This is a genomic window from Paraburkholderia caffeinilytica, from assembly GCF_051027425.1.
In the GTDB taxonomy this organism is placed as follows: Bacteria; Pseudomonadota; Gammaproteobacteria; order Burkholderiales; family Burkholderiaceae; genus Paraburkholderia; species Paraburkholderia caffeinilytica_A.
The window spans coordinates 1,723,763-1,836,515 of the sequence record NZ_CP186553.1 but is presented as its reverse complement, the minus strand read 5'-3'; the positions used below and the strand labels follow the sequence as shown (position 1 = coordinate 1,836,515).

Here is a 112,753-nt window from a genome sequence, read left to right as displayed (position 1 = left end):
GTCGCCACAGACGGCACTATATCCGCCGATGGCAGCCTTATCATCAACGTCACGCCAGCCGCAGCGGTCGCGCTCGACCTGACGCCCATTGCTGCGGGCATCCCCGAAATCATTTTCAACCTTCAGCCGGTAGCACCGGCAACGACGCTCACCTTCGCCAATGCCCCCGCTACGGGCACCATGGCGCTGTTCGTCGTCGTGGTTGCCAACGTCGCCGGCGCTTCAATCAACTGGCCCGCAAGCGTCAGATGGCCGGGCGGTGCAGCGCCGGCCCTGACGGGCACGGCGGGCAAAACCGACACGTTCGTGCTCTACACGCAGGACGGCGGCACAACGTATCACGGCTTTGTCGCCGGACAGAATCAATGAGCTATCTTGCGCGCCGGTTGCTCATGGTGACGACGACGCCGTGGACAGGAATACTGGACCGGCTCGCGACTGCTGCGGCCGGTGCATGGAGTCTGCGGCGGCTACGCGGTGGCTACGCCGGGCCGTGCGTTAATGTACGCCGCGATTCGGACAACGCGACCCAGGACATCAGCTTTACCGCTTCGGGCGACCTGAACGTTACCGCGCTGCTCGCGTTTGTCGGAAACGGTAACGGGTACGTAACGGCATGGTACGACCAGACGCCCGGCGCGTCGCATCTCGTGCAGGATGCCGCAGCAAGCCAGCCGCAAATCGTGAGTGCCGGTGCACTGGTGAAGATGCTCACGTTCGCCAGCCGTCCGGGCGCTTCGACCAATGGCGGCACGCCCAACGGCCCGAATCCGACGAACGGCCAGGACATGGCAACGGCACAGCCTGCGGCCTCGCTGACGTTCGCACAGCCATTCACGCGCTCGTCGGTCATCTCGTTTCCTGTTGCGCCCGCAGGCACAACGCCGAATCCGGTCGTGCTCAACAGCAACAGTGACCCGGTGGCGCTTTACGACACGGGGCCGGGCCAGTTGTCGATGTCCGTGAACGGCGGATTCACCGCGATTTCCGGTATTACAGCCGGGTCGGCGGGCGTTCTCCTGGAACTGTTCAACCAGGCGGCCAGCTCATGCGTTTTCAACAGCGTCACACGCACAGGTAGCGTCGGCCCGGGCGGCCCGGGCTCTGACTTTCTGGGTATCGGTGGCCACGGCTGGGTGAGCGGCGAACGCAATTTCGAAGCGATCTACGGCGAAATGATCGTCTTTGCGCAACCGCTTCCCGCCCGTGACCAGCAGGCCCTCACAACAGACCAGTGCGGCTACTGGCAGACACCATCGCCTTACCGGAGCGTTGTCCTCGCCGATGGTCCCTATGCTTACTGGCCGCTGAACGAAGCGGGCGGTACGGTAGCGGCGGATATCTCAGGGAACAGCCGTAACGGCACCTATCAGGCCGGGGCGCAACCTGCATCGGGTTTGATGCTGCCGGGCATGGACGGCGCATATGTGAGACTGAACGGGACGTCGGATTCGTATATTGATGTGAGCGCCGCAAACCGGTTCTGCGCCGGGTCGGCATGGTCGATTGAATGCTGGGCACAGGTAGCGGGCTATAACAGTCTCCCGGTCGGTGGCTTTACCGGTGACAGGGGGTGCCGCTTTATCGGCAATGTTCTTTATACGACCTCGGGCGGCTGGCAACCGGGCATCGAATGGGGCATCCAGTCATATGACGGCGTCAATCCCGGTACTTACAAATACTACGACTCGAAGTATTCCTATACGCCGTCTGTCACGCCCCCTCGGGCGGGCGTATTGCAGCATGTCGTGATAACGCACGCGCCGGACAGTACGTCGGTCTATCTCAACGGGAAACCCGTTGTTCCTGCTGCGAATGCGTCGGCGTTGGCCACCATTCAACCGGTACTACAGATCGGCTCGCACGGCGGCTCAATGGGTGCAATGAACGGCACGATTGGCGAAGTCGCGGTGTATAACTCGGCATTGTCCGCGCAGCAGGTGGCCGCGCACTACGCGGCCGGTATCGCATCACGTGCCGGCCTGCTCGATAGCCTCACTACGCCGGTCGTCGGCGCGTGGAGTCTGCGACGCCTTCGCGGCGCGTACACGGGGCCATGCCTGAATGTGAGACGCGACAGTGATAGCGCAACGCAGGATATCGGCTTTACGGCAACGGGCGACCTCGATCTGGCCGCATTGCTCGCATTCACCGGCACCGCGAACGGCTTTGTTACGGCCTGGTACGACCAGACCACCAACCCGTCTGACATGGTGCAGAGTCTCCCGACCCGGCAACCGCTCATCGTCGCGAATGGGGTGCTCAATCCCGCGTCGGCCGGATCGGCGATGGCGGGCATTCTCGCGAGCGCGGGCGCAACATCGATTCAGGAACTACGCGCGAGCGCAGGCAAGCTCACACTGGACCCGCCATTCAGCCGCGCGTGTGTCACGGGAATTCCCGCAGGCGCAACCAGCACCAGCTTTACCGTGCTTACAGGGAGTACCGACAATCCAGTCATCGCGTTAAACGCAGTGAACCTCAGGTATCAGATGGACGGCCCCACAACGGGGCTCACGGCAGGCAATGCCGTTACCGCAGGCGCGATCAACAGCGTGACGGAAAACTACAGCACGACGGCCAGCAGTCTGAGCGTCAACGGCACCACGACTAACGGCTCGATCGGCTCGTCCGGTGACGGTACGGATCTTGTAGCCGCAGGCGTACTTACCCGGATCGCGGGCGCGTCGGCGACATTCTGTGAAATCATTCAATTCGGCGCGCTGCTCGCGAGTGCCGATCAAGCCGCGCTTTACGCAAGCCAGAAACACTACTGGGGTACGCCGTAGGTGTACCCCTCCCAATCTGAACAGGCCGCCCCCTGTGTGGCGGTTTTTTCCTCTGGAGCCATCATGGACCGCGACACATTCCAGCGCGCCGCCGCGCTTTCCGATACGCTCGCTGCGCGATGGTTCGCGCCGGTATCGGTGGCAATGTCCGAATTCTCGATCAACACGGCCGCACGTCAAACCGCATTCATCGCGCAGATACGGCATGAATCAGGGGGGCTCACGCAGCTTGTCGAATCATTCAACTATGCGCCCGCCGCGCTCACGATCTTCTCTCGCGTGCCTGCCTCGATGCGCGCGACGCTCGGCCGCCATCCTGACGAAAAGACCGTACCGCCAGAGCGTCAGAAGGAAATTGCCAGTCTCGCGTATGGCGGGCGCTACGGCAACGGCGACGCCGCGAGCGGCGATGGCTGGCGTTTCAGGGGGCGCGGCCTGAAGCAGATCACCTTTCGTGACAACTATCTCGCGTGCGGGCGTGCGCTCGGCGTGGACCTGATTGCGAATCCCGATCTGCTGGCCACGGATGACACGCTCGCCGCGCGCTCGGCGGCCTGGTTCTGGAGTGCGCACGGCTGCAACGAAGCGGCCGACAAAGGCGATTTCGCGCAGACCACGCGAATTATCAACGGCCCGGCAATGGATCAGCAGGCGAAGCGCGAAGCCTGTTACGCAGCGGCAAAAACCGCGTTCGGCCTTGCGTGAATCGCACGGCGTATGGCGGTGGCGTGCCATGTGGGAAACCCTCGCCGGACTCTGGCAGGGCGACGATGTACACGCGGCAACCAGGGCGGCATCTTTCGTTATGCGTAATGGTTGCGCCTACGCTTGCTGCCTCGATGGCGGTGGCCGTTTATGTATCCAGCATCATGCACCGCTACGCAACGCCGTTTGAATGCGTATTGAATATCGCGGGTGCATTCGCGGCTTGTGCACAAGGTGTGCGACATCATTGCCGATGCGCGCAGGACGCCCGATACGTGGTAGACGCGGCGCAAAAAAAAAAGCCCGCGATGCGCGGGCCTTCAAACACACACGCCAACACCTGGGAACAGGTATCGCGTCGGCGGAACCATACCAGTTGCGCGAGGCATTGTCATTACACAATCCTGGTCACGCAGAGCAGGCGCAGGCCCGGCCGTCCGCGTTCATCGATCAGCAAGTCGGCTCGTACCTGGATTATTCCCTTCGCGTCTCAAGAAGATTGTCGATAAACATACTCGCGGCAATAGAGAGCAGTGCGCTACGCGAGATGCCCAGACGGTGTGCACAGGCATCGATGCGCGCGAGCAATCCCACCTCCATCGATATCGTTGTCCTGGTCGTCGGCGCGCTGATTCGATTCCTCCGCGCGCCTTCTCCCTGATCCGGTTTTTGTGCCTGACTTCTCTTGCGCCCCTGGGCTGCTGGCATCGCATGTGCTCCACTCATGTTGATTGAAGGGCGCTTGCTGACTGTCGTGCATGTGCCGACGGGTGCATTGATGGCGCTGTTCGTCGCGCCTGCGGTTGACCGGCAATGGTTGCAGCATGGCACGCTGGAAATGCAATGCGCCATCGCGTTCGTGCCTGGCGCGCTCGGCCCGCTGGCTGTCGATATCGTGATCCGCCTCGTGCAGCGTCGTGACGATGACTTCGCAGACCGCATTGCGGACTGGCTTGCGAGGTGGCTGTCAGGCGGCAGGCGTCCAGATCAATGAGAGATCATGTATTCACGCGCTGATCCGGAACATGCGTGTGGGATCGCTCGTCCAGATAGCGCCTGCAGAACGGGCCCGCGCCGTGCGGGCCAGCGTCGAAGTTAGCGGTACATTCTGTGGCGATTGACGCGCGGCGCTCCCGATTCACGCAGCCATTTTTCCCGTTCTGCCGGAATTGTCCCGAGCAGGCGCGTAACCCGTTCCTGCTGTCCCGCTTCCGTCGCCTGTGCCATACCGGCTTCGTACTCACCAGGGGTCGGTGCCATACCGTCGCACAGCCGGTTGACCAGAACCGTCAGCGCGTCCATTGGTGGTCCAGCATATCCTTGCCGTAATGCCGTCAGGCCATCCGGTGTCAGCCGCGTCAGGTCGTCCGATTGCAGCGTATCGGCGCTAACCCGTAGCACGGGCGCCACGCGCGCTAGTATCCATGAGGTGTGCTGCTTGCGTGCCTCAAGCGAGTAAAGACTGTTGCGATACCTTTCCCTCTCGTGATCGCTCGCGCCCGCAGGCACGAAGCGATAGAGGAATTCCGGATGTTCCCATCCCATGTGTTCGCGTACACATACAACATTTGCTCCGAGGTTCATTTCCAGACTCCAATAATAAAAAACCCGCACAGGGTGCGGGTTCTCCAGGTACTTCACAGTCCGGGGGGCTGGACCGTGCCGTTTCCAACACGAGTCTATCCATCCGGTTTTGTGACAAGCACAGGAGTGCGATATGCACCAGTTTCAAGGCTCTCAATTTCAAATCCCGGTAATCTCTTTGAAGACTCAGCGGGCTCTGTCTCGCGCTTTCTTCGGCTTAACTTGAAGGTCAGCATTTCTTTCTCCGTTCACTTGTCACAGGCTTGCTCATTGAAGCCCGAGAACTATCAATAGCTAGACGTAGGCTCTTTGCGCGTTACCTTTGCCAGCATCCCGTCGTCGTGACGCATCCAGCGGCACAGCGCCTGGTGCGACGAGGCTTTGAGTCGCAAGTCCCTCAGGTAGCAGCAACTGCACGGGCTTGCAGGTGAAGATAATGGCGAGGCGCTTGCGGGTTCGGTCACGTAGCACCGGCAGTCCTTCCATCACCTTGATATTGGCGGGTGTCGAGCCATACGCCTTGGCGCATTGCTCGATGGTCATACGCCGGTGCATCCGCCAGGCGGTAAGCGGCGACTTACCGGCCATGAGATGCGCCATGACGGCGTCAGGATATTCAGTGTCATCGGGGGCGAATTCGATCGCGTGCGCTCTGGCGGTGCTGTCTTGCTGGTCATCGGGCATAGTGGGGGAGCCCGGCTGTGCGCTCAGTTGTCCCACCGTGCAATCGTAGATATCGGCGAAGCGCTTCAGTGTGTCGGCACTGGGCACGTTGTAGCCGTTCTCATGCCAGACGATCGTATCGCGCGACAGCCCCGCCAGTTCGGCTGCTTCGACAGGAGAAAGCTCGCGATGGAGCCGCCACGCGCGCAGAAAATAGGTTCCCTTGCCAATCTGCTTCGCAACCTCGTCAGGTATCGGCTCCACGAATGCGCGGGGGAAGAAGATGCGCCGTTTCCGCTTGCTCGACGGCGTAGACTGGCTGGAGTCGATGACCATCCTGGCAGAGCCCTGAGACGCTTCGACGGAACATGCGGGGAAGTCGACGGCCCGTGAAGCCTCGCGCATCAGGCGTTCTTCTGGCGTGAGAAAGAGCCCTTCAGCGCGCTCGCGCCTGGTCGGTGGTGCCAGCGAAAGGGGCGTAACGGGAACGCACAGAAGGGGTTCAGAATCAGGCCGACCCGGCAGGTCCGCGAGAGAACTGCGGAAGGTGCCCCGTGGCGTCGTTCTCTCCATCGCCTCCGTCTGCGCCCGCAGCGCGGCGTTCCTGAATTCCACCAGCAGATCGAACAGCCGGATCGGCATGTCTACCCTTAGCCGCTTGCCCTCATGGTCGGTGGTGAACTGGCATGCCGATAGATCAAGTCCGTGGTTCATGTCGAATCCTCGTCACTGGTTTGGCCCTGCGGTGTGATGCTGCCTGCGCATCCGCTCTTCCCATTCGCGGGCGTCGCTGACGGTCACAATTACCTTGCGGCCCAGCCGGGTTTCGCGCGGTCCTCTGGCGGTGTTACGCAGCCGGTAATAGAAGGAACGGCTCAGGTGATACGCGTCGCAGAACTCATCAATCGAATACACGCGCGGCAAATCTGGTGCATCGACTGTGGACGGTGCAGGTCTTGCAGACTCGCTGGCAGGCCGCGCGCGAGACCCGCCGATAGTTTCCGGCTCCATGAATCGCCTCCGTTCATGCGTCTGAAGTGGCAAACACATTTATAAATGTCAGTACATGCCTGTGGATAAGTGTTTTTTCCTATGATGAAACCGTTGGCGATTGAATCTATAGACGAAAAAACGCACGCTTTCCGGCGTGCGCCTCATGCTGCTCTGGTTACGGTTTGCCTATGCCGCAAGCCGCGCCGATTCGTTTGCTGGCCGCTCCAGCAGGCGCACGGCGCGGGCACGATGCCCAGGTGACAGATGCGCGTAGCGCAGCGTCATTTTGAGGTCCGCATGTCCGAGCAGTTCGCGCACGGTGTTCAGATCGACCCCGGCCATAACCAGGCGAGACGCGAAGTGGTGGCGCATGTCGTGCCAGCGGAACACTGCCAGTTTTGCGGCCGTGCGGATTTCAGGCCACGCCTTGAGGTCCCGTATCGGCGCTTCGCCCGACCTGTTCGGGAAGACCAGCCCGTTGGTGGCGCGCGCCTTCCAGCGCGCAAGAATCGCCAGGGCTTCCGCGTTGAGCGGAACGTGACGCTGCCGCCGAGACTTGGCATTGATCGACAGCACCGTGACAAACGCATGGCGCAGGTCCACGTCGGACCAGCGCAGCGTGAACAGTTCGCCGCGACGCAGACCGGTATGCAGACTCACGACGATGGCGACCTCGGCCGCGTCTTCGTAATCCTCGCCGTACTTCGCACGTAGCAATGCGCGGCGTTCATCCAGCGCGTCATACAGGCGTTGTTCTTCTTCGGGATCAAGAAAGCGCACCTTGCCGCCCGGTTCGTCCTGCTTCTTTACTTTCTTCATCGGGCTGGCCGTTATCACTTCCCACTCGACGGCCCGCGCGAACAGACCGCGCAGCGCGTTCAGCTTGCGGTTCAACGTGGACGGCTTCAATCCCTTCTTCAGTAAATCCGAACGCCATTCTTCGATCATGTATGCCGTGCATTCGTCCAGCGGCTTGTCCAGCAGACCGGCGAACGACTTGCGGATCATCTTCGCCGTTATCACGGCGCGGGCCTGCGTCAGTTTCGTTTGAAGGTGAAGTTCATAGCGCCCATCAAGAAATGCGCGGATCGTCGGCACGCCCGCAATCTTCTGCACGGCAACGCGCTGCGTTTTGCGTTCGACAAGTTGAAGGGGCGAATCATTCTTGCGATCCAGCAGGGCAATCTCACGACGACAGCGCTCGCGCGCTTCGCCCGGTTGCAGGTCTGGCCAGCGTCCGATGTTGCGGCGGCCCTGGGTGCCGTCCGGCTTGACCCAGCGGTACGTGTAGGCGACGGTACCAATCGGCGAAATCTTGATGCCGAACCCGGTCAGGTCGGCGTCCTGATACGCCTGGTATTTGCCGTTCGGCGCGATGGCGCGGATAAAGTGACGGTCGATGCGATGACGTGTGCCCATGCTGGCAAAATCCTTTGGTGCGGTTCATGTAAAGGCACCGTCGCATGACCATCCGTCAGGACAAAAACAGGACAAAGACTGCGGTGTACAACGGTGCACATCCAGACACCAGGATAGACACAAGCCATTGATTTGAAAAGCGTTTGGAACTTCAGTAGACACCAGTAGACAGCAAGAATCCCCCGCACAGGGGCGACGCTAATAAACCAATAACAAAACAAGGAAAGGCCAACGCCGTAGGCAACCAGACAATAAGCGCCGCACAGGCAGACAAATCAGGGAAAGCCCAACGCCGCAGGCGAACAGACAACCCGCAGACCATAAAACCAGGCAAACGCCAACGCCGTAGGCACACAGAAAAGAAAGCGCCCCGCAGGCAAACACCTCAAAACAAAAAGCCCCTGCCTGCAAGGCAACCAAACCACCCCACTCAGCGCCTCGCAGGCAAAACCAAAACCAAAACCCAAAACCTTTACCGCCGGGCAAGCGGAAGAGCCTGCCGCTGCCCCTCCCCGACGAACAACTGCCGCGGCCTCCCAATCTTCTGTTCCGGATCGGCGATCATTTCATTCCACTGCGCAATCCAACCCACTGTCCGCGCCATCGCGAAGATACACGTAAACATGGCCGTCGGAATCCCCAACGCACGCTGCACAATCCCCGAATAAAAATCGACATTCGGATACAGCTTACGCGACACAAAATACTCATCTTCCAGCGCGATCTTTTCCAACGCCATGGCAAGCTTGAACAACGGGTCGTCGTGCAGACCCAGCTCTTCCAGCACTTCGTGGCACGTTTCACGCATCAGCTTCGCACGCGGATCGTAATTCTTATAGACACGATGACCGAAGCCCATCAGCTTCACGCCGGAGTTCTTGTCCTTCACCTTCGCAATGAACTCAGGGATATTGTCGACCGAGCCAATCTCCTCCAGCATGTTCAGCGCAGCTTCGTTCGCACCGCCATGCGCCGGCCCCCACAAACAGGCGATACCCGCCGCAATACACGCAAACGGATTCGCGCCCGACGAACCCGCCAGACGAACCGTCGACGTCGACGCATTCTGTTCGTGGTCCGCATGCAAAATCAGAATGCGATCCAGCGCGCGCACCAGCACGTCGTTGACCTCGTACTCTTCGGCCGGATTGGCGAACATCATCCGCATGAAATTCGCGCTGTACGACAGGTCGTTCTTCGGATAGACGAACGGCTGACCCACGGTGTACTTGTACGCCATCGCGACGAGAGTAGGCAGCTTCGCGATCATGCGGATCGCGGATACGTCGCGGTGCTGCTGGTTATTGATGTCGAGCGAGTCGTGATAGAACGCCGACAATGCGCCAACTGCGGCGACCAGAATCGCCATCGGGTGAGCGTCGCGGCGGAAACCGCGGAAGAAGAAATGCATCTGCTCGTGCACCATCGTATGCTGCGTAACGGTGTTGACGAACTCTTCCTTCTGCTGCGCATCCGGCAATTCGCCCTTCAGCAGCAGGTAGCACGTTTCGAGGAAGTCGGCGTTTTGCGCCAGATTGTCGATCGGATAACCGCGATACAGCAGCTCGCCTTTGTCACCGTCGATATACGTGATTTCCGAATTGCATGCCGCCGTGGACATGAACCCCGGGTCATACGTGAACTTGCCGGTCTGGCCGTACAGCTTGCGGATATCGATGACATCCGGCCCGAGCGTGCCCTGGTAAATGGGCAAATCAATCGTCTGGTCGCTGTCGGAAAAGCTCAGCGTTGCGTGTGTCTTCGAGTTCATCTACACGTTCCTTTTACTTTCACATCGCACACGTGCCGGCATGCTGGATCGTCGGATCGCCGCTTGGCATGCTCAGGCTCCGCTTTGCATTCTACGGTCCGAAGAGGCTTTGATTGCGACGATTGACCGCAACAATCCATCTCGACTGGCGCAACATTCGTTGCCTGAAAGAGGCCCGTAATCGCCTGAAACACGCGGAAATAAGCGTCAGGACGCAGCACGATTCCCACTCAAAGGCGTTGCCAGCCAAATGAAAGTTAGCGCGCTTACTGCAACAATGTTTTGCGCCGCTCAAGCTGCACAAGTAACGCCGCTCTGCGATACTGAATCCGTGTTTTGCTTCCCCTGCGAACACATCGCTGTCTTTGGCCCGCCGTCCTACGGCGGGCCTTTTTAATCAGCCAGAAGAATACGGAAGGACCAGATGAACGCCTCGCTCGAAACACTGTTTCCGGATCACGTCCACAACGAAGACAACATCGTCACCGCGCTGAATCATCAGGACATCGTCGTGGCGTTGTCAGCGGCGCTGAAAACGCAGGACGTGGCGGTATTGCATATGCTTTACCCGCGTACCGACGCGCGCACCCATCGCAGCCTCGATACGCTCGTCGATGTCTTGCACGGCCACGGCCTGCATGAAGTCGCGGATCTGATCGCGCAGGAAGCGCACTATCTGCTCTTCAAAGACCCCGTGAAGGCATGGAAAGCCTTTCACGAAATTCGCAACGACTCGCTCGCGATCGGTGTGCATCTGTACTATCACGGCCTCGTCGGCGAAGCGGCGGAACGTGCACTCGATAAAGACGCGCATCGCAAGGCTTGAATGTCGGACGGCGCGCAGTGACTAACTGCAGGCGCCAGGCCCAGCAGCGCGTGAGCCGGTGCGAGGCAACAAGCATGTGTCCATCGCAGGCTTGTTGAGTGCCGGCTGAGCATCCAGATGCGGACTCTGGTGTGAATGCCTGCAAGCCCGCTTAGCGCGCGCCTATCAAACGTCCACTGAGCGAATAAACTCGTCGACGTAGCGATTGAACGCCGCCGGATGCGCGAGATTCATGCCGTGCGAGGCGCCGCGCACGGTTTCGCGGCGCGAATCCGGCAGCCATGTTTGCAGCGCCGTCGCCGTGCGCCGGAACATGTCGGGACTTTTTTCACCGTCGATCAGCAACACCGGGCAGCGTACTTCGCCCGCCTGCTCGGGTATGTACGCGGGCAGCGGGTCGCGGAATTGCCGCGCGAGCGTGTGTGAGTTGTCGGTCGCCATCCTGCGAAAACCGGGCGTGCTCATCGCCCAGAATCCGGGACGGCTCACCGAATCGACGAACAGTTGCAAACCCGCTTCCACTTCACCCGTTTCGATCAGTTGTGCGGCTTTCGCACGCAATGCGTTGACGGTCTCCGGCAAACTCGCGGGCGGCCGTCCGGCGATCTGCAACGGGCCGCCCGGGTCGGCAAGCGTCAACGTGCGCACATACTGCGGATGGCGCCGCGCGAAATGAAATGCCACGCAACCGCCACGCGAATGACCCACCACGTGCGCCGGCCCGGCGCCAAAACGATCGATGAATTCAGCCACGTCGTCCGCATGTTCGCTCCAGCTGAATGGCTGGTCGGGCTCGGTATCCGTCACCGGCCAGTAATGCGTGAGACTCACTGTGACGCAGCGATATTGCTTCGACAAACCTGCCAGTTGCGGTTGCCAGTAACGGTAATCGCACAGCGAGCCATGCACGAACAGGAGCAGTTCGCCCTCGCCTGCTTCTACATAAGGCATGCGCAAGCCGCTATGCAGCTCGATAAAGGACGGGGATGCGGGAGAGGACGAAGCGGAAACAGATTGATTCACAGGTGGTTCACGGACGGCGCGGCAACGGCTGACTGTCTCAGCGGCGCCGGCTAGAAATGGATTCGAGGAAAAAGCGTGTTCGCATCCCTCAAATTGGGATGCAGGGCGTATTGTCACACAGCCGTCAAATATGCGCCGAGGCCGCCTTGCCACCTGTAAGGCGGTACGTCCCGCAGCACATCATTCGTAGGCGCTGTCGTCGAGCAAACCGGCGGCAGCCGCCGTGCCCGCGCCACGCACCGCACAGGTGAGCGGCTCATCGGCGACGCGGACTTCGAGTCCCAGTTCGTTGGTCAGGCGGCGGCCCAGATTGCCGAGCAGCGCGCCGCCACCGGTCAGCACGATGCCGCTGTGCGCGATATCGGTCACCAGTTCGGCAGGCGCCGTTTCGAGCGCACGTTTCACGGCGCCGATCACCTGGCGCAGCGGGCCCTCGATCGCGTCGGCAATATCGTGGTTGCTCAACTGAACCGTGCGCGGCAAGCCGTCGTCGACGCTGCGTCCGGTTGCGTTCATGTGCTCGACCGGCACGTCGCGCACCGCCGAACCGATGCCCTTCTTGACGTGTTCCGCGGTTTGCTCGCCAAGCAGCACGCCATACAGGTTGCGCACGTAACTGACGATCGCCATGTCGAAACTGTCGCCGCCCACGCGAACCGAGCCGCTATACGCGAGGCCGCCGAGTGAGATCACGCCGACTTCGGTGGTGCCGCCGCCGATGTCGACCACCATCGAGCCGACCGCCTCCGATACCGGCAGGCCCGCGCCGACCGCCGACGCCAGCGATTCGCCGATCAGACTGACCTTCCACGCGCCGGCCGCCACGGCGGCTTCCTTGATCGCGCGCCGCTCGACCTGGGTCGCGCCCGCGGGGATGCACAGGGTGAACGCGGCGCGCCGGCTGAACCACGGCCGCGGGCGCGCCATGTCGACGAATTGCCGGATCATATGCTCGGCAGCGGAAAAATTGGCGATCACACCATGCCGCATCGGCCGCACGGCTTCGACGTTGCCCGGCGCGCGGCCGAGCAGCTGGCGCGCTTCCGTGCCCACTGCCGCCACGCGTTTTTGCCCGGCGGTGGACTCTTTCTGGAAGGCCACGACGGACGGCTCGTTCAGCACGATGCCGCCGTTGTCGGTATAGATGAGGGTATTGGCCGTGCCGAGGTCCACTGCCACGGAATGACGGAACAGTCGATCGAAAAGCGGGTAATACGGCGTCGGTCTGGCCATAGGAAGGCTCTGATGTGTCGTTATCCGCCCTTTCCGGGCAGTCTGGAAAATGCGCCCCCGGTCACCCGAACCGCTTGGCACGCCCGGATGGGCGTTGCGCGATCCGCGCGGCGGAAGTGATTTTCATACCAATGAGCAGTTAACGGCAAGCAAATCAGAATCTTTAGGGCCACTTTTTAATTCTGGCGAGTCAATCGCGCGACAAAGCCCCCAATGCATGCTCCAGAGCCTGCTTGCCGAGCTCGACACCGTCCGCGTTGATCGTGTGGCCAATGCCGGGCAACGCGTAGGCGTCGACCGTGTAGCCGGCGTTGCTGAAGGCGTCGGCAGCGTATTCCAGCTCCTCCACCGGGATCACTTCGTCGTCTTCGCCGTGCACGAGCGTAAGCGGTGTGCCGTTCTGCGCGACGATCGCCGAGGCGAGCCGCCCCGAATACGCGACGACGGCAGCAGCGCCTTCCGTGCTGGCCGCCACGTGATGCATCGCCATGATCGAGCCTTGTGAGAAACCGACCAGTGCAAGGCGATCGAAAGAAAGCTGCCGGTGCGCCAGTTCCACCTCGAGCATCTGCCGCAACGCCGGATAGGCGGCAGCGACGCGCGCGTCGCGATTGCCTTCGTTGACATCGCGCAGGCTGAACCACTGGCGTCCGCCGAAGCCGCCGTCGAAGGCATCGGTGCCGTCGAGCGAGGTGAACGCGACATCCGGCAGGGTCTCGCTCCAGATGTCCGCAAGCGGCATCAGATCGCGCGCATTGCTGCCCACGCCGTGCATCAGCACGACCAAGGCTCTCGCAGGCGTTGTCGCCGGTGCGCGCCGCCAACCGTGTTCGAATTGCTCCCAGGCCATATTCAATTCCCCTATTTGTGCTCGTTGTACTCCCGGTTCGCGTTTCTACAAACGCGGCCGGTTCGTCAGGCGGCAATGTGCTGTCCGCTGTCCTCTGTCGCCTTACGCAGGCTCACATCGCCAGGTGTCGCTTCATGCGGCCTCAGCCGCGAGCATACGCTGCCGGATTTGTTTCCGCTTTCGGATCTATATGTATGGGTCGACGACGCCAAAACGTGAATGCCGGTATGCTTTTGCAAGCATTCGACCGGCTGCCCGGCTCCTTGCCCTGGCAGCGAATCAAGCGCCGTATAAAACATCCGTAGCACCGCAATCCGGAGATTCGTTTGAGCCAGCCCTCTGCCGCGCCTGCTGCCACGCCGCCCGCCCCACCGCCGCCGTTACAGGGCGGCAAACTGGTTCTGGCGACCATCGCCGTCGCGCTCGCCACCTTCATGAACGTGCTCGACACGTCGATTGCGAACGTTGCGATTCCAACCATCTCGGGCAACCTCGGTGTCTCGGTCGACGAAGGCACGTGGGTCATCACCGTATTCGCCGCGGCCAACGCCGTCTCGATTCCGCTGACCGGCTGGCTCACGCAACGCATCGGCCAGGTCAAGCTGTTCGTCGGCGCGATCCTGATGTTCGTGCTGGCTTCGTGGTTGTGCGGCATCGCGCCCACGCTGCCGATCCTGCTGGTCGCGCGGGTGTTCCAGGGCGCCGTGGCCGGCCCGCTGATTCCGCTCTCGCAAGCGATTCTGCTCGGCTCGTATCCCAAGGAAAAATCGTCGACGGCACTCTCGCTATGGGCCATGACGGCCACCGTCGGTCCGATTGCGGGACCCGCGCTCGGCGGCTGGATCACGGATAGCTATAGCTGGTCGTGGATCTTCTACATCAACATCCCGGTCGGCATTTTCGCGGCCGGCGTGACGTGGATGATCTATCGCACCCGCGAAACCGCAACCCGCAAGCCACCCATCGACGTGATCGGACTCGGCCTGCTGATTACGTGGGTCGCGTCGCTGCAAATCATGCTCGACAAGGGCAAGGACCTCGACTGGTTTTCGTCGCCGGTGATCGTGATTCTCGGCATTACCGCGGTGATCAGTTTCGCGTTTTTCCTCGTGTGGGAGCTCACCGAGGAAAATCCGATCGTCGACTTGCGGCTCTTCCGGCAGCGCAATTTTCTCGGTGGCACGATTGCGATTTCGGTGGCGTACGGCGTGTTCTTCGGCAACCTGGTGCTGCTGCCGCAATGGATGCAGGAGTATCTGAACTACCGCTCGGTGGACGCCGGTCTCGTTACCGCGCCGCTCGGCGTCTTCGCGGTGATCCTTGCGCCGGTGATGGGCCGCGTGCTGCCGCGCTCGGACGCACGCATCATCGCAACCCTCGCGTTTATCGGTTTTGCCGTCGTGTTTTATATGCGCTCGAAGTACGTGATCGAAATCGATACGTGGCACCTCGTGCTTCCCACGCTACTGCAAGGCATTCCAATGGCGCTGTTCTTCGTGCCGCTGACCGCGATCATTCTGTCCGGCCAGCCGCCGAACAGAATTCCGGCGGCCGCGGGTCTGTCGAATTTCGTGCGCGTGTTTTGCGGCGCGGTGGGCACGTCGATCGCCGGCAACGAGTGGAATAACCGCACGGTGCTGCATCACGAGCGGCTCACCGAGCGCGCCAGCGTCGATAACCCGCTGTTCAGCCAGCAGATCGATTCGACCCAGTCGCTGCTGCATCTGAATACGCAATCGGCGCACGCGCTGTTCGATTTCACGGTGAACACCCAGGCCGCGATGATGGGTCTGAACGACATCTTCTATGTGTCGTCGATCATTTTCATTCTGATCATTCCGCTGATCTGGATTACGAAGCCGGCCAAGGGCGGCGGAGCGGGTGCGGCGGGCGCGCACTGATTGCGGTGTTTCCGGCGCTGCGTCAGCGGAAGTAACGCGCGGGTGTGTCGCCGAAGGCGTCGCGGAACACGGCAATAAACGACGACACGTCGCCGTAGCCGACTTCGAGCGCCACTTGCGTGACGCTCGCTCCGGTACCCAGGTGCTCCAGCGCAACCAGCAACCGCAATTGCTGCCGCCACTGACCGAAGGTCTGCCCGGTTTCCTTGACGAAGAGGCGCGCCGCCGTCCGGGCGGTCACGCCGGCAGCCGTCGCCAAATCGTCGAGCACCGCCGGTTCCGCCGGGTTGAGGTTCAGCGCCTCGGCGATCCGCCGAATCCGCGGATCGCTCGGCCAATGCAGCGCCAGTGGCGCGGTAGGCAAGCCGGACAAGCGGTCCAGCAAGACTTGCAGAAGGCGTTCGGCAGGTTCGTCGAACGGTTTGCCGTGCGGCAGATCGGCGGCGGCGCTCAGTAAAGCTTCAGCCAGCCGATCGAGCGCCAGTGCACTGTTTTGCGCGGGCAGCGGCGCCGCATCGGCGTCGGCATACAGCGAATGAAGCTGCACCGGCCCGGTGGCAGACAGGCAGTGCTGCACATTCGCCATCAGCCAAAGCGCGTGACCTTGCGGCACGACCCATCGTCCGGTTTCGGTTCGCACGGTCAGCACGCCGACGCTCACATGGATCAAGCGCGCGCGGCGATAGGCGCGCCACGGTTCGTCCAGCGCATCGTAGTGCTCGCCGACCACGAATACCGGACGCGCGATGCCGTCCGGATCGAAAGCTTCCACCATGAATGTCCGTTTTGCCCGGTTGCTGCAAGAAAGGCAGCAAGATTAGCATAGCCCGGGCAAAGCGTCGCTCGAACCCGGCGGGGGCGCGACACGAACAATTCGCGCCAGGTTGCCAGTAGAATCGCGACTTCAACGGTCCGAGCCCCATGAACTACGCATCCATCCTCGAACAGATTCACCGCGATCTTCAGCCTTACCTGGGTACCGGCAAGGTGGCCGACTACATTCCCGAACTGGCAAAAGTCCCGGCCGACAGCTTTGGCATGGCTATCGTCACGCCGTCCGGCGAGATTTTCCGCATCGGCCAGGCCGACACACGCTTCTCGATTCAGAGTATCTCCAAGTTGTTCGCCTGCACCATGGCGTTCCGGCTGCTCGGCGACGAACTGTGGCAGCGCGTCGGCCGCGAGCCGTCGGGCACGCCGTTCAATTCGCTGGTACAGCTCGAAACGGAGCAAGGCAAGCCGCGCAACCCGTTTATCAACGCTGGGGCCCTGGTCGTCACCGACGTGCTGTGCCGCCGCTTCGTGCGCGCCGAGACAGCGCTGGTGGAATTTATGCGGCGGCTGACCGGCGAAGTCACGATCGACTACGATTCGCGCGTCGCGCAGTCAGAGCTTCAACATGCGGACCGCAACCAGGCGATGGCGCATTTCATCGCGAGCTTCGGCAATATGGACATGCCCGTCCACGCGGTGGTCGAGGCGTATTGCCGGCAGTGCGCGATTTCGATGAGCTGTGTCGAACTGGCCAAGGCTGCGTTGTTTCTGAGTAATGGGGGCGTCGTGCCGTCGACCGGAGAACGCATTCTCGACAGCAGTTCGACCAAGCGTTTGTCCGCGCTGATGCTGACCTGCGGCACCTACGACGCGGCGGGCGACTTCGTCTTTCGTGTCGGCTTGCCGGCAAAGAGCGGCGTGGGCGGCGGCATCGTCGCGGTGCTGCCGGGCGAGATGGCGGTGTGCGTGTGGTCGCCGGGGCTCGACGCGAACGGCAACTCGCTGGCCGGCGCGAAGGCACTGGAATTGTTGACCACGATCACCGGGCGATCGATCTTTTAATACCGCCGATCCGGATAACTTCACGGCTTGTTTCCTGCGAGCACAGGCGTGCTGGCGCTGGAGTGGTTGGCTATGTATAACGGGGCAGCCGGTTTTTTTGCTTCTTTGTCACCACCGCAGTTGCGGCGTGGCGCGCTTGGCGGATGTCCCCCATCCTCGTCATGCCACCACTGCCCCCATTGGCCAGCCTCCTCCTAACCCACCCGCTCAACCAACTCCGCCAGCACCGTCTGATAAGCCGTGCTGCCGATCACCCGTTCATTCACGCCGTCTTCGAAATCGATCCACCCGGAATTGAAACCGTCGATCATCTCGATGCGTGGCGCTGGCCATGCCGTGCCTTGTGACTGAAAGAGTGCTTCCCACTGATCGCGCGGCACCGACTGAGCCCTCACCGAACGTCCGAGCACGCCACCGAGCATCGCGGCAATCTCGTTTTGCGTATAGCGCCGCGGCCCTTCAATCTCGATCACGCGGCGCCCCTGCCACGATGAGACAAGCGTTTCGGCAATCACCCGGCCGATATCCGCGGTTGCAATCATCGGATACGCACGATCGAGCGGCTGCAGAAAGCTCGGCATCACGCCCGTCTCTCGCGCCGGCGCAATATCCCATAACGAATTCTCCATAAACCACGCAGGCCGCAAAATCGCCGTCGGAATCGGCAGATCTGCCAGCGCATCTTCGAGAATATGCACTTGCGTGATGAGGCCGAGACCCGACTCGCGCTGTCCGCCAATCGATGAGAGCGCCGCGACGCGCTCAGGCCTCGCCTTCGTCAATGCCTCTTTCAGCACGGCCACCGCCGCGTGAGCATTCGGATAACCCGGTTGCGGCGCGAAATTCGGCGCCACCATCACGAAGACGCCCGCCGCACCGCTAAATGCGGCGGCGAGCGCATCCGCGTCTTCAAAGGACGCGATCGCCACTTCGGCGCCCCGCTCGATCCACTCCGCCGCCTTCTTTTTGTCGCGCAAGACGGCGCGCACTGCGTGTCCTGCACCTAATAACGCGCGTGCCGCCGCGCCGCCCACCTGCCCTGTCACACCGGTAATTGCATACATGTCCGTCGCTCCTTGAATACGGTCAATACCGTTCCGAGCGAGATTCTCGGCGTTTCCCGATGATTTCACGAGAGCATGAATGTCATTTATTTAATGACTCTATGGCATCAAAAGCTCTATCGAGGGAGCTCATGATGCAAAAAATAAATTTGACAGACTATCTTTAGATATATATCTTACGACACATCTTAAGACACACATGGGAGTACCCAACATGCGTCATCAACATCGTTTTTCCCGTTCGCGCGGCGCGGACGAAGGTTTCTTCGCAGGGCATGACCGCCCGTCTTTGCATGCGCTTTGGCATGCTTTCGCCCGTCATTACGAGCTCCGTGGCGAGCGCGGCGATAACGCACGAAGCGAAGATTTCGAACGCCGTCATGGCGGCCGCGGCTACTGGCACGAGTTCCGCGGCGACGAGCGTGGCCGCAGCGACCGGCACGAATTCCGCGGCGACGAGCGTGGCCGCGGCGACCGGCACGAGTTCCACGGCGGCGAGCGGGGCCGTGGCGACCGGCACGAATTCCATGGCGACGAGCGTGGCAATGGCCGCAATGGCGAGCGCGGTCAACGCGGTGAACACGACGACCGCCGTGGCTTCGGTCGCGGCCACCGCTTCGGCCACCGTGGCCACGACCGTTTCTCGCTGCATTTACTGTGGCACGCAATCGGCCGCCATCACGATCCGCGCGGCGGCGGTCGCGGCGGACGTTTTGGCGGCGGTGGCCCCGGCGGCTTCGGTGGCGAAGGCGACGGTTTTCCGCGCGGCCGCAAATTCACCTCGGAAGATCTGCAGTTGCTGCTGCTGTCGATGATCGACGCGCAGCCTAGCCACGGCTACGAGCTGATCAAGGCGCTCGAAACGCGCTCGAACGGTTTCTATAGCCCGAGCCCCGGCATGGTTTATCCGGCGCTCACGTACCTGGAAGAACTCGGCTACATCACCGTGCAGCTCGAAGGCAACCGCAAGCGTTACGAACTGTCGGAAACGGGCCGCGAGTACCTGGCTGCCAACCGCGACCGCGTCGAATTGATGCTCGCCAAGCTGACGCATATCGCCCGCAAGATGGATTCGGTACGTCGCGCGTTTGCCGGTGAAGAGCCGGCCGACGTCAGCGAAGGCGGCTGGTTGCCGGAATTGAGCGAAGCGCGCCGCGCGCTGAAGCATGCACTGCTGCGCCGTGACAACGTGCCGGCTGACGAACAGCGCCGCATCGCCGCGATCCTGATGCGCGCAGCAAAAGAGATCGAAGGCGAAGGCAATCCTCGCAGCGACGAAGGCGGCGAACCGGCTGCCTGAGATCGCGCTATCCGACACTCGCGTTCGAAGGTGCCCATGAGCACCTTCGAACGTCAATCAAACCGACAGGAGTGACACCTTATGCTGACAAATGACAACCGTGCCGATCTGGCAGTTTATCGCGTGCGGCATCCGCTGAAGTTCCGTCTGTTGCAGGTCAAGGAGGTGCGTGCGCTGACCCCGCATCTGATTCGCGTCACCTTCACGGGTGAGGATTTGCACGACTTCGTTTCCGCTTCGTTCGACGACCACATCAAGGTGTTCTTCCCCGAACCCGGCGCCGACAAACCCATCCTGCCGGAAGCCGGTCCTGACGGTCCCGTGTTTCCCACCGGCCAGCCGCGGCCGGTTGCCCGCGATTTCACGCCGCGCCGCTTCGATGCTGAAGCGCGTGAACTGGACATCGAGTTCGCCATGCACGAGGCCGGTCCGGCTGCCACATGGGCAGCGCAAGCCAAAGTGGGTCAATACCTCGGCGTCGGCGGTCCGCGCGGCTCGCTGGTGATACCGACCGGCTTCGACTGGCATCTGCTGATCGGCGACGACACCGCGCTGCCGGCAATTGCCCGCCGTCTCGAAGAACTGCCGCCCGGCGCACGCGTCGCGGCAGTGATCGAGGTGGCCGATCAGTCGGCACAGATCGAATTCAGGACGCAGGCCGAACTGCATATCGTCTGGCGCCATCGCAGCGAATCGGGTTATCGCGGCGACGCCTTGCTGCAAGCGGTCCGCGAAATCTACCTGCCTGAAGACGGCGAAGGCTACGTGTGGGCCGCCGGCGAATCCGCGACGATGCGTGCGGTGCGCTATCACCTGTGCACGGAACGCGGCGTCGACAAATCGCGCATTCGCGCCGCCAGCTACTGGAAACAGGGTGCCGAAGCCGTGCATGAAACGCTCGACGACTGACCGCCCATAGTGCGTTTGTGCGTGTGCGTGTGCGTGTGCGTCGCAGGGTGAGTTGCGTGAGATGCGTGAGATGTGTGAACCCAGCAACCGGCGTGCTTCGAAAAAAATAAGGAATTAATCGATGTATTCAATTAGCACAAAGCACGAGCGTCGTTTGCTGTGGCTGCTTGCGCTGACGCAGTTCACCATCATCATGGACTTCATGGTGATGATGCCGCTTGGCCCGCAGATCATGCACGCGTTCAGCATCACACCGGCCGCGTTTGCGACGGCCGTATCCGCGTATTCGTGGTGTTCGGGGCTATCGGGTTTATTCGCGGCGACCTATATCGACCGCTTCGACCGGCGCCGTTTATTGCTGACGGTGTATGCGTTATTCGCGCTGTCGAATCTCGCGTGCGCATTGGCGGGTACCTTTCCGCTTCTGCTTGCCGCGCGTGCTTTTGCGGGCATTACGGGTGGCGTGTTGGGCTCGGTGATCATGGCGATCGTCGGCGACGTCATTCCCGTGCAGCGCCGCGGCGCCGCGACCGGCACGATCATGACCGCCTTTTCACTGGCTGCGATTGCCGGCGTGCCGGCTGGCGTGATGCTCGGCGCGCACTTCAACTGGGCGGCCCCATTCTATTTGCTGGTGGTGCTGTCGTTGGCCGTCTGGATCGCGGGCTGGCAACTGGTCCCTTCGCTTGCCGAGCATTTGAGCCGCCGCCAGCCGGCGCTTGGCGAGGTGCTGCCTGATTTGTGGCGTTTATTGAGCAGCCCGCGGCACATGAATGCGTTTGCGCTGACGTTCATGATGATGATCGCGCATATGCTGGTGATCCCTTTTATCTCGCCCGTACTGGTCGCCAATCACGGCGTGGCGCCGGCGCAGTTGTCGTGGCTGTATATGGCGGGTGGCGCGGCGACATTCTTCACATCGCGCCGGGTAGGCAGGCTTGCCGATCGATTCGGCACCCGGCGTGTATTCCGGATTACGGCAATCCTTTCGTTTCTACCCGTCCTGTTTGTGACGCACCTGCCGAATCTACCGTTCTACGCGCTGGTGATGTTCTTCCCATTTTTCATGGTGCTGATGTCCGGACGAATGGTGCCAATGCAGGCCCTGCTGACGACGGTACCCGAGCCCACCCGGCGAGGTGCTTTTCTTAGCGCCAACAGCGCACTGCAGGCATTGGGCACGGGATGCGGCGCATGGATTGGAGGCCTGATGCTGACCAGTTCCCCGACGGGGCAGATCGTGGGATACGGGACTGTCGGATGGGTAGCGGTCGCAATCGCGTTGATCGGCGTGTTCTGGATATCGCGAGTGCACGGAGCACAAAGCCCATTGCCACCGACGGGCGCATTGGCGGGCCACACAGTCGGAGAAGGTTAAAGAGACCCCACCAACGCACCTCGAAAACACCCCGGAAACACCGCTAAAACACCGCTGAAGTACCGCGTCGGCGCGCGCAGCGCCGCCGGAAGCATGACTGCCTTGTCACATACGCCAAATGTGCGAGAACACAGATTCCAGATGCACCACTACCGCGACTGTGCGGGGGACCCGCTTATAAGCTGGCGGTGTGAGCCGCTTTCTTTTGCCTACTTTTCTTTGCGGCAGGCAAAGAAAAGTAGGTGCCTGCCCCGCACAGGGGCGAACGCTAATATACCGATAACAAATCAAGGAAAGGCCAAAGAATTCAGATCCACCACAGATAGCGAACGCTAATAAACCAGCAAAAATTCAAGGAAAGCCCACCACTGCAAGCACACAAAAAAAACAGAACAACACAAACCCAAATCACCCCTCTTCCCCCCCCAGCGCACGCAACGGATGCATCTCCCTCTTCCACGGCGAAGCCAGAAAATGCTGAACCCGCTCAGCCCGCACCTCCGCGAGCGTCGCCGGCGCCCATCGGCTTTTACGATCCTTATCGATCAACTGCGCCCGCACACCTTCGCAGAAATCACCCTCCTCGATCACCCGTTTAACGATGCCCAACTCCATCCGGAAGCACTCAGCCAAAGTCATCTGCCTACCTCGCAAAAGCGCCTCGCGAGTGACATACAGCATCGTAGGCGAATGCCCAGTCATCGCATCGTAAGCAGACTGCAGCCACTGCTTAACCTCACGCGGCAGCTCGCGCTCAAGATCATGCCGCAACGTCGCGACAATCCGCTCGATACTCGAACGCCGATCGAAATGTCTCAGGATCAACTGGGTATAAGGCCCCAAAGCAGCATGCGGAATGATGTTGCACGGCGGCTCGAACACGCCACGCAACGCAGCCATCAAATCCCCCGAGTGCGACATACGCTGCAGGCGTTCCTCGAACGTACCGAGCCACTCCGCCGGCACGCACAGATCAGCGAGTAGCAAACGCAACGCATCGGCACCAGACAACGCCACACCCGTAAGCCCCACATACAGTTCCACCTCAGCAGGCATCACACTCAGAAAACGCGTCGCGCCGACGTCCGGCAGGAAACCGATACGCGTCTCCGGCATCGCGATCTTGCTGCGTTCCGTCACGATACGCAACCGCGCCGCCTGGCCGAGCCCCATGCCGCCGCCCATCGAGATACCGTCGAGCAAGGCGACCACCGGCTTCGGAAACGTGTGCAGCGCATAGTCGAGCCGGTATTCGTCGACGAAAAACGCCAGCCACCGGTGGTCGCCATTTTTCGCGAGCCGGTGCACTTCGCGCACGTCGCCGCCGGCGCAAAAACCCTTGGTGCCCGCACCTTTCAGCACGAGGGCAACGATGCCGTCGTCGGTACGGCAATGTTCGACCAGGACGGCAAGCTCGCGCACCATCGCGTGCGATAGCGCGTTGAGCGCGGCCGGCCGGTTCAGCGTGATGATCGCCACACGGTTGACGACGCGAAACAGAATCTCGCGCTCCGCTTCTACGCTCGCATCGAGCGCGACGCTCTGCACGGCGCTCATCGATGCGTCTCCTGCTCGGCGTTGCCAACCGGCTCAGCTTGCGTCACCTGCCAGCGTGGCGCGCGCTTCTCGAGAAACGCATTGACGCCTTCGCGCTGATCGGCGCCGTCGAACAGATCGACAAAGCGTTCCCGTTCCACCGCCAGGGCCGCCGCGCGCGGCACGCCGTTGCGCCCCTGGTGAATCAGCGTCTTGCTGAAGCCGACCGCTTGCGGGCTCAATGTTGCGACACGCGCCGCCATGGTCAGCGCGGCCTCGCGCGCGGCGCCCTTCTCCACCACTTCTTCGACCAGACCGATACGCAACGCGGTCGCTGCATCGACGCGTTCGCCGGTCAGAATCATCCGCTTGGCCCAGCCTTCGCCGACCAGCCACGGCAGTGTCTGCGTGCCGCAGCCGCACGGCAGCAATCCCACTGCCGTTTCGGGCAAAGCCATCAATGCGTGTTGCTCGGCGATGCGGATATCGCAGGCCAGCGCGCATTCGAGCCCGCCGCCCATCGCGTAGCCGTTGATTGCTGCGATCACCACCGGCCGCGCGTTCTGCAAAGTCTCGAAGGCCGCGCCAAAGCGCGTCGCCGCCGTGCGTGCGACTTCGCGGTTACCGTCAGCGAAGGTGTTCAGGTCGGCGCCCGCGCTGAAGAACTTGGGGCCGTCGCCCGTAATCACGATGGCCCGCACGCGCGCTTCGCCGTTCAAACGCTCGACGGTTTGTTGCAACAGCAGCAAGCCGTCCGGTGTGAACGCGTTCGCGGGCGGCCGTTTGAGCGTCAGCAGCGCGACGGCGCCGTCGTGGGCGTAGTCGAGTTCGATCATGACGCGCCTCCGTCCTTGCTAACTTTGGTATCCTGACGATAGAGCTTGATCACCGCCGAGAAGTCCAGACGTCCCGCACCGTTTGCGCTCATCGTCTGATAAAGCTGTTGAGCCAAAGCGCCGAGATACACCGGTTGACGCGCGAATTTCGCGGCGTCGGTGGCGAGGCCCAGGTCCTTGAGCATCAGATCGGTGCCGAAGCCACCGGTGTAACCGCGCGTGGACGGCGCGGTTTCGATCACGCCAGGCATCGGGTTGTAGGTGTCCGAACTCCAGCAGCGGCCCGTCGAGGTATTGATGATGCCGCCCAGTACTTTCGAATCGATGCCGAGCGCCTCGCCCAGCGACATCGCTTCGGCCACGCCTGCCATCGTGATGCCGAGCACGAGGTTGTTGCAGATCTTCGCGACCTGGCCGGTACCGGTCTCGCCGCAATGCACGATGTTCTTGCCCATCGCCGACAACACCGGCTTGACCTGCTCATACGCATCCGCGCTGCCGCCGACCATGAAGGTCAGCGTGCCCGCCGCCGCGCCGCCGGTGCCGCCCGAGACGGGCGCGTCGACAAACGTATTGCCGCGTTGCTCGGCAAGCTCGGCAAACGCCTTGACGCTTGCCGGGTCGATGGTGCTCGAATCGATGATCGTCACGCCTTCCGGGATGCCGGCGAAAACACCGTCATCCGCTATCAGCACGCTGCGCACGTGGGCGGCGGCGGGCAGCATCGTCACCACACATTCGACGTCGGTCACCGCGGCTTTCGGCGAGCTTGCCGCTTTGGCGCCTGCGTCGACGAGGGTCTGCACCGCTTGCGCGTTGAGGTCGAACACGTTGACCGCGTGGCCCGCCTTGAGCAAGTTAAGCGCCATCGGCGCGCCCATGTTGCCGAGTCCGATAAAACCTATTTTCATGATGCTGCCTCCGGTGTCGATGGGAGTTAGCGCTTTAGCGCTTACTCCCATCCCATGCAAAGCTGTCGATGGGAGTTAGCGCTTTAGCACTTACTCCCATCCCATGCAAAGCTGTCGATGGGAGTTAGCGCTTTAGCGCTTACTCCCATCCCATGCAAAGCTGTCGACGGGAGCTAGCGCTTCAGCGCCTACTCCTATCCCATGCAAAGCCCTCAGCCTTAGAGATCAACGCAGGCTGATAGTCGTGTTGACACCATCATTGACCGTATCGTCATCGAACCACCGCGCAGTAACCGTTTTAGTTTGCGTGTAGAACTGCACAACCTGCTTCCCGTAAGGCCCGAGATCACCAAGTTTCGAGCCGCGCGAACCGGTAAAGCTAAAAAACGGCACAGGCACAGGAATCGGAATATTGATGCCGACCTGTCCAATATCGATCTCGCTCTGGAATTTGCGGGCCGCCGCGCCGCTTTGCGTGAACAGACCCACACCGTTCCCAAACGGATTGCTGTTGACGAGCGCGATCGCGTCATCGAGCGTGGCGGCATTCAGCACCACCAGCACCGGGCCGAATATCTCCTGACGGTAGATTTCCATCTCGGTAGTGACGTTAGTGAAAACCGTCGGACCGATAAAATTGCCCTGCTCGTAACCCGGAACCTTTACGTCACGGCCATCGAGCGCGAGCGTCGCGCCTTCTTTCACGCCCGTTTCGATCAGGCCGAGAATGCGTTGCTTTGCCGCGCGCGAGACCACCGGGCCGATGTCCGTCTTCGGCTCGCTACCTGCGTTAACCTTCAGCGTCTTCGCCTTCGCGACCAGATCGGGCACCCATTGCTGCGCCGCGCCGACCAGCACCACCACGGAAGTCGCCATGCAACGCTGCCCTGCCGCACCGAAACCTGCACCGGCCAGCGCATTCAAGGTCTGCTCGCGATTCGCATCAGGCAGCACCACGGCGTGATTCTTGGCGCCCATCATCGATTGCACGCGCTTGCCGTGTTCGCTGCCGAGGCGATAAACGTGCGTGCCGACTGCCGTCGAACCAACGAACGAAATCGCTTTCACCAGATCGTGCGTGCAAAGCGCGTCGACCACGTCCTTGCCGCCATGCACGACATTCAGCACGCCCTTCGGCACACCGGCTTCGAGCGCCAGTTCGACCAGTTGCATCGTCGACAGCGGATCCTGCTCGGACGGCTTCAGCACGAAGGTATTGCCGCAGACGATCGCCATCGGGAACATCCACAGCGGGATCATCGCGGGGAAATTGAACGGCGTGATACCGGCGCATACTCCGATCGGCTGACGTAACGTGTAGGTATCCACGCCGCCCGCTACGTTCTCGGCGAATTCGCCCTGCTGCAAGGTGCCGATCGAGCAGGCGTGCTCGACCACTTCCAGCCCACGGAAGATATCGCCTTCCGCATCGGGAATGGTCTTGCCTTGTTCTGCGCTCAAGGTCCTGGCGATGCGCGGCGAATGCTCGCGAATCAACGCCTGGTATTTCAGCATGATGCGCATGCGCGTGCCGATCGGCGTGTCCTTCCACGTCTTGAACGCGGTGTGGGCCGAGCGGATCGCTTCGTTCACTTCATCGGCGGTGGCGAACGGCACGCGTGCGAGCACCTCTTGCGTAGCCGGGTTGACGATGTCGCGCCATTCGGTGGTTTTGGATTCGACGAACTCGCCGTTGATCAGCAGTTTGACGGTGGCGGCATGGTTCGAAGCAATTGCGCTCATGCTGGAACTCCTGTGCAATGGCCGCGTGGCGGCCGGACAGTGACTGGGAAAATTTGATTAACGCAGATCCGGGAAGTCCTCTTCCCAATACTCGCCGGGCAGGCGCGCGGGCTCGGCCTCGCGCTCCATTTCGCGGCGTCGCAATTCCACGCGGCGGATCTTGCCGGAGATGGTTTTCGGTAATTCGCTGAATTGCAGGCGGCGAATCCGCTTATACGGTGCGAGTTTTTCGCGCGAGAACGCAAAGACCGCGCGCGCGAGTTCGGGGCCGGCTTCGTAGCCCTGGCGCACGGTGACGAACGCCTTGGGTACCGACAGGCGCAACGCATCCGCACTCGGCACCACGGCCGCTTCGCCGATGGCTTCGTGTTCGATCAGCACGCTTTCGAGTTCGAAGGGACTCAGGCGGTAGTCGGACGATTTGAAGACGTCATCCGCGCGGCCGACGTAGACGTAGTAGCCGTCATCCCGGCGCAACGCGACGTCGGAGGTGTGATAGAAACCGTTGCGCATGGCTTGCGCGGTGGCATTGGCGTTGTTCGCGTAGCCGGTCATCAAACCGAGCGGACGTTCGGCCAGCGGCAGCGAGATTTCGCCTTCGGTGACGGGTTGATCGTCGGCATCGAGGAGCTCGATTTTGTAGCCCGGCAGCGGTCTGCCCATGGAACCCGGCACAACCGGTTGGTTGGGTGAGTTGCCGATCTGACAGGTCGTTTCGGTCTGGCCGAAACCATCGCGTATCGTGATACCCCACGCATGCTTGACGCGTTCGATGACCTCCGGATTCAACGGCTCGCCCGCGCCGACGATCTCACGCAATTTCACCGGATAGTCGGCGAGGTGTTCCTGCACGAGCATGCGCCAGACGGTGGGCGGCGCGCACAGCGTCGTCACGTTGAAACGCACCAGCACGTTGAGCGTGTCTTTCGGAACGAAGCGCGGGAAATTGAAAACGAACACACAGGCCTGCGCATTCCACGGCGCGTAGAAGCAGCTCCACGCGTGCTTGGCCCAGCCCGGCGAACTGATATTCCAATGGATGTCGTTCGGTTGCAGGCCGATCCAGTACATCGTCGACAGATGGCCGACCGGGTAGCTCTGGTGCGTGTGCTCGACCAGCTTCGGTTTGGACGTGGTGCCCGACGTGAAGTACAGCAGCAACGGATCGGTGGACTGCGTGACGCCGTCCGGCGTGAATTGCGGCGACGCATCATAGGCCGCGGCGAGATCGATCCAGCCTTCGCGCGGCGCGCCGACCGAGATGCGGGTGAGCGGCACATCGAGTGCATCGAACTTGGCGAGCTCCGCGCTATCGACCACCACGAACGTTGCGCCGCCGATCTGCACACGGTCGCGCACGTCGTCGGCGGAGAGCTGGGTGGTGGCCGGCAGCACAATCGCGCCGAGCTTCATGGCGGCGAGCATCACGTCCCACAGTTCGACGCGGTTCGGCAGCATCAGCAGCAAACGGTCGCCGCGCCCCACGCCGAGGCCGCGCAGGAAATTTGCCATGCGCGACGAGCGCTCCGACATCTGCGCGTAGGAGAGACGCAAGCCGTCGCTTGCCGGATCGTCGACGATCCACAGCGCCGGGTTGTCGTTATTGCGCGCGATCACGTCGAAGTAGTCGAGCGCCCAGTTGAACGCGCCTGGCGCCGGCCAAGCGAATTCGCGGTAGGCGCGGTCGTAATCGGTTCGATGGCGCAATAACAGGTCACGCGCTTCGAGAAAGCTCTTCGCTGCAGTCATCGTCGTCTCCTATGTCGACCGGAGTTAGTGCTTTGCATGGGATCGGAGTAGCGCACTAAAGCGCGAACTCCGATCGGCAGCTGAAGCCCTACCCCGGTCCCATGTTTGTGGCGCGGTATGCGCTCTGCTTTTTACCTTGCCGGCAGGCTATTTTGCGCTCAAACGCCGTCCAACTTGCGTTTAAACATGCCGTGCGATAACCATCCGCTGCACTTCGCTGGTTCCCTCGTAAATCTGCGTGATACGGGCGTCGCGATAGTGGCGCTCCACCGCATAGTCCTCGAGATAACCATAGCCGCCGTGAATCTGGATCGCATTCGAACAGATCTCTTCAGCGAGTTCCGACGCAAACAGCTTGGCCTGCGATGCCTCGGACAAACACGGCTTACCCTCCGTGCGCAACCGTGCCGCGTGATGCACGAGCAGACGCGCGGCGTTCAGACGGGTCGCCATGTCGGCGAGCATGTTGGCAATCGTTTGATGCTCCTTCAGCGCCTTGCCGAACTGGATGCGTTCGTTCGCGTAGAGGCGCGCGGCGTCGAATGCGGCGCGTGCGATGCCAACCGCCTGCGCCGCAATCCCGATGCGCCCGCCCTCGAGATTCGACAACGCGATACGCAGACCTTCGCCCGGCTCGCCGAGCAGATTGGCTTCAGGCACCGCGCAATCGTCGAACGAGATCGGGCAAGTATCCGAGGCGCGGATGCCCAGCTTGTGCTCGGGTTTGCCGACGTTGAAGCCCGGCGTATCGGTAGGCACGATGAAGGCCGACAGGCCGCGTTTGCCGCGGTCGGGATCGGTGACGGCGAACACGATCGCAATGTTCGCGCGCGCCCCGTTGGTCACGAACTGCTTGTTGCCGTTGAGAATCCATTTGCCGTCGCGCAGCACCGCGCGGGTGCGCAGATTGTTCGCCTCGGAGCCGGCTTGCGGCTCGGTCAGGCAGAACGCGCCGATGCGGCGTCCCGTGGCGAGGTCCTGCAGATAGCGGTCCTTTTGCGCGTCCGTGCCGAAGTTCAGGATCGGCCCGCAGCCGACCGAGTTATGCACGCTCATCAGCGTGGCGCAGGCGGCGCAGCCCGCAGCGATCTCTTCGAGCGCGAGCGCATAGGCCACGTAGTCGGTATAGGAGCCGCCCCACTCGGACGGCACGATCATGCCGAGAAAACCTAGCTCGCCCATTTGCGTCACGACTTCCGCGGGCAGCTTCGCGTCGCGATCCCACTGGCCGGCATAGGGTGCGAGGCGCTCGGTGGCGAAGTCGCGGGCGGCGTCGCGGATCATCCGCTGTTCGTCGGTATAGAAGCTGTCCATGCTCGATCCTGTTATGTGCATCGCGTCGCGGCACATCGCGACGTTGAGGCACGGCCTCGTCATTTGCGACTCGTCGCGGGCCTCGCCGTGGTGTCTCCGGGCGATGCGTTCCCGCAATCGGTTGAGCCCAAGTGTAGGGAAGCGGCTGGACAGGTTCGATGCTCAGCCCGATCATTCTGATTGAGCGCATTTACCATACCGGTATCATGAAGCCCTGACTCACGCCGCATTTTCAAAGGCTTAGCGAATCGCCACAAGGAAAATGTTGAGCGCGTTTGCCAGACCGTCATGAGAAACATGAAGAACTTGAAGAACCTCAAGAGCGATAAAGGCACGATTTCCGTCAGTCTGGTCGAGGAGGCGCTCGCGTTGGCGCGGGCCCGCGGTTTCGAGGCGCTGCCGCTTGCCGAAGCCGCCGGCATCGCGGCGACGATGCTGGCGTCGCCGAAAAGCCGGGTCTCGTCGACGCAGTACGGCGCGCTGTGGGCCGGCATCGCCCGCGCGCTGGACGACGAGTTCTTCGGCCAGGACTCGCATCGTATGAAAAGCGGCAGCTTCATCGCGATGACGCAGATGGCGCTGACCGCGCGTAACGGCGCGCAGGCGCTCGCGCGGGCGGTCGGCTTCATGCGGCTCGTGCTGGACGATCTCGGCGCACAGATCGAGACGGATGCGCAGCGGGTACGGCTCAGGTTCGTCGAACGTGAGGGCGCAAAATCGCCGGCCATGTTCGCTTATGCGACCTACTTCATCGTCGTCTACGGTCTGCTGTGCTGGCTGGTCGGGCGACGCATTCCATTGATCGAGGCGCGCTTTCGCTGCGCCGAGCCACCTGCCGCGCATGAATACCGTCTGATGTTCTGCGACGACATGACGTTCGATCAGGCGGAGTCGTATGTCGACCTCTCGCCGGCATTTCTCGACCTGCCGGTGATCCAGACCACGAAGTCGGTCAAGCCGTTCCTGCGCGATGCACCCGGCAGCTTCATCGTCAAATACCGCAATCCGGGCTCGCTTGCGGCCAGGGTGCGCAAGATGCTGCGCGCGCTGCCGATGGCCGGCTGGCCCGCCGCCGACCAGATGGCGCTGCGCCTGCACGTCGCGGAAGCCACCATGCGGCGGCGTTTGAAACAGGAAGGCTATACGTATCAGTCGATCAAGGACGACTTGCGGCGCGACATCGCAATCGGCGAACTGCAGGACACCGATCGCACGATCGCCGACATCGCCAGCGCCGTGGGTTTTGCCGAACCGAGCGCGTTTCATCGCGCGTTTCGCAAATGGACCGGCATGCGGCCGAGCGATTACCGGCCAGCGCGTGCGGATTTCACGCGGCGCGCGGAATCGGACTAGCCGACGTGCGGATTTCACGCGTCGCGCGGAATCGGACTAAGCTGTAAGCAGCAGGCCAGCCTTTTTTTGGGGTATCGGCCCGCGCCGGCCGATACCCGTCGGCATGGCGCGGCAGCCGTCAGCGATGAGCACGTTTCCACGTCTCCCGTTCCGGCAGTCTGGTCCGCGCTCTGCGCTTATCCGTAGCCCAGGCGTGAGCCGGTTGATGCGCGGCATGACCGCGTTCGGCGTGCTTTTGGCATTTGGATTCGCGTTGTGCGAAAACGCGCCGCGGGGTTGGGTTGCCGAGGCCGCCGCCGCGCCGGATAGCGTTGTCGTGATCCCGGTGAGCGGCGCAATCAGTCCGGCCAGCGCCGACTTTATCGTGCGCAGCCTGCAGCGCGCCGCCGACGATCGCGCGCAACTCGCAGTGCTGCAACTCGACACGCCCGGTGGACTGGATACGTCGATGCGGCAGATCATCAAGGCGATTCTCGGCTCGCCGGTGCCGGTCGCCACCTTTATCGCCCCGAGCGGCGCGCGAGCGGCGAGCGCCGGCACCTATATCGTCTACGCCAGCCATATCGCGGCGATGGCGCCGGGCACCAATCTCGGCGCGGCGACGCCGATCCAGATGGGCATTGGCGGTGCGGAGCCGCCTGCGGGCGGCGGCGGGATGCCGGGATTGCCTGGTACGGGGGGCGGCGCAGGCACGCCGAAAAATGCGCCCGGAGCGACTGGTTCGGCGGATTCCGCGAACCCGGCGAACTCCGCTAATTCGGCGAACTCGGCTAATTCGGCTAATTCGGCGACCCCGGCAAGCTCTACTAACTCTGCCAACTCAGCGACCCCGAACAACCCCGCCAACTCCGCGCCCTCGGCAAACACCGGCAACTCAGCCAGCGCCACCAGCGCCCCTCTTCCACTCGACACCCAATCCACCGAACTGCGCAAGCAGGTCCACGACGCCGCCGCCTACATCCGCGGTCTCGCGCAAATGCGTGGACGCAACGCCGACTGGGCCGAGCGCGCCGTACGCGAAGCCGTCAGCCTGTCGGCCAGCGAAGCGCTCGCGCAGCACGTGGTCGATCTGAATGCGCGCGACATTCCCGACCTGTTGCGCCAGGTGAACGGCCGCACGATCAGCACGAGCCGCGGCGACGTCAAGCTCAACACCGCCAATGCACCGGTCGTCACACTCGAGGCCGACTGGCGCAGCCAGTTCCTCGCGGTCATCACCGATCCGAACGTCGCGCTGGTTCTGCTGATGATCGGCATGTACGGCCTGTTCTTCGAGTTCGCCAATCCGGGCTTCGTGCTGCCGGGCGTAGTCGGCGCCATCAGTCTGCTGATGGGACTCTTCGCGATGCAAATGCTGCCGGTCAATTACGTGGGACTCGGCCTGATCTTTCTCGGCATCGCGTTCCTGATCGGCGAGGCGTTTCTGCCGACCTTCGGTTCGCTCGGCTTCGGCGGAATAGTCGCGTTCGTGATCGGCGCGCTGATGCTGATCGATACCGACGTGCCCGGCTACGGCATTCCGCTGCCCCTGATCGCGGCGGTGGTCGTGTTCAGCGTCGTGTTCGTATTCGGCGTGTCGAGACTCGCGTTGCGGGCGCGACGCCGGCCCGTGGTGACCGGCTCGGAAGGGTTGATCGGCAGTCTGGGCGTCGTGCTCGACGGTGGCCTGTTGCCGGACGATGGACCGCTGCCCGGCGACGCCGCAACGGGTGGCACGCTGGCCGGCTGGGCCCAGGTGCAGGGTGAACGCTGGCGGGTGTCCAGCACGGCGCCGGTCGCGGCCGGTCACGCGGTGCGCGTCACCGCGCGGCGCGGACTGACGCTGACCGTGGTGCCCGCGGAAGCACTACAACAAGGAGAACGCTCATGATCGGTTTCACATTCGGCTTCAGCAGCATTCTGATTCTGCTGGCGGCCGCCCTGATTGCTTCATCGATACGGATTTTTCGCGAGTACGAACGCGGCGTGGTGTTCATGCTCGGGCGCTTCTGGAAGGTCAAGGGGCCCGGCCTCGTACTGATCATCCCGGTCGTGCAGCAGGCGGTGCGCATGGATCTGCGCACCGTCGTGTTCGACGTGCCGCCGCAAGACGTGATTACACGCGACAACGTGTCGGTGAAGGTCAACGCGGTGGTGTATTTCCGTGTGGTCGATCCGGAAAAGGCGGTCATCCAGGTGGCGCGTTATTTCGAGGCGACCAGCCAGTTATCGCAAACCACGTTGCGCGCGGTGCTCGGCAAGCACGAACTCGACGACCTGCTGGCGGCGCGCGAGCAATTGAACGCCGATATCCAGAAGGTGCTTGATGCACAAACCGACGCGTGGGGCATCAAGGTGTCGATCGTCGAGATCAAGCACGTGGACATCAACGAGACGATGATCCGTGCGATTGCGCGTCAGGCGGAAGCCGAGCGCGAACGGCGCGCCAAGGTGATTCACGCGGAAGGCGAATTGCAGGCCTCGCAGCATCTGCTGGAAGCGGCGCAGACCCTCGCCCGGCAACCGCAGGCGATGCAGTTGCGCTACCTGCAAACCCTCACGACGATTGCCGCCGACAAGAATTCGACGATCGTATTTCCGCTGCCGATCGATCTGCTCAGCGCGGTGCTGGATCGGTTCAGCAAGCCGTCGGCCTCCTGAACCGGCGGTCGCGCAGGTCCGCGCAGGTCAACTGGGGACACATTGGATCACAGGATGAAACGGTGCATTGCCTTCAATCGACTTACTCGAAATGCATGCGAAAACTAAAATTCAAGGGTTGTTTTTTACCGCTCCATAGGAGCTAATCATGAAAATCGCCTCTCTCGTTGGACTCGGCGCGCTGTTAGCCGCCGTGAGTATGAGCACCGCGTTTGCACAGACCTCGCGGCCATACGACCCTTCGGCGCCGCTAACGCGCGCCCAGGTGAAAGCCGATCTGGCCGAATGGCGCGCCGCCGGCTACGATCCGCTCGACTGGATCGACTATCCGGACAACGCGCAACGCGCGGGCCGCATCGTCGCCGCGCGACGGGCGCAGCAGATGGGCACAAGCACGACGCAGTAATCAGCCTCGTTCGGGCCTGGTGCGCCGGGCCCCGTCTTTCCCCACTCCCTCCGAAAGCCCACCGTCCCTCTGCCGCAACATCGTAAATTGGCTTGCCGCGCCGCCCCGCGCGCAGGCAAGGTATCATCTCGCCCCTTCGGCAACCCCGCCACAGTCACGCAACACGGTTCGTTCGCTGCCGCCAATCATGATTACAATCCGCCGGTAGGCTTGGCCGCGTGGCGGACCGGTGCCGTGTCGGACGGCAGGGTCGCGCGTTTATTTGCCGCGCATAGCCCGTATCAACCACAAGAAACGCTTTTTGAACAACGAGAGACCCGCCTCATGGACTCCATAAAACGATACTTCGGCTTCGAAGCCGCCGGCACCAATCTGCGCACCGAGGTGCTCGCCGGACTCACCACCTTCCTGACGATGGCCTACATCATCTTCGTCAACCCGGCGATTCTCGGCGACGCCGGCATGCCGAAAGACGCGGTGTTCGTCGCGACCTGCATCGTGGCCGCGCTGGCTTCGCTGATCATGGGTCTCTATGCCAATTACCCGATTGCGCTCGCGCCCGGCATGGGCCTGAACGCGTACTTCGCGTACACCGTCGTCAAGGGCATGGGCTTCACGTGGCAGGCCGCGCTCGGCGCGGTGTTCATCTCCGGCTGCCTGTTCCTGATCGTCACGCTGTTTCGCGTGCGCGAAGTGATCGTCAACGGCATTCCCCATTCGATACGCATTGCGATCACCGGCGGTATCGGCCTCTTTCTCGCGATCATTTCGCTGAAGTCGGCCGGCGTGGTGGTCGGCAATCCGGCCACGCTGGTCACGCTCGGCGACCTGCACAACCCGCACGTGATCCTCGCGGTGATCGGCTTCTTCGCGATCGTCACGCTCGACTATCTGCGGGTGCGCGGCGCGATCCTGATCGGCATTGTCGGCGTGACGGTGCTGAGCTTTTTCTTCGGCGGCAATCAGTTTCACGGCATCGTTTCCGCACCGCCGTCGATCGCCCCGACGCTGTTCCAGCTCGACATTCGCGGCGCGCTCTCCGGCGGCGTGCTGAACGTGATCCTGGTGTTCTTCCTCGTCGAACTGTTCGACGCGACCGGCACGCTGATGGGCGTGGCTAATCGTGCCGGCCTGCTGGTCGAAGGCAAGATGTTCCGGCTGAATCGCGCGCTGCTCGCCGACAGTACGGCGATTCTGGCCGGCTCGATGCTGGGCACGTCGTCCACCACCGCGTATATCGAAAGTGCCTCGGGCGTGCAAGCCGGCGGCCGCACGGGTGTGACGGCGCTCACCGTCGCCGTGCTGTTCCTGCTGGCGCTGTTTTTCGCGCCGCTGGCAGGCGTGGTGCCCGGCTACGCGACGGCGCCGGCCCTGCTGTACGTGTCGTGCCTGATGCTGCGCGAAATGCTCGATCTGCCGTGGGACGACGCCACCGAAGTCGTGCCGGCCGCCTTGACCGCGCTGTTGATGCCGTTCACCTACTCGATCGCCAATGGCGTCGCGTTCGGCTTCATCTCTTATGCCGGCCTGAAACTGCTGACCGGGCAGGCGCGCAAAGTGAAACTGGTGGTGTGGATCATCGCGGCAATTTTCCTGTTCCGGTATTTCTACCTCGGTAGCGAATAAGCGCGGCGGCGGGCGCGGTCGCGCCTGAAGCGAAGGCGCGCGGCGTAGTCTGGGGATGGGCGATGCGGGGCGCCGCATCATGCGTCGCGGCCCGGCTGAAAGCAGCGCGGCGGCGCCCTGTTTGGCCACGGTTCGGTCTGGATCAACAATCGTTTTATTGAAGGCGCCCGTTCCGGTCGGGCACCCTTTATCATCCGATGATTGATAAAAACCAACGAACTGGTCACAGGAGTTCCCTGCATGTCGCCCTACAGCCGCGCCTCGGACCGTTATACGACGCCCGCCATCTTCTTCCACTGGGCGATTTTTCTGCTGGTCGCGCTCGCTTATCTGGCAATCGAAATACGCGGACCGAAAGGGTCCGACAGCCGAGCCTTCTGGAGCAACGTGCATTTCTGCGCCGGCACCCTGGTGCTGGGACTGTCGGTTCTGCGCCTGGTATGGCGGCTGTGGGCCGGCGCGCCCGCGGAAATGGAAGGCAATCGGCTGTTGGCGTTTCTGGCGCGGGCCGCGCATCTCGCCTTGTACATCTTTATCTTCGCGCAACCGCTGCTCGGCATCCTGATGGTCAATGCCGGCGGGCATCCGGTAACGCTGGCCTGGGTCAACCTCAATTACACGCTGATCGGCGCGGATCCGATTGCGCGGCCATTGCTCAAAACCGCGCATGAGTGGCTTGGCAACGCGTTTTACTGGGTCATCGGATTGCACGCGCTTGCGGCGATTGCGCATCACGTGGTGTTCAAGGATCGGACGCTGCGGCGGATGATTTAATCCGCTATCTGAACCACTTCCAGTCTTCAGCGCATGCGGAATCGGCGGCGCTTGCACTCTCGCAGCTTCTTGAACTTACTGCCTCTTGAACTTGCAGCCGCGCGGATTCGCTCAACCGCGCGGGGTACGCTCAGTTGCGCCAGTTCGCTTCATAGAAACGCACGTAGCCGCTCCTCAACACCAGGCATTGCGCCCTCGTTTCCGATAGCAGGCGTCGCGTCGCGGCTTCGATCCGGGTCCGGTGTGCGTCGAATGCGCCAACCATGTCCTCCAGACGCGGCGAGGCAGCGCCAAAGTGATCTTCCAGCGCCTCGGCCGTGATCATGCACTCCACCCTTAGCCCATCAACCATCGCCGGGAACGCCAAGGTAAGTTCGCGGCCTGAATATTCAGGAGTTTCGTTCGGGAATAGGATCTGCATGGGAGTTCACCTAATGGTTGGGTGCGGCGCTGGGTCGATTGGTACTGCGCACGCTGGTTGAGTCTGGTCGCACTCGCAGCGCTTTTCCCTCCTTGTCGTATGCCTGTGGCGCGGGGCCGTCACCTGCTCGCGCCGACGGCAATATAGTTCGCGCCGCGCGGAGGTGATTTGATTCACTGTAGACGAGTTCGGGCGCTGCGCAAGTTTTCCTTTTCGTTTGCTCGATTTTGGTGCCCGGTGCGGGTTTTCTGGGCATTTTTCCGCTTCAGAGCGCCCCCGTTTTTCTCTGCCGCGCGGCTTTCTCCAGGGTCCTGCTTCGTCCTGTAATATCAGTGTTCGGCCACAGACGCGTATGTTGCGCTGCGGAACGCAACGGCGGGCAACGCACCCGCCGGGTCCGATAACCGGAGACATGCTTTGATCCATCGTCCTGCCACGCCGCCCGCCATCGGTCGGCCAGATGTCATCGCGCAAGCTCATGCCCGCTCGCTCGAAGTCGGCCTGCGTGCGTCGGAAACGCCGGACTTTCATCCGTTGCGCCGCGTCGCGCTGCGTGAGCTCGTCGATCGGAACCAGTCGCTTTATACCCACGCGCTCCCCGTCATGGAGACCCTGCACGCGCAGATCGTCGACACGCAAAGCATGGTGCTGCTCACCGACAATCACGGCGTGATTCTCCACAGTCTCGGCGACAGCGATTTCGTCGAAAAAGCCAATCGCGTCGCGTTGTGTCCGGGCGTGTCGTGGGCCGAAGCGGATCGCGGCACGAATGCGATCGGCACCGCCCTGATCGACGGGCAACCGACCGTCGTGCATGCCGGCGAGCATTTCCTGCACGCGAACCGGATTCTCACCTGTTCGTGCACGCCGATCGCGGATCCGTTCGGCCGCACCATCGGCGCGCTCGATGTCAGCGGCGACTCGCGCGGCTTCCACAAGCACACGCTCGCACTCGTGCGGATGTCGGCGCAGATGATCGAAAATCATCTGTTCTCCAATCAATTCGTCGACGCCATCCGCATCCACTTTCACGCGCGCGCGGAATTCATCGGCACGCTGTACGAAGGGCTCGCCGCTTTTGCGCCGGACGGCACTTTTCTGTCCGCGAATCGCAGCGCGCTGTTTCAATTCGGTCAACCGCTCGCCGACCTGCTCCCGCAACCGTTCGAGGCGCTGTTCGGCATCGCCTTTGCCAGGGTGTTGCAGCAGATCGCCCGCGCACCCGGCGAAGGCATCGTGCTGACGCTGCCAAGCGGCGTGCGCGTGGTCGCACGCGGCGAGTTTGCGGCGCCGCGCTATGTTGCTTCGGCTGCGTCGGCAGAAGACTTTTTGGACGCCTCACGTACGGCCACGTCCGGCGGCACACGCGCCGCGGCCCGGCCTTCTGAAGCCGCCCCCCTCGCCACACTCGAAACGCTCGATACGGGCGACGCGCAAGTCGCAGCGATCTTGCGGCGCGTCGCCAAGCTGCGCGGACGCGACATTCCCATTCTCGTACTCGGCAAAACCGGCACCGGCAAGGAGTGGCTCGCCCGCGCGATCCATCACGATTCACCGCGACGGGCCGCGCCCTTCGTCGCGCTGAATTGCGCGTCGCTGCCCGATACGCTGATCGAAGCCGAGTTGTTCGGTTACGAAGACGGCGCCTTCACCGGCGCCAAGAAACGCGGCAGCGTCGGCAAGATCGTGCAGGCCGACGGCGGTACGCTTTTTCTCGACGAAATCGGCGATATGCCGCTCGCCCAGCAAGTGCGCCTGATGCGCGTGCTGCAGGAACGCATGGTCGTGCCGCTCGGTGGGACGCGAGCGATTCCGGTCGATCTGCGCATCGTCTGCGCGACCCACCGCAATCTGCGCGCGATGATCGAAGCCGGCACCTTCCGCGAGGATCTGTATTACCGGATCAACGGCCTCGTCGTCACCTTGCCGGCGCTGCGCGAGCGCAGCGATCTGGCGCCGCTCGTCGAACGCATGCTGGCATTGCAGCCCGACAACGAGCGTTTGCCGCGCCGCGTCTCCGATGAGGTACTGGAACGGTTTGCGCAATGCCGCTGGCCCGGCAATCTGCGGCAATTGGCCAACGTGCTGCGCACCGCAAGCATCATGGCCGAGGGTGCCGAGCAGATCGAACTCGAGGATTTGCCGGAGGATTTTCTGCAGGATTGCGAGGATGCGCCGGCCGGCGAAAAGGCCCAGCCGCCCGTGGCGCTTTCAGGCAACGGCGATGGCGGTGACGGGTACGAAAAAGCGGCCGCGCCGCTAAAAGGGTCGCCCGCCCGAATGGAAGATTGGCAGGCCACGTTGATCGCGCAAACGCTCGCGCGGCTCGACGGCAATGTGTCGGCGGCGGCACGCGAACTGGGGCTGGCGCGCAATACGGTGTACCGGTATCTGCGGCGTGGGAATACGACACATTGAAACGGCGGCACCGGAGCCGGAGGTTCGGTGCCCGGGCGATAACCGGGGCCGGCGCTTGGTGCCCAGACGATAAAAGGCATCAAACAGACGACGCGTTCGGCGCGCACTTCGACCATACGCGCGATGAACCCCGTTGCACCGTGTAAAGTGTGGCGCAGTCCGTCACCCATTCACACGATGTCCGATCCTACCCGCCCGCCTCTCGTTCGCGTCGAGCCGCTCGGCCAAAGCTTCGAAGCGCCCGATTCGCTCACGATTCTCGAAGCCGCCGGCTTTGCGAATCTGCGTTTGCCGCGCTCGTGCCGCAACGGGACTTGCCGCACATGTCTGTGCAAAATGACCGCGGGACGTGTGCGCTACACCATCGAGTGGCCGGGTCTCAGCCGCGAAGAAAAAGCGGAAGGCTACATCCTGCCGTGCGTGGCAATCGCGGAAACCGACGTGGTGATCGAAGCGCCGGATGCGGTTGAATTGCCGTAGCGCGGCGGACCGCTTCGCCTTCAGCCTTAACGGCCGTTGCCCATTGCCCGGGCGATTTTCTTGTCGGTGGTGTACTGGCTCAACGCATACACGGACCAGATCGCGGCCGGAATCCAGCCGATCAGCGTGATCTGCAAGATCAGACAGATGATCCCGGCAAACGGCCGGCCGATCGTGAAGAACTGGAACCACGGCAAAATGATGGCAAGCAATAGACGCATTCGGATTTCCTGTTTGTGTTGGCCTGGCAGTGCGCGTTCATCGAGTGCGATCGCGCTTGCAATCGCTTGAACGAGTCCCGCCTAGTTGATCGGCGCGAATCGCGGCACCTTGGCCCCGTCGATTTCGACCAGCTCGAAAAACACCGAAGCCGGGCGCGTCCAGATCGTACCATTGCTGGCTTTGTAGACGATCATCGTGACCGTCGGATCGGACTCCAGCGTGGCCTCGCAAACCAGCTCGTAAATACCGCCTTTGTAGTGTCGATAACGCACCATTCAACAACTCCTGTTCCGATCAACGGATTTTTTTAAGCGGGCCGACGTGCTCCGAAACAAAGCACGTGGTTGTGTTGCACTCGTCATTTTAAACGCCTGCCGCCGTGCGAAAGATCGCTGATGCGGGCTTTCGCTGTCGCCAACGTGGGTCCTTTCGTGCCGTGCCAAAGCAATGACACGGGCATGCGCTAAATTTCCCGACGACAATGTCGATTTCCAGCATGCCGATTCGTCGTCGTGTAAGAGCCACCCGTGATACTGAACCCGCCTCGGGGCCGTGCGGCTCAAACAACTCAATCAAGGAGAAGGACAATGCGCGTCATGGTAATGGTCAAAGCGACCAGCGATTCAGAGGCCGGCACAATGCCCAGCACGGAACTGCTGGCGGCAATGGGCAACTTCAATGAAGAACTCGTGAAAGCCGGCGTGATGCTCGCCGGCGAAGGTTTGCACCCGAGCGCGAAAGGTAAGCGGGTGCGCTTCTCCGGCACCCAGCGGACCGTGATCGATGGACCGTTCACGGAGACCAAGGAACTCGTCGCGGGGTTCTGGTTGTGGCAGGTCAAGTCGATCGAAGAAGCCGTCGAATGGGTCAAGCGCTGCCCCAATCCCATGATCGGCGACTCCGAGATCGAAATTCGTCCGCTGTTTGACGTCGATGATTTCGGCGCGGAACTGACACCTGAGCTGCGAGCCCAGGAGGAACGTCTGCGTGCCGAGGTCGACAGCGCGGCGAACAAGCCACGCTGATGCGGTACGCGAGGGCTGCCAGCGCGACTTGATGAGCGTCAGCCGCCCTCTTTCATCTGCTTCAGAATCTTGTAGACGGTGGCGCGCCCCATCGTCAGTACCGCGGCTACATAGTTGGCGGAACTGCGACCGCGAAACGCGCCTTGCGCGTGCAGCGCCTCGACGATTTCCCGCTTGTGTTCGCGCGTGAGCGCATTGATGCCGATCTGCCGCTCGCGCAGCCAGGTGTGCAGGAACGTGTTGATGCGGTCCTGCCAGTCGTCGCGGAACAGCTCCTCCGCGGGCGCGTCCGTCAGATTGCCGCCCTTGATGAACAGATCGAGCGTGGAGCGCACATCTTCGAACACCGCGATGTTGAAGTTGATGCACAGCATGCCGGCCGGCTTGCCTTCGTCGTCAAACAGGATGTTGCTCACGCAGCGCATGCGGCGGCCGTCCCAATTGAGCTTCTCATACGGACCGATGGTCCGGCCGCGCGCCGCGTAGTGGACTTCGTCGAGCACCGAGGGACCGCCCACTTCAAGCTTCGACAGGTTGTTCACGAGATACGCGATGGTTTGATCGCGCAGGTCGTGAATCACGACTTCGGCACATGGATAGAACAGCGCAGCGATGCCGTCTGCAATGGGTGCGTAGCGGTCCAGCAGCAGGTCTTTCACAGGAGAGACGGTTGTCTTGCGCATTGAGAAGTCGCTGTGTTCGAGGAATGCGGCACCGCTTTCGCCCGGATGGGCCAGGCGGGGCGCCAAGGTTATGACCGGCAGGCGGGGCAGGCACAACGATGCCGGGCAGCCGCGCGCTGCAACTCGCCATTGTAACGACCCCAATCAGCGGCGGCGACCGCGACGGCACGGTGGCCGCGCAGCGGCTATTTTATTGCGGGGCCGCATCACCCCCAGGGCATTGATGGGCAATCGGCGGCATGCTGCCCACGCCTTGTGCTTGTTGCATCCGCACACAATGAATTTTGTTTGCCTCGCCTGCGCTTTTTTTTCGTGCGATAAAAGAAGCAACTATTTCACGGAGCTGCAGATGGCCACGCTCGAAGCGTTTCGCGCCGTGCTCGACGACGAAGGCACGCCGGAGATCATTCGCAATCACATCATCGATTCGTTGCAATACACGCTGCGCAATCACGGGCAGATTTTTACGTCGAAGGAAGTCGAATGGCTTGCCGGCTGGGATGATGCGCGCATTCCGCTCGCCGCTTCGCGCGAACTGCAGAAGCGCGTCGCCGAAACCACCCGCTGACGCCCGCCCGCCGGCGCCGTCACGGCGCTATCTCGCCCACAGCGCGCCGGTCATACCCCGGCACGCTGTTCGCGGCGACCTTTTCTTGCTCAAAGCCCCGCCGGCTGGGCGATTTGCCCGCGCGCGGAAGTTTTTGCTATCCAATTAGCCCCATTTAGTGCATCATATTGGAATAGCTGTATTCCGCACCCGCACTATTGGCAATACAAGGCAACACGAGCGGGAATACAAGCGGCAGGGCAAAGCAGTATCAATTGGCGTCTCCGCACCACCCCCGACTGTTCGACCGCTGCCTGTCGGCGATCCCGTCACTCCGGCAATGCGCCGCCTGCATTCGCCGTCGCGAGTTGTGCAGCTGGGTGGTTCATTTACGCGCCCGATGTCTGCGCGACATCAGCGTGTTTCTTCTCCATCGAATCCGCGATTTTGCGCGGCCGCGCTCATGCCCTTGCCATCGGGCCTGTGCCAACCTTTTTCCATGGCTGCGCGCCCCAAGGTGCTGCGCAGCCGGGCCTGTTGTGCCGCGCGTAACACGCGTGACACGGGGGCCACGTAATACAGGACCACGCTTCATGAATTCAGTTGTCAAGACGTACAAGGGTTACGAAATTCACCCGCTCGTCTATCCGCGCCGTCCGGTGGACGGTCAGACGAGCCGCAATCCGGACGCAGGGTACGACGCGTCGGTGCGCATCTGCCGCGTGGGCGCCAATCCGGCGGCCGACGGGCGTGTGTTCCGTCTGCAGTATCTGTTTCCGTTCGACGGCACGGGCAAGGCGCGCATTGCGTGCATGGCTCACGCCGAGCAATTGATCGACGGCCGCGTAGACGGCCAGTCCGTCGCCGATCTTTGAGCGGTACTATCAGCGAATCCGCTGGAGCCGCAGCAGTTGGCCTGAAAGCCAACTGTCAACCGTATCAGATGTTGCGCAAGCCGGCTTAGCCGTGCGGCCAACACCCATTTATCCCATCGACCAGGAGTTATGCATGGCGAAAGAAGAACTGCTTGAACTTGACGGTATCGTCGACGAAGTACTTCCGGATAGTCGTTACCGCGTGACGCTCGACAACGGCGTCGTGGTTGGCGCTTACGCGTCCGGACGCATGCGCAAGAACCATATCCGTATTCTCGCGGGCGACCGCGTGACGCTGGAACTGTCGGTTTACGATCTGACCAAAGGCCGGATCAACTTCCGTCACAAAGACGAGCGCGCCACCGGTGGCGGCGGCGCACGCAATACGCAATTCCGTCGCCGTTAAGGCCGGCGGCACGCTGACCGCTTACTGGCGGTTGTTGCGTGACCCCTTGCTGTCCGTTGTTCGCGAAGCCTTTCGCGCGCCTCCTCCGGCTTGATTTGCTTGACTCGAGCCTGGGCGGCGCGCTGCGGCGTCGTATGAGTTGCATGCTTTGCAACCGCTTTGCGCCTACGCGCTTTGCAACCGTCCGCTTTTACCCACCCGCTTTGCACCCACCGCTTTCACCCACATGCTCCGCGCTGTGTCTGGCCGACCGTTTTGCTGAGTCGTCGTCCGCATAGCCGCAACTAGCGCGCGCCTCCGCCGCTCGCGCCGTCCTTCCGCAGCCGGGTGTCTCGCACCCTCGCGCACTCACTACGCTGCCTCTTTTTACACCCCGAACACCGCACCGAGATCCTCGCCGCCGGCGCTTTTGCGCATCTGCTCGACCACCCGCTCCTCCAGTTCCGACAGGTGCTCGCGCATCGCCGCCAGCGCCGTATGCAGGTCTCCCGCATCGAGTGCTTCGATGATCTGCATGTGCTCGTCCGCGGAGCAGGTCGAACCCTTCGACGGGTCGAACAAGGCCTTGTACAACTCCGTCTTCGCGACGAGTTGCCCAACCAGGCCAAGCAATTCCGTACCGCCTGCGAGTTCCGTCAACAGCACATGAAACTGGCCCGCGAGCCGCACGGATTCCTCGACTGCGCCGGCGCGTGACGCCTTCTCTTCGCCGCGCACATGGGCGCGCAGGCGGCGCTTGTGAGCCGCGCTCAAACTCCCGCACAAGGCCGCGACAATGCCCGCCTCGACAATTTGCCGGGCGCGATACACCTGACGAATGTCGTCTTCCGATGGCGACGGCACAAACGCCCCGCGATTCGCCGCGAGCACCAGCTTGCCCTCGAAGCCCAGCCGCGCGAGCACCTTGCGCAACGCGCCACGCGTACAGCCAAACGCCGCGGCGAGATCGCGCTCGACCAGTTGCGCACCCGGCCGCAGACGGCCTTGCAACAACGCCGCGGTGATCGACGCGTAAATACGCTCTTCGACGCTGATCGAGTCGTCGCCGATCGCGGCGTGAAGCGGCGTTTCTGTATCGGCTGACGATGCACTTCGGGAACGTGGGGCCATGGAATCCGGTGACGGGAACGGGGCGGTATCGCCCGGCATTCTAGCGGCGGCGGACCGCAAACGCCATGCGCTTATGACGCCGCCTATACCGGGCATCACTGAAATGGTTAACCATTTTAAGTTATTATGGTCAACCAAAATGAAGCTCAAGCGGATTTTTCGCTGCGCTCGAGGCTCTTTTCCAGCCGTGCCGCCAAGGTCGCGCAGTTTCTTTAGCGCTTGCGGGCGGCGTCCACCTCTCACACTCAGGTCCATCGTGAATTCGCACTCCAGCACCGCTCCGGCCCGTACCGACGTCAGCGTGACATCCCATGCGCTAACGTGGCGGGACGCCTTATGGCTGTGCGTAATCGTGGTAATCGGCATCAACTTGCGGCCCTTGCTGACGTCGATCAGTCCATTGATGACGACGATCCGCACGGCAACCGGCCTGAGCTTCTATGGCGCTTCGTTGCTGACCAGCTTGCCGGTCGTCGCGATGGGCATCGGCGCGTTCGGCGCCGGCGCATTGACCCGCACGATCGGCGAAACGCGCGGCGTCGCGCTCGGTTTGCTGGCGATCGCGCTGGCGTGCGGCGCGCGCTGGGCGACCGGAAGCGGTGCCGCCCTGCTGTTGACAGCGACTCTGGCAGGCATCGGCGTTGCGGCGATTCAGGCCCTGCTGCCCGCCGTCATGAAGCAGCGCTTCCATGCGCGGGTGCCGTTGGCGATGGGGGTCTTCTCCGCGTCGATCATGGGCGGCGGCGGGCTGGGGGCGAGTTTGAGTCCGTGGGTCAGCAACGCAATGGGGTCGTGGCACGCAGGGCTCGCGGTGTGGGCCGTTCCTGCTCTGATCGCGCTGATCTGCTGGCTCGGCCTGAATCTTCGACCTTCGACCGGCGCTGCGGCACAAGCCGCTCCGGCAAGCCCGCCGGCTCTTCCCCTGTGGCGCAAGCGGCGCGCGTGGACGCTTGGCCTCTACTTCGGAATCGTCAACGGCGGATATACGACACTCGTCGCGTGGCTGCCGGCGTTCTATCAGCAGCGCGGCGTGAGCGTCGCGGATAGCGGGTCGTTGCTCGCCAGCATGACCGTGTTTCAGGCTTCCGCCGCGCTATTGCTTCCGCTGGTCGCGGCGTCGTTCCGGGACCGGCGGCCGTGGCTGGTTCTGGGTTTGTCCGCTCAATTGGTCGGGTTGCTTGGTCTGATCCTGTGGCCTGATGCAGCGCCGCTGGTCTGGGTTGGCGTTGCCGGCGCCGGCCTTGGCGGGACGTTCGCGTTGACGCTCGTCACCGCTATGGATCATTCGGCCGATCATCGCGTCGCGGGCAGGCTGGTGGCGTTTACTCAGGGTGTCGGATTTATCGTGGCCGCGATCGCGCCCGTTTTTGCCGGGATCGTTCGAGGTTGGAGCGGCGGGTTCGGGGCCGCCTGGATCATGCTGGCAGTAAGCGTAGCCGCCATGATTGCTGTCAGTTGTCTGTTTTCGCCCCGGAGTTACGGCAAGTGGTATTGACTGGGGCGCGTCTTTCCTTCCGCTGCCATGCCAGGCTGGGCGTAACGCCGTTCTACCAAACTGGTTGAGTCGATTCCTCCGCTCGTGCGGCTTGTGCCACTTGAGTGATTGTGCGAGCAAACCACACCTGCAGTCTTACGCATCAAGTAACTTATCCGACGCACAAATAGCCAAGCCCGATGGTTTATATCAATCAGGCTATTTATCATCCTGCTCACGCCATTCCCCGAGCACAGCTACAAGAGCCCCGGCCCGGTGCCAACAGGAACGTATTACGTCATGGTGAGCACGGCCAAACCAATCGACGATATCCGCATCCAGTCGGTTGCTACTTACTATTCCCCATAAGCCGGTTGTGCACGAATGACGCCCCTGTACTGCAACGATGCATCAGGGGCGCACTTCCCGCAATCCATGTGGCAAACGATGAATGACAATGACACAGCCGTGGACGTTCTCGTTGCACGCGCGGATGCAGATTTTCTCGCGCGTCGTATGACCGATGCGATGAACGCTTATCAGAAGGTGCTAACCCGGCGCCCGCGCGATGCCCATGCGTTGCACCGCATGGGACTTGCCTGTGTTCATGTGAATGAAATGAGCCAGGCGCGCGGCTATCTGGACCTGGCCTTGCAAGCCGCCCCTGAACGCGCTGAGTTATGGGAACACGCAGGTCTGCTGGCGGCATTGAAACGTGACCATGTATCGGCTGAAGCGTTCTATCGTCACGCGCTGTATTTGACCGGAGATATCGCCAATACCGCCAGTCTTCACAGGAATCTGGCTGACTGCCTGCGATCGACCAACCGCCTGAATGAGGCAATCGCCCATTATCGGAAGTCCCTTGAAATCGAACCGCGTTTGCATCACGCCGTGCGCGCCCTGGCCCGGATCAATGCGCAAATCGGGCGGATCGACGACGCGGCGAACTACTGGCTACGCGCGTGGGCGCTTGCCCCCGCCAACCTGCAAGACGCGCTCGACCTGGTGACGGCGCTCGCAACCGCCAATCGCACGCGCGAGCTGGATGAAATTATCAAACAGATAAGAACCCGCTTTGCCGGCGATGTCGAAGCGCTAAAGTCGCTAGCGTACGCGTTAAACACCAACGACCGCTTCAGCGATGCGCTTAATGTCGCCCGACAAGGACTCGCTCTCGATCCGCACCACCCGCTCCTGCATCACAACGCGGCACGCGCACTCAGCATACAAGGCCATCTTGCCGAAAGCCGGCCGCACAGCATGGAAGCAGCGCGGCGCCTGCCGGACAACCCTCACCTGCAGTTTCATCTTGCGGGCGTACAGCTTGGCCTCGGCGAATTTGAAGAAGGCTGGAAGCGGTACAAATGGTTCTACGCACTCCCCGACAAGGCAGAAGAACGGATTCGACCTGCCTTCCCCGAGTGGAACGGAGAGCGGGTCGCTGGATGCCGGTTCCTCCTTGTTGGCGAGCAGGGACGTGGCGACGAGATCCAGTTCCTCAGATTCGCCGAATGGCTGTATTGGCGAGGAGCCACGGTCGACGTACTGGTTAGCCGGCCAATCGCGGCACTGGCTGCCAGTATGAAGAGCGTGCGGACCGTATTCACCACTCTGCCGTCCGGTCCCTATGAATACTGGTGCCCTATGCTAAGGATACCGGATCATATGAAACTCGATTTATCCATGCTTCCAATTGCAATGCCGTACCTCACGGCTGCGCCGGAAAAGGCACAGCGCTGGCAGACTCATCTCGACACCATTTCACGAGGCACGACGCAGGCGGGAAACAAACGTATCGGCATCGTCTGGGCAGGCAGCCCTCATCACGTACTCGACCGTTTCCGCTCAGTCCGGCTCGATGCACTCAAGCCGCTCTTTTCGCTTGCGGCGACCACCTGGTATTCGCTGCAGAAAGGCGACCGCGAAAACGAGAGCGGATACCTCAAGGATGAATATGACCTGCACACACTGGGCCCTGCCATTGACGACTTTGCCGACACGCTAGCGATATTGCACTCGCTCGATCTGCTCATCACGGTCGACACGTCGGTCGCTCATCTTGCAGGCGCTGCAGGACTGCCTGTCTGGGTACTCGTGCCGGCCTACTCGGAGTGGCGATGGTTGACCGGGAGGACGGACAGCCCATGGTACCCATCGATGCGTCTGTTCCGGCAGCGCGAGCCAGGCAAGTGGGAACCGGTGATCGAAGAAGTGCGGCATGCGCTGCGTGAGTGGCGCGACGCGCCCGCGGCCCAGCTTCGCCATTCCCAGCGCGTCCAATAATGCCGCGCCATGCGCCGCTTCGGTGCATGCCTCGAGCATGCCCCCTACAGGTGCAGCCCTATTATTCACGCCGTTCGCAAGTCCGTGATTGTGCTGCTTTCGGCATAGCGGTCATCGCCTGGCATACCTGTTGCTTTATTCGTATCCAGCCGTCGATAAAACACACCCCATGCTGCGCGTCCTGCTCGTTACCGATACCGATAAACCCATTGGCGATCTGCGCGATGCCCTCTCACGCCTCGGCTACGAGATGCTGGCCGGTACGGCGACACCGCAAGCGCTGCATCGCGTGGTTCAGAGCGAACGGCCGGACGTCATCATCATCGATACGGAATCGCCTTCGCGCGACACGCTCGAACAGCTCGCGGTGATGAACGCCACCGCGCCACGTCCCGTGCTGATGTTCAGTCACGACGCGAATCAGCAATTGATCCGCGACGCGGTCGGCGCCGGCGTCACAGCGTACCTCGCCGAAGGTCTCTCCACGGAACGGCTCGCACCGATACTCGAAGTCGCGCTCGCACGGTTTGCGCAGGAGTCGCAGTTGCGCGAACGCCTCGCACAGGTCGAAAACGAACTCGCCGAACGCAAGCTGATCGATCGCGCCAAACGCCTGCTGATGGATCAGCAGAAGATCACCGAACACGCTGCCTACGCGATCCTGCGCAAGCGCGCGATGAACCAGGGTGTCAAACTCGCCGAAGTCGCGCGCGCCGTCGTTGCGTCCGCAGACTCGCTCAAATGAAGCGTAGATCATGAACTCTCCCGCCTCCCTCACCCCATCTTCCGCACCCACGCGGCTCGAGAAAACCCATCTGAGACTCGGCTTCGTGGCGCTGTCCGATGTCGCGCCGCTCGTCGCCGCGAAGCTGCTCGAATTCGGCCATGCCCATGGTTTGACGCTGGAACTATGCCGGCAGCCTTCATGGGCCGCCGTGCGCGACAAGCTGCTGTCGGGCGATCTCGATGCGGCGCACGTGCTCTACGGTCTCGTCTACGGCGTGCAGTTGGGCCTCGGCGGTCCGCAAACAGATATGGCCGTGCTGATGGTGCTCAATCGCAACGGCCAGGCTATCACGCTGTCGAACCGTCTCGCCGACGCTCTCGCCGAACATGGCTCCCTGCCCAAGGCTCTGGCTACGCTGGGCCGCAAACCGGTGTTCGCGCAGACGTTCCCCACCGGCACGCATGCGATGTGGCTGTACTACTGGCTCGCCTCGCAAGGTGTGCATCCGTTGCGCGACATCGAGAGCGTCGCGATTCCGCCGCCGGAAATGGTGGCCGCGCTCGCGAAAGAAAGGCTCGATGGCTTTTGCGTCGGCGAGCCATGGAATGCAATGGCCGAAGCCGAAGGCGTCGGCCGCACCGTCGCTTATACGAGCGAGGTGTGGCCCGATCATGCCGAGAAAGTGCTGGCGTGCCGGCGTGATTTCGTCAGCGCCAATCCGAATACCGCGCGAGCGCTGGTGCAAACCATGCTGGAAGCCTGCCGATGGCTCGATGGCGCCGGACACCGCAAGGAGATTTCGCACTGGCTCGCGCGGCCTGAATTCATCGGCATCGATGAAGCATTGATTGCAGAGCGGCTCGGCGACGAGATCGCGGCCTCGGTGCCGCGCGGCCTGCCCATGCGGTTCTTCGACAACGGCACCGTGAATTATCCGCGAGCAGCCGATGGCGCCTGGTTCCTCACCCAATTCGAACGCTGGGGCATGCTCGACGCACGCACGGATTACGCGGAAATCGCGGCGCAAATCAATCAGACGCAGTTGTATCGTGAAGCCGCGGCACGCGTTGGGGTAGCGGTGCCAGGTGACGACATTTCGCAGGTGTTGATCGACGGCAAAGAGTGGGGTAGCAGCACGCCATCCACGGGTTACGCGCAAAGTTTCATCATCCGCAGGTAAAGCGTACTCAGCTCACACCTGCAGGGCTCGGCGTTACATTGTTTTTAACGCCGGAAACAGCACACTGACCACGAGTCCGCCGCCGGGCGCATCGCTCAACGCGATCAGCGCGCCATGCACCCGCGCAATTTCCCGCACGATCGACAACCCCAATCCGCTGCCCTCCACCGCCTGCGTCGCTTCACTGCGATAGAAACGCTCGAACACCACATCGCGTTCACTTATGGCAATACCCGGCCCGTTATCGACGACCTGCAGCAGCGCCTGCTCACCTTCGCACGCAACGCGTACCGTAATCACCGCTCCATCACCCGAATAACGAATCGCGTTGTCGATCAGATTGCCGACCAGTTCCGCAAGCAGATCCGTCTGTCCCATCACCTCGATACGCTCGTCCTGTTCGAAACCGAGATCGATGCCACGCGAGCGCGCCACCGGCGACCAGTCGAGCGTCACGCTGCGCGCCACTTTGTGCAGCGGCACGGCGGCATGCTTGACCGTGTAGCCGCTGTCCGCATCGAGCCGCGAGAGCGAAAGCAATTGCTGCACGATGCGCACCGCCTGCTGCACCGCGCGATTCAATCGCCGCAAATGGACCCCTTGCGGGCGATTGCCATGCGCGGCCTCTTCGCTCCCGTCGACATCGCGCAGCGCCAGTTCCGACTCCGCCTGAATGATCGCAAGCGGGGTCTTCAACTGATGTGCCGCGTCGTTGAAAAATCGCCGGCGCGATAACTGCATCAACTGCGTGCGGCCAATGTACTGATTGATCGAATCGACCAGCGGCGCGACTTCGCTCGGCAGGCCTACCGTATCGAGTGGCGCCGGATCGTCTTCGGCACGCGCCGCAACTTTCGCCGACAAACGGTTCAGCGGCCGCAAGCCACGCGCCACACCCAGCCATACGATGCCGAGCGCGAGCACGACCAGCAAAAACTCCTGTTGCAGCGAGCCGGTCAGAATCTCGCGCGCGAGAGCCTGACGCTGCTCGATCGTTTCGCCGACCCGCACCATAACCACTCGCGTCTGCGCCGACGGCACGTCGTGCACCGGCAAGCGCAGCATCGCGATGCGTAACGGCCGTCCGCGAAACACGTCGTCATAAAACTGCACACTGTAGGGCTCCGCAGGCGCCTTCGTGCCTGACGGTAGATCCGGATAGCCCGTCACCACGCGGCCACCCTCCTCGCGGATCTGATAGTAGATGTTGCCGCCACCGTTCGATTCGAACATCTCCAGCGCGAGATACGGCAGATCGACTTCGATCTCGCCGTCGCGCAAACGGATGCCGTCGCGTATCGAGCGCAGCGAGAACTCCAGCGTGCGATCGAAGGCCGCGTGCGCCGCGTTCATTGCACGTTGATACGTGAGCCATGCATCGAAGGCGAGCAGCAGAAGCAACGGCAGCAACAACCAGAGCGCGACGCGAACGCGCAGATTCGGCCGCGTCATGCGCCCTTCGCTTCCAGCAGATAGCCAAGCCCGCGCAGCGTCACGATGCCGACCGAACTGCGCTCGAGTTTCTTGCGCAAGCGGTGCACGTAGATCTCGATGGCATCGGCATTCACCGATTCATCGAGCCCGAAGATTTTCTCCGAGAGCGTGTCCTTGTTGATCGCACGGCCGTTGCGCAGGATCAGCACCTCCAGCACCGAACGTTCGCGCGGCGTCAGGGCGAGCGGCTCGCCGTCGAGCGTGAAGCCGCGGTCGACGCTGTCGTAAAGCAGCGTGCCGCATTGCGCATGCAGCGGTTCCTGCCCATGACTGCGGCGCAGCAGCGCCCGTGCGCGCGCTTCGAGTTCGGTGAGCGCGAAGGGTTTGGCGAGGTAATCGTCGGCGCCGAGATCGAGGCCGCGCACGCGCTCTTCCACCGAACCATGTGCTGTCAGCATCAATACGGGCACCGCGTTGCGCCGCGCGCGCAGACGACGCAGCACTTCGAGGCCGTCGAGCTTCGGCAAGCCGATGTCGAGAATCACCAGCGCGTAGTCTTGCGTGCGCAAAACATGGTCGGCGGATTCGCCGTCGTGCATGCAGTCGACGGTGAGTTTCGCGCTGGTCAGCGCATCGGTTAGCGAGCGGGAAAGGATTGGATTGTCTTCGACTAGCAGCACACGCATAAACAGAATCCCAGGGAAATCCATGAGGCGAATTCGACCATTGTGACGCATTTCTTTCGAAAACTGAAAGCATTCAGAAAGCACACTTCTCTTACCATTCGCCTACACAAAACAAACACAATGTTTTCTGGAGGAAGACGTGCAAATCGCTTTGAAGCATCTCGCCGTAGCCGTTGCATTCGCCGCAAACTCAGCATGGTCGGCCTTTCCGGCCGGTTATCCCAGCGACTACCAGGCCACCGTCGACGGGGCAAAAAAGGAAGGCAAGCTGATCGTTTATTCGGTCACGGACACCGCTCTGGTACGCCCGCTCATCAAGGACTTTGAAAGCCTGTACGGCATCAAGGTCGAATACAACGACATGAACAGCACCGAGCTGTACAACCGCTACATCAGCGAAAACGCGGCCAGCAGCACCAGCGCCGACGTGCTGTGGAGCTCGGCCATGGACCTGCAGGTCAAGCTCGTCAACGACGGCCTGATGGCCAGTTACGAATCGCCCGAAGCGAAGCAGTTGCCGCAATGGGCGCAGTACCAGAAGCAGGCGTACGGCACCACGTACGAGCCGCTGGCGATCGTCTACAACAAGCGCCTTCTGGCCGCAGGTGAAGTGCCGCAAACCCGCGCCGATCTGATCAAGCTGCTGCAAAGCAAGCCGGATCAGTTCAAGGGCAAGGTCACCACGTACGACATCGAGAAATCCGGCGTCGGCTTCAACTATCTGACGCAGGACGCACGCGTCAATCCGCAAGTCACGTGGGACCTCGTGAAAGCAATGGGCGCAACCGGCCCGAAACTGCAATCGAGTACCGGTGCGATGATGGAGCGCATTTCTTCGGGTGAAAACCTGATCGGCTACAACATTCTCGGTTCGTACGCGCTCACCAAAGCGAAGAAAGACCCGTCGATCGGCTACGTCTACCCGAAGGACTACACGCTGGTGGTGAGCCGCCTCGTGACGATTTCGAAGAAGGCGCAAAGCCCGAACGCCGCGAAGCTGTGGGTCGACTACCTGCTGTCGCAACGCGGTCAGACCTTGCTCGCCAATCAGGCCAGCCTGTTCTCGATTCGCGCGGACGTGGACGGTGAAACGTCGATGGCGGGCCTCACGAAACAACTCGGCGACTCGCTCAAACCGATTCCGATCGGCGCCGGCCTGCTGGTCTATCTCGACCAGTCCAAGCGGCTTGAATTCCTCAAGCAATGGCAACAGTCGATCAAGCGCTAAACCTCCGCTGACCTGATGGCGTCCGCGCCAAAACGCGCGGACGCCAAGCCTTCTTTCACTACCTGTCGATATGCGGCTTTCACGCTGCAGGGGGACACTCATGCTTTCCACTAGCGCAACCGGACACCGCGACGCACCACCTCTCGCGGCCGACGGCGGCACGATAGGCGCGCTGCCGCGCGGCGGTCTGCAGCCGTTGGCGGGGCTGCTGCGCTGGCTCGTCGTCGCGGTGCTGACCGTCGCGGTGGCGCTGCCGCTCGGCTTCATTCTGTTCCAGAGCGTGCTGAACGCGCCGTTCTTCGACGCCAAACGCACACTCGGTCTTGCAGGCTTCGAATTCATTTTCAGCGACCCCGACTTCTGGTCCGCGCTGAAAAACTCTTTCGTCATCGCGGCCGGGATGTTGTTTATCTCCATCCCGCTCGGCGGCATTCTCGCGTTCCTGATGGTGCGCACCGATCTGCCCGGCCGCCGCTGGCTCGAACCGCTGCTGCTCACTCCCGTATTCGTTTCGCCGATGGTGCTCGCATTCGGCTATGTCGTCGCGGCCGGCCCAGTAGGTTTCTATTCGGTCTGGTGGAAGGAACTGTTCGGTACCGCCGAAGCGCCATGGAGCGTGTACTCGATTCTCGCGATCACGATCATCGTCGGCCTTACGCATGTGCCGCACGTCTACCTGTATTCGTCGGCGGCGTTGCGCAATCTCGGCTCGGATGTCGAAGAAGCGGCGCGTGTTGCCGGTGCGCGGCCTTTCCGTGTCGCGCTCGACGTCAGCTTGCCGATGACGCTGCCCGCCCTGCTATTCGCTGGCGTCCTGGTGTTCTTCCTCGGCTTCGAAGTGTTCGGCCTGCCGCTCGTGCTCGGCGACCCTGAAGGACACCTCGTGCTGGCGACGTATCTGTACAAGCTCACCAACAAGCTCGGCGTGCCCTCGTACCACCTGATGGCTGCTGTCGCCGTATGCATCGTCGCGATCACGTTCCCGCTGGTTCTGTTGCAACGACGCCTGCTGAAGAGCGCCAACCGCTTCGTCACCGTCAAAGGTAAAGCGGGACGTCAGACCGTGTTGCCGCTCGGCGCATGGCGTTGGGTCGCGCTGGCGATCGTCGCGCTATGGCTGTTGCTCACGGTGTTCGTACCGCTCTCCGGCATCACGCTGCGCGCATTCGTTACCAACTGGGGCGAAGGCGTGAATCTCGCCGAAGTGCTGACGCTCGCCAACTTCACCGAGCTGTTCGAGCAGGACAACCTGGTCCGCGCGATTCTCAACACGCTCGGCATCGGTGTGATCGGTGGCGCGCTGGCAGTGGGTTTCTATTCGCTGGTCGCATTTGCCGGCCATCGCCGCAACGACTGGGCCACGCGTCTGCTCGACTACCTCGTGCTGCTGCCGCGTGCAGTGCCCGGCTTGCTCGCCGGTCTCGCGTTCCTGTGGATCTTCCTCTTCGTGCCCGGCCTGAAGGAACTGAAGAACTCCATGTGGAGCATCTGGATCGCGTACACGGTCGTGTGGCTCGCGTACGGCATGCGCCTGATTCAAAGCGCGCTGCTGCAAGTCGGGCCGGAACTCGAAGAAGCGGGACGCAGCGTCGGCGGCACGCGGGCGCGCGTCAGTCTCGACGTGACGCTGCCGCTCGTGCGTTTCGGTCTGCTCGCGGCATGGCTGCTGATCTTCATGATCTTCGAGCGCGAATACTCGACCGCCGTCTATCTGCTCTCGCCCGGCACGGAAGTGATCGGCGCGCTACTCGTGTCGCTGTGGGCGACCGGCGCGGTCGATCAGGTCGCGGCGCTTTCTGTCATCAACATCGCGATGGTCGGCGTCGGACTCGGCGTCGCCCTGCGCTTCGGAGTGAAATTGCATGGATAAGCTCTCGGTCGACAACCTGTTTCTCAGCTATGGCGACAACCCGATCCTGAAGGGCGTGTCGTTCGAACTGAACCCCGGTGAAGTGGTGTGCCTGCTGGGCGCGTCGGGCAGCGGCAAGACCACCCTGCTGCGCGCGGTCGCGGGACTCGAACAACCTTCCTCGGGCCGTATCGAGCTGGACGGCAAGGTGTTTTTCGACGGCGCTTCCAAAGTCGATCTGCCGGTCGAACAACGCTCGCTCGGGCTGGTGTTTCAGTCGTATGCGCTGTGGCCGCACCGCACGGTGGCGGACAACGTCGGCTATGGATTGAAGTTGCGGCGCGTGTCGAGCGCTGAGCAGAAAAAACGCGTGCAGTCTGCGCTCGACCAACTCGGCCTCGGTCATCTCGCCGCGCGTTATCCGTATCAGCTTTCCGGCGGCCAGCAACAGCGTGTGGCGATTGCACGCGCATTGGTCTACAACCCGCCCGTCATTCTGCTCGACGAACCGCTGTCGAATCTCGACGCCAAGCTGCGTGAAGAAGCGCGCGCCTGGCTGCGCGAACTGATCGTCTCGCTCGGCTTATCCGCACTGTGCGTCACGCACGACCAGACCGAAGCAATGGCGATGTCCGACCGCATCCTGCTATTGCGCAACGGCCGCATCGAACAGGAAGGCACGCCTGCCGAACTGTATGGCGCGCCCCGCTCGCTCTATACCGCCGAATTCATGGGCAGCAATAACCGCATCGACGCGCGCGTGGCCGCGGTCGACGGCGAACGCGTGACGCTGACCGGCGACGGCTGGCAATTGCAGGCCCAGGCGCGCGAAGCGCTCACCACCGGACAAAACGCGCAGGCCGTGATTCGCCTCGAGCGCGTACAGGTCGCCGATGGCCCAGGCGCGAACCGCCTCGAGGCGGACCTCATCACGTCGATGTATCTCGGCGACCGCTGGGAATACCTGTTCCATTGCGGCGATCTGCGCTTACGCGCCTTCGGCCATGTGCCGCGAGCGGCAGGCCGTCACTGGATCGAATTCCCCGCCAACGACTGCTGGGCGTTCGCACAGGCGAGCTGATGCAAGTTCAGACGTGCTGACGGACCCAGCCACACCGCATCCCCAACCGAAGTGAATAAACCAACCACAGGAGACTGTTGATGAAGTGGAGTATGACGAAGGCGACCCTCGGCGTAACATGCGCCAGCCTCGCCGGATTGGCAGCAACGGCGCACGCGCAATCGAGCGTGACCTTGTACGGCATCGTCGACGCGGGCGTCGAATACGTGAATCACGCGAGCATGGACGGCAGCGCTACGCGTCTCGTCTCGGGCGGCAAGAACACCTCGCGCTGGGGCCTGCGTGGCGTCGAGGACCTCGGCGGCGGACTGAAGGCGGTCTTCCAGTTGGAGAGCGGCATCAACGTCGCGAACGGCCAGTTCGACGACGGCCCCGGCGCGATCTTCGACCGCCGCGCCACGATCGGCCTGAAAAACCGCTTCGGGCAAATCACGCTCGGCCGCAATTTCACGACCACCTACGACTACATGCTGCAGTTCGACCCGATGGGTTACGCGCCGAACTACTCGTGGGCGACGTCATCCACCGCGACGGGTGGCCGTAAGGACGGTCTGTTCTCACGCTCGGCCAATTCCGTGCGCTATGACGGCACGTTCTCCGGCTTCAAGCTCGGCGCCATGTACGGCTTCGGCAACGTGCCGGGCAGCATGAAGTCGAGTTCCAAGTACGACTTTGGTCTGGGCTACGAGAACGGTCCGTTCGCCGTCGTCGCCACGTTCGACCGGCAGAACGGCGCCAACGACAGCGTGACGCCGGCAGATACCACCAACTACATCCAGGGCATTCATGCAGGCCTGAGCTACGACTTCGGCGTGGTGAAGGCGATGGCCGGCTATCGCAACTATCGGCGCACCTTCCACACCGCCGCACCGACCTTGCGCAGCGATATGTATTGGGTCGGCGGTCAATACGATGTGACGCCGTTCTTCTCGCTGTTTGCCGCGGTCTACCATCAGGACATCAAGGACGCGAGCGACGCCGATCCGACGCTGTTCTCGCTGCGCGCGCAGTACGCCTTGTCGAAGCGCACGGTGCTGTATATGGCAGGCGGTTATGCGATGGCCAAGCATGACAATGCGGTCAGCCTGTCGCGTGATCTGACCGGCGCGGCGGATACGCAAACGGGTGTGACGGCGGGGATTCAGCACCGCTTCTGACGCATCCGGAACGGATAGCGCATTCAGGCGTACAGGCATCCAAAGCAGAGCGAGGCGCGGAGAAGGTCCATCCTTCGGCGCGCCTCGCTCGTTTGCTTTTAGATGGATTCGGGCAGCTCATTCGCCTAGAATGGTTCAGGCAGATAGAGCACTCGCCCACTGGAGCCATGCCATGTCACAGGTAAGCCGTGATACCCCTAAGACGCCTCGCCACAGCCTGCTGTGGTTCGTTGCATTGTGGCTGCTTGGCGTCGGCGGGACGGCACTACTCGTGCTCCCGTTTCATCTTCTTGTCGCTGCAGCCATGCATCACTAGCATCGGCACCTTCCCCGGCGCTTATGCGTCTGTCTTCGCGCAACTCAAGATTACTCAAGCGTTGGCGGCAACTGTCCAAGCTGCCGGAACACCGATAGCCAGTCTTCGAGGTGCCACGTCTTCGCAATCAGATTTCCACGCATCTGATGGAAAGAGTGAATCGCGAAACTGATGTGTTTGGAACTTGCCGCAATGCCCAGTAGTTTCCCGGTTTGCGTGCCCGTGATTTCTGCGCGAACGCCCACCCGGTCCCCATGAATCAGCACGTCGAGAATGGTGATCTTCATATCCGGCAGCGCTGTGGCGATGTTCGCGAATATTTGAACCATCTGGTCAGGTCCCGGCGCCACCCCGGCGGGCTCGGGAATATATTCCCAATCAGGGGTAACGACCTTTCGTAACAACGCGACGCTTTTCTGCTCGAAGGCGCGATAGAGCCCTTCAATCGCTTCACGGGTGATCGCTTCGTCGGTAGATACGGCCATGTCCGGTTACTCCTGAAGAATGTACCCGGTCAGGCAAGTGGTTTGCGAAAAACACTCCCGCCATAACCGAGCACGATATTGTCGACTTCAAACGGTGACGCCTCCTGCGCCTCGAGGATGAAGGCCACGTGGCCAGGGGTCAGTTTGCCGGATATCGATGCGACCAGATCGTCGTCGAACATGTCCTTGATCGCATGCTCGGCCAGTCCACCGCTCGCCCCTATCGTGAAGCCAAGTAGCGCCCCTGCCGGTCCGCCAAGCATCCCGATCAAACCGCCCGTTAGCGCACCGATCACTGTGCCCCAAAACGGCCGGGTTTGCTTGTCGAGCACGATCAGTTTGCCGGTGGCATCCTTTTGAACCAGCACGCCGCTCTCGATTTTGAAACCAAGGTCTTTCTCCTCAAAATTCCTGAAATCCCGGCCGGCTCGTTCGGCGACGTCCACACTGTCGAAAACCGCGACGATCAACTGCTGTGCCATTTGATAGCTCCTTGACTCGCCAACGTTGTCTATCAAAGATAGTGACTTTCGCATCGCGCGCCATTTGTTTATTTCCGATTCGTGGTATCGGTCGAAGTGCGCCTTGACCCCGGCACGCGCTCTGCCGAGGATTTCCGGTGTGCAATGGCTTAGCATCGTCACAATCCGCTGTACCCGCATCGGTATCTGGCGTTGTGCCCGACTCAGGAGATTCAGTTCGAATGGCGGCACCTCGAAAGCCGGCAGGATTCGAACCAATCTGCCCGCTGCAAGCGCATCGACACACGCCGGCTCTTCCAGCACCCCGATGCCGGCGCCCGAAAGAATCATTTCATACATGGGCCGCCAATGACTGGTCTTAATCGCGGTACGGATCGGCGCGCTCTCCACAACGGTCGCCATGTGCCTGAGCGGCAACTGATCCGTGCCGAACATACCCTGAACCCGGATGAACGAATGATTGATCAGTTCAGACGGCTCGGTGATCGGACCATGCTGACTCAGATAGTCTGGCGCGGCGACGAGAACACGCCCAACCTGCCCCAGTTGACGGGCAATGAATGCCCCTTCGCCAAGCTGCCCAAGACGAAACGAAATATCGACGCCCTCCGTCACGAGGTCGACGACCCGGTCGTTCAGGACCAGTTCCAGATCCAGTTGCGGATAGGCTGCGCGCACCAGCGTCAACGCCTCTGGTACGACCGTCTCGCCAAAGCAATGAGGCGCCGCGATGCGAATCGTTCCCTTCAGACTCTGCTCGTCGCTCGAGACTTCAGCGACTGCCTGTTCCACGGCGTGCAGAATCCTCTTGCTACAGTTGTAGAAGGTGACGCCTTGGGGCGTACGATTGAATGCGCGGGCACTACGGAGCAGGAGCCGGCAGCCGAGGTACTTCTCCAGCCGCTCGATGCGTTCGCTTGCGGCCGGCTGCCCGATATTGAGGTCCCGTGCCGCGCCGGAGATACTCCCACGTTCAACCACCCTGACGTAGATGCGCATGGCTTCGAGCAGATTCACCGCACCCTACCTCCATTCGCAATGCGAATTATCAGGCGCCGCCTTTCTTGCCACGATAGACAGGCCTGAACGGATGGTAACGATATGACAGGAGAATAAAAGGCCGCCCGTTCCGATATGAAGTATCGAATGAGAAGCAGAGATTTGCGACAAAACAATGTCGAACCTCATCGGCACATGATCTCGCCTGAGCCACCTGATACGTTGCCGGCCGGTGAGCATGCAAAACGCAATCGGGTCGCCCGTCTGGCTTCGGAATGCCTCATTCGGACTCACCCAGATCCTTTGCACTGTTTCCATAATGCGCCTGGGCGGTATAACATCACTGGACGCATAGTTGAACATCGACAATGTCACGTATATCTGCGCACCTCCTGATGACGAAGCAACGCTTCACGTGTGCTTGCAGCGGCTGCGACAGCTCACGTGCTTCAATCATCCGGACGAAAATTTTGCGCGCGCCTTAGACAGATGATCGCGAAGGCGGAAAGACATTCGCTCCATTCCCGGAATCAATGACGGTTCATCCATATTCAATCCGATGCCCAAAGACATCCCAGAATCGCAAGCCGTTTGTAATGACATCACACGTAGCGCGATCTTCATCGTCGCGACCCTCGCGGCGGGCCAGGAGCCCGCTGAACAGGTGCGCGCGTGGTGCGGGGACGTTGCAGCCCTGGTGCGCTCGGTCGGCAAGCGCGTCCCCTCCGGCAACCTGTCGTGCGTGGTCGGCTTCGGCTCCGACGTGTGGGACACGTTGTTCGGCGCCCCGCGCCCGGCGAACCTGCATCCGTTCCGCGAATTCGGCGCAGGCGAACGGCGCGCCGTAAGTACGCCGGGGGATATCCTGCTGCACATCCGCGCGGACCAGATGGATCTCTGCTTCGAGCTCGCCACGCAGTTGACAGGACGGCTCGGCGCGGCGGTCTCGGTTATCGACGAAGTACACGGTTTTCGCAACTTCGATCTGCGCAGCATGGTGGGTTTCGTCGACGGCACCGAGAATCCGGCGGGTCGCGAGGCCGTCGATTTCACCCGCATCGGTGACGAGAACCCCGAGTTCGAGGCCGGCAGTTATGTCATCGTGCAGAAGTACCTGCATGACATGGCGGGCTGGAACGCGCTTTCCGTCGAGACTCAGGAGCGCATTATCGGTCGCACGAAACTGGCCGACATCGAGCTCGACGCAGCGGTCAAACCGACCTGTTCACACAGCTCGCTCACAACGATCACCGAGAACGGCGAGGAAGTGAAAATCCTCCGCGACAACATGCCGTTCGGCCGCCCCGGCATGGGCGAGTTCGGCACCTACTTTATCGGTTATGCGCGTTCGCCCGAGCCTATCGAGCAGATGATGGAAAACATGTTCGTCGGGCGGCCACCAGGCAACTACGACCGGTTGCTCGACTATAGCCGCGCGGTTACGGGCAATCTTTTCTTCATCCCGTCGGCCACCTTGCTCGAGGCGCTCGCCGATCGCGATCCGCAAGCAACCGCCGCCGCGGTCGAGCAACGGCCCGAACCGTCTTCATCCGCCGAGCCGCGCCACGACGGCTCGCTGAATATTGGCTCTCTCAAGGGAATCTCTCAACATGAATAATCTGCATCGCGAGCTTGCCCCCATCTCCCGTGCCGCCTGGTCGCAGCTCGAAGACGAAGTGGCTCGCACGTTCAAGCGCAGCGTCGCCGGCCGTCGTGTGGTCGACGTCAAGGGTCCTGGCGGAACCGAACTGTCCGGCGTCGGCACGGGGCACCAGATCGCGATCGCCGCGCCGCAGCAGGGCGTGGTGGCGAAACTTGCTGAGGTGAAGAGCCTCGTGCAGTTGACCGTGCCGTTCGAGCTGCAGCGCGAAGCGATCGACAGCGTCGTGCGCGGTGCGAAAGATGCCGACTGGCAGCCCGCGAAGGAAGCCGCCAAACAGCTCGCCTATGCCGAAGATCGCGCGATTTTCGATGGATATAAGGCTGCGGGCATAGGCGGGCTTCGCGAAGGCTCGTCGAATCCGTCGCTCGCATTGCCGGCCGACATCAGCGATTATCCGAACACGATCAGCAACGCGCTCGAAGAGCTGCGGCTTGCCGGCGTCGACGGACCCTATTCCGTGCTGCTCGGCGCCGACGCCTACACAGCGCTCGGCGAGGCGCGCGATCAGGGTTATCCGGTGATCGAGCACATCAAGCGGATCGTGAATGGCGACATCATCTGGGCGCCCGCACTTGCGGGCGGCAGCGTGCTGTCCACGCGCGGCGGCGACTTCGAGTTACATCTCGGCGAAGAGTTGTCGATCGGATACGTGAGCCATACCGACACGGTAGTGCGCCTCTATCTGTGCGAGACGCTGACCTTCCTGATGCTGACGAGCGAAGCGTCAGTCTCGTTGACGCAGGCAGAGTAAGCGCCTTCCGATTCCTGCTATCGGTTGCCGGGAGTTGCCAGATCTCCCGGCCTCAGCCATCGTTGCATATTCAGGCCCGCAACGATGGTGTTAGAAGCGCGGACACGTCATCGTCGGGAAGTACTTTGAAGCGGCTCGTCACTTCGCCGCAGTCGACGTGCACCCTTTCCAGGATTTCCGACGTGCACTTTCTCAACATCGTCACCATCATCCGTACCCGTGGCGGCACTGGACGTTGCGCCTGAATCAACAGATTCAGATCGAAGGGCAGCACCTCGAATTCCGGCAGTATGCGCACGAGCCTGCCCTCTGCAAGCGCATCGACGCATGCCGGCTCTTCCAGCACGCCGATGCCGGCACCCGAAAGGATCATTTCATACATGGGCCGCCAATGACTGGTCTTGATCGCGGTACGGATCGGCGCGCTCTCCACAACGGTCGCCATGTGCCTGAGCGGCAACTGGTCGGTGCCGAACATGCCCTGAACCCGGATGAACGAATGATTGACCAGTTCAGACGGCTCGGTGATCGGACCATGCTGACTCAGATAGCCTGGCGCGGCAACAAGAACGCGCCCAACCTGACCCAGTTGACGGGCAATGAATGCCCCTTCGCCAAGCTGCCCAAGACGAAACGAAATATCGACACCCTCCGTCACGAGGTCGACGACCCGGTCGTTCAGGACCAGCTCCAGATCCAGTTGCGGATAGGCTGCGCGCACCAGCGTCAACGCTTCCGGCACGACCGTCTCGCCAAAGCAATGAGGCGCCGCGATGCGAATCGTTCCCTTGAGATCCTGCCCGTCGTTCGACACTTCAGCAACCGCCTGCTCCACGGCGAGCAGAATCGCTTTGCTACGCTCGTAGAACGTAACGCCTTCGGGCGTGCAATTGAAAGCGCGTGCGCTACGGAGCAGGAGCCGGCAGCCGAGGTATTTCTCCAGCCGCTCGATGCGTTCGCTTGTGGCCGGCTGCCCCATATTGAGGTCCCGTGCCGCGCCGGAGATACTCTCTCGCTCAACCACCCTGACGTAAATCCGCATGGCTTCTAGCAGATTCATGGTGCCCAACCTCCCTGTATACCGATCTCGTGTCATTCGAACCAGTTTTTGCGCATCGGAAGACCCCTACGGGGCGACCTGGCAATGCGCATTCGATGGAGAACAGGTTAAGGCCGGGCCATCGGTCGCTGAGTGCACACATCGGGCCAACTTGAGTCAGTACAGTTCTGCTACGCTCCTTGCACCGGGCGGCGGCACGGCGAGGCGGGCGCGTGCCGCCCAGGGGAGAAGTCGATGCACCATGCCGCTGCGGAACGCTAAGGGAATCGTCCGATGAATCTCTACGAGAAACTGGCAGATGACATCGAGAAGCTGATCCGGCAAGGCGTGTACGGGCATGGCGAGCGCCTCCCCTCGGTACGGCAGACCAGCCAGCAGCATCGGCTCAGCGTGACGACGGTCATCCGCGCCTATCTGCTGCTCGAAAGCCGTGGCTTGCTGACGGCGAGGCCTCAGTCGGGCTATTTCGTCAACTTCCGGGGCGACGGGGGCGAACGGAAAGCGCTCGAACTCCGGCCATCCAAACCGATTCCGATTTCGTCGCCGGTCGACGTCAGCCGGCTGGTGCTGTCCACCTTGCGCTCGATCGGTGTCGACGACGCCGTGCCGCTTGGCTCGCCCTACCCCGACCCTGGCCTCTTTCCCTTCGAAAGGATCAACCGCTACGCTTACGACGCGGGACGCGGCAAAACGCGCTGGGGCGTGACCGACGCGCTGCCGCCCGGCAATGCGGCGCTTGTGCGGCAGATCGCGCGACGCTACCTCGAGAACGGCATGGCCGTCGATCCGAACGAGATCATCATCACGGTCGGCGCAACTGAGGCGATCAATCTGTGCCTGCAGGCGGTCGCGAAACCCGGCGACGTGATCGCGGTCGAGTCGCCGACGTTCTACGCGATGCTCCACGCGATCGAACGGATGGGCATGAAAGCGATCGAGGTGTCGACGCATCCGGAGCACGGCATCGATATTGAAGCGCTCGCCGCCATCGTAGAGTCGCAGACCGTCACGGCCTGCATGGTCATGCCGAACTTCCAGAATCCACTGGGCTTTCTGATGCCCGACGAGCGCAAGCGCGAACTCGTGGAGTTCCTGACGAAGCGGGACATTCCGGTCATCGAGAACGGGGTCTACAACGAGCTTCACTATGACAGCACGCACCCCAGTTCGTTGAAGTCCTTCGACACGAAGGGACTGGTGCTTCATTGCGGGTCGTTCTCGAAGACCCTCACGGCAGCCTACCGGATCGGTTGGGCGCTGCCGGGCCGATATCGCGATCAGGTGGAGAAACTCAAATTCCTGAATACGCTGACCTCGCCGTCGATTCCGCAAATGGCGATCGCGGAATTCCTCGAGCGCGATGGCTACGAGCATCACCTGCGAAGGGTGCGCCGAGCGTATGCGCAGCAGGCCAATCTGATGAAGGCGACCGTCTCGCGTTTCTTTCCCGAAGGCACGCGCATGTCCAACCCCGCGGGCGGATACGTGCTGTGGATCGAACTGCCGCCCAAGGTCGACGCCATGCGGCTCTATAACCTCGCGCTCGATCAAGGTATCACCATCGGACCGGGCTACATGTTCTCGGTCTCGGAGACGACTTATCGGAACTTCATCCGCCTCAATTACAGCAGCCCTTGGTCGAGCGAGATCGAACAGGCGGTGATTACCGTGGGCAAGCTCGTCGCGATGTGCGCTCGCTAGCGGCGTGCTGGTACGCCGGCCGCGGCCTTAGCGCGTGTGGGGCACGGGGCGCGGCTCGATCGGGATATCCAGTAGGCCTCAGCCCCCCGTGACCGGCGGAAAGAACGCGATTTCGCTGTCCTCGCGCACGACAAAGGTGTCGGCGACCATCTCTTGATTGACGGCGGTGCGAAGCGGCCGACCCGCACGCAGTGCCTCGGCCATCCGTTCGTCTCTCGCCGCCAGCCTGACGCGCAGGCAGTCAACGGGGAGCTCGGGTGCGTCGATGTGCACAATCTCCTGCGAGATGCCGAGTTGTTCACGAACGCTAGCAAAATATCTGATGGTGAGTTTCATTCGTCTGTTCCTGTTGCCGGCACGATGTGGGCACACGATCCGGGCGAACCGCGCATCAACCCCACCGCAGCATCGACTGTTCGTCGCGCGTCTTGGCCTCGACCCATCTGACTTCGCCGTCACGGCGGATCTCCTTCTTCCAGAGCGGTGCATGAGCTTTCAGGAAGTCCATCAGGAATTCGCAGGCATCGAATGCCGCCCTTCGATGCGGCGCGGCGACCACGACGAGCACCACCGCCTCGCCAAGCGCGACGCGGCCCACCCGATGCACGATCTTCACCGCCTCCAGGCGCCATCGTGCGATGGCTTCTTCGACGATGCTGCTGAACGACTGCTCCGTCATCCCCGGATAGTGTTCAAGCTCGAGTGCGACTACGTCGTCGAAATCGCCGCAATGACGCACCACGCCGAGGAAGTTTACGACGGCTCCCACGTTGGGATTGCGCGTGACCGGCATGATCTCCGACTGGATATCGATCGGCTGAAGCTGAACCCGCACTTCGAAGCCCGACGCGATGGACGCCTGAACAAGCGCTGGATCGCCTGCACGCTTGCCGGCATGCGCTACGTCAGGGTGTGCGCGATCACTGGGCGACGGTGTTGTCATGGCAGAACTCCGGTCTGTGTCGGCTTCGCAAGGACTCGCCAGGCATCACCCGCCGACCAGCGACATGCGGACGGTGGGATAGGCTTTGCCCGATCCTGGCTTGCGCGGCGTCGAGCGAAGCTCGGAGTAGCGATCGTCGCGTTGGATCCAACGGCTGCGGACAACTCCTGCCAGTTGCTCGACCGAAGCGGCCTCAGTGAGCCAAGGTCTGAGGTCCGTGCCATGTGTGGCGAAAAGACATGAATAAAGTTGACCGTCGGCCGATACGCGGGCGCGCGAACACGACCCGCAGAACGGCTGCGATACGCTCGCGATGAAGCCGACTTCGCCTGTGCCGTCGGCATGGCGATAGTTGACCGCGGTGCCCGTCTGTTCACGAACGACGACAGGCACAAGGGGAAACGCCGATTCGACCATGTCGCGCGTCTCGCGCGCCGTGATCACCTTCGTGTTCGACCAGCCGCCCGCGCCGCCAACGTCCATAAATTCGATGAAGCGCACCGCCACGCCAGTGCCCTTGAACTGCCGCACGAGCGGGAGGATCTGGCTATCGTTGACGCCTCGTTCGATCACCGCGTTGACCTTGATCGGCTCGAGTCCCACGGCGCGCGCCGCCTCGATCCCGTCCAGGATTCGCGACACGGGCATGTCGACGTCACTCATGCGGCGGAATACGGCATCGTCCACGGCGTCGAGGCTCACCGTCACGCGACCGAGGCCGGCATCGCGCAACGAACGCGCCTTGGCGGCAAGCAGGGAACCGTTTGTCGTCAGCGCGAGCTCCAGCGGTTTGCCGCTGGGTGTGGTCAGTTTCGCGAGCTGTTCGATCAGGGATTCGAGCCCACGCCGCAGGAGCGGCTCGCCGCCCGTGATGCGGATCTTCTCCACCCCGAGCAGCGTGAATGCTTTCGCGAGCTTGAGCATCTGTTCGAACGACAGGCGTTCCGAAGACGGCAGGAACCGGTAGTCCGCGCCGAAGGTCTCCCGCGGCATGCAATACGTACAGCGGAAATTGCATTGATCGATGACGGACAGGCGCAAATCCCGCAGCGGACGATGGAGCGTGTCGAGCGTGGTCGCGACGTCACCGGCGGATACGCCATGGCGGGATGCGGTGTCGGCGAGTATGGGCTGGTGGACGATATTCACGATCTATCCGAAGGTGGGCGACGTGCGGCGGCAAACGGAACAAGGGCGTGGCGGCAGTCGGACCGTCCGGCCGGGACAGCCGCTGGTCCGCCAATGACCTGCTGGCAGGATAGTGCGTCGGGCTCGTCCACGGGACGCACAGTCCGTGTCGAATTTCAGGAGTACAGTTCGTGCGCCCTATCGGGTGCGACGGTGAGTCTGACGCACGTCTTGCCGGGCAGACTCACCGGATGCGTGGAAGAACACGCACTAAGTCAGCTGGTACGCGCGCACCGGCACGACCTCCTCGGGAAGTTCGCAGCCACACAGTTCGAGAATCGATCGTTCGATGTTGCGGGTCATGGCGTCGAGCGCCAGCGCATTCGGCGCGGTGGTAAACGGCTCGGCGACTTCGCTCGCAATCGCTTCGAGCGCAATGAGCGTATAGGAAATGAAAACGCAAAGAAGCGGCGTGAAGAACTCCGTCGAATCGACCAGACCGAACGGCAGCAAAACGCAATAGGCGTAGACGGTGCGGTGCAGCAAGACACTGTAGGCAAACGGAATGGGCGTCGATGCGATCCGTTCGCAGCCGCCCACGGTTCTTCCCAATTCGTTGATCTGCGCATCCAGCATCCAGAGTTGGGTATCCGACATCAAGCCCCGAACCTGCAGATCGGCAAAATCGCGCCGAAGCTCATTGAGCAGCGCAGTCGGTTTGTAGCAGGTGTGCTGCAACGCCTCCGTGCGCGTGCGTCCAAGAAAGCGAACGAGATCGGAAGTCGGGTCGGTCCCACGCAGTTGATGCTTCAACGCGTACACCGCGGCAATCAGCGTATGGGCGATTTGAACGTTATGATCGCCCCGCGGGACGTAACACAGCATCTGTGAAGTCAGCGCGCGCGCCGAGATCAGGATGCTGCCCCAGAGATGGCGCGCCTCGTTGAAGCGCTCGTAACTTGCGTTGTTGCGAAACGCAAGGAAGATCGCAAGCGCCAGGCCGAACAATGTAAACGGCGCCGTATTGAGCGGGATCTTCTCGCCGAAAATGCGGCCTTGCGTCACCACAGCGAGACTGCTGACAGCCGCCATGAAAACCAGCTGCGGAATAATCGACTGCAACACGGAACCGTTCCAGATAAACAGCAGCCGGAACCAGTTCTGCCCTGGCCTCACAATCATAATGTGCTCTTTTAATGGTCTGACTGCGCCGTCACCCTCAGTGGTAACCGGCGTCCCCTTCCCGCACCTTGCCCCGGAACACGCGATACTGCATGACGTTGTAGACAAGGATGACCGGCAGCACGATCACCGTGCCGACCAGCGCGAACAACTGGCTCGAGTGGCTCGACGAGGCTTCCCAGATCGTCAGCGACGGCGGAACGATGTTCGGCCAGATGCTGATGAGCAAGCCGCTATAGCCGAGAAAGCACAGCGCGAGCGTGAGCAGGAACGGCGTCGCCTCGTGCTTCTGGCGAAGCGAACGGAAAACGCCCCACACGCATGCGACGACAAGAATCGGCACCGGCAGGAACCAGCCGAGATTGCCGCTTCCGAACCAGCGATGCGCAACCGCCGGCAAGCCGATTACCGTCCATAGACTCACGACAACCATCACGCCGAGCAGAATACCCACGAGCGGCCGCATTACCTCGCGCATCTTGTGCTGTAAATCCCCATCCGTCTTCAGGACCAGCCAGCCGCAACCGAGCGTCGCATACGTGGTAAGCACGCCGATTCCGCAGAACAGGCTGAACGGCGACAGCCAATCGAACGGGCCGCCGGCGAAGCGGCCGTCGACGATCTTGATGCCTTGCAGCAGCGACCCCAGCACAATGCCCTGACAGAGCCCCGCGAGCGCGGAACCGCCAATGAAGGCGAGATCCCACGCGTGCTGGGTCCTGACGGCCTTGGCACGCAGTTCGAAGGCCGCCCCGCGGAAGATCAGGCCCACCACCATCAGGATCAACGGCATATAGTTCGCCGGCAGCAACGTCGAATAGACCACCGGGAACGCCCCGTAAAGCCCGGCGCCGCCGAGCACGAGGAACGTCTCGTTACCGTCCCAGACCGGCGCGATCGTGTTGAGCATCACTTGCCGCTCGCCTTTCCCTTCGAAGAATGGAAACAGCAGGCCGATGCCCAGATCGAAGCCGTCAAGCATCACGTAGATGAAAACGCCGAGTCCGATGATCGCGGCCCACACAACAGGAAGATCGATTTGCATGATGTCACTCCCCTTCCAGTGCGTCCAACGGGCGATTACGCAAGACCGGATGCCGGCGGGATTCGCGACGCTCGACGTGCTCCTCAGGTCCGCGCTTCATCATCTTCATCATGTAGTAGAAACCCATGCCGAACACCAGGAAATACACCAGCACGAAGATCAGCAAGGACACGCCGACTTGCTGGGAACTGACCGGCGAGACGGAGTCCGCTGTACGCAGAACGCCGTAGACCGTCCAGGGTTGACGACCGACCTCGGTCGTTACCCACCCCGCCAACAACGCGACGATTCCGGAAGGCCCCATGCACAGAACAAAACCCTGATACCAGCGTGTCTCGTAGAGTCGGCCACGCAATCTGAGCAGCAAGCCAAGCAGTGCCGTCAACAGCATCAGCATGCCGAGCCCCGCCATGATCCGGAAAGTCCAGAACACGATCGGCGAATACGGTCGGTCCTCCGGCGGAAACTCTTTCAGGCCGCGAATCTCACCATCCCAACTGTGCGTCAGGATCAGGCTGCCCAGATGCGGTATCTGGATCGCGTATCGCGTCACTTCCGCATCCATGTCGGGCAGGCCGACCAGGTTGAGCGCGGTGCCGCCGTGCTCGGTTTCCCACAGGCCTTCGATTGCCGCGATCTTGGCCGGTTGATACTTGCGCGTATTGAGTCCGTGCGCATCGCCGACGAAAATCTGTATCGGCGTCAGGAACAGCAGAATCCACAGCGCCATCGAAAAACTACGCGTGACGGGTTTGTCGCGCCGGCCCTGCAGCAGATGCCACGCACCGCACGCAGCAACGATGAAGCCCGCGACAATGAACGCGGCAATCGTCATATGCGCGAGACGATACGGAAACGACGGGTTGAAAATCACTTTCATCCAGTCGACCGGCACGATCCGGCCATGCTCGATGGCGAATCCCTGCGGCGTCTGCATGAAACTATTCGACGCAAGAATCCAGAACGTGGAAATGAGCGTGCCCACCGCAACCATCAGCGTGGCGAAGAAGTGCGCGCGTGGACTGACGCGTTGCCAGCCAAACAGCATGACGCCGAGAAAGCCGGCCTCCAGAAAGAACGCCGTCAGCACTTCATAGGTCAGAAGCGGCCCCGTGACGTTGCCCGCCACGCTGGAAAATCCGCTCCAGTTGGTGCCGAACTCATAGGCCATCACCACGCCCGAGACCACCCCCATTCCAAAGCCGACCGCGAAGATCTTCGACCAGAACTGGAACATGTCCTTGTAGGCAACGTCGCCGGTAAGCAGCCAGCGCCATTCCAGCACGGCAAGGAAACTCGCCATGCCGATACTGATCGCGGGGAAAATAATATGAAACGAAACCGTAAACGCAAACTGCAACCTGGCAAGGTGGAATGCATCGAAGATTTCCATGATTGATCAATGGCTCCAGGTGATATCGGCGTTTGCGTAAAAACGGCATTCACGCCCGGCATCCTGCTGGTCGATCAACCGAACGCGCACGTCCGGTTGATCGACCCATCAAGTTCGCTTCAAATCAGGCTTCTGCCGAACGCACGACATGAACCGGAACAGACTTGTATGAAGGTGTGCCGCTCTCCTTGTCGATGAAGTCGAGTGGCACCAGCACGTTGGCTTCCGGATAATACGCCGCCACCGAGCCCGGCGCGATGTTGTAAGCGATCGCGGTGATCTTCTTCAAGCTACGCTGCCTGCCCGCTGAAATCGTTTCGATATCGACCAGATCGCCATGCTCGAGTCCACGTGTGGCAAGGTCGTCTTCGTTCATAAATAGCACGTCACGCCGGCCGAACACACCACGGTAACGGTCGTCCATGGCATAGATGGTAGTGTTGTACTGGTCATGGCTGCGGATCGTGATGAGTCGCAGCACATTCTCAGCGCCGAGCACGTCAGCGTCTTCCTTCACGCCACCGTACACCGAGAACATTGCCTTGCCTGACGGCGTGGGCCACACGCGTTCGGTCGGGGGAAGCGGCATACGGAATCCTCCAGGCACCCTGATTCGGGCATTGAATGCCTCGAATCCTGGCACAGTTTGTTCGATCAGGTCCCGAATCTTGTCGTAATCGGCAATGAGTTCCTTCCATGCTACCTTGCTGTTTGGCAACGTTGCGCTCGCGATACCGGCGACGATCGCAGGCTCGGATAGCAAGTGCTCGGACGCGGGTGTCAGCTTGCCGGAAGAAGCGTGAACCATCGACATGGAATCCTCGACCGTAATGGATTGCCGGCCGGTCGCCTGGATATCCAGCTCCGTGCGTCCCACAACTGGCAGCACGTACGTTTCTTTTGCTACCAGCAGGTGCGAACGATTGAGCTTGGTACCGAGGTGGACGCTCAAATCGAGCTTGCCCATTGCCGGAAAGCACTGCTCGGAATCAGGTAACGCAACAGCGAAGTTGCCGCCGAGGCAAATCAGCGCCTTGGCCGTACCGGCGATCATCGCCTGCATCGCCTGGACGGCGTCGTGTCCGTGCGCCGCGGGCGGCTTGAAGCCGAATACATCTTCGATCTGCTTGAGGAAGGTGGCAGACGGCTTTTCGGTGATGCCGACCGTGCGGTTCCCCTGCACGTTGGAATGCCCGCGCAAAGGACAGATGCCTGCACCGGGCTTGCCGATGTTGCCGCGCAATAGCAACAGATCCGCAATCAGACGGACATTGGCGGTGCCTTTGTTATGTTGGGTAATGCCCATGCCATACGTGACAATCGTCGCATTCGATTTGGCATAGGCAATCGCCACCTCCTCGATATCCTCACGCGTGAGTCCGCTGGCCTTTTCGATATCGTCCCATGACGTCGCTTCCAGATCGGCAGCAAACGCCTCGAACCCCTGGGTATGCGTTGCAATGAACTCGTGGTCCAGCACCGTGTTGCCCTGCTCCGCGTCCATCTGCAGGAGCGCCTTCATGATGCCCTTGAGGGCCGCGGCGTCTCCACCGGCGTCGAGCTGAAAATAGGTCGACGCGATTCGGGTCGACGCGAAGGTCGCCATTTCGAAAACGCTCTGCGGATCGGCGAAGCGCTCCAGCGCGCGCTCGCGCAACGGATTGAACACGATGATCGGCACGTTGCGCCGCGAGCATTCATGGAGCGTCCCCATCATGCGGGGGTGATTCGTGCCGGGGTTGTGGCCGATCGAGAGGATGAGCTCGGTCTTGTCGAAATCATCCAGCGATACCGTGCCTTTGCCGATCCCGATCGACTGGGGCAAGCCCACGCTGGTCGGCTCGTGGCACATGTTTGAACAATCCGGGAAATTGTTGGTGCCATATTCCCGCGCGAGCAACTGAAAGAGATAGGCGGCCTCGTTCGACGCTCTGCCTGAGGTATAAAACTCGGCCTCGTCGGGCGAGGACAATCCACGCAGCACTTCACCGATGCGAGCAAACGCATCCTCCCATTCGACCGCCCGGAATTTGTCTGTGGCACGATCGTAGACGAGCGGATGTGTCAGCCGGCCGAGATCTTCCAGTTCGTAATCCGTCCGCTGCAGCAGCGACGACACCGTGTTGTTCTCGAAAAACTCCGGCGTCACGCGCTTGGTGGTCGCTTCCCATGTGACCGCTTTGGCGCCGTTCTCGCAGAACTGGAACGTGGACTTGTGCTCCTTGTCCGGCCAGGCGCAACCGGGACAATCGAAACCGTCGGGCTGATTGGTCCGCATCAACGTAATCGGCGCCTCGATGCTTTCCATTTGAGTTCGGACGGCTTGAGCTGTCGCCCGGAGCGCTCCCCACCCGCCGGCGGGTCCGTCATACGGTCGGATTCCAGGCACTTCGCGTCGTGTGGTCATTTCAAACTCCATGGCCTTGATTAGGATGCCTGATGGCTATCCGGATTGAGGTTCCGCCGCACCACCGCATAATTACGGCATAAAACGTGGATACGGTTTCAGTCTAACTGGGTTGAAGCATCGCGAAAGGTACAGATCGGCCAATCGCGGACGTGCACAGTACACACAGTACGCAAAGTACAAGCACGATCACAGCGCCTGTATCGCCCAGACCGGGAGCCCGCGCACCGTCGCGGCGTCTCCCAGCTGGTTACACACCTCATTCCTTCGAATGAGCGCTTTCCGTTGGCTCTGGGCTGCTGACCTCTTTGGACGGTTTCTTCTTCGCACGTCCGTTGCCGGCCTTCGCGCCCGTCGCCTTAGGCGTAGGCGGCGCCTCGCTCCTGCTGAACTTCACTTCGCCGCTGTCCTTGTCATAACTGACCTCGACGCTGTCGCCCGACTTCAAGGCGTCGCTGAGAATCTCCTTCGCAAGCCGCGTTTCCAGTTCCTGGCGAATCTGGCGCTTCAACTCGCGTGCGCCGAACTCCGGACGATACCCGGCATCGGCGAGATGATCGACAACCGATTCGTCGATCTTGAGGGTAATGTCCTGCGCGGAGGCAGTGCGCACGACCCGTTCGAGCTGGATTTGCACGATCGAGCGGATGTTGTCGCGCGAGAGCCCGTGGAAGACGATGATCTCGTCGATCCGGTTCAGGAACTCGGGCCGGAAATGCCCCTTGAGCACGCCCATCAACTCCTCGCGGATGGCTTTCTCGGCTAGCCGATCCGCCTCGGGTTTTTCGAGGTTGTCCATGATGATCGACGCGCCGAGATTGCTCGTCGCAATGATGATCGTGTTGCTGAAGTCCACCACGCGGCCCTTGCCGTCGGTTAGCCGCCCGTCGTCGAACACCTGCAGCAGCACGTTGTACACGTCGGGGTGCGCCTTCTCGATCTCGTCAAGCAGGATCACGCTGTAAGGGCGCCGCCGCACGCGCTCGGTCAGTTGGCCGCCCTCGTCGTAACCGACGTAGCCCGGAGGAGCGCCGATCAACCGCGCGACCGCGTGACGCTCCATATACTCGGACATGTCGATGCGAACGACCGCCGACTCGTCGCCGAACACCGTTTCTGCCAGCGCCTTCGCAAGTTCGGTCTTGCCGACGCCCGTGGGTCCGAGGAACAGGAACGTCGCGATCGGCCGGTTCGTCTGGCCGAGTCCGGCACGCGACAGGCGCACGGCATCGCTCACGGCAACCACCGCGTCGTCCTGGCCAACCACGCGTTCGCGCAGCTTCTTCTCCATCTCCAGCAGTTTCTGGCGCTCTTCCTGCGTGAGCTCCGTGACTGGAATGCCGGTAAGACGCGACACCACTTCGGCGATTGACTGCACGGTCACTTCGAGCGTCTCCGAGCCGGTCTTGCGCTGCCATGCTTCCATCTGCTCGTCGAGTTTCGCCTGCTTTTCGCCGATACTGGCCTCGAAAGCCTTCGCTTCATCGAAACGCTTGCGCGAGGACGCATAATCCTGCTCGCGCTTCATCTGGGCGATTTCGGCTTCGAGTTCCTGGATGGCCGCAGGCCGCGAAGTCGCGCCGATGCGCACGCGTGCCGCCGCCTGGTCGATCAGGTCGATGGCCTTGTCGGGCAAAAAGCGCGACGTAATGTAGCGATCCGATAGTTCGGCTGCCGCGACGAACGCATCGTCGGCGAAAGTCACCTGATGGTGCGCCTCGAGCTTGTCGCGCAGGCCACGCAGAATGACGATGGTCTGCTCGACCGTCGGTTCCGGCACCAACACCGGCTGGAAGCGCCGCTCGAGCGCTGCATCCTTTTCGATGTACTTCTGGTACTCGTTGAGTGTCGTGGCGCCAATCAGACTGAGTTCGCCGCGTGCGAGCGCGGGCTTGAGCACGTTCGCGATATCGAGGCCGCCTTCTCCACCGCCTTGTCCGGCGCCCACGATCGTGTGCAGTTCGTCGATGAACAGAATCAGCTCGTCCTGCTTCGCCGTGACCTCATCGATCAACTGCTTGGCGCGCTCCTCGAATTCGCCGCGATATTTCGCGCCTGCCACCATCGAGTTGATGTTGACCTCGACGAGCCGCTTGCCGCGCAGCACTTCAGGCACGTCGCCGTTGATGATGCGCTGTGCCAGCCCTTCGACGATCGCCGTCTTGCCGACACCCGGTTCGCCGATCAGCACCGGATTGTTCTTCTTGCGGCGCGCGAGCACCTCGATCGTGCTCTCGATTTCCTGCGCGCGGCCGAGCACCGGGTCGAGCTTGCCTTGACGCGCCATGGCCGTGAGGTCGCGCCCGAACTTGTCGAGCGTGGGCGTGCCGGTTGGCGTGTCGACGCGACCGTCCTCCGCCCCTTTACCGACCACTTTCACGACTTTCTGCCGCAACGCTTCCGGCGTTACGCCATATTTTTTCAGCAGTGTGCCCGCGATACTGTCCGGCACGGCGGCGAGCCCAATGAGCAGATGTTCCGGACCGACATAGGAATGCCCCAGATCGCGCGACGCCTGAAACGCATATTGGAACGCCTTCTTCAGACGAGGCGACACAGTCATCTTGTCGACCTGCGAGTCGGGATCGCCCTTTCCTTTCTGTGCATGCTGATCGATGTAAGCCTTGATGTCCTGCGGCGAGAGCTTGAGTTCCTTCAGCAACGCCGCACACACGTCAGTGTCCGCGAGCACGTACAGCAGGTGCTCGGTGTCGAGTTCGTTACGGCCAAGCTCGTGGGCCTTTTCCGCGGCCCGCTGCAACAATTCGAGTGTCTGCTCGCTGAAAGCGTCGGTGGCATCGACCGATTCACGCGGCACTTCGGCGTATCCCGCGTCGTCGTCCTCGTCCCCTCCCTCCATACCGCCGAAGAAACGCGACAGGCCGCCGCCCCCCAGCAGTGAATCGAATGGGTTCTGCATGCTTTGATGTCGCATTAATTGCCGATAGTCGTAGTCGCAGATCGATAAGGATTTCCGCTCCCCGTTTTGCACAACGGTTACACGGGCGACAGCGGGACGGGCATTACAGATTTCGCAGAGGGCTGGCATCGGGAGTCACCTTTTCGGTTAAGGCATCCGGCTACGTAAAAGGTTATGGCACGCGGTCATATGAGTGGCGAAGGCTTGACGGGCTTCGCCAACATGTCAACTTGAGTCGCTGTTCATGATCCCTTTGCCTGGCTCAATAGCCGGGGACCCGTGATAGCGATGGCTCATCGAGCTCGACTCAAGCGTCGGTGCAGAGCAGCTGTTCGTGCTCGGCGAGCACTGTCTGAACAATACGGATCGGTTACAACGTTAAGAGCAATATGATTAGCATAACGAAGCCCTGAATCCACCATTGGATTCTATGAGGGGCCCGTGAATAATGGAACATTGGTTTTTCCGATGATAGGCATTGGCGCAATCTGCCAGCGACGCTTCATGGAACGGGATTTCGCGGCCCGGCTTGTGGACCGCATCAGACTTTTTCTGACATCACAGCGACTTAAAACGCCATCATTTGCCGGTCTCGCGACGGCTCTGCTCTTCAACAGTCAGGATCGCTTCCGGGGCGACTTCGAGCCGGGCTTTCGGTATCGGGTCACCACTCGCATCGGAGAGACCGTAGGTCCCCTCGTCGATCTTCTGCAGCGCGCGCTCGATATCGCTGATGCGCTGGTCGTTCACGTCGTGCAGCGCCTGGTGGACCTCGTTCTGCGCCATGCCCTGCGCCTCGTCCTCGAACTCCTGCGCTTCGTCGCCGTGCTGCTCCTCGGCCGTTCGCTCGTCCGCGATTGTGTTCTCCTCTCCACCCAACAGTTCCTGGCGTAGCGCGAGGAGGCGCTTGCGCTGTTGCGCAATGAACTCGTCACTCAACGTGCCCTGCTGCTCCGACATGGTTCTCTCCCTCGCCCTTTATCAGGCGACAGCGCGCTTTCAGCCAGCCTAAGGCAAGAATAGTACTAATTTGTAGCGATCAAAGCGCTATCTCGATCGATACAGGGAAGCGCCCGACTGGCAGGCTAGTGGATTCCCGAATCGGCACTCCACTGATTGGCATCTGCGCTGTCCCGCCCATTCCCTGCTCGATTGGACGGTCACGCGCCCAGCTCCTGAAACGCATGGCCGTTCGCCTCGAGCCCCTTCAGAATGTCCGGCGCCAACTCGCTTTGCCACACGTGTCCATTGAGTTGCCAGTCACTTGTGTCGACGAGGTCGGGGAGGCCCGCTCCCGCGCGCACATAGAGGCCGAGTGTCGGTTTCTTCAGGTTGATGTAGAAATCGAATTCCTGCTGCATGGCAACACCTCATGCGAGATACCGGGAGTCAACTATCGTCGACGTTGTCCGCATAATGGTCGATAGCGACTTTGCATTCGTCCACAACGACCTGAAGGAAAGCGGGCTCATTTCTTTCAACCCATCGTTCCACATGGAGAAAGCGTGCCGTTCCCAGATCGGCAATGCGCTCCTGGTCCGAGGTTGTGACATCGACCGTGACGATCCCCCGGTTACCCCGCAGAGGTGAGATCGTTGCGGCGATCAGGAACCGCCGATATGAAAGTTCATTCTGTGCCATGAAATCTCCCGCCAACCGGTCAACATAAAAGTTTGAGACTCACCGTTCCTTTGTAGTCGAAGTCTATGAGCAAGTCAGGTCCAGGTGAACATGGATTTCTCCGATGCTAGATATTGGTGAAATACGCCTACCGGTTTGTCATTTAACGGCAATATGCGCGTGCCGAACCGCCGGGGTTACGGCATGATGGCGTCTGCAGAGATGCACGCAGGCTGCATGGCGGGCGGATATCAATCGTGAACGCTGCGAAGGAGAAAACGATGCCAGACTCCACCGGTTCTTACACCGTTCCTTACGGCGAATTCGAGATCACCGTGCGCCCGGAGCGCAACACGCTCGGCGCCTGGATCGCCAGCGTGAGTGTGAGTCACGGCGCGCGAACAGTCATCGATATTCGCCCGAAAACCGTTCAACCCGAGTGGCTAACCGAAGAAGAGGCGACAAGAGACGGGGTCGAATGGGGACGCCGGTTCATCGATCGCGAGTTCAACACGCCGCCGGGGCGTTCCTGGGTCGCTGAGCGCTCTCATGCGGAAACCTGGTTCCGCGATACCGAGGAATCGGGTGGCTCGGAAACCAGCGTGTAGGGCACACATAAGCCTCCCAAGGCCACGATTCGTGGCCAGGTCGACATCGCTGTGTGAATGCTTACGACACCCAGGCTGATCTATCAGTGTCGCCGCAGGCGCGCTTCGATTTCCCGGGCATTGAGCGTCGACAGATCTTCGCTGGTCTGGTCGAATATCAGTCGACGGGTTTCCTCGCTGAGATCCGCTTTGACCATGCCGAGAAATTTTGGCTCGATGGCGAGTCTCAGCCGATTGTAGAGTTGATGAAGCCGGCCGGCCTCCAGATGCTGGGCAACGCGCTTTGCGAATTTTTCGCGGTCCTTTTCGGTCAGCATCGTGCCGGTATATTCAGTGTTGATGAGACTTTCTTTTTCTAGCAAGTCGAGCGTGAGTCCCGGCGTCTGGAAAACACGTGCACGGCCTGCGTCAGCCACAACAAGCCACGTCATTCCGATCATCATGCACCTCCAAGCAAGGATGTGTCTGCGTATACGGCATCCGTTCCGACTGCTCGCTTTTTCCTCGCCGAAAACGGCGACCATCAACTGTCGACGTCGATGATCACCCGCTGTTCGAGCGACGCTCACCCAAGGGATAGCAGTTCGGGCTCGCCACGCCCACGGTCGATATACCGACTCATAGTATAGGTCTTAAAGTTCACGCCGAAGCCTCCAGCGCGTACTCGCGGCGGCTTCCGGTTTGCCGGCCGGCATGCATATCCCGTACCTGAATTTCGGTTTACCCGGATCGATCAGGTTGGAAGCGCGGCAGTCAATGCCGCGCTCGGCTCGCTGGCTAGAAATTGAAGTTGTCGATATTGCTCGCATCGAACGTGGTCGGCGGTCCGAGAATGATTTCGCCTTGCGGTCCGATCGTGCGCTTGCCGAGCTTACCGGCATCGAACGATTCGCCTTCCTTGCCGGCAATCGTCCCCGAGGAGAGCGCCGCTGCCGCATAAGCCGCCAGATAGCCGAGCTGATTCGGGTCCCACAACTGGAACGCCTTGACGGTTCCGTTCTTGACGAACGCGCGCATCTGGTTCGGCGTGCCCAACCCGGTCACCTGCACCTTGCCCTTGCTCGACGACGACGAGATATAGCGCGCCGCCGCCGCAATGCCCACGGTGGTCGGCGCGACGATCGCCTTCAGATTCGGATACGCCTGCAGCAAGCCTTGCGTTTCGACGAACGACTTCTGGTCGTCGTCGTTACCGTAGGCAATCTTCACGAGCTTGATCTTCGAGTATTCGGGCTTTTTCAACTCCTCCTGCATCCACTTGATCCATGTATTCTGATTGGTCGCATTAGGCGTGGCCGACAGCACGGCAAACTCGCCCTCCCCGCCCATCAGTTTCGCGACCAGATGGATCTGTCCCCGTCCGATGCCTTCCGCGTTCGCCTGGTTGACGAAAAGCTGACGGCCTTCAGGCGCCGTGTCCGAATCGAAAGTCACGACCTTGATGCCTTGCGACATCGCTTTCTTCAGATACGGCACGACCGCGTTCGCGTCGTTGGCCGCGATCACGATCGCGTCCTGCCGCTGCGTAATCAACGTATTGATGTATTGCACTTGCGACGATGCGCCCGCATCCGACGGCCCCACGACCTTGCCCACACCGTTGAATTCCTTGATCGCGGCCATGCCGCCGTCGTCGGCAATCACTTCATAGGGGTTGTTGATCTGCTTCGGCACGAAAGCAATCTTCAGACCGCTTTTCAGGCCGGCCGCGGACGCAGCGCAACTGATCGCGACCAGGGCGATGCACAGCGCTGTCTTGCCGGTGTGGCGTAGAGGATTGAACATGAGGCGTCTCCTGCTTTGTTGTTGGACGACATGCTGTCCGGGTTGTCGGTATTTGGTATTGGGTATTTCTTGTGAAGCCGGTTTTAAGCGAACCTTATGAAGAAGAAGCGGACTTCGCGATGAAACGCCGGTCGCGCGCCGCCCGCCAGCGGGCAACCAGATTGGGAATCAGCACCGATGCCAGCAGCAGCACGCCGGTGACGATCGTGAGTGTTTCGCTCGATACATCATCGAGCGTCAACGCATTTTTCAGCACACCGATAATCAGCAGCGACAGCAGAACGCCGAACATCGAACCGCGTCCGCCGAAAATACTCACGCCGCCGAATAGCACCGCCGCGATCACGGACAATTCGAAACCTTCGCCGTTATCGCCGCGTGCGCTGGTGAACCGCAGCGTGTAGACGACTCCGGCCAGCGCGCTCATCGCGCCGGACAGCACGAATAAACGCAGCCTGATCTTCGCCACTTCGATACCGGAGAAAGCCGCCGCGGTCGGATTTGCCCCGATTGCGTAGAGGCTGCGTCCAAACGCCGTGGACTGCAACAGCACGGTAAACAGCACCGCGCCGACGATCACGATCGCAAAGGGCAACGGAATGAAAGTCGCGCCGACCGTATCCATGCCGAAGGCCGTATAACCCGCCGGAAAATCCGCGACCGCCTGATCGCCGAGCAGCACGTACGCGAGGCCGCGAAACAGCGCCAGTGTGCCGATCGTGACCGCGAGCGAAGGCAGATTGAGCTTCACGATCACGAGGCCGTTCAGCAGGCCCGCCAGCGCGCCGGCAATCAATACCAGTACGATCACGAGCGGCATCGGCAGGCCCATATGCCACAGCACGCCCATCAGCGCGCTCGACGCACCCAGCACCGATGCCACAGAAAGATCGATTTCCGCGGCGACGATAATCAAAGTCATGGGCAGCGCCATCAATGCGATCTCCGTCAGATCGGCAAGGATGTTGCTGACATTCGCACTGGTCAGAAAGACCGGCGACAACAACCGCCCGAGCGCAAGTGAGAGCGCCAGCACAACAACCAGCAATACTTCCCATTGCAGCGGCGTTTCGCGTTTGCGTGTGAGCAGCGCGGAATCGGGTTTAGCCATGATCGCGTTTCCTCATCATGCGTTTGGCGACGGAGCGGGCCAGCAAGGTATCGGCGGTAATCGCGGCGACGATCAGAGCACCCTGGATCGCCTGCTCCCAGAACGGCGAGACGTGCAGCACGACGAGCGCGATACTGATCACACCCAGCACGAGCGCGCCGAGCGTGGCGCCGAGAATGGTGCCTACGCCGCCCGTGATCGCCACGCTGCCCACCACGGCGGCGGCAACCACCTGCAATTCGATGCCTTTCGCGGTGCTTGCATCGACGGTGCCGAAGCGCGCGAGCCACAATGCGCCCGCGAAACCGGCAATCGCGCCGGACAGCAAAAAACCCGCCATCACGCGACGCTCGACGTTCACGCCGGCAAGCCGCGCCGCCTCCGGATTCGAGCCGATGGCATAGTGTTCGCGGCCGCCGCGAAACTGCTTCAGATAGACCGCCAGCGCGGCGAGCACGACGATCGCGATTAACGCGAGCGTCGGTATGCCGAAGAATGTGCCGGTAGCAAGGCGGGAAAATGCATCGGGCAAGCTGGTTGCATTGATCTGACCGCCGTGCACCCACGCATAGTCCGCGCCGCGGAAAATGTAGAGCGTGGACAGTGTCGCCACCAGCGACGGCACGCGCCCCACGGCCACGAGCAATGCATTGATACCGCCTGCCACCAGACCGATCGCCAGGCCGGCCAACAACGCGACGATCACCGGCATATGTGGAAACGCAACGTACAGGCTGCCGACCGCATAAGCGCTGATGCCGACCGTCGACCCCACCGACAGATCGATATGCCGCATCAGGATCACCACCGTCATGCCGGCTGTCAGCAAGCTGATAATCGACACATTCAGCAGCACGTCACGCAGATTCTGCAGATTCAAAAACTGCGGCTTCGCGAGACCCGTGCCCACGATCAACAGAATCAGCACGACGAAGAGCGTCGTTTCGCGGCTCTTAGCAATGCTCGCGACAAAGCCGCCCGGCGCGCTGCCGGAACGCTTCAGGGCCGGCGCCTGAACGGGCGCGGGATGGGTTGAGGAATGGCGCATCATGCCGCGTGCCCCAACGGTGGAAACGGCTGGCCGAGCGCGGCGCCCATGATGCGCTCTTCGTCAGCTTCGGCGCGCGCTATGTCCGCGCTGATACGTCCCTCGTGCATGACCAGTACACGATCGGCCATGCCGAGCACTTCCGGCAATTCGCTCGATATCATCAGCACGGCCATGCCGTCGCGCACCAGTTCTGCCAGCGCGCCATATACCTCGGCCTTGGCGCCGACGTCGATGCCGCGCGTGGGTTCGTCGATGATCAAGACCTTCGGGTTGGTGGCAAGCCACTTGCCCAGCACGACCTTTTGCTGATTACCACCGGACAGCGTGCCGACCGGCGCATTCGGGTCGCCCGCCTTGAGGCGCAAACGCGTGCCCCACTGATTGGCCAGTTGCGTTTCGCTTCGAGTGGAAATCAGGCCATGTTTGACGAGACGTCCAAGCACCGTCATCGACGCATTTCGCGCGATGCTCAATTCCAGTGCCAGCCCCTGCTGACGACGATCCTCCGGCACCAGCGCGAGGCCGGCGCGCACTGCTGCGGCCGGACTGCCCGCAGCCAGGCGCTTGCCGCCAATTGAAATTTCACCCGAGTCGAGCGGATCGATGCCGAAGATCGCGCGCGCGACTTCGCTGCGGCCCGCGCCGACGAGCCCTGCCAGAGCGACGATCTCGCCAGCGCGGACGTCGAAGGAAATGTCCTTGAAAACGCCTACGCGCGTAAGTCCTCGCACGGACAATCGCACTTCGCCCGGCGGCCGGTCGGCTTTCGGATAGAACGTCTCCAGATCGCGGCCCACCATCTTCGCGACGATGGATTCGGTGGTGAGATCGGCGGTGAGCCCGTCGAATACTTTTGCGCCGTCGCGCATGATCGTCACGCGTTGCGTCAGCGTGAACACTTCATCGAGCCGATGCGTGATGAACAGAATCGCCACATCGCGCTCGCGCAACTTGCGCACAATCGCAAAGAGCCGCTCCACTTCGGGCAATGACAAGGCGGCGGTCGGTTCGTCCATGATCAACACGTTCGCGTTCAACGACAACGCTTTCGCAATTTCAATCACCTGCTGATCGGCAATCGACAACCCACGCACGAGCTGATCCGCACGCAGATCGACACCGAGCGAGGCCAGCAACCCATCCACCTCGCGGCGCATGGCGTCGTACTGAATGCGGCCGAGCCGGTCGACCGGCTGCCGTCCCATGAAGATGTTCTCCGCGATCGAGAGATCGAAGAACAGCGTCGGCTCCTGATAGATCACGGCGAGACCCGCGTCACGCGCTTCGGCAGGCGTCGCGAATCCGCGCGTCACGCCGTCGACCCGCAGCTCGCCGGTATCCGGCTGATGCACGCCCGCAAGAATCTTCACGACCGTCGACTTGCCCGCGCCGTTTTCGCCGAGCAACGCATGCACTTCGCCCGGCCACAACGCGAGATCGCCGTCCGATAACGCACGGACCCGGCCGAATGATTTGCTCGCGTGCCGTAGTTCGAGTCTGGGCACAGCGGATGGGGATTGCTGCACTACGTGTCTCCTTCTTTTTTGCTTTCGGGAATGCGTCAGACGCAGTAGGTACGTCAGATACGATAAAAACGCTCCGCGTTACGGCAAAACAGCGCTTCTTTTTCGGCAACGCTCGCACCGCCGACAATCGCTGCGTACGCGTGCCACAAATCCTGGTAAGAACCGAACAACCGGTCGACCGGAAAATTCGACGCAAACATCGCGCGCTCGACGCCGAACGTATCGATTGTTTCGAGCACATAAGGGCGCAGACTTTCGACGCTCCACTGATGATCGAACATGGCAAGTCCGCTGATCTTCACCGCGACATTCCTGCAACCCGCGAGCGTGCGCATACCTTCACGCCACGCGCGATAACCGGCGACGCTGTTGCGGTCCACGAACATGCCCGCATGGTTGACGATAAAAATCGTGTCGCCGTGTGCACGCGCCAGCGCAGCCGCCTCTTCCATCTGCGACGGATACAGTTGCAGATCGAACGACATGTCATAACGGCGCAGCAACGCAAAATGTTCGCGCCATTGCGGCTCGCGCATGAAATGGCGGCCGACGTAATCGAACAGCTTGTTCTCGTGCACGTTCAGGATCTGCCTGATGCCACGCGTATTGGCGAACGACGCGTGCGCCTCGAGCACTTCCGGTGCATTCGCCGCGGACAGATCCACGGCGGCAACAATCGCGTTCGGCATGCCGCGCGACTCCGGACGATCGGCAATGGATTGCAACCAGCGGGTTTCCTCGACCGGATCGGCAGGATCGTGATTCGCCTCCACGTGCACCAGTTTGAGCACCTCGATATCGCCCGCCTCGCCGAGCAGGTCGTCGAGCAGATAGTCATGCTTCAGGTCGCGCGCATCCCCCACGAACGACACACCCGGGTTTTCCAGCCACGGATAACGATGCGTTTTCAGGTCCCACAGATGGATATGCGAATCGACAACCTGCATGCGATACCCTCCGCCCATTGGGCTAGCAGTCAGCAACGTCAGTTAAGCGAATTCAGATGAAAGACCGGTTCGAGCGGCTGTTGAAGCGGCGTATGGTCGGGGGCGGTCTGCATGATGTCGGCCATGTAATCCCACCATTTGCGCATCACCTCGAGTTGCGGCAGCGCATTCATCGTGTGATTCGTGCTGCGCGTCAGAATGGCGAAAAGGTGGTCCGTGCCCGCGTCGAAGAAAATCCGATAGTCGCGCACACCGGCGTTGTGCAATGCATCAACCAGTTCCGGCCAGATTTGCGCGTGACGTCGTTCGTATTCCTCGCGTATGCCGGGGTTGAGCACCATCCGGAAAGCGATTGTTTCCATTGCGGCCTGTCTCCCGTCGTATCCGGGCGCTTTCCCTGAGAAGCGTAGAAGCGTCTGGTACGACTATAATTCCTGCGTCGATAGCATCTCAATCCGTGTTTGGGATTGGGCGATCCACAAACCGAATCGCACCGGAATCATGAGCCAACATTCAGCTGCCATCGCACTCGTCAATCGGCTCAAGTTCAAGCACCTCGCGCTGCTCGTCGCGCTCGACGACGCGCGCAATCTCCACCAGGCCGCCGAGGCCATCAACGTCGCGCAACCCAGCGCGAGCCGCATGCTCGGCGATATCGAGGAGGCGTTCGGCTTCCTGCTGTTCGAGCGCAACGCGCGCGGCATGACGCCCACGCCGCTCGGCGTGGTCACGCTGGCTTATGCACGGCGCGCGCTTGCCGAGTTGACCCGTTTTGCCGAAGACCTCGACGTCAAACGCCGCGGCGGGCATGGACAGTTGACCGTCGGCGCGATCATGGGCGCCGCGCCCGATCTGCTGGCCATGGCGGTCGCCGCCCTGAAAACCGAAAGCCCCCTGCTGAACGTGCGCATTCTTGGCGAAACCAGCGACCAGGTCGTGCAATTGCTGCATCGCCGCGAAATCGATCTGGCGCTTGGACGCCTGACCAGTCCGCTGCAACACAACGACTTCAGTTTCGAGCCGCTCGCCCGCGAGACGTTGTTGCTGGTGGTGCGTTCGGTGCATCCGCTGGCGCAGCGCTCGCGCATCACATTGCGCGAGCTGATCGACTGGCCGTGGGTGGCGCAACCGGTTACGAGCCCCGCGCGCGTGCTGTTCGAAGAAGAACTCGCGCGTGCCGGTCTTGCGACGCCCGTCAACCTGACCGAGTGCGCGTCGATCTTCGCTACGCTGCAATTGCTCGAGAACTACGACGCTGTGGCCATGCTGCCCGAGTCGGTGGTGCGCGATCATGTGCGCGGCAAGCTGCTGGTCGCGCTGCCGCTTGAAATCGGCAAGAGCCTCGCCGGCTTCGGCATTCTCACGCGCAAGGAAGAAACCCTCGCCGAACCGGCGCTGCGTTTTATCGATTTGCTGCGCGGCTTCTCGCGCAAGCTCGCACGCGACGACTCCGCCTCGACGATGAGCAGGCCTGGGGTCGTATCCGCACCGGTTAGTTGATGGCACCATCGTGACGTCGGTATCACGCGTTATTGCAAGTTGACGAACAGGCCGCCGTCCACCAGCAGCGCGGCGCCTGTCACATAGCGCGCGCGGTCGGAGGCGAGGAATACCACGCAATCGGCGACGTCCTCCGGGCGGCCCAGTCTGCCCAATGGAATGCGCTTTTCGAAGTAAGCTTTTTTGGCTTCGTCGGCGAGATCTTCCGCGTTCAGGTCGGTCGCGATCGTGCCGGGCATCACCGAATTGCAGCGGATGCCGTACGGCCCCAACGCCACCGCGCACGACTGCATCAGCGAATGCACACCCGCTTTGGTCGGCGTGTAGTGCGTCTGCATGCCGCCGCCTACCAGGGCGCTGATCGAACTCGTCGCCACGATTGCGCCGCCCGTGCCCTGCGCTTTCATCTGTTGCGCGGCGGCTTGCGTGACGTAGAACGCACCGTTCAGATTGACTGCCACCGTCGACTCCAATACCTCGGGCGGCATGTCGAGAAAGGCGTGAAACGGGCAGATGCCGGCATTGCTCGCGAGCACGTCGACTTTGCCGAAGGCTTCAACGGTGCGGCGAACGAGTTCCTGACCCGTTTCACGCGCAGCGACATTGCCTTCGATCGCGATCACACGCCGCCCCAACGCTTCGATTTCGGCGACCACCTCGGCGACGGCCGAACGGCGCCCATACGATGCGTCGTTATCGCCCCAGTAGTTGATCGCCACATCCGCGCCTTCGGTTGCGCACGCAACCGCTATCGCGCGGCCAATGCCGCGCGAGCCGCCGGTGACGATCACAACCTTGTCCTTGAGCAACACGTCATTCTCCTGATAACTGAATCAATGCGATGTCGTGTGTCTTGTGTCATGTGGATCGAGCCGGGGTTCAATCCACTTTCCACGCACACTCAACGCGGATAAGGCCGCACCAGCGCGCACTCCGGATTGAGCCGCACGCCGAAGCCCGGTGTGTCAGGCACTTTCATCCGTCCATTCACGGGGACCGGTTCATCGAGCAGCAGCGGCGTGAACATCGGCACCACTTCATCGGCCTTTGGCGCCATCATCAGAAACTCGGCGAATGGCGAGTTGTGCCGCGTGACGACGAAGTGATAGCTATACACCGACGAACCGTGCGGCACCACCATCACATTGTGGGCATCGGCGAGCGCGGAGATCTTGACGAGTTCCGTCATGCCGCCGCACCAGCCCACATCCGGCTGGATCAGATCGCAGCACTGCATCTCCAGCAGCATGCGGAAACCCCAGCGCGTCGCTTCGTGCTCACCGGTCGACACCATCATGCCGCGCGGCACGTTGCGGCGCAGTTCGGCGTAACCCCAGTAGTCGTCCGGCGGCAGGCACTCTTCGATCCACTTCAAACCGTATTCGTGCGCTGCTTGAGCGAGCCGCGTTGCATACGGTACGTCGAGACTCATCCAGCAGTCGTACATCAGCCAGAAGTCATCGCCAACGCGGCTGCGCATCTCGGCGAGCTTATCCAGATTTTTCTTGAGACCCGCGTCGCCTTCAGCGGGACCGTGCTGCAACGGCAATTTTCCGCCAATGAAACCCATCTCCTTCGCGAGATCGGGACGTGCGCCAGTCGCGTAGAACACGAGTTCGTCGCGCACCGGGCCGCCCAATAGTTGGTACACCGGCTCCTTGCGCACCTTCGCTAGCAAATCCCACAACGCGAGATCGACGCCCGAGATCGTATTCAGCACCACGCCCTTGCGGCCGTAATACAGCGTCGAGAAATACATCTGATCCCACATCTTCTCGATGTCGGTGACAAGCTGGCCTTCGAGAAAACGCGCAAGATGTTTTTCGACAATGAACGCGCCGATCTCGCCGCCCGTCGTCACCGCAAAACCGACCGTGCCGTCACTCGCTTCGATCTCCACCACCAGCGTGCCGAGCACATTGATACCGAACGACTGGCGGCTTTGACGATACTCCGGATAACGCGCCATCGGCGTGGAAATGTGATCGTCGATCCAGTGTCCGTCGGGTTGATCGTGATAATCCGCACCGCCGCCGCGGACGATGAAGGCACGCACGTGCCGGATAGTTGGCATGGCCATAAAAAAGGGCTCCGTTGTTGATGCGTCGAACGTGCATCCGACAATGCGCCTAACGGGCGCGGTGCAGTAAGTGCTGGAAAGACCAGCTTGAATGTGCGTCGTCACGACGCAACAGCGTGCCGATCATGAGCGCTGCGAGCAGACTCGATACGCCCAGTACGATCAGCCCTGCCGAGGTCGACGAAAACGTTCGTTCCGCCGCGGTGCGCAGGCTCGGCGCAATAAATCCGCCGAGGCCGCCAAGTGAATTGATCAGCGCGATCCCGCCCGCGGCCGCGGCGCCCGTGAGGTAACGCGTGGGAAATGTCCAGAACAGCGGTTGCGCGGCGATGAAACCGCTGGCCGCACAGCACAGCGCGATCAAACCAATCGAAGGGTTATGGGCGAGTCCCGAAGCGCCGATGCCGAGACCCGCGAGCACCAGCAGCGCGACCGCCCAACGCCGGTGTCCGCCTGTTCGATCCGCACGACGCGGTACGTACCACGTCACAGCCAGCGCACAGACCCATGGCAAAGCAGCGACGAGTCCCACGCGGAAACCCACTGTCGTGCCGAGCAACGCGGCCACTTGCTGCGGTAAATAGAAGATCACACCGTAGACACTCACCTGAATCAGCAGATAGATCGCCGACAGCAGCAACACACGGCGGTCCACCAGCGCGGCGAGAATGTGACGCGGCCCATGAGCAGACGCGGCGCGCGCATCGTCGTCGAGCGCGCCGCGCAAGGTGCTACGCTCCTGCGCATCGAGCCAGCGCGCGTCTTCAGGGCGGTTGTCGAGATACCAGAACGCCCATACGCCAACTAACGAGGCCAGCGTCCCCTCGATCAGAAACAGCCACTGCCAGCCGGCCAAACCCAACGCACCATGCAACTCGAGCAAAGAACCCGATAACGGACTGCCGAAGATAAACGCCAGCGGCGCGCCGAAATAAAACACGCCCACCGCGCGCGCTCGCGCCGCTTGCGGAAACCAGTGAGTCAGGTAATAGATCACGCCGGGAAAGAAACCGGCTTCGGCGACACCCAGCAGAAAACGCAGGGAGTAAAAAGCAGTCGGCGTATGGGCAAGACACATCGCCGCGGAAACGAGCCCCCATGTCACCATGATCCGGCACATCCACGCACGCGCGCCGACCCGGTGCAGCAGCAGATTGCTCGGCACCTCGAACAATGCATAGCCGACGAAGAACACGCCCGCGCCGAAGGCAAAAGCCGCATTGGACAAACCCGTATCGTGTTGCAACGCCTTCTGCGCGAAGCCGATATTGGCGCGATCGAGAAACGCCAGCACATACATCAGCAAAAGAAACGGCAACAGCCGGCGCATGACCTTGCTGTTGATCGCCTCCAGCGATGCGGGCGAATGCGGATTCATGTCGTCTCCTTCGCAGAGCACGCGGGTCGCGCTCTGCGTTTTTCTACCTTTTGCACGGCCACTGCTACGGCTCAGGTGACGCCGTGACGACTCAGTACGTGGCTCGGCCGCCGGACAGGTCGAACACCGCGCCGGTGCTGAACGCGCAGTCTTCGGAAGAAAGCCACAGAATCAGCGACGCCGCTTCTTCCGGCAACAGGAACCGGTTCATTGGAATCTTCGAGAGCATGTAGTCGATATGCTGCTGCGACATCGAATCGAAGATCTCCGTTTTGGCCGCTGCGGGTGTGACCGCATTGACGAGGATGTTCTTCGTCGCGAGTTCTTTGCCGAGGGACTTGGTCAAGCCGATGAGCCCGGCTTTGGAAGCGCTGTAGTGCGAGGCGTTCGGGTTGCCCTCTTTGCCGGCCACCGAAGCGATATTGACGATCCGGCCGTAGCCCTGCTTGAGCATTTGCGGCACCACCGCGCGGCAGGTGAGATACGGGCCGATCAGATTCACGTCGATCACGCGGCGCCAGACCTCGGGGTCCAGCTCCCACGTCGTGCCGTTGCCGCCGGTGATGCCGGCGCAGTTGATCAGCACGTCGATCGCGCCGTGGGCGGCAACGGTCTGTGCTACCGCCTGAACCACCGAAGCTTCCTGGGTGAGTTCGACCGTGACAGCCGTTACCTTGCCCAGTTCGCTAAGCTCGCGCTCGCTGCGCGCGAGGCGCTCGGCGTCGATGTCCCATAGGGCGACCGACGCGCCCGAGTTCAATGCCCGTTGGGCCACCGCGTAACCAATGCCGCGCGCGCCACCAGTAATGGCGACAACACGCCCCTCCAGATCGATTCGATTCATCGCTTTGCTCCTGTGGCAAACCCGGGCGGCTTGCCTTTCTGTTGTTGTATTTTCTGCTGTCCGTGCTGTGTCTGCTTTCGTTCAGCCAATATACGAGCGGTGCGATGCGCTAACAATCCGTGTATTGGAGGGGGTGATAACAAAAGTGGATCGCTGGGTGTTGCGCTTGAAAGGCCTGCCCGCGAGTGGGTTTGCCGTCGACGGAATCCACCCAGAACGGTTTACGCGTGAGGACGAGACCGTCGAAATCCGCGGGAAATACGTCGTGATATGGAAGATGGAGGGTCGCGAGTGGGTCGTTGCCGTCGATATCGATAACACGGACCATCCGCTGTAACGGCTGTCGCTCGCGTGAACCTGGCAGCGCCCACGCCTCGAGTCCCGATGACGCCCTGGCCGGCACAGGGCATCAAACCTAATCAGTACACGCCGGACACGCTATCGACTCCGCAGCCATGACCTGCTTCGATTTCGGCTCCGACTCCGCAGCCACGATCTGCTCGCGCCACCCGAAACTCGCGAGCGCCGCGAGCCCCAGCAGCGCCAAACCGCTGCCGAAGAGAAAGTCGGCGGAAATGCCGACATGGTCGACCACCACGCCGCCAATCAGCGAGCCCAGCGCAATCGCCACCTGAATGATGCTGACAAACAACGCCGAGCCCGCTTCCGGCGAATCCGGCGTAGCGCGTTGAATCCAGACGCTGAAACACAGCGGCAGCGCCCCGAACGAAACACCCCACGCGAGGACGAGCGCGGCGACGCCGATCGGCGATTGTTGCAACAGCGGCATGGCGACCAGCGCGAACATCAGCAGGGAAACCATCGCGCCCACGGACATCTTCAGGTTGCGCGTCACCGTCGACGACACGGCGAAGTTCGAAAAGAACCCGATCATGCCGAAGCCGAGCAGCAGCAAGGTAATCGTCGACATCGTGAGATTCGCGTTACGCAGCAGGAACGGCGTGATGTACGTGTACGAGGAAAAATGCGCGCCAAATACGAGCCCGACCATCATCATGCTTCTACGCGGATGCGGGCGGCGCAGCAGCGCCACCAGATCGCGCATCCGCAATGCGGTTGCCGACGGCAGGGACGGTACGAAGACGAACTGGGCCACGAGCGCGATCGCGACAAGCACGCCGGTTGCCATGAACGAAGCACGCCACGACGCGAAACTGGCGATGAACGTGCCGAGCGGCACACCGATCACGGTCGCGCAGGTCACGCCGGTCAGGATCGTTGCCATGGCTCTCGCCGAATCCTTCGGCTTCACGAGACGCCCCGAAGCGGCCGTCGCCAGGGTCCAGAATCCGCCCAACGCCGCACCGAGCAACGCGCGTCCGAACAGCATGGACAGAAAATCGGGTGCAAAAGCCGAAATCAAATTCGACGCCAGCAGCAAGGCCGTAAGCAACAGAAACACACGCCGGCGATCCATCCGGCCGGCCACCAGCATCAAACCGGGCGCGGAGATGGCGGCAATCACGCCGGGCACCGTGACCATCAGGCCCGCGGTGCCTGGCAGCACGCCCAGATCCGCCGCTATGCGCGGCAGTAGTCCAACAGGTAAAAACTCCGTGGTCACGAATGCAAACGCACCGATTGCAACGGCCACGACAGCGAGCCATGAACGCAGGGACGACGAGGCGCCATCGTCCGGCGAGGCAGTGCTCGCCGGCAGATTATCTTCCATCAACATAGTATTGTTTGCGAGTAACTAAACAACGGGTGGGATTGGAGCAGTCATACCGGACTAATCAATTCGCGGACAGCCAATCACAATTAAAAAAGCAGGCGCTATTTGCCTGCTTATGATTGCTGCCGCAAAACTAACCGGTGAAAACCTGAACGGAACACACCTTAACATCGTATTAAATCGCTCGCTGACCGCTCCGAAAAAACGCAGTCGCGCGTATGGGTATTTCGACAAGGATTCCGTGCGGATTGGTTGGAGGCGGTGCGTGCTGCTTCCCTGACCGCCTCCTGAACTCCTGAACTCCTGAACTCCTGAACTCCTGAACTCCTGAACTCCTGAACTCCGATCAACTATTGACCAAAATAGATCCTGCATTGCGGCCCGGAAGTGCACGGCCGCTCCTGTCGGCCTCCCGCTTCCACCGCGCCCGCGGCCACGCCGCCATAGGAGACGTCCTGCACCGGTTGGGCCGCCGGCATCATGGTCCGCCCCGTTTCGCCAAACGACATGTCGGTGGTGTCTTGCACCGATTCGTTGGCGTTGCGCTGCATCATCGCCCGGCCCGACCCGGCGTCGTCCGGCTGACCGTCCAGTGCGCCGGCTGTATTCGGCGCCAGAAAGAGAGCGGCGCTTGCCAACGCCATCAATAAACGTAGTTTCATGTCCAGACTCCTCGAATCCGGCGCAGCAGCGCTTATCCCCTTCAAAAAGAATTGATTCGCGAAAAACGTCGTGTCGCCAGATCGAACTGACGGACGGGCGAATGCCTATGCGGGACTGCTGCGGCGAGTCACCGAACTAAACGAGTAAATAGTTGCCAAACCTGAAACCGATGTTCGGCGTGCACGCGCGGCTTACCGGAAGCGGTCGCCACCAGGCTGGAAACGCAGAGTGTTGCTCCGCAGTTTCGTTATAGGTCGGCCACCCAGGATTTCAATCCCGGCGGCGCAGACAATATTGGCGGCGCCGCCGGCAGGCCGGTCAGGAACATGCGGCAACAAAATCAACCGGGCCGGCGCGTCCTTTACCCGAACAGTGCGCTATGATGCTGGAATAACGCACAAAATCAGCCCTGCGCGGCACCGGCGAGAGACGGAGCGTAGGCATGAGACCGGCCATCCGCAATCAGTGCATCTTCATCAGCGTTCTTTCCATAGCAGCCGTAGGGCTTACCCAGCCGTACCTGCCGCGTGGCGGAGCGCTTGAATGTTCGCCGATCGGCGTGGCCAGCCGTACAGGCGGCCTGGCCGGGCATATGCAGTAACACGATTTATGAAGCATCGTTTTTTTACGTTGCTACCAGGATTTCCTTCGATCAATAACTTTACCGCGGGCGGATCCCATTTACGTGGGCTCAATGCTTTCGCGGCTTTCCCTCGCAATCTGTAATTGACAGAACGCTGGACGCTTTAGAAGGACGAATATCTTATGGACGAAAGGAAGCGAGATAGCATGATTGCGTATCTCCGCCATCGCATGGAAGAGTTTGGCATCAAACCAGAAGACCTCGCCGCGGTGCTGGCGGCCGAACCGAAGAGGCAAACCGCCGAGCGCTACCGCAGCGCAACGGGAGATAGCTGGGACGGCCAGGGTGAAATGCCCCAATGGCTTAAACAGGCAATCAGCGCAGGTCAATCAATCGACCACTTCGAATTGTCGGCCACGCCGGCACCCGCCCCGCAGCCGAGAAAACAGGTGGATTGGCTAAACGACCCATTCGCGGGAAGTCCGCTCGCGCGCCCGACCAATCGCTAAGCCGTCAGATCGGTAGATCGCTGGCGCAAGCCGGCGCTTCGGCGCGCGCGGCAGGCGCCCACGCGCTCGCGTATTGCGGCAAGTCGATGAAGGTGGTGACCTGCCGGACGATCTGCCAGAACACCTTTTCAAACGAACGGACGCGCTCCGGCTCGAGCATTCCGTCGGCGAGCGGATCGGCAAAGATCCAGCTGCACGACGGAGGGTCTCCGGGAAAGAGCGGCGCATGGTGGCCGGCAACGCACTCGTCCATAGCAACGACGAGGTCCATCCGCGGCGCCCATTCGCCCGTGAATTCCAGCCAGCTTTTCGGACTGAGCACGCCGAGGTCCGAAATACCGGGCCGCAATTGCGCGATCGCGCTGGGATGAACTCGCGCGGCCGGCTCCGGCCCCGCGCTGAATGCGTCGAACCGGTGTCCTGCCAGTTCACGCAGTAAAGCTTCGGCAATGATGCTGCGTGCTGAATTCTCACGACAGAGAAACAGCACCTTGTATTTTCTGGTCACGCTCACCCCGTACCGTGTTTTTCTTATCCTTCCGCGCCATTCTGCCAGCTCACTCTTGCGTCCTCGTGACACTACGATGTCTTAATTCGTTGCGCTACGAGAATTTGTATCGGGAGGGTCAATTCACGGGCATCGCGCGTTGCATTTGCGGCGAAGTCTGACAGCGTGGCATTCAATCTTTCAGCCTGCTGTCAATCGCGCACGGCGGCCTCTTCAGAACCGCAAGCCGTTCAGGAACTGAAACCAGAGTCCGCCCAGTACGCCGGCCGGATGAGCGTCGCCGGCAGTTTCTTCACGCTTGCCCGGGTTCACGCGGTTATCCGGCGCACCGCGATTGGCGGCATCGGCGGCATCGGCGGCAGCCGCCGGCGCTTTGGCCGAAACGTCAGAGACATCTGCCGCTTGCGCGGCCACCTCGGCCTCAACCTCCACTTTCTCGGCCTGCTCGGCCGCGCGCCGCGCCGCCTGCAATGCGGCCACACTGTCGGCGATCTGCGCGGCCCGCCGCGGATCGCATCGACGTCCCAGCAGCACGCCGAACAGCACGTCTCGATTGTGGCCGTCGTCGGCGAAACGCATGGCGAGCGACACCATCTCGGCATAGGCCGCTTCGTCCGCGGCGCGCGCCGCCGCCTCGCGTTCGGCTTGCGCCTTTTGCTGGCGGGCGCGCTGCGCTTCCCAGCCGCGCATCTGCTCGGCATAGACCGCGTCATACACCTTGCGCTGGGCGGCGTCGGAGAGGATCGCGTACGCGTCCCTGATTTCCTGGAAGGTGGCGCGGGCAACGTCCTCGGCGCCGTTGTTGCGATCCGGATGCCATTTCATCGCGGCCTTACGGTAGGCCCGCTTGATTTCTTCTTCCGTGGCATGCGCGTGCACACCGAGCGTGTCATATAAGGTTGCCATGGCTTGTTCGACCTCGCCGGGAATCGCTTCGCGGACCATCGTAGCATGCGAAAAACGGCTTTATCGTGAAGCGGCAAGCGCTTGCGCCACGGAAAGAGCAGACAAAAAAAGGCCCCGCCACTGACGTAGCGAGGCCGAGTCCCATGTCAAGGAGATGTCATGGAGGAGACGATTCGATCTTAACCGTGCGTCATCGTGCCCCCAACCAATGGATCGCCATATGCTTATCCGGCGCGGCTTCAACTGCATTGCACAGGACGGCGTATCGGCTTCGAAACGTTCGCCGGACAACCCGCTGGCTCGCCGGTAACCCCGCGCGGTTATATCGTTAGAACAAAAAGTCGCTTCGCCCGGCTCGCGGCGGTCATTAAGATAACGCTTCAAAGTCCGGTTCGCCCCGGTTCGTCTACGCGCAGCCCCGCGCCAGCGTTCCGTGAGCCGCTACCGAAGGAGCATTTCGTTGACCAGTTTCGATCATCAACGCCGGCCGCTCGTTATCGGCATTGGCGGCACGACACGCGCGGCGTCGTCGACCGAGCGCGCGCTCGGCTTTGCGCTGCGCGGCGCGGAAGCCGCGGGCGCGGACACCCGCCTGTTCGGCGGCACCTTCCTGCATAGCCTGCCCCACTACGCGCCGGAAAATCCGCAACGCACCGCCGAACAGCTCGAACTGATCGAAGCCGTGCGCCATGCGGACGCACTGATCATCGCGACGCCCGGCTATCACGGCGGCGTCTCGGGTCTCGTCAAGAACGCGCTCGACACGCTCGAGGAGCTGCGTGCCGACGAACGGCCGTATCTGGATGGCCGCGCGGTCGGCTGTATCGTCACGGCTTATGGCTGGCAGGCTGCCGGCTCGGTGCTGACCTCGCTGCGCTCGATCGTCCACGCGTTGCGCGGCTGGCCCACGCCGTTCGGCGCCGGAATCAACACGCTGGAAACGCGCTTCGAGACCGTCGACACCTGCTCCGACGCCAAGGTGGTCGATCAGCTCGCCACGGTCGGCCAGCAGGCCGCGCAATTCGCCCTGGCGTTCAACGCGCATCGCACGCCGACTGCCGCGCCGCTCGGCCATGCAACCAAGGAAGCGCAACCCGCCCGGTTGTTGCACGCGGTTTAACGTCCACGGTTTAATACCTTTACATACGACGTCGAGGGCCCACGCTTGCGGGTCCTCGACGCACCCACCCGCGTTTGCGTTGAACCAGCGGCCATCCCGCTGCCTCGACGAACCATTCGACGCATGGGCGCGCTTGCGTTGCTTCCCGTCCCCGCCAACCGCAGCATCCTCCAACAATACTTTCAAAGCCGCCAAGCCGCGCCATGCGCGCTCGAACGCGCTCGCGCTTTCGCTCGCCCAAACCGTGCGCCACACAACAGACTGCTCGCCCACAACGCCAGATAGTATGTTCAAACGTTGCGACTATGGTCCGCTCCGGCTTCCTGAAGACCGTTCCCGGACCTCGCTGATTTGCTTACGACGAAAGATTGGTTCACCCGCTGCGCGGCGCGGCCTACGCTTGATCCTGCCCGCTCACTCACCGGTTGCCCGACGCACAGGGTTGCGTCCCGCGCGCCGGCTCTCCAGCAACACACGCGGGCACACTCACTGCCACGACCATGAATTCAAATATCCGCTACAAGGGCTACGAAGTCGCACCGGCCGCACAACAACTGCCCAACGGCCTGTTCGCCGCCAACCTGACCATCGAGAAAACCTCGGCTAGCCAGGGTCAGGCCTACTCGTTCGACGCACTCGATTACTTCTTCGACGAAGAACACGCGCTCGCCTATGCGTTCCGCTGGGGACGCATGTGGATCGACAGCCGCCAGTAACAACAGTCAACGACAGCCGGTCCCTCCGGTAACGCCTGAAGAGCCCATAGCAGCGGTCACACCAGTCAAGCGCGCTGAAGCGGAAGGCCGGCCGCCCTATGAGCCGGCAAACCCAGGCCACCTTGCGCCACGCGGCGCCGGTCTTTAAGCGGCTGTGCCAGAATAGGCGTCACTTCAGTTCAAGGGACGCCGGCGATGACATGGACCGTCGATCAACAGTTGGCGCTGAGCGCAACGGAAGCGGTCGCGGCGATCCAGTCCGGCCGCCTCAAAGCCGCCGACTACATGGCCACGCTGCTGGCGCGGGCGGCGGCGCTGTCAACCCTCAATGCACTCACCACGCTCGATCTCGACGGCGCGCTGGCCGCCGCACAGCGCATCGACGCGTTGCCTCCGGAAGCAAAAGCGCGCTTGCCGCTCGCCGGTTTGCCCATCGTCGTGAAGGACAACATCAACACGGCCGGCTTGCAGACCTCGGCTGGCACACCCGCTCTGGAGGGCTTCCTGCCGAAGACGAACGCGCCTTCGGTACAACGGCTTCTCGACGCCGGCGCGATCGTGCTCGGCAAAGCCAACATGCACGAACTGGCGTTCGGCATCACCAGCACGAACTTCGCCCCGCACGCCGGACCGGTGCGCAATCCATACGACCCCTCGCTGATTCCAGGCGGCTCGTCGGGCGGCACTGCCGCCGCGATCGCCGCGCGCATCGTACCTGCGGGTCTGGGCACCGACACCGGCGGCTCGACCCGCATTCCGGCCGCGTTGACCGGCATCGCGGGGTTTCGTCCTTCGGTCGGTAACGGCGGCGCCGAGCGGCGTTATCACGACCCGGACGCCGTCGTACCGATCAGCCATACGCGCGATACCGTCGGCCCAATGGCGCGCACGGTCGCCGATATCGCTTTGCTCGACGGCGTGATCACAGGAACGGGGCCGCTGCCCGAGCTCACCCTGAACGGCTTGCGCATCGGCTTGCCCGCACCGCTCTGGGAAGGGCTCGAAAGGCAGGTGGACGACGTCGTGCGCGCCGCCTTGCGCCGGCTCGAAGCAGCGGGCGTTATCTTCGTGCCGGTCGAGATGAGCGAGCTGGAAACCTTGAACGGCCAGGTAGGCGGCCCGATCGCGATCCACGAACCGCGCGAAGACGTGCTCGCATGGCTCGTCGCCAACGACGCACCGGTTAAGACCGTGGCCGACATGGCGGCCCGCATCGCGAGCCCCGACGTGCGCGCGATTTACGACGGCGTGCTCGCCGACGTGCTCGGTGCGCATTACGACGCAGCGCTGAAACAATGGCGGCCGCGCTTGCAGCAGTATGTCGCCGCGACGTTCGCCGACGAGCGGCTCGACGCGCTGCTGTTCCCGACCACGCGTCTCACCGCGGTGCCGATCGACGACCAGAACGGCTCGTCGACAGTATCGATCGACGGCGCCGCGTCGATCGATACGATGGACGCGTTCCTGCGCAATACGGATCCGGCCAGCACGTCCGGCATTCCGGGCTTGTCGCTGGCGGCGGGGATGAGCGCCAGCGGCTTGCCGGTCGGTCTGGAACTGGACGGGCCGCTCGGCGAGGATCGACGGCTGCTGGCGATCGGCGTCGCATTCGAGCAGGTGCTCGGCGTGCTGCCGGCGCCGGTGCTTTGACGGCTTGAAGACGCCATTAACGATGCTGTTGAAAACTTCGATAAAAAAGTACCGATCCGCATGCCGATAACCGTGTCAAAACCAGGCCACCTTCGGGGAACGTTCCTGCGAACCGTCGCCGGCTTGGCGCTCGCCTTCACTGCGTCCTCCTGTGCGCGCCTTGCCGCAGTCGATCCGAACGCGCTCTGGAAAATCGTCGATCTGCGTTGCGTGCCATCGCAACAGGCCACCGGAACACCGGGCCAATGCACGGTCGTCGACCTCGATAAACGCTACGTGATCCTGAAGGATATCGTCGGCCGCTCGCAGCACCTGCTGATTCCAACCGACCGTGTCACCGGCATAGAAAGTCCATTCGTGCTGGAGCCCAATGCACAGGACTACTGGGACGACGCGTGGACGTCGCGGCTTTACGTCGAAAAGTCCGTCAAACGGCCCTTGCCCGACAATCAGCTCGGCATCGAGATCAACTCGCAATATCGCCGCTCGCAAAACCAGTTGCATATCCATATCGATTGCATGCACAGCAACGTGAGCGACGCCCTCGCGCGTCACGCGAAGGACACGCCTGACGAGTGGCGTTGGGATACGCTCGACGGCCAGCGTTATCGGATCATGCGCGTCACCTCGCTCACTCAGGCGAACAATCCGTTTCGTATCGTCGCCCGCGACAACCGGAACGTCGCGGCGATGGCCATGCAAACCATCCTCGTGACCGGCGCGGGTCCGTCGGCCGAGAAGGACGGCTGGCTCGTCGTGAATAGCGGCCTGGATGTCGACAATGGCAGCGGCACGGCGGAAGGTTTGCTCGATCATGCTTGCCGCGTGGCGGATGGCGATTGAGCATCTATAGCCAATTGCCAGGGCCGAATCCGCGAAAATCCTGCAAGGCGTTCTGAACGTCAGACGATGGTCGCCTCCCGCGGTACAAAGGCCCGCGATATGTCCCCCGCTCTATGCACGTTTTTGCAGATGCATTGCTGAACAAAATGGTTCTGGTCGTGTGAATTGGTCCGTAGGATCGGTCTAAACCTGTATTCCGACCGATCCAGCCGATGGCGATTTACCTCGACGACACGCAACGCAAAGTACTCGCCCAACAGGCTGCAAGCTTGACATGGCGCACCCAATGGCCGACGTGGCTGCTGATCGTCACGATCTACGGCGGATGGTTCGGCGTCGCGACGCATGCACGCGCGCTCGGCCTGCCATTGACCACCGCGCTGCTGGCACTGCTGGGCGCGTGGTACATGTCCCTGCAACACGAACTGCTGCACGGACATCCGACCCGCTCGCCGCACTTCAACGCCCTGCTCGGATTCGCGCCGCTCGCCGTGTGGTTTCCTTATGGCGTCTACCGTGATTCGCATCTTCAGCATCACGACGATCCGCATCTGACGCTTCCCGAGCGTGATCCCGAAAGCTACTTTGTGAGTCAGCATGTGTGGGAGCGTGCGGGTTTTGCGATTCGCGCGCTGCTGACGTTTCGCAATACGTTCACCGGGCGCTTGCTGGTTGGGCCGGCTTTTGCCATTGCGGCAACGGGCGTGAATGCGCTCGACAAAATCAAACGCGGCGATTGGCGCGATGTGCCGGTATGGTTCGTCCATCTGACCGCGCTAGTCGCACTGACTGTGTGGCTGCAACGCGCCTGCGGCATTCCCGCGTGGGTCTTTATCGTCGGCGCGGGGTATGGGTCGTTGTCGCTGGGCTCGATCCGCTCGTTTCAGGAACATCGGACCGCCCACGCGCACGAGCATCGTACTGTCGTCAACGAAGCAGGATGGTTCTGGCGTTTGCTGTTTCTGAACAACAACTACCATCTGGTTCATCACGACTTGCCGCATGTGCCATGGTTTGCGCTACGGGAAGTCTATGATGCGTCCCGCGAGCAATACATAGAACGCTCTGGAGGTTTTCTGGTAAAGGGTTACGGCGAGTGGGTGAGGCGGTATGCGTTCGCTCGGGTCGCTCATCCGGTTTATGGGGATCTGTCCGATTTGATCTGGAGTAATCCACCTGCTTCCGCCAGTTTTACGGGTAAATTGCGGGTGAAACTCATGGTAGTTGTCCGTCGAGGAGAACGCCATGAAGCCGACCTACCCGCTGCTGCTGAGCACCAAACCGCAAGACAAGCCCTATAAGATTCGCGACCGCGATTCCACGTATCTGCGGGTGTCGGTCCCGGGTTCGAAGGTGTGGAAATTTGGCAATCGGTTGGATGGCAAGGATTGCAGCTATATCCGCTTGTGAACATTGGAGGCTTTCGACAGGCAGAGGCTTGGTCAACCCTCCGTTGACCGTTGCGACTTCTTTCCACTGTTCGTGTTGTCCGTCTCGCGCAGCGCCGCGTTGGCCGTGACTAACAATGCCGCATCGTGGCCACGCAGCACCGCATCGACTGCGTCGAAAGTATTCTTTAGCGCCTTCTGCCCAGGTTTCATCACATTGCCGCCTTGCGAAATAGCATCAGCTTCCTTCTTCAATCGCTTTACGGGTTTCGCAGCAAACCGGCTATCCGGCGACCTGCCCTCAACGCACTCCTTGATCTGTAATGTCAACGCGATCGCCGCCTGGGCTTGTGTCCCAAGCGCCCTTGGGTGAATGCAGAAAGGTGAAGCTCGCCAATTACAGCCGCCCACGCATTTACCCAGTGAGTCGCGAGCATTCTCTCAACGTCCGAATCCGCAAGCATGAGACGTTGGGTCGCGAGACGCAGGCGCCCCAGCGCATATTGCTTGCGCGTGCATTCCCGGCACCGGCACGAGGCGTCTTTATGCATCGCTGACGAGTGAAGGAGACGAAAGGTGGCAAGGGAGAGTCCGACTGGCACTTCATAGTACCCCAATGACGCGCCGTGCCGCACAGCCAGACTCTGCCCGTCCCGATTGGAGATTTATCCACCGCCGCATAGCACCCCCGCTTCCAATGTCGCCGCACGGGGCGCGCGAGGCTGCATCGGCTCGAGTTGCGGTGTATTGGTCTCACGGAAAGCCACGCCGTTTTTCTTGAGGAAATCCTTGATCGGATCGACCTGGACAGCGATTACGTAGCTCGCCGCATCCGAGCGTGTTGCAACCGCACGTGCGTCGCCGCGCGATGTTTCGGCACGGCCGGTCACCAGCCCCACCACCAGCCCCGCTTGGTCCAGCACTGCGCTACCACTCGCTCCGTTGGTCGCGGACGACATCAGTGTGAACGCTATTGGGCCGGCTGAACTTTGCATGACGCTACGTGCAAATGCGTTGTATAGGGTTGTCGCACGATCCGGCATACGTCTCAGCGCTTCATAGCCCGCCGCGAACACGGGTTGGGCGACACTCACACTGCTTGTCCTGGCAAAGGTGGCCGACAGGAGTGGTCTGATTCTGCTGGCGATCACGGCCAGATCCTGGTCCGCGCTCACGGCTTTCACGCTCGCCCGCGCAACCTGCGTATCCTTGATCACGAACAACGACCGGCATGCCTCGATGACATGACGCGCGGTCAGCACATCGCCGTCGTCATTGACAAAGAAGCCGGTTGCACTCGCTTCAAGCGCGAACACATCCGTTTTCTTCGACGGCGTAATCATTTCCGGCTCGCGCGTGGTCTGTGCCGCTACGCCAACAGCAAACGCTACAGTACAAACGAAAAGCGCCAGGCGATGTATGCCGCTCGCACAAGGCGCAACGTTCACGATGCAGGTAAGCAGTGCGCGGCCAGACAGGGCAGGCTCGCCGCGTCGTCTGTAGTCGCTTTCATGCGCAGTCTCACGCGCAACGGCTGACGCATATCGGGCGGCGGAGGCTCGGTGATCGGGTGGCTTGTCAGCAGTTGCCGCAGCAACGCGTTAGCCTTCGGATCTCCGAGTGAATCGAAGGCGACGTCTGTAACCTTGCCGTCCGCCGCGATCCAGGCGCGGATCACAATTGCCGGCGGCGGCGCATCCCCTTTCGCGCTCAGGATCCGGTCTTCCAGGAACTGATGCAACTGATTCGCTTCATCGTCATCCGCTTCAAGCCAGGCCTGGAACTGACGCCCAACCAGTTGCGCGTAGCTGATCCATGGCTGCGGCACCTCGGACGGCGCCGCTTGCGCGTGTGCAAGCGGTATTCCTGTCACGCTCAATACCGGCGTCATGCATGCGATGAGTCCCAACAACCCGCCGAGGGCAAGCGTTTTCGTACCTGTCATGCCGGCCCCCCGCTCACATCGACGGGCAGATACAGGCGCGTCGTACCACGCTGGACCAGCAGGGCGGCATTCCCCTTGGTCTGCCTGAACTGGTCGGCAAGCTGATCGATCGTCGCCACCGGTGTTTCGTTGACCGCAAGCACGATGTCCCCTACCTTCAGTCCCACACGAGCCGCCTGGCCACTCACCTGCTGGATCAGCAGGCCGTGATCGACGCCCATCTTCTGCTGCTCCTGCGCCGTGAGCGGGCGCACCGTCACGCCGAGACGGGACGGCGCCTGCACCGTCGCGGGCACGCCTCCGTTACTGTCCAGGGCGCCGATCGTGACCGCTATCCTGGTAGCCGCACCGGAGCGCCAGACCCGCAGATCAGCCTGCTGCCCAGGCCGTAACCTGGCGACCGTCGTCAGCAGGTCCGCCGATTCGTCGATCACGCTGCCGTTGACCGCCAGCACCACGTCGCCAGCCTGCAATCCGGCCTGAGCGGCCGGCCCACCCGGGTCGACCGAGCTGATGAGCGCTCCATCCGGCTTCTGTAGTCCGAACGAGTGCGCGAGCGACTGGCTCACTTCCTGGACCGCCACCCCAAGATGTCCACGGCTCACCTGACCGGTCCTGATCAGTTGGTCCTTCACGTCCAGTGCGATGTCGATCGGGATCGCGAACGACAGTCCCTGATAGCCTCCCGTCTTCGAATAGATGTTCGAATTAATCGCGATCACGCGTCCGTTCAGATCGAAGAGCGGTCCACCCGAATTGCCAGGATTAATCGGCACGTCGGTCTGGATAAACGGGATGTACGCTTCACCCGGCAGCGAGCGCGATTTGGCGCTGACGATGCCCGCAGTGACCGTATTCGCAAAGCCATACGGCGAGCCGATCGCCATCACCCAGTCGCCTACCTCGGTGCGGTTCGGGTTGCCCGTCACGACCACGGGCAGATTCTGCGCGTTGATCTTGATGATCGCCACGTCGGACAGTACATCGCTGCCGAGTACCTTGCCTTTGAATTCGCGTTTATCCGTGAGCTTGACGTCGACCTCGCTGGCGTCACCCACCACATGGCGATTGGTCAGAATGACGCCATCGGCGCTCACAATGAACCCGGAGCCCAGACTCACTTCCTCGCGATTACCGATCACACGACGCGCGAGAAACGGCGCAAGCGGATTGCCCGGTGCGATGCCGGGCGGCAACTGGATGCCCATCTGGGTCACTTCACGCGTCACGCTGATGTTGACCACCGCCGGGCCGTAGCGTTTGACGAGCGTTGCGAAGTTCGGCACTGCGAACAGCGGCACTGCTGCAGGCATCGTCTCCTGGGCAACAGCAGGACCCGGCAGGCCGCCTTCGGCCATCAGTACCATGCTGACGACTGCAACGATGAGCAGCGCCTGCTTGACGCCTCCAAGCCTGCTGTCCGTCATACCGGTTTCAATTTTTCTTTCCCGTTGCTGCCGCCCGCGCTGGTCCATCACGCTTTCTCTCCTCCGTATCGTTCAACCCGGTCAACCGAACCGCGCACGCTTCCCCAAGCAGTCCGTCATCCCGCGTGACGTGCGAAAACCAGAATCGCCCTCAGTTCATCCAGCGTAAATCGACCATCCAGCACGATCCCGCCGCACTGCCAGTCTGGACGGTCGCCCACGTTATCCCAATCGATCCAGCCACCGGCACCTCGCAGGATCGCTCGGGCGTGGCTATATGTACCGGTTGCTACTTCACTCTCAGTTTCGCTGTCGTACATGACTTGCTCTCCATCACAACACCGGATCATGATCATTACCGCGGCGGCACGACCTGCAGCGCCGGCGGCCGTTGTGGTGTCACCGACTTTCCCCAGTTCGCACCGAAGCGGTTCTGCTCGCCCGACAGGTTAAAGGTGCCCACCTGGTTTGATGGTCTCTTTGCCAACGCTTCGGCCGCCGTCTGCGATGCGGCACCGCCCGCGATCGGTGTCGGCGCCAGTTGCCGGTTGAGGCAGCCGTACGACAATGTGCGTACGCCGTCGACCTCCGCATCGACGCATACCGGCTTCGAGGCCGGAGCCGGGGCCGTCGCCTGCGCCCACGCGATGCCGGCGAGACTCAGCCCCACTAGCGTCACCAGCGTATGTCTGCTCCACTGACAAGCTGTCATCGCACTCTCCTGACTTCGCCGACGTCCGCTCACGACGGCACATCGCTACCTGTCGCGCCGATCGTCAATGCCACGATTCAGATGCCCCCATCCGCGCGCCACAAACTGCCTGAACTCCGCAACTTCCGCCGGCGATAATTCCGGCGCCGGTCCGTCGAGCCATGCGGGCCGACTCGTCACCTCGTTCCAGTACAGCACCTGCGCGCCGGTAGGAAACGGCGTGAATTCCGGCTCCCCGTACGCCACCAGGAAAAGCCGGGGCGGCACCGGCCGAGGCTTCCACAAGTCCGCCACTTCCTGAACGCTCGTGTCGAACCAGAATCGCACCCAGGCTGCACCTTTCGCATCATTCGGCAATCGCATGAACCCTGCCAGCACGAGCAACACCACAGGAACGTCCTCCTGTCGCAACGCCGCACACGACCACAGATTCAGCACGTCGGCATACGCGATCACAGTCGCAAATCTCTGCACGGTCAGCGATGGCAGAAGCCGTCGCGCAGCAACGTAGTGATGCGTCCAGCAGCCGATAAAATGCTCCCGTTGACGCCCACCCACTATCACGTCGCGCCGTTCCTGTGCCGCCAGTTCCTTCGGCTGGTACGTGCTGGTGGTCAGCACGCAATCCGCATCGTTGGTGCGGTGTTTGTGCCGGAGATGTCCCGCTGTACCGGCAGCATGGCGTGCGCCGCGTGCCGGCGCGAGCTCGGTCTGGCACAGCGGGCAACGTGTGAGCGGTCCCACATCCGTCGCACCGGCGGCAGCGAGCGCGGCCAGATAAGTCTGCGGGTCGATTGTGATTTCCATGCGTGCGTGAACGCCTCGGGCGCGTTCAGGATTCGGGCGCCCGGCATGTGAATCGCTGCCCTGATGTCCGGTGAGGGGGTGCGCGGTCTGCGCCACGGTGTTCTCCTTGTCTGTTGCTGCGTGCCCGCTGTCCTGAGCGCAGCGCTTTATTGCACCGCTGCCAACGCCTTCTTCAGCGCGCTCTCATTGATCGTCACCGTGGTGGGCCCCGCGAGCTTTGCCAGATACGCCTGGGCATTCTGTTGCGTACGCTGTTGCCGCAATACCGCGCGGATCTGTTCCTTCACGTCAGCCAGCGGCCGAAGACCAGGCGGGCGTGTATCGACCAGTTTGATCACATGGAATCCGGCTGCTGTCTGGACCGGACCCGCCACATCGCCGACTTTCAGTTTTCCGACAGTCTGGCGAATCTCCGGCACCAGACTGGTTTCAGGCGTAAAGCCCATGTCGCCGCCATTCGCCGCACTGGTTTTGTCCTGCGAATTCGCCTTCGCGAGCGTGGCGAAATCCGCACCGGATGCCTGTGCCTGGCGCGCCAGATCCGTCGCCTGACGGCGCGCCTTGTCGATGCCCGCGGCATCCGCAGTCGACTCAGTTGCTACGAAGATCTGCGCGATACGCAGCATGCGCGGTGCGGTAAACGCCGCGTGGTTCTGGTCATACGCGCTCTGGATATCGGCATCCGACGGATAGTCGGCCGGCGGCGCGCTGACCGAAGCCAGATAGCTGCGCACAATGATTTCGCGCTGTGCATTCTCGACGGCCGCCTGCACCTGAGGCTGCTTATCCCAGCCTTTGACTTTCGCCTCGGCGAGGACCGACTTGTTGGCAAGCTGCGCGCGCACCATCTGATCCAGTGTGGCGGGATCGGCCGCGAGACGGAGACGATTGTCGGGGCTCAACGGTTTGATCAGCCCTTCGATATCTGCCTGTGTGACCGACGTTTTACCCAGGCTCGCGATCACATCGCTTTGCGCATACCCTGCCAACGGCAGGCTCAGGACAAGACCACCCAGTACCATTGCAAGTTTCTTCACCTTCACTCCTGCTGCAAAATTTTGAATGACAGAACATCGCGGCCTGGTCACAGGCGTACCCCTGAGCGGCCTGCTCCGCGCATGTTCCGCTCCGGTCAGAGCGCGGCCCCGAGCATGAGCCGCACAACGAGGGGCTGCGCCATACCGTGCGGTGGCTTCGCACCGATGTTCTGCGCCAATAACACTTGCCGAAGCTCAGCGTCGGCCTCGCTATCTCCCAGCGAGTCGAATTCGACGTGGCTCACCCGGCCGTCCGGTTCGAACCACGCCTTCACTCTCAGGACCGGCGGCGCTCCACCCGCAGCATCCGACGCACTCTGCTCGAAGCGCGCATAAACCCGCTGCACCGCGTCACTCTCGAGAGCCGCCTGGAACTGCTGCGACACGCGTTGCGCATAGGCCACCCACGCCTGCGGCGCCTTATCCACTGTCACAACGTCCGATTGGGCACGCAGACTGCCGCTCACGAGCGCAAGCAACGCGGCGAAAAGCGCTCCGATCCGGCCGCCGGATATCATTGCTGCGTCGCCTTGAGCCCGCTCTCGCCCGTGCCCGCCGCTGTCTCGCCAGACTGACCGGCACCTTGAGCTTCGACTGCCGCCATGGCGGGCCGATTGCGCAGATGCAGCAGGAACTCCTGAATCAGCCGGTCCCATAACTCGATCGTCGAGCGGAGGTGCCGTTCCGTCACGCCGCCCACCACCACGTCCATTTCGAGTACCAGGAACTGCGCCTGCACCCATAACCGCGCAAAGCGCTTCGTGCGGTTCCAGCCGGAAACAATCTCTGCGGGCAACTCGCCCTGTACTTGCAATGCGCAACTCAGCGTGTAGTCCAGATACTGTCCGTCCTCGGCGCCGCGGTTACCGAAGCGCACGGCGAAACCCACGCCCTGGCTCGCACTCATCAATTGCACGAGACCATTCTGTTCGGCGGCCGTGACGCGATAGCCGGCCGTCTTGAAGATGTCGCCCAACTGTTCGACGCTGACGGCTTCGATGACCGCCTCGGCGGTCTGATTCATTGCCGCCTTCCCGATCGCATCCCGCTCTTCGTTCGTCATGGTTCTTTCCTTTGATTTCAACTCAGTTCACCTTATTTAGATGCGGGGGACGCTGCAGATGCATCTGCACGGGGAGCACTGGCAGGGCTCGCCGCCTTTGCCGCGGGGTCGAACCTGCCCGCGTACATCTGGTCGCCGTAACGCTGCGCGATCTCGTCGTATTTCACCCGCGCGCCCTGTGCGAACGGTTCGCGCGAGCTCAGAAAGCTGCCGAGGCCCACGTGCTCATATGCATTCAGCACTTCCTGCCCGACCTGGTAGAGCTGGGCGTTTTTCGCTTCACACGTTCGTAACTGCTCTGCCTGCGTGTTGCCTAACGCCTGCAATTGTGTGCGCTCAGCATCACGCGAACGTGACAGCGCAAGCAGTTCTTCATACGAGGATCTGTATTTCTCGAGCTGTTGCGCGTCCTTCGCGTGACTGGACTTCTCGGCCGTCAACGCACGCTCCGCATTCGCCTCCGCGCCCGACTTGCCCTTCGCGGCCGCCAGATCCGCCTGGGCCTGCTTCAGGTCCGCAAGCGCCTTGTCGCGTTGCTGCTCAGCCGCTGTCCTGTCGGCCTGCAATTGCGCCTGCGTATCCTGCAGTTGCCGAAGCTCCTGCGTGGTCGAACGCAACTGCGTACGCAGTTTGTCCTCGATGCTCTGCGCCGAGGCCGGCGTCATCGCACAGAACCAGACTGCCGCCGTTCCGGCCGCCACGATCACCCGATGTTTTCGCATGATCACCTCAGAACCGTGCGTTCAGTTCAAGCTGCAGCACATCGATCGACAACGGCGCACCGTACACTTCCCGCGCGCTCAGATAGCGTGCCGACAACCACGTGTCGCGAGCCACCGCATACGCCGCGCCGAGGATGTACCCCTTCGCGTTGGTGCCGCCCAGGTGGAAGTCCGGGTCCGTGAACGCGTCCAGCGTCGCATCGGGTTGCAGATACTTGTAGGCGATCGAGAAGTTCCATTCACCCTTCTTCTTCGGCTCCGGCTCGCCGATCGTCGCCTTCGCCATGAAACCGTTCGGGCCGCTCTTGAAGTCCGATTGCGATACGCTGGCCGAGCTCGAATCGTAGTTGTTGACCGGCAGCGACGCCGCGCTGAACGCCTTGTTCTCGTTGTAAGCCAGGTTGCGCACAAACTCGCCGTCCAGCCGCAGCTTCACCCGGTCGGCCACCACCGTGTCCCACTGCGCCTTCACGTCGAAAAGCCGGTAGTTGAACGCAAGGCCAAAGAGCTGCGGATCAGGCGTCATGCCGGGAGCCAGATTCGGGTTCTGCACGATGTTGCGCAACGCGATCATCGTGTTGCCGCCCTGGATGAAGGCCGGCGCCTCGTTATCCGTGCTGCAGCTCGTTGCGCCTAAATAAAGCGCGCACGGCGAGGAAAGCGTGCCGCGCATATTCTGGAAGTCGTAGTACGCGACCGCGCCCTTTACACGGTTCTGCTCGTTGATCTTCCACTCGGCGCCGACCTGTGCGCCGAACATCCACTTGGTGTCGCTACCCGTCTTCTGGATGCTGTTCGACGGGAAGCCGTCGCTTGTGTACTGGATCGGGAAAACGCCCAGCGTGCCGAACAGCGTCACGTCCGGATCGGCCGGCAGCGCGTGACGGAAGTTCGCCGCGAGACCGTCCATCTCAAGGTCGTTGGAGAACAGCAGATCCGACGAGAAGAACGGGTTGTCAAACCGGCCACCGATGACATTCAGCCAGGGAGTGGGTTGATACTTGATATAGACCTTGTTCAGCCAGATATCTTTCTTTGCGAAGCCGCCGCCGGCTGTCGACGTCGTCGACACCGGCCCGCTATCGTTGCCGCTCGCGAGCTGGATGCCCGCGGTGAACTCGTCGGACAAGGTTGCCGTGACGCCCAGACGCGCACGGTAACGCTCCAGGTTGTTACGGTTCTGGGTCGAGTTGATGGTCGGCAGATTCGTGTGATTCGTATTCGGGTTGATGTCGAAACCACCGCCCTGATTGATCGCCGCGAAGTTCGTGAAATCGTTCGCGTTGTTCGGCGAATAGAAATGGTATTCGTCCCGCACCCGCACGTCGCCGTCGATCTTGATACGCGAGACCCAGTCCGGGAACGTATTGGGCTGCGCCCAATTCTCGGCCTTGGCCTGAGCAACGACCTCCTGCTTGACCTGGTCGCGGATCTGGTCGCGCACCACCTGCGGCACGTACGGTACCGCCACGTCGCCGGGTTGCGTCGGTGCATTCACCACGGCCGGTGCGGCTACCGCGGCACGGCTGTTCGACGCGGCCTTCGCCTGCGCGGCCTCAGCCTGTGCCTGCGCGATCAGGCTGCTCGCATTTGCTTTCGTCAGTACGCCCTGCTTGACCAGCAGGTTGATCAGATTGATCACGGTGCTCTCGGTGGGCACCGCCGTCCCCGTAGCAGCCTGCGTCTCGAGCGATTGCGCGTGGACGCTGCCGGCGAGCGCCATGCCGAACCCGGCGAGTACCGCCAGACTGACTCGCGTGCGTCGTAGCCGACTGCCGTCATTTGCCCCGTTGCGGCCACCCCGTGCCGAATACTTAGACATTCCCATTCTCCACATAACGTGCTGATTTTTTACTGGCACCGTTCGCTCACAAAACCGTGCGCGAACCTGTTGTTGAATCCGTTACTGAATCTGCCCGAACAGTTCGCTCACCCCGGCTTGCGTCCCTGTAACTTGACAAGCTTTGGGTACACGATCCCCGGTGGTGGCGTTTCGTCCACCCGTCCCAGGTCTTCGATAGCCGCGATCACCGCGTCGTCGATCCGGGCGTCGCCCGTCGACTGCACGATCGTCACCTTCGTGATGCGCCCCGACGGGTCCATCCACAGATTCAGGCTGCCGGCAAAGCGCGCACCGCCCGCGTCCTGCACCCGCTTGTCCTGCTCGATCGCCCGCTGCAGCGTGTAGCCCAGGTATTGCGCGTAGCTCGCATTGCCGAAGCTCCCCGTGCCGCCGCCGCTGCCCACCATGCCGCTGCCGTCGCCCGAGCCGATGTTGAAACCGTCCGTACCCGCCTGCGCCGGCGCGTTCATCGTCATCTGCTTCGGCTGGTTGTCCGAAGGCTTCGGAACCTCGGCCGGCTTCGGCGCCACTGTCGGTTTATCGACCGGCGTCTTCACGTCGTCCATCTTCTCGGGCGGCGGCTTCTGTTTCGGCGGCGGCGGTGGCGGGGGCGGCGGCAATGGAATGACCGTCGTCACCTGGGGCGCGGTGGCCCGCTTCACACCTGCGGTATCGCTCGCGAAATGCCAGATCAGCGCGCCGACGCCGAGCAGCACCAGCCCCGCGATCACCGGTTTGAGCCAGCGCCGGGACTCCCCGTCGTCGTCATCCGGACGGTCGCCGCGCCCGTTGTCGTAGGTCATCTCCATGGCGTATCCCTAGCCGCCCTGATGCGCTTTGCCCGTCACCAGTCCCACCTGAGACAGGTCGAGGCGGCGCAGCAGGTCGAGCACGTCCATCACTTTCTGGTAGGCCACCGTCGAGTCGCCCTTGAGCACGATCGGGAACTCCGGCGTGAGAGCCTTCTGCGTGCGCAGCCGGTCCTCCAGTTCGGTCATGCTGACCGGATACGCGTCGAGAAATATCTGGCCGCTGTCGGACACCGTGATCGCTTTGGTCTGCGGTTTCGCGAGACTCGTCGACGAACTCGCCTTCGGCAGATCAACCTTGATGCCCTGCACCGAGGCCGTCGTCATGATGATGAAAATGATCAGCAGTACGTACGCCAGGTCCAGCATCGGCGTGATGTTGATGTCGTCATACGGCTTGTCGTCGTCCTGAACCTGCATGGCGCTCTCCTTAATCGGCGACCAGCGCGTGGTCCGCGTT

At 61.7% G+C, this 112,753-nt stretch carries 107 protein-coding genes and 3 pseudogenes (2 of these 110 cut by a window edge); 42 read left to right on the top strand and 68 right to left on the bottom strand.

Going from position 1 to position 112,753, the window contains the following annotated elements; genetic code table 11:
• The 4 genes from ACOSV0_RS28650 to ACOSV0_RS28635 form a co-directional block, all read left to right on the top strand.
• Positions 1-369, top strand: the end of a protein-coding gene (locus ACOSV0_RS28650; RefSeq protein ID WP_434115839.1) for a hypothetical protein. 1,908 nt of this gene lie to the left of the window's left edge; the window shows 369 of its 2,277 coding nt (coding positions 1,909-2,277); its start codon lies beyond the left edge, outside the window; its stop codon occupies positions 367-369.
• Positions 366-2,789, top strand: a complete 2,424-nt coding sequence (locus ACOSV0_RS28645) for an arabinofuranosidase catalytic domain-containing protein (protein WP_434115837.1) — start codon at positions 366-368, stop codon at positions 2,787-2,789. Before ACOSV0_RS28650 ends, ACOSV0_RS28645 begins: the two co-directional genes overlap by 4 nt.
• A 63-nt stretch (positions 2,790-2,852) precedes the next feature.
• Entirely contained in the window at positions 2,853-3,494 is a 642-nt protein-coding gene (locus ACOSV0_RS28640) for a glycoside hydrolase family 19 protein (protein WP_434115835.1), read from the top strand.
• Between the two features lie 724 nt (positions 3,495-4,218).
• Positions 4,219-4,488 carry a hypothetical protein gene (locus ACOSV0_RS28635; RefSeq protein ID WP_434115833.1) on the top strand — a complete coding sequence of 90 codons (270 nt, stop codon included), beginning with the start codon at positions 4,219-4,221 and terminating at the stop codon, positions 4,486-4,488.
• A gap of 101 nt (positions 4,489-4,589) precedes the next feature.
• Here the strand turns inward: ACOSV0_RS28635 and ACOSV0_RS28630 are convergent, their stop codons facing one another.
• From ACOSV0_RS28630 to gltA, 5 genes are all read right to left on the bottom strand, one after another.
• Positions 4,590-5,078: a hypothetical protein gene (locus ACOSV0_RS28630; RefSeq protein ID WP_434115831.1), complete on the bottom strand. Its 489-nt coding sequence runs from the start codon at positions 5,076-5,078 to the stop codon at positions 4,590-4,592.
• A 294-nt stretch (positions 5,079-5,372) separates the two neighbouring features.
• On the bottom strand, positions 5,373-6,455 hold the full coding sequence (locus ACOSV0_RS28625) for a helix-turn-helix domain-containing protein (protein WP_434115829.1): 1,083 nt from the start codon (positions 6,453-6,455) through the stop codon (positions 5,373-5,375).
• Between the two features lie 12 nt (positions 6,456-6,467).
• Positions 6,468-6,752, bottom strand: coding sequence for a hypothetical protein (locus ACOSV0_RS28620; protein ID WP_434115828.1), 285 nt, complete (start codon positions 6,750-6,752; stop codon positions 6,468-6,470).
• A gap of 168 nt (positions 6,753-6,920) precedes the next feature.
• On the bottom strand, positions 6,921-8,153 hold the full coding sequence (locus ACOSV0_RS28615) for a tyrosine-type recombinase/integrase (protein WP_434115826.1): 1,233 nt from the start codon (positions 8,151-8,153) through the stop codon (positions 6,921-6,923).
• A 472-nt stretch (positions 8,154-8,625) separates the two neighbouring features.
• Positions 8,626-9,924, bottom strand: coding sequence for a citrate synthase (gltA, locus tag ACOSV0_RS28610; RefSeq protein WP_434115824.1), 1,299 nt, complete (start codon positions 9,922-9,924; stop codon positions 8,626-8,628).
• Positions 9,925-10,348: 424 nt separating this feature from the next.
• Here gltA and ACOSV0_RS28605 point away from each other — a divergent pair, with 424 nt between their 5' ends.
• Positions 10,349-10,750, top strand: a complete 402-nt coding sequence (locus ACOSV0_RS28605; RefSeq protein ID WP_172178295.1) for a hypothetical protein — start codon at positions 10,349-10,351, stop codon at positions 10,748-10,750.
• Positions 10,751-10,915: 165 nt separating this feature from the next.
• Here ACOSV0_RS28605 and ACOSV0_RS28600 read toward each other — a convergent pair whose 3' ends face one another.
• From ACOSV0_RS28600 to ACOSV0_RS28590, 3 genes are all read right to left on the bottom strand, one after another.
• The gene (locus ACOSV0_RS28600; RefSeq protein ID WP_434116185.1) at positions 10,916-11,701 is read right to left on the bottom strand and encodes an alpha/beta fold hydrolase; all 786 of its coding nucleotides are present in this window, start codon (positions 11,699-11,701) and stop codon (positions 10,916-10,918) included.
• A gap of 252 nt (positions 11,702-11,953) precedes the next feature.
• Positions 11,954-13,006: a rod shape-determining protein gene (locus ACOSV0_RS28595; protein ID WP_434115822.1), complete on the bottom strand. Its 1,053-nt coding sequence runs from the start codon at positions 13,004-13,006 to the stop codon at positions 11,954-11,956.
• A 190-nt stretch (positions 13,007-13,196) separates the two neighbouring features.
• On the bottom strand, positions 13,197-13,856 hold the full coding sequence (locus ACOSV0_RS28590; RefSeq protein ID WP_434115820.1) for an alpha/beta hydrolase: 660 nt from the start codon (positions 13,854-13,856) through the stop codon (positions 13,197-13,199).
• Between the two features lie 326 nt (positions 13,857-14,182).
• Here ACOSV0_RS28590 and ACOSV0_RS28585 point away from each other — a divergent pair, with 326 nt between their 5' ends.
• Positions 14,183-15,757 (top strand): DHA2 family efflux MFS transporter permease subunit, encoded by a 1,575-nt coding sequence (locus tag ACOSV0_RS28585; protein WP_434115818.1) that lies wholly within the window; start codon positions 14,183-14,185, stop codon positions 15,755-15,757.
• Positions 15,758-15,779: 22 nt separating this feature from the next.
• Here ACOSV0_RS28585 and ACOSV0_RS28580 read toward each other — a convergent pair whose 3' ends face one another.
• Entirely contained in the window at positions 15,780-16,532 is a 753-nt protein-coding gene (locus ACOSV0_RS28580; RefSeq protein WP_434115816.1) for an AraC family transcriptional regulator, read from the bottom strand.
• Between the two features lie 146 nt (positions 16,533-16,678).
• Between ACOSV0_RS28580 and ACOSV0_RS28575 the strand changes: the two genes are divergently transcribed.
• Positions 16,679-17,593 carry a glutaminase gene (locus ACOSV0_RS28575; RefSeq protein ID WP_434115814.1) on the top strand — a complete coding sequence of 305 codons (915 nt, stop codon included), beginning with the start codon at positions 16,679-16,681 and terminating at the stop codon, positions 17,591-17,593.
• Between the two features lie 194 nt (positions 17,594-17,787).
• Here the strand turns inward: ACOSV0_RS28575 and ACOSV0_RS28570 are convergent, their stop codons facing one another.
• Complete coding sequence (locus ACOSV0_RS28570) at positions 17,788-18,657, bottom strand: NmrA family NAD(P)-binding protein (RefSeq protein ID WP_434115812.1); 870 nt, start codon at positions 18,655-18,657, stop codon at positions 17,788-17,790.
• Between the two features lie 637 nt (positions 18,658-19,294).
• Here ACOSV0_RS28570 and ACOSV0_RS28565 point away from each other — a divergent pair.
• The 3 genes and pseudogenes from ACOSV0_RS28565 to ACOSV0_RS28555 all read left to right on the top strand — a co-directional run.
• A pseudogene (locus tag ACOSV0_RS28565) lies at positions 19,295-19,957 on the top strand (PadR family transcriptional regulator); the annotation flags it as partial.
• 81 nt (positions 19,958-20,038) lie between these two features.
• Positions 20,039-20,866, top strand: coding sequence for a siderophore-interacting protein (locus ACOSV0_RS28560; RefSeq protein WP_434115810.1), 828 nt, complete (start codon positions 20,039-20,041; stop codon positions 20,864-20,866).
• Between the two features lie 121 nt (positions 20,867-20,987).
• Positions 20,988-22,244: an MFS transporter gene (locus ACOSV0_RS28555; protein WP_434115808.1), complete on the top strand. Its 1,257-nt coding sequence runs from the start codon at positions 20,988-20,990 to the stop codon at positions 22,242-22,244.
• A 408-nt stretch (positions 22,245-22,652) separates the two neighbouring features.
• Here the strand turns inward: ACOSV0_RS28555 and ACOSV0_RS28550 are convergent, their stop codons facing one another.
• The 6 genes from ACOSV0_RS28550 to ACOSV0_RS28525 form a co-directional block, all read right to left on the bottom strand.
• The gene (locus ACOSV0_RS28550) at positions 22,653-23,801 is read right to left on the bottom strand and encodes an enoyl-CoA hydratase/isomerase family protein (protein ID WP_434115806.1); all 1,149 of its coding nucleotides are present in this window, start codon (positions 23,799-23,801) and stop codon (positions 22,653-22,655) included.
• On the bottom strand, positions 23,798-24,616 hold the full coding sequence (locus tag ACOSV0_RS28545; protein ID WP_434115804.1) for an enoyl-CoA hydratase: 819 nt from the start codon (positions 24,614-24,616) through the stop codon (positions 23,798-23,800). Before ACOSV0_RS28545 ends, ACOSV0_RS28550 begins: the two co-directional genes overlap by 4 nt.
• Positions 24,613-25,527 (bottom strand): 3-hydroxyisobutyrate dehydrogenase, encoded by a 915-nt coding sequence (gene mmsB, locus ACOSV0_RS28540; RefSeq protein WP_434115802.1) that lies wholly within the window; start codon positions 25,525-25,527, stop codon positions 24,613-24,615. The genes ACOSV0_RS28545 and mmsB overlap by 4 nt, the downstream gene beginning before the upstream one ends.
• A gap of 225 nt (positions 25,528-25,752) precedes the next feature.
• Positions 25,753-27,270, bottom strand: a complete 1,518-nt coding sequence (locus ACOSV0_RS28535) for a CoA-acylating methylmalonate-semialdehyde dehydrogenase (RefSeq protein WP_434115800.1) — start codon at positions 27,268-27,270, stop codon at positions 25,753-25,755.
• Positions 27,271-27,327: 57 nt separating this feature from the next.
• Entirely contained in the window at positions 27,328-29,019 is a 1,692-nt protein-coding gene (locus ACOSV0_RS28530; RefSeq protein ID WP_434115799.1) for an AMP-binding protein, read from the bottom strand.
• 180 nt (positions 29,020-29,199) lie between these two features.
• The gene (locus ACOSV0_RS28525) at positions 29,200-30,333 is read right to left on the bottom strand and encodes an acyl-CoA dehydrogenase (protein ID WP_434115797.1); all 1,134 of its coding nucleotides are present in this window, start codon (positions 30,331-30,333) and stop codon (positions 29,200-29,202) included.
• 297 nt (positions 30,334-30,630) lie between these two features.
• Between ACOSV0_RS28525 and ACOSV0_RS28520 the strand changes: the two genes are divergently transcribed.
• From ACOSV0_RS28520 to ACOSV0_RS28495, 6 genes are all read left to right on the top strand, one after another.
• Entirely contained in the window at positions 30,631-31,686 is a 1,056-nt protein-coding gene (locus ACOSV0_RS28520; protein ID WP_434115795.1) for an AraC family transcriptional regulator, read from the top strand.
• A 124-nt stretch (positions 31,687-31,810) separates the two neighbouring features.
• Positions 31,811-33,556 (top strand): NfeD family protein, encoded by a 1,746-nt coding sequence (locus ACOSV0_RS28515; protein WP_434115794.1) that lies wholly within the window; start codon positions 31,811-31,813, stop codon positions 33,554-33,556.
• Complete coding sequence (locus ACOSV0_RS28510; RefSeq protein ID WP_434115792.1) at positions 33,553-34,326, top strand: slipin family protein; 774 nt, start codon at positions 33,553-33,555, stop codon at positions 34,324-34,326. The genes ACOSV0_RS28515 and ACOSV0_RS28510 overlap by 4 nt, the downstream gene beginning before the upstream one ends.
• Before the next feature lie 148 nt (positions 34,327-34,474).
• Entirely contained in the window at positions 34,475-34,732 is a 258-nt protein-coding gene (locus ACOSV0_RS28505) for a DUF4148 domain-containing protein (RefSeq protein ID WP_434115790.1), read from the top strand.
• 324 nt (positions 34,733-35,056) lie between these two features.
• Positions 35,057-36,358: an NCS2 family permease gene (locus ACOSV0_RS28500; protein ID WP_434115788.1), complete on the top strand. Its 1,302-nt coding sequence runs from the start codon at positions 35,057-35,059 to the stop codon at positions 36,356-36,358.
• A gap of 240 nt (positions 36,359-36,598) precedes the next feature.
• Complete coding sequence (locus ACOSV0_RS28495; protein WP_434115786.1) at positions 36,599-37,132, top strand: cytochrome b; 534 nt, start codon at positions 36,599-36,601, stop codon at positions 37,130-37,132.
• A gap of 130 nt (positions 37,133-37,262) precedes the next feature.
• Here the strand turns inward: ACOSV0_RS28495 and ACOSV0_RS28490 are convergent, their stop codons facing one another.
• Entirely contained in the window at positions 37,263-37,553 is a 291-nt protein-coding gene (locus ACOSV0_RS28490) for a DUF1488 domain-containing protein (RefSeq protein WP_325046338.1), read from the bottom strand.
• 417 nt (positions 37,554-37,970) lie between these two features.
• On the opposite strand from ACOSV0_RS28490, the gene ACOSV0_RS28485 reads away from it, so the two are divergent.
• Positions 37,971-39,971, top strand: a complete 2,001-nt coding sequence (locus ACOSV0_RS28485) for a sigma-54-dependent Fis family transcriptional regulator (RefSeq protein WP_434115784.1) — start codon at positions 37,971-37,973, stop codon at positions 39,969-39,971.
• Between the two features lie 177 nt (positions 39,972-40,148).
• Positions 40,149-40,451 carry a 2Fe-2S iron-sulfur cluster-binding protein gene (locus ACOSV0_RS28480; protein WP_434115782.1) on the top strand — a complete coding sequence of 101 codons (303 nt, stop codon included), beginning with the start codon at positions 40,149-40,151 and terminating at the stop codon, positions 40,449-40,451.
• A gap of 26 nt (positions 40,452-40,477) precedes the next feature.
• Here ACOSV0_RS28480 and ACOSV0_RS28475 read toward each other — a convergent pair whose 3' ends face one another.
• Both ACOSV0_RS28475 and ACOSV0_RS28470 read right to left on the bottom strand, forming a co-directional pair.
• Positions 40,478-40,672 carry a YqaE/Pmp3 family membrane protein gene (locus tag ACOSV0_RS28475; protein WP_408217913.1) on the bottom strand — a complete coding sequence of 65 codons (195 nt, stop codon included), beginning with the start codon at positions 40,670-40,672 and terminating at the stop codon, positions 40,478-40,480.
• An 81-nt stretch (positions 40,673-40,753) separates the two neighbouring features.
• Positions 40,754-40,948 (bottom strand): DUF1653 domain-containing protein, encoded by a 195-nt coding sequence (locus ACOSV0_RS28470; RefSeq protein ID WP_434115780.1) that lies wholly within the window; start codon positions 40,946-40,948, stop codon positions 40,754-40,756.
• A 312-nt stretch (positions 40,949-41,260) separates the two neighbouring features.
• Here ACOSV0_RS28470 and ACOSV0_RS28465 point away from each other — a divergent pair, with 312 nt between their 5' ends.
• Positions 41,261-41,698 (top strand): YciI family protein, encoded by a 438-nt coding sequence (locus ACOSV0_RS28465; RefSeq protein ID WP_434115778.1) that lies wholly within the window; start codon positions 41,261-41,263, stop codon positions 41,696-41,698.
• Positions 41,699-41,736: 38 nt separating this feature from the next.
• Here the strand turns inward: ACOSV0_RS28465 and ACOSV0_RS28460 are convergent, their stop codons facing one another.
• Positions 41,737-42,381 carry a helix-turn-helix transcriptional regulator gene (locus ACOSV0_RS28460; RefSeq protein WP_434115775.1) on the bottom strand — a complete coding sequence of 215 codons (645 nt, stop codon included), beginning with the start codon at positions 42,379-42,381 and terminating at the stop codon, positions 41,737-41,739.
• Positions 42,382-42,730: 349 nt separating this feature from the next.
• Here ACOSV0_RS28460 and ACOSV0_RS28455 point away from each other — a divergent pair, with 349 nt between their 5' ends.
• The 3 genes from ACOSV0_RS28455 to infA all read left to right on the top strand — a co-directional run bounded on the left by ACOSV0_RS28455 (position 42,731) and on the right by infA (position 44,209).
• A complete protein-coding gene (locus ACOSV0_RS28455; RefSeq protein ID WP_028194708.1) occupies positions 42,731-42,949 on the top strand; it encodes a hypothetical protein in 219 nt (72 codons plus the stop codon).
• Between the two features lie 572 nt (positions 42,950-43,521).
• Positions 43,522-43,803, top strand: a complete 282-nt coding sequence (locus ACOSV0_RS28450) for a hypothetical protein (RefSeq protein ID WP_434115773.1) — start codon at positions 43,522-43,524, stop codon at positions 43,801-43,803.
• A gap of 133 nt (positions 43,804-43,936) precedes the next feature.
• Complete coding sequence (infA, locus tag ACOSV0_RS28445) at positions 43,937-44,209, top strand: translation initiation factor IF-1 (protein ID WP_012427521.1); 273 nt, start codon at positions 43,937-43,939, stop codon at positions 44,207-44,209.
• Between the two features lie 366 nt (positions 44,210-44,575).
• Here the strand turns inward: infA and ACOSV0_RS28440 are convergent, their stop codons facing one another.
• Complete coding sequence (locus ACOSV0_RS28440; RefSeq protein WP_434115769.1) at positions 44,576-45,319, bottom strand: GntR family transcriptional regulator; 744 nt, start codon at positions 45,317-45,319, stop codon at positions 44,576-44,578.
• A 256-nt stretch (positions 45,320-45,575) separates the two neighbouring features.
• Here ACOSV0_RS28440 and ACOSV0_RS28435 point away from each other — a divergent pair, with 256 nt between their 5' ends.
• From ACOSV0_RS28435 to ACOSV0_RS28420, 4 genes are all read left to right on the top strand, one after another.
• Positions 45,576-46,814: a cyanate transporter gene (locus ACOSV0_RS28435; RefSeq protein ID WP_434115767.1), complete on the top strand. Its 1,239-nt coding sequence runs from the start codon at positions 45,576-45,578 to the stop codon at positions 46,812-46,814.
• Between the two features lie 426 nt (positions 46,815-47,240).
• The gene (locus ACOSV0_RS28430) at positions 47,241-49,079 is read left to right on the top strand and encodes a tetratricopeptide repeat protein (RefSeq protein ID WP_434115765.1); all 1,839 of its coding nucleotides are present in this window, start codon (positions 47,241-47,243) and stop codon (positions 49,077-49,079) included.
• A 169-nt stretch (positions 49,080-49,248) separates the two neighbouring features.
• Positions 49,249-49,824, top strand: a complete 576-nt coding sequence (locus tag ACOSV0_RS28425; RefSeq protein WP_434115763.1) for an ANTAR domain-containing response regulator — start codon at positions 49,249-49,251, stop codon at positions 49,822-49,824.
• Positions 49,825-49,834: 10 nt separating this feature from the next.
• Positions 49,835-50,986, top strand: a complete 1,152-nt coding sequence (locus ACOSV0_RS28420; RefSeq protein ID WP_434115761.1) for a CmpA/NrtA family ABC transporter substrate-binding protein — start codon at positions 49,835-49,837, stop codon at positions 50,984-50,986.
• Between the two features lie 33 nt (positions 50,987-51,019).
• On the opposite strand, the gene ACOSV0_RS28415 is transcribed toward ACOSV0_RS28420, so the two are convergent.
• Positions 51,020-52,438 carry a sensor histidine kinase N-terminal domain-containing protein gene (locus tag ACOSV0_RS28415; RefSeq protein WP_434115758.1) on the bottom strand — a complete coding sequence of 473 codons (1,419 nt, stop codon included), beginning with the start codon at positions 52,436-52,438 and terminating at the stop codon, positions 51,020-51,022.
• Positions 52,435-53,130 (bottom strand): response regulator, encoded by a 696-nt coding sequence (locus ACOSV0_RS28410; RefSeq protein WP_434115756.1) that lies wholly within the window; start codon positions 53,128-53,130, stop codon positions 52,435-52,437. Before ACOSV0_RS28410 ends, ACOSV0_RS28415 begins: the two co-directional genes overlap by 4 nt.
• Before the next feature lie 115 nt (positions 53,131-53,245).
• Between ACOSV0_RS28410 and ACOSV0_RS28405 the strand changes: the two genes are divergently transcribed.
• The 4 genes from ACOSV0_RS28405 (at position 53,246) to ACOSV0_RS28390 (ending at position 58,421) form a co-directional block, all read left to right on the top strand.
• Positions 53,246-54,334, top strand: coding sequence for an ABC transporter substrate-binding protein (locus tag ACOSV0_RS28405; RefSeq protein ID WP_434115754.1), 1,089 nt, complete (start codon positions 53,246-53,248; stop codon positions 54,332-54,334).
• Positions 54,335-54,434: 100 nt separating this feature from the next.
• Entirely contained in the window at positions 54,435-56,204 is a 1,770-nt protein-coding gene (locus ACOSV0_RS28400; protein WP_434115752.1) for an ABC transporter permease, read from the top strand.
• Positions 56,197-57,264 (top strand): ABC transporter ATP-binding protein, encoded by a 1,068-nt coding sequence (locus ACOSV0_RS28395; protein WP_408274281.1) that lies wholly within the window; start codon positions 56,197-56,199, stop codon positions 57,262-57,264. Before ACOSV0_RS28400 ends, ACOSV0_RS28395 begins: the two co-directional genes overlap by 8 nt.
• An 80-nt stretch (positions 57,265-57,344) precedes the next feature.
• A complete protein-coding gene (locus ACOSV0_RS28390) occupies positions 57,345-58,421 on the top strand; it encodes a porin (RefSeq protein ID WP_434115750.1) in 1,077 nt (358 codons plus the stop codon).
• A 366-nt stretch (positions 58,422-58,787) separates the two neighbouring features.
• On the opposite strand, the gene ACOSV0_RS28385 is transcribed toward ACOSV0_RS28390, so the two are convergent.
• The 3 genes and pseudogenes from ACOSV0_RS28385 to ACOSV0_RS28375 form a co-directional block, all read right to left on the bottom strand.
• Positions 58,788-59,222, bottom strand: coding sequence for an ester cyclase (locus ACOSV0_RS28385; RefSeq protein WP_434115749.1), 435 nt, complete (start codon positions 59,220-59,222; stop codon positions 58,788-58,790).
• A 29-nt stretch (positions 59,223-59,251) separates the two neighbouring features.
• Positions 59,252-59,455 (bottom strand): annotated as a pseudogene (locus ACOSV0_RS28380) (DUF1269 domain-containing protein); the annotation flags it as partial.
• Between the two features lie 375 nt (positions 59,456-59,830).
• A pseudogene (locus ACOSV0_RS28375) lies at positions 59,831-60,721 on the bottom strand (LysR family transcriptional regulator); the annotation flags it as partial.
• A gap of 541 nt (positions 60,722-61,262) precedes the next feature.
• Between ACOSV0_RS28375 and ACOSV0_RS28370 the strand changes: the two are divergent.
• Together ACOSV0_RS28370 and ACOSV0_RS28365 are read left to right on the top strand one after the other, a co-directional pair.
• Positions 61,263-62,321 (top strand): Dyp-type peroxidase, encoded by a 1,059-nt coding sequence (locus ACOSV0_RS28370; RefSeq protein ID WP_434115747.1) that lies wholly within the window; start codon positions 61,263-61,265, stop codon positions 62,319-62,321.
• Entirely contained in the window at positions 62,314-63,117 is an 804-nt protein-coding gene (locus tag ACOSV0_RS28365) for a family 1 encapsulin nanocompartment shell protein (protein WP_175051605.1), read from the top strand. The genes ACOSV0_RS28370 and ACOSV0_RS28365 overlap by 8 nt, the downstream gene beginning before the upstream one ends.
• 70 nt (positions 63,118-63,187) lie before the next feature.
• Here the strand turns inward: ACOSV0_RS28365 and ACOSV0_RS28360 are convergent, their stop codons facing one another.
• Positions 63,188-64,177: a LysR family transcriptional regulator gene (locus tag ACOSV0_RS28360; RefSeq protein WP_434115745.1), complete on the bottom strand. Its 990-nt coding sequence runs from the start codon at positions 64,175-64,177 to the stop codon at positions 63,188-63,190.
• 273 nt (positions 64,178-64,450) lie between these two features.
• Between ACOSV0_RS28360 and ACOSV0_RS28355 the strand changes: the two genes are divergently transcribed.
• Entirely contained in the window at positions 64,451-65,878 is a 1,428-nt protein-coding gene (locus ACOSV0_RS28355; RefSeq protein WP_434115743.1) for a PLP-dependent aminotransferase family protein, read from the top strand.
• A 78-nt stretch (positions 65,879-65,956) separates the two neighbouring features.
• Here the strand turns inward: ACOSV0_RS28355 and ACOSV0_RS28350 are convergent, their stop codons facing one another.
• The 11 genes from ACOSV0_RS28350 to ACOSV0_RS28300 all read right to left on the bottom strand — a co-directional run bounded on the left by ACOSV0_RS28350 (position 65,957) and on the right by ACOSV0_RS28300 (position 78,537).
• The gene (locus ACOSV0_RS28350) at positions 65,957-66,214 is read right to left on the bottom strand and encodes a MoaD/ThiS family protein (protein WP_434115741.1); all 258 of its coding nucleotides are present in this window, start codon (positions 66,212-66,214) and stop codon (positions 65,957-65,959) included.
• Positions 66,215-66,269: 55 nt separating this feature from the next.
• Positions 66,270-66,821 (bottom strand): molybdenum cofactor biosynthesis protein MoaE, encoded by a 552-nt coding sequence (locus tag ACOSV0_RS28345; protein ID WP_434115739.1) that lies wholly within the window; start codon positions 66,819-66,821, stop codon positions 66,270-66,272.
• 45 nt (positions 66,822-66,866) lie between these two features.
• Positions 66,867-67,970 carry a GTP 3',8-cyclase MoaA gene (gene moaA, locus ACOSV0_RS28340; RefSeq protein ID WP_434115737.1) on the bottom strand — a complete coding sequence of 368 codons (1,104 nt, stop codon included), beginning with the start codon at positions 67,968-67,970 and terminating at the stop codon, positions 66,867-66,869.
• A gap of 249 nt (positions 67,971-68,219) precedes the next feature.
• Positions 68,220-69,131 (bottom strand): bestrophin family protein, encoded by a 912-nt coding sequence (locus ACOSV0_RS28335; RefSeq protein WP_434115735.1) that lies wholly within the window; start codon positions 69,129-69,131, stop codon positions 68,220-68,222.
• A 37-nt stretch (positions 69,132-69,168) separates the two neighbouring features.
• Complete coding sequence (cydB, locus tag ACOSV0_RS28330; RefSeq protein WP_434115733.1) at positions 69,169-70,176, bottom strand: cytochrome d ubiquinol oxidase subunit II; 1,008 nt, start codon at positions 70,174-70,176, stop codon at positions 69,169-69,171.
• Between the two features lie 4 nt (positions 70,177-70,180).
• Complete coding sequence (locus tag ACOSV0_RS28325) at positions 70,181-71,569, bottom strand: cytochrome ubiquinol oxidase subunit I (protein WP_434115731.1); 1,389 nt, start codon at positions 71,567-71,569, stop codon at positions 70,181-70,183.
• Positions 71,570-71,693: 124 nt separating this feature from the next.
• A complete protein-coding gene (locus ACOSV0_RS28320) occupies positions 71,694-73,976 on the bottom strand; it encodes an FdhF/YdeP family oxidoreductase (protein ID WP_434115730.1) in 2,283 nt (760 codons plus the stop codon).
• 259 nt (positions 73,977-74,235) lie between these two features.
• On the bottom strand, positions 74,236-77,025 hold the full coding sequence (locus ACOSV0_RS28315; protein WP_434115728.1) for an AAA family ATPase: 2,790 nt from the start codon (positions 77,023-77,025) through the stop codon (positions 74,236-74,238).
• Between the two features lie 450 nt (positions 77,026-77,475).
• Entirely contained in the window at positions 77,476-77,856 is a 381-nt protein-coding gene (locus ACOSV0_RS28310) for a TraR/DksA family transcriptional regulator (protein WP_434115726.1), read from the bottom strand.
• A gap of 200 nt (positions 77,857-78,056) precedes the next feature.
• On the bottom strand, positions 78,057-78,257 hold the full coding sequence (locus ACOSV0_RS28305) for a hypothetical protein (RefSeq protein ID WP_434115724.1): 201 nt from the start codon (positions 78,255-78,257) through the stop codon (positions 78,057-78,059).
• A gap of 28 nt (positions 78,258-78,285) precedes the next feature.
• Positions 78,286-78,537 (bottom strand): hypothetical protein, encoded by a 252-nt coding sequence (locus ACOSV0_RS28300; RefSeq protein ID WP_434115722.1) that lies wholly within the window; start codon positions 78,535-78,537, stop codon positions 78,286-78,288.
• A 260-nt stretch (positions 78,538-78,797) separates the two neighbouring features.
• Between ACOSV0_RS28300 and ACOSV0_RS28295 the strand changes: the two genes are divergently transcribed.
• Positions 78,798-79,124 (top strand): DUF6566 family protein, encoded by a 327-nt coding sequence (locus tag ACOSV0_RS28295; RefSeq protein WP_434115720.1) that lies wholly within the window; start codon positions 78,798-78,800, stop codon positions 79,122-79,124.
• An 83-nt stretch (positions 79,125-79,207) separates the two neighbouring features.
• Here the strand turns inward: ACOSV0_RS28295 and ACOSV0_RS28290 are convergent, their stop codons facing one another.
• The 7 genes from ACOSV0_RS28290 to rhaM all read right to left on the bottom strand — a co-directional run bounded on the left by ACOSV0_RS28290 (position 79,208) and on the right by rhaM (position 85,906).
• Positions 79,208-79,567, bottom strand: coding sequence for a host attachment protein (locus ACOSV0_RS28290; RefSeq protein ID WP_434115719.1), 360 nt, complete (start codon positions 79,565-79,567; stop codon positions 79,208-79,210).
• Between the two features lie 334 nt (positions 79,568-79,901).
• On the bottom strand, positions 79,902-80,909 hold the full coding sequence (gene rhaS / locus ACOSV0_RS28285; RefSeq protein WP_434115718.1) for a rhamnose ABC transporter substrate-binding protein: 1,008 nt from the start codon (positions 80,907-80,909) through the stop codon (positions 79,902-79,904).
• Positions 80,910-81,003: 94 nt separating this feature from the next.
• Positions 81,004-82,020, bottom strand: coding sequence for an ABC transporter permease (locus ACOSV0_RS28280; RefSeq protein WP_434115716.1), 1,017 nt, complete (start codon positions 82,018-82,020; stop codon positions 81,004-81,006).
• Positions 82,013-83,071: an ABC transporter permease gene (locus ACOSV0_RS28275; RefSeq protein ID WP_434115715.1), complete on the bottom strand. Its 1,059-nt coding sequence runs from the start codon at positions 83,069-83,071 to the stop codon at positions 82,013-82,015. The genes ACOSV0_RS28280 and ACOSV0_RS28275 overlap by 8 nt, the downstream gene beginning before the upstream one ends.
• Complete coding sequence (locus ACOSV0_RS28270; RefSeq protein ID WP_434115713.1) at positions 83,068-84,597, bottom strand: sugar ABC transporter ATP-binding protein; 1,530 nt, start codon at positions 84,595-84,597, stop codon at positions 83,068-83,070. Before ACOSV0_RS28270 ends, ACOSV0_RS28275 begins: the two co-directional genes overlap by 4 nt.
• Before the next feature lie 53 nt (positions 84,598-84,650).
• Positions 84,651-85,544, bottom strand: a complete 894-nt coding sequence (locus tag ACOSV0_RS28265) for an amidohydrolase family protein (protein WP_434115712.1) — start codon at positions 85,542-85,544, stop codon at positions 84,651-84,653.
• A 38-nt stretch (positions 85,545-85,582) separates the two neighbouring features.
• A complete protein-coding gene (gene rhaM / locus ACOSV0_RS28260) occupies positions 85,583-85,906 on the bottom strand; it encodes an L-rhamnose mutarotase (protein ID WP_434115710.1) in 324 nt (107 codons plus the stop codon).
• 139 nt (positions 85,907-86,045) lie between these two features.
• Between rhaM and ACOSV0_RS28255 the strand changes: the two genes are divergently transcribed.
• Complete coding sequence (locus tag ACOSV0_RS28255; RefSeq protein WP_434115708.1) at positions 86,046-87,044, top strand: LysR family transcriptional regulator; 999 nt, start codon at positions 86,046-86,048, stop codon at positions 87,042-87,044.
• Positions 87,045-87,073: 29 nt separating this feature from the next.
• Here the strand turns inward: ACOSV0_RS28255 and ACOSV0_RS28250 are convergent, their stop codons facing one another.
• The 4 genes from ACOSV0_RS28250 to ACOSV0_RS28235 all read right to left on the bottom strand — a co-directional run bounded on the left by ACOSV0_RS28250 (position 87,074) and on the right by ACOSV0_RS28235 (position 91,346).
• Entirely contained in the window at positions 87,074-87,856 is a 783-nt protein-coding gene (locus ACOSV0_RS28250) for an SDR family NAD(P)-dependent oxidoreductase (RefSeq protein ID WP_434115706.1), read from the bottom strand.
• Between the two features lie 89 nt (positions 87,857-87,945).
• Complete coding sequence (rhmD, locus tag ACOSV0_RS28245) at positions 87,946-89,124, bottom strand: L-rhamnonate dehydratase (protein ID WP_434115705.1); 1,179 nt, start codon at positions 89,122-89,124, stop codon at positions 87,946-87,948.
• A gap of 49 nt (positions 89,125-89,173) precedes the next feature.
• A complete protein-coding gene (locus ACOSV0_RS28240; protein WP_434115703.1) occupies positions 89,174-90,502 on the bottom strand; it encodes an MFS transporter in 1,329 nt (442 codons plus the stop codon).
• A 91-nt stretch (positions 90,503-90,593) separates the two neighbouring features.
• Positions 90,594-91,346, bottom strand: a complete 753-nt coding sequence (locus ACOSV0_RS28235; RefSeq protein ID WP_408451571.1) for an SDR family NAD(P)-dependent oxidoreductase — start codon at positions 91,344-91,346, stop codon at positions 90,594-90,596.
• 157 nt (positions 91,347-91,503) lie between these two features.
• On the opposite strand from ACOSV0_RS28235, the gene ACOSV0_RS28230 reads away from it, so the two are divergent.
• Positions 91,504-91,683 (top strand): hypothetical protein, encoded by a 180-nt coding sequence (locus tag ACOSV0_RS28230; RefSeq protein ID WP_434115700.1) that lies wholly within the window; start codon positions 91,504-91,506, stop codon positions 91,681-91,683.
• Positions 91,684-91,761: 78 nt separating this feature from the next.
• On the opposite strand, the gene ACOSV0_RS28225 is transcribed toward ACOSV0_RS28230, so the two are convergent.
• Positions 91,762-93,045 (bottom strand): MFS transporter, encoded by a 1,284-nt coding sequence (locus ACOSV0_RS28225; RefSeq protein WP_434115699.1) that lies wholly within the window; start codon positions 93,043-93,045, stop codon positions 91,762-91,764.
• A 347-nt stretch (positions 93,046-93,392) separates the two neighbouring features.
• Entirely contained in the window at positions 93,393-93,704 is a 312-nt protein-coding gene (locus tag ACOSV0_RS28220) for a hypothetical protein (protein ID WP_434115696.1), read from the bottom strand.
• 766 nt (positions 93,705-94,470) lie between these two features.
• Between ACOSV0_RS28220 and ACOSV0_RS28215 the strand changes: the two genes are divergently transcribed.
• Entirely contained in the window at positions 94,471-94,797 is a 327-nt protein-coding gene (locus ACOSV0_RS28215; RefSeq protein ID WP_434115694.1) for an H-NS family nucleoid-associated regulatory protein, read from the top strand.
• A 4-nt stretch (positions 94,798-94,801) separates the two neighbouring features.
• Here ACOSV0_RS28215 and ACOSV0_RS28210 read toward each other — a convergent pair whose 3' ends face one another.
• Both ACOSV0_RS28210 and ACOSV0_RS28205 read right to left on the bottom strand, forming a co-directional pair.
• On the bottom strand, positions 94,802-95,305 hold the full coding sequence (locus ACOSV0_RS28210; RefSeq protein ID WP_434115692.1) for a low molecular weight phosphatase family protein: 504 nt from the start codon (positions 95,303-95,305) through the stop codon (positions 94,802-94,804).
• A gap of 213 nt (positions 95,306-95,518) precedes the next feature.
• Positions 95,519-96,211: a J domain-containing protein gene (locus tag ACOSV0_RS28205; RefSeq protein WP_434116182.1), complete on the bottom strand. Its 693-nt coding sequence runs from the start codon at positions 96,209-96,211 to the stop codon at positions 95,519-95,521.
• 460 nt (positions 96,212-96,671) lie between these two features.
• On the opposite strand from ACOSV0_RS28205, the gene ACOSV0_RS28200 reads away from it, so the two are divergent.
• The 5 genes from ACOSV0_RS28200 (at position 96,672) to ACOSV0_RS28180 (ending at position 101,841) form a co-directional block, all read left to right on the top strand.
• Positions 96,672-97,331, top strand: coding sequence for an NADPH-dependent FMN reductase (locus ACOSV0_RS28200; protein WP_434115690.1), 660 nt, complete (start codon positions 96,672-96,674; stop codon positions 97,329-97,331).
• 500 nt (positions 97,332-97,831) lie between these two features.
• A complete protein-coding gene (locus ACOSV0_RS28195; protein ID WP_434115688.1) occupies positions 97,832-98,047 on the top strand; it encodes a transcriptional regulator in 216 nt (71 codons plus the stop codon).
• Between the two features lie 195 nt (positions 98,048-98,242).
• Positions 98,243-99,697 carry an indoleacetamide hydrolase gene (iaaH, locus tag ACOSV0_RS28190; protein ID WP_434115687.1) on the top strand — a complete coding sequence of 485 codons (1,455 nt, stop codon included), beginning with the start codon at positions 98,243-98,245 and terminating at the stop codon, positions 99,695-99,697.
• Between the two features lie 60 nt (positions 99,698-99,757).
• Entirely contained in the window at positions 99,758-100,540 is a 783-nt protein-coding gene (locus tag ACOSV0_RS28185) for a CDP-diacylglycerol diphosphatase (protein ID WP_434115685.1), read from the top strand.
• Between the two features lie 212 nt (positions 100,541-100,752).
• On the top strand, positions 100,753-101,841 hold the full coding sequence (locus ACOSV0_RS28180) for a fatty acid desaturase (RefSeq protein WP_434115683.1): 1,089 nt from the start codon (positions 100,753-100,755) through the stop codon (positions 101,839-101,841).
• 141 nt (positions 101,842-101,982) lie between these two features.
• Here the strand turns inward: ACOSV0_RS28180 and ACOSV0_RS28175 are convergent, their stop codons facing one another.
• From ACOSV0_RS28175 to ACOSV0_RS28105, 15 genes are all read right to left on the bottom strand, one after another.
• Complete coding sequence (locus ACOSV0_RS28175; RefSeq protein WP_434115681.1) at positions 101,983-102,339, bottom strand: hypothetical protein; 357 nt, start codon at positions 102,337-102,339, stop codon at positions 101,983-101,985.
• A gap of 254 nt (positions 102,340-102,593) precedes the next feature.
• Positions 102,594-103,271 carry a S1 family peptidase gene (locus tag ACOSV0_RS28170; RefSeq protein WP_434115679.1) on the bottom strand — a complete coding sequence of 226 codons (678 nt, stop codon included), beginning with the start codon at positions 103,269-103,271 and terminating at the stop codon, positions 102,594-102,596.
• Between the two features lie 101 nt (positions 103,272-103,372).
• The gene (locus tag ACOSV0_RS28165) at positions 103,373-103,873 is read right to left on the bottom strand and encodes a YbaB/EbfC family DNA-binding protein (protein WP_434115677.1); all 501 of its coding nucleotides are present in this window, start codon (positions 103,871-103,873) and stop codon (positions 103,373-103,375) included.
• On the bottom strand, positions 103,870-105,300 hold the full coding sequence (locus ACOSV0_RS28160; protein WP_434115675.1) for a Do family serine endopeptidase: 1,431 nt from the start codon (positions 105,298-105,300) through the stop codon (positions 103,870-103,872). Before ACOSV0_RS28160 ends, ACOSV0_RS28165 begins: the two co-directional genes overlap by 4 nt.
• A 116-nt stretch (positions 105,301-105,416) precedes the next feature.
• Positions 105,417-105,620, bottom strand: a complete 204-nt coding sequence (locus ACOSV0_RS28155; protein WP_434115674.1) for a hypothetical protein — start codon at positions 105,618-105,620, stop codon at positions 105,417-105,419.
• A gap of 35 nt (positions 105,621-105,655) precedes the next feature.
• Positions 105,656-106,012, bottom strand: coding sequence for a hypothetical protein (locus ACOSV0_RS28150; RefSeq protein WP_434115673.1), 357 nt, complete (start codon positions 106,010-106,012; stop codon positions 105,656-105,658).
• Positions 106,013-106,057: 45 nt separating this feature from the next.
• Entirely contained in the window at positions 106,058-106,819 is a 762-nt protein-coding gene (locus ACOSV0_RS28145) for a hypothetical protein (RefSeq protein WP_434115672.1), read from the bottom strand.
• A gap of 146 nt (positions 106,820-106,965) precedes the next feature.
• A complete protein-coding gene (locus ACOSV0_RS28140) occupies positions 106,966-107,856 on the bottom strand; it encodes a peptidylprolyl isomerase (protein ID WP_434115670.1) in 891 nt (296 codons plus the stop codon).
• A gap of 95 nt (positions 107,857-107,951) precedes the next feature.
• Entirely contained in the window at positions 107,952-108,374 is a 423-nt protein-coding gene (locus tag ACOSV0_RS28135; protein WP_434115668.1) for a hypothetical protein, read from the bottom strand.
• Positions 108,371-108,919, bottom strand: coding sequence for a YbjN domain-containing protein (locus tag ACOSV0_RS28130; RefSeq protein WP_434115666.1), 549 nt, complete (start codon positions 108,917-108,919; stop codon positions 108,371-108,373). The genes ACOSV0_RS28135 and ACOSV0_RS28130 overlap by 4 nt, the downstream gene beginning before the upstream one ends.
• 32 nt (positions 108,920-108,951) lie before the next feature.
• Complete coding sequence (locus ACOSV0_RS28125) at positions 108,952-109,641, bottom strand: hypothetical protein (RefSeq protein ID WP_434115664.1); 690 nt, start codon at positions 109,639-109,641, stop codon at positions 108,952-108,954.
• A gap of 7 nt (positions 109,642-109,648) precedes the next feature.
• The gene (locus ACOSV0_RS28120; RefSeq protein WP_434115662.1) at positions 109,649-111,463 is read right to left on the bottom strand and encodes a putative porin; all 1,815 of its coding nucleotides are present in this window, start codon (positions 111,461-111,463) and stop codon (positions 109,649-109,651) included.
• A gap of 107 nt (positions 111,464-111,570) precedes the next feature.
• A complete protein-coding gene (locus tag ACOSV0_RS28115) occupies positions 111,571-112,293 on the bottom strand; it encodes a TonB family protein (RefSeq protein WP_434115660.1) in 723 nt (240 codons plus the stop codon).
• Positions 112,294-112,302: 9 nt separating this feature from the next.
• Entirely contained in the window at positions 112,303-112,713 is a 411-nt protein-coding gene (locus ACOSV0_RS28110) for an ExbD/TolR family protein (RefSeq protein WP_434115658.1), read from the bottom strand.
• A 10-nt stretch (positions 112,714-112,723) separates the two neighbouring features.
• Positions 112,724-112,753, bottom strand: the final stretch of a protein-coding gene (locus tag ACOSV0_RS28105) for a DUF2341 domain-containing protein (RefSeq protein ID WP_434115656.1). The gene runs 1,755 nt beyond the window's last position; the window shows 30 of its 1,785 coding nt (coding positions 1,756-1,785); its start codon lies off the right edge, out of view; the stop codon is at positions 112,724-112,726.

What these genes read in the sequence shown, in the direction of transcription:
- ACOSV0_RS28150 (WP_434115673.1), bottom strand. Translation starts at nt 106,012, where the DNA reads ATGACAGCTTGTCAGTGGAGCAGACATACGCTGGTGACGCTAGTGGGG.
- ACOSV0_RS28545 (WP_434115804.1), bottom strand. Translation starts at nt 24,616, where the DNA reads ATGATCGAACTCGACTACGCCCACGACGGCGCCGTCGCGCTGCTGACG.
- ACOSV0_RS28220 (WP_434115696.1), bottom strand. Translation starts at nt 93,704, where the DNA reads ATGAAACTACGTTTATTGATGGCGTTGGCAAGCGCCGCTCTCTTTCTG.
- ACOSV0_RS28455 (WP_028194708.1), top strand. Translation starts at nt 42,731, where the DNA reads ATGGCCACGCTCGAAGCGTTTCGCGCCGTGCTCGACGACGAAGGCACG.
- ACOSV0_RS28360 (WP_434115745.1), bottom strand. Translation starts at nt 64,177, where the DNA reads ATGAATCTGCTAGAAGCCATGCGGATTTACGTCAGGGTGGTTGAGCGA.
- ACOSV0_RS28500 (WP_434115788.1), top strand. Translation starts at nt 35,057, where the DNA reads ATGGACTCCATAAAACGATACTTCGGCTTCGAAGCCGCCGGCACCAAT.
- ACOSV0_RS28510 (WP_434115792.1), top strand. Translation starts at nt 33,553, where the DNA reads ATGATCGGTTTCACATTCGGCTTCAGCAGCATTCTGATTCTGCTGGCG.
- ACOSV0_RS28350 (WP_434115741.1), bottom strand. Translation starts at nt 66,214, where the DNA reads ATGAAACTCACCATCAGATATTTTGCTAGCGTTCGTGAACAACTCGGC.
- ACOSV0_RS28305 (WP_434115724.1), bottom strand. Translation starts at nt 78,257, where the DNA reads ATGCAGCAGGAATTCGATTTCTACATCAACCTGAAGAAACCGACACTC.
- ACOSV0_RS28225 (WP_434115699.1), bottom strand. Translation starts at nt 93,045, where the DNA reads ATGTTGATGGAAGATAATCTGCCGGCGAGCACTGCCTCGCCGGACGAT.
- ACOSV0_RS28580 (WP_434115816.1), bottom strand. Translation starts at nt 16,532, where the DNA reads ATGGTGGAAGCTTTCGATCCGGACGGCATCGCGCGTCCGGTATTCGTG.
- ACOSV0_RS28470 (WP_434115780.1), bottom strand. Translation starts at nt 40,948, where the DNA reads ATGGTGCGTTATCGACACTACAAAGGCGGTATTTACGAGCTGGTTTGC.
- ACOSV0_RS28275 (WP_434115715.1), bottom strand. Translation starts at nt 83,071, where the DNA reads ATGATGCGCCATTCCTCAACCCATCCCGCGCCCGTTCAGGCGCCGGCC.
- ACOSV0_RS28440 (WP_434115769.1), bottom strand. Translation starts at nt 45,319, where the DNA reads ATGGCCCCACGTTCCCGAAGTGCATCGTCAGCCGATACAGAAACGCCG.
- ACOSV0_RS28535 (WP_434115800.1), bottom strand. Translation starts at nt 27,270, where the DNA reads ATGAGCGCAATTGCTTCGAACCATGCCGCCACCGTCAAACTGCTGATC.
- ACOSV0_RS28530 (WP_434115799.1), bottom strand. Translation starts at nt 29,019, where the DNA reads ATGACTGCAGCGAAGAGCTTTCTCGAAGCGCGTGACCTGTTATTGCGC.
- ACOSV0_RS28255 (WP_434115708.1), top strand. Translation starts at nt 86,046, where the DNA reads ATGAGCCAACATTCAGCTGCCATCGCACTCGTCAATCGGCTCAAGTTC.
- ACOSV0_RS28195 (WP_434115688.1), top strand. Translation starts at nt 97,832, where the DNA reads ATGAATTCAAATATCCGCTACAAGGGCTACGAAGTCGCACCGGCCGCA.
- ACOSV0_RS28240 (WP_434115703.1), bottom strand. Translation starts at nt 90,502, where the DNA reads ATGAATCCGCATTCGCCCGCATCGCTGGAGGCGATCAACAGCAAGGTC.
- ACOSV0_RS28480 (WP_434115782.1), top strand. Translation starts at nt 40,149, where the DNA reads ATGTCCGATCCTACCCGCCCGCCTCTCGTTCGCGTCGAGCCGCTCGGC.
- ACOSV0_RS28395 (WP_408274281.1), top strand. Translation starts at nt 56,197, where the DNA reads ATGGATAAGCTCTCGGTCGACAACCTGTTTCTCAGCTATGGCGACAAC.
- ACOSV0_RS28155 (WP_434115674.1), bottom strand. Translation starts at nt 105,620, where the DNA reads ATGTACGACAGCGAAACTGAGAGTGAAGTAGCAACCGGTACATATAGC.
- ACOSV0_RS28635 (WP_434115833.1), top strand. Translation starts at nt 4,219, where the DNA reads ATGTTGATTGAAGGGCGCTTGCTGACTGTCGTGCATGTGCCGACGGGT.
- ACOSV0_RS28185 (WP_434115685.1), top strand. Translation starts at nt 99,758, where the DNA reads ATGCCGATAACCGTGTCAAAACCAGGCCACCTTCGGGGAACGTTCCTG.
- ACOSV0_RS28115 (WP_434115660.1), bottom strand. Translation starts at nt 112,293, where the DNA reads ATGGAGATGACCTACGACAACGGGCGCGGCGACCGTCCGGATGACGAC.
- ACOSV0_RS28645 (WP_434115837.1), top strand. Translation starts at nt 366, where the DNA reads ATGAGCTATCTTGCGCGCCGGTTGCTCATGGTGACGACGACGCCGTGG.
- ACOSV0_RS28130 (WP_434115666.1), bottom strand. Translation starts at nt 108,919, where the DNA reads ATGACGAACGAAGAGCGGGATGCGATCGGGAAGGCGGCAATGAATCAG.
- ACOSV0_RS28370 (WP_434115747.1), top strand. Translation starts at nt 61,263, where the DNA reads ATGCCCAAAGACATCCCAGAATCGCAAGCCGTTTGTAATGACATCACA.
- gltA (WP_434115824.1), bottom strand. Translation starts at nt 9,924, where the DNA reads ATGAACTCGAAGACACACGCAACGCTGAGCTTTTCCGACAGCGACCAG.
- ACOSV0_RS28400 (WP_434115752.1), top strand. Translation starts at nt 54,435, where the DNA reads ATGCTTTCCACTAGCGCAACCGGACACCGCGACGCACCACCTCTCGCG.
- ACOSV0_RS28615 (WP_434115826.1), bottom strand. Translation starts at nt 8,153, where the DNA reads ATGGGCACACGTCATCGCATCGACCGTCACTTTATCCGCGCCATCGCG.
- ACOSV0_RS28420 (WP_434115761.1), top strand. Translation starts at nt 49,835, where the DNA reads ATGAACTCTCCCGCCTCCCTCACCCCATCTTCCGCACCCACGCGGCTC.
- ACOSV0_RS28160 (WP_434115675.1), bottom strand. Translation starts at nt 105,300, where the DNA reads ATGACGGACAGCAGGCTTGGAGGCGTCAAGCAGGCGCTGCTCATCGTT.
- rhmD (WP_434115705.1), bottom strand. Translation starts at nt 89,124, where the DNA reads ATGGCCATGCCAACTATCCGGCACGTGCGTGCCTTCATCGTCCGCGGC.
- ACOSV0_RS28475 (WP_408217913.1), bottom strand. Translation starts at nt 40,672, where the DNA reads ATGCGTCTATTGCTTGCCATCATTTTGCCGTGGTTCCAGTTCTTCACG.
- ACOSV0_RS28590 (WP_434115820.1), bottom strand. Translation starts at nt 13,856, where the DNA reads ATGGCCTGGGAGCAATTCGAACACGGTTGGCGGCGCGCACCGGCGACA.
- ACOSV0_RS28410 (WP_434115756.1), bottom strand. Translation starts at nt 53,130, where the DNA reads ATGGATTTCCCTGGGATTCTGTTTATGCGTGTGCTGCTAGTCGAAGAC.
- ACOSV0_RS28450 (WP_434115773.1), top strand. Translation starts at nt 43,522, where the DNA reads ATGAATTCAGTTGTCAAGACGTACAAGGGTTACGAAATTCACCCGCTC.
- ACOSV0_RS28390 (WP_434115750.1), top strand. Translation starts at nt 57,345, where the DNA reads ATGAAGTGGAGTATGACGAAGGCGACCCTCGGCGTAACATGCGCCAGC.
- ACOSV0_RS28165 (WP_434115677.1), bottom strand. Translation starts at nt 103,873, where the DNA reads ATGACAGGTACGAAAACGCTTGCCCTCGGCGGGTTGTTGGGACTCATC.
- rhaM (WP_434115710.1), bottom strand. Translation starts at nt 85,906, where the DNA reads ATGGAAACAATCGCTTTCCGGATGGTGCTCAACCCCGGCATACGCGAG.
- ACOSV0_RS28520 (WP_434115795.1), top strand. Translation starts at nt 30,631, where the DNA reads ATGAAGAACTTGAAGAACCTCAAGAGCGATAAAGGCACGATTTCCGTC.
- ACOSV0_RS28335 (WP_434115735.1), bottom strand. Translation starts at nt 69,131, where the DNA reads ATGATTGTGAGGCCAGGGCAGAACTGGTTCCGGCTGCTGTTTATCTGG.
- ACOSV0_RS28490 (WP_325046338.1), bottom strand. Translation starts at nt 37,553, where the DNA reads ATGCAGATCCTATTCCCGAACGAAACTCCTGAATATTCAGGCCGCGAA.
- mmsB (WP_434115802.1), bottom strand. Translation starts at nt 25,527, where the DNA reads ATGAAAATAGGTTTTATCGGACTCGGCAACATGGGCGCGCCGATGGCG.
- ACOSV0_RS28215 (WP_434115694.1), top strand. Translation starts at nt 94,471, where the DNA reads ATGGACGAAAGGAAGCGAGATAGCATGATTGCGTATCTCCGCCATCGC.
- ACOSV0_RS28205 (WP_434116182.1), bottom strand. Translation starts at nt 96,211, where the DNA reads ATGGCAACCTTATATGACACGCTCGGTGTGCACGCGCATGCCACGGAA.
- ACOSV0_RS28325 (WP_434115731.1), bottom strand. Translation starts at nt 71,569, where the DNA reads ATGGAAATCTTCGATGCATTCCACCTTGCCAGGTTGCAGTTTGCGTTT.
- ACOSV0_RS28550 (WP_434115806.1), bottom strand. Translation starts at nt 23,801, where the DNA reads ATGAGCGCCGTGCAGAGCGTCGCGCTCGATGCGAGCGTAGAAGCGGAG.
- ACOSV0_RS28575 (WP_434115814.1), top strand. Translation starts at nt 16,679, where the DNA reads ATGAACTACGCATCCATCCTCGAACAGATTCACCGCGATCTTCAGCCT.
- ACOSV0_RS28320 (WP_434115730.1), bottom strand. Translation starts at nt 73,976, where the DNA reads ATGACCACACGACGCGAAGTGCCTGGAATCCGACCGTATGACGGACCC.
- ACOSV0_RS28415 (WP_434115758.1), bottom strand. Translation starts at nt 52,438, where the DNA reads ATGACGCGGCCGAATCTGCGCGTTCGCGTCGCGCTCTGGTTGTTGCTG.
- ACOSV0_RS28630 (WP_434115831.1), bottom strand. Translation starts at nt 5,078, where the DNA reads ATGAACCTCGGAGCAAATGTTGTATGTGTACGCGAACACATGGGATGG.
- ACOSV0_RS28135 (WP_434115668.1), bottom strand. Translation starts at nt 108,374, where the DNA reads ATGATATCCGGCGGCCGGATCGGAGCGCTTTTCGCCGCGTTGCTTGCG.
- ACOSV0_RS28560 (WP_434115810.1), top strand. Translation starts at nt 20,039, where the DNA reads ATGCTGACAAATGACAACCGTGCCGATCTGGCAGTTTATCGCGTGCGG.
- ACOSV0_RS28515 (WP_434115794.1), top strand. Translation starts at nt 31,811, where the DNA reads ATGAGCACGTTTCCACGTCTCCCGTTCCGGCAGTCTGGTCCGCGCTCT.
- ACOSV0_RS28120 (WP_434115662.1), bottom strand. Translation starts at nt 111,463, where the DNA reads ATGTCTAAGTATTCGGCACGGGGTGGCCGCAACGGGGCAAATGACGGC.
- ACOSV0_RS28170 (WP_434115679.1), bottom strand. Translation starts at nt 103,271, where the DNA reads ATGATTACGCCGTCGAAGAAAACGGATGTGTTCGCGCTTGAAGCGAGT.
- infA (WP_012427521.1), top strand. Translation starts at nt 43,937, where the DNA reads ATGGCGAAAGAAGAACTGCTTGAACTTGACGGTATCGTCGACGAAGTA.
- ACOSV0_RS28235 (WP_408451571.1), bottom strand. Translation starts at nt 91,346, where the DNA reads ATGAATCGAATCGATCTGGAGGGGCGTGTTGTCGCCATTACTGGTGGC.
- ACOSV0_RS28595 (WP_434115822.1), bottom strand. Translation starts at nt 13,006, where the DNA reads ATGGCCAGACCGACGCCGTATTACCCGCTTTTCGATCGACTGTTCCGT.
- ACOSV0_RS28180 (WP_434115683.1), top strand. Translation starts at nt 100,753, where the DNA reads ATGGCGATTTACCTCGACGACACGCAACGCAAAGTACTCGCCCAACAG.
- ACOSV0_RS28570 (WP_434115812.1), bottom strand. Translation starts at nt 18,657, where the DNA reads ATGTATGCAATTACCGGTGTGACAGGGCAGGTGGGCGGCGCGGCGGCA.
- ACOSV0_RS28600 (WP_434116185.1), bottom strand. Translation starts at nt 11,701, where the DNA reads ATGCCTTATGTAGAAGCAGGCGAGGGCGAACTGCTCCTGTTCGTGCAT.
- ACOSV0_RS28495 (WP_434115786.1), top strand. Translation starts at nt 36,599, where the DNA reads ATGTCGCCCTACAGCCGCGCCTCGGACCGTTATACGACGCCCGCCATC.
- ACOSV0_RS28355 (WP_434115743.1), top strand. Translation starts at nt 64,451, where the DNA reads ATGAATCTCTACGAGAAACTGGCAGATGACATCGAGAAGCTGATCCGG.
- ACOSV0_RS28365 (WP_175051605.1), top strand. Translation starts at nt 62,314, where the DNA reads ATGAATAATCTGCATCGCGAGCTTGCCCCCATCTCCCGTGCCGCCTGG.
- iaaH (WP_434115687.1), top strand. Translation starts at nt 98,243, where the DNA reads ATGACATGGACCGTCGATCAACAGTTGGCGCTGAGCGCAACGGAAGCG.
- ACOSV0_RS28430 (WP_434115765.1), top strand. Translation starts at nt 47,241, where the DNA reads ATGAATGACAATGACACAGCCGTGGACGTTCTCGTTGCACGCGCGGAT.
- ACOSV0_RS28640 (WP_434115835.1), top strand. Translation starts at nt 2,853, where the DNA reads ATGGACCGCGACACATTCCAGCGCGCCGCCGCGCTTTCCGATACGCTC.
- ACOSV0_RS28125 (WP_434115664.1), bottom strand. Translation starts at nt 109,641, where the DNA reads ATGCGAAAACATCGGGTGATCGTGGCGGCCGGAACGGCGGCAGTCTGG.
- ACOSV0_RS28425 (WP_434115763.1), top strand. Translation starts at nt 49,249, where the DNA reads ATGCTGCGCGTCCTGCTCGTTACCGATACCGATAAACCCATTGGCGAT.
- ACOSV0_RS28110 (WP_434115658.1), bottom strand. Translation starts at nt 112,713, where the DNA reads ATGCAGGTTCAGGACGACGACAAGCCGTATGACGACATCAACATCACG.
- ACOSV0_RS28345 (WP_434115739.1), bottom strand. Translation starts at nt 66,821, where the DNA reads ATGACAACACCGTCGCCCAGTGATCGCGCACACCCTGACGTAGCGCAT.
- ACOSV0_RS28505 (WP_434115790.1), top strand. Translation starts at nt 34,475, where the DNA reads ATGAAAATCGCCTCTCTCGTTGGACTCGGCGCGCTGTTAGCCGCCGTG.
- ACOSV0_RS28310 (WP_434115726.1), bottom strand. Translation starts at nt 77,856, where the DNA reads ATGTCGGAGCAGCAGGGCACGTTGAGTGACGAGTTCATTGCGCAACAG.
- ACOSV0_RS28620 (WP_434115828.1), bottom strand. Translation starts at nt 6,752, where the DNA reads ATGGAGCCGGAAACTATCGGCGGGTCTCGCGCGCGGCCTGCCAGCGAG.
- ACOSV0_RS28265 (WP_434115712.1), bottom strand. Translation starts at nt 85,544, where the DNA reads ATGCAGGTTGTCGATTCGCATATCCATCTGTGGGACCTGAAAACGCAT.
- ACOSV0_RS28605 (WP_172178295.1), top strand. Translation starts at nt 10,349, where the DNA reads ATGAACGCCTCGCTCGAAACACTGTTTCCGGATCACGTCCACAACGAA.
- ACOSV0_RS28525 (WP_434115797.1), bottom strand. Translation starts at nt 30,333, where the DNA reads ATGGACAGCTTCTATACCGACGAACAGCGGATGATCCGCGACGCCGCC.
- ACOSV0_RS28300 (WP_434115722.1), bottom strand. Translation starts at nt 78,537, where the DNA reads ATGGCACAGAATGAACTTTCATATCGGCGGTTCCTGATCGCCGCAACG.
- cydB (WP_434115733.1), bottom strand. Translation starts at nt 70,176, where the DNA reads ATGCAAATCGATCTTCCTGTTGTGTGGGCCGCGATCATCGGACTCGGC.
- ACOSV0_RS28555 (WP_434115808.1), top strand. Translation starts at nt 20,988, where the DNA reads ATGTATTCAATTAGCACAAAGCACGAGCGTCGTTTGCTGTGGCTGCTT.
- ACOSV0_RS28315 (WP_434115728.1), bottom strand. Translation starts at nt 77,025, where the DNA reads ATGCCAGCCCTCTGCGAAATCTGTAATGCCCGTCCCGCTGTCGCCCGT.
- ACOSV0_RS28290 (WP_434115719.1), bottom strand. Translation starts at nt 79,567, where the DNA reads ATGATGATCGGAATGACGTGGCTTGTTGTGGCTGACGCAGGCCGTGCA.
- ACOSV0_RS28145 (WP_434115672.1), bottom strand. Translation starts at nt 106,819, where the DNA reads ATGGAAATCACAATCGACCCGCAGACTTATCTGGCCGCGCTCGCTGCC.
- ACOSV0_RS28295 (WP_434115720.1), top strand. Translation starts at nt 78,798, where the DNA reads ATGCCAGACTCCACCGGTTCTTACACCGTTCCTTACGGCGAATTCGAG.
- ACOSV0_RS28280 (WP_434115716.1), bottom strand. Translation starts at nt 82,020, where the DNA reads ATGGCTAAACCCGATTCCGCGCTGCTCACACGCAAACGCGAAACGCCG.
- rhaS (WP_434115718.1), bottom strand. Translation starts at nt 80,909, where the DNA reads ATGTTCAATCCTCTACGCCACACCGGCAAGACAGCGCTGTGCATCGCC.
- ACOSV0_RS28465 (WP_434115778.1), top strand. Translation starts at nt 41,261, where the DNA reads ATGCGCGTCATGGTAATGGTCAAAGCGACCAGCGATTCAGAGGCCGGC.
- ACOSV0_RS28625 (WP_434115829.1), bottom strand. Translation starts at nt 6,455, where the DNA reads ATGAACCACGGACTTGATCTATCGGCATGCCAGTTCACCACCGACCAT.
- ACOSV0_RS28460 (WP_434115775.1), bottom strand. Translation starts at nt 42,381, where the DNA reads ATGCGCAAGACAACCGTCTCTCCTGTGAAAGACCTGCTGCTGGACCGC.
- ACOSV0_RS28385 (WP_434115749.1), bottom strand. Translation starts at nt 59,222, where the DNA reads ATGGCCGTATCTACCGACGAAGCGATCACCCGTGAAGCGATTGAAGGG.